119 protein-coding genes, 2 tRNA genes and 1 pseudogene (1 of these 122 cut by a window edge) are annotated in these 108,565 nt (G+C 67.7%); 72 read left to right on the top strand and 50 right to left on the bottom strand.

Translation table 11 applies throughout. The features are described 5' to 3' along the window. Positions 1–164: 164 nt before the first annotated feature. Genes kdsB through ABD104_RS02860 form a run of 5 tightly spaced genes read right to left on the bottom strand, consistent with a single transcriptional unit; the run spans position 165 to position 3,205 of the window. Positions 165–941, bottom strand: coding sequence for a 3-deoxy-manno-octulosonate cytidylyltransferase (gene kdsB, locus ABD104_RS02840; RefSeq protein ID WP_087839647.1), 777 nt, complete (start codon positions 939–941; stop codon positions 165–167). Continuing rightward, positions 934–1,137 (bottom strand): Trm112 family protein, encoded by a 204-nt coding sequence (locus tag ABD104_RS02845; protein WP_087839646.1) that lies wholly within the window; start codon positions 1,135–1,137, stop codon positions 934–936. The genes kdsB and ABD104_RS02845 overlap by 8 nt, the downstream gene beginning before the upstream one ends. Beyond that, a complete protein-coding gene (gene lpxK / locus ABD104_RS02850; RefSeq protein ID WP_087839645.1) occupies positions 1,118–2,161 on the bottom strand; it encodes a tetraacyldisaccharide 4'-kinase in 1,044 nt (347 codons plus the stop codon). Before lpxK ends, ABD104_RS02845 begins: the two co-directional genes overlap by 20 nt. After that, positions 2,158–2,586: an ExbD/TolR family protein gene (locus ABD104_RS02855; RefSeq protein ID WP_087839644.1), complete on the bottom strand. Its 429-nt coding sequence runs from the start codon at positions 2,584–2,586 to the stop codon at positions 2,158–2,160. The genes lpxK and ABD104_RS02855 overlap by 4 nt, the downstream gene beginning before the upstream one ends. 19 nt (positions 2,587–2,605) lie before the next feature. Continuing rightward, positions 2,606–3,205: a MotA/TolQ/ExbB proton channel family protein gene (locus ABD104_RS02860; protein ID WP_087839643.1), complete on the bottom strand. Its 600-nt coding sequence runs from the start codon at positions 3,203–3,205 to the stop codon at positions 2,606–2,608. Between the two features lie 291 nt (positions 3,206–3,496). On the opposite strand from ABD104_RS02860, the gene xseA reads away from it, so the two are divergent. From xseA to pcaF, 9 genes are all read left to right on the top strand, one after another. After that, positions 3,497–4,864, top strand: a complete 1,368-nt coding sequence (xseA, locus tag ABD104_RS02865; RefSeq protein WP_087839642.1) for an exodeoxyribonuclease VII large subunit — start codon at positions 3,497–3,499, stop codon at positions 4,862–4,864. Between the two features lie 148 nt (positions 4,865–5,012). Next, the gene (locus ABD104_RS02870; RefSeq protein ID WP_087839641.1) at positions 5,013–5,588 is read left to right on the top strand and encodes a superoxide dismutase; all 576 of its coding nucleotides are present in this window, start codon (positions 5,013–5,015) and stop codon (positions 5,586–5,588) included. A gap of 91 nt (positions 5,589–5,679) precedes the next feature. Next, positions 5,680–7,098 (top strand): chloride channel protein, encoded by a 1,419-nt coding sequence (locus tag ABD104_RS02875; RefSeq protein WP_087839640.1) that lies wholly within the window; start codon positions 5,680–5,682, stop codon positions 7,096–7,098. A gap of 90 nt (positions 7,099–7,188) precedes the next feature. After that, on the top strand, positions 7,189–12,315 hold the full coding sequence (locus ABD104_RS02880; protein ID WP_343927097.1) for an alpha-2-macroglobulin family protein: 5,127 nt from the start codon (positions 7,189–7,191) through the stop codon (positions 12,313–12,315). Positions 12,316–12,383: 68 nt separating this feature from the next. Beyond that, entirely contained in the window at positions 12,384–14,681 is a 2,298-nt protein-coding gene (pbpC, locus tag ABD104_RS02885) for a penicillin-binding protein 1C (protein WP_343927098.1), read from the top strand. Between the two features lie 138 nt (positions 14,682–14,819). Beyond that, positions 14,820–15,509, top strand: a complete 690-nt coding sequence (locus ABD104_RS02890) for a 3-oxoacid CoA-transferase subunit A (protein WP_124690340.1) — start codon at positions 14,820–14,822, stop codon at positions 15,507–15,509. A gap of 11 nt (positions 15,510–15,520) precedes the next feature. After that, positions 15,521–16,159 carry a 3-oxoacid CoA-transferase subunit B gene (locus ABD104_RS02895; protein WP_343927099.1) on the top strand — a complete coding sequence of 213 codons (639 nt, stop codon included), beginning with the start codon at positions 15,521–15,523 and terminating at the stop codon, positions 16,157–16,159. Between the two features lie 4 nt (positions 16,160–16,163). Then, positions 16,164–17,243 carry a maleylacetate reductase gene (locus ABD104_RS02900; RefSeq protein WP_087839635.1) on the top strand — a complete coding sequence of 360 codons (1,080 nt, stop codon included), beginning with the start codon at positions 16,164–16,166 and terminating at the stop codon, positions 17,241–17,243. Positions 17,244–17,271: 28 nt separating this feature from the next. Beyond that, positions 17,272–18,477 carry a 3-oxoadipyl-CoA thiolase gene (gene pcaF, locus ABD104_RS02905; RefSeq protein WP_087839634.1) on the top strand — a complete coding sequence of 402 codons (1,206 nt, stop codon included), beginning with the start codon at positions 17,272–17,274 and terminating at the stop codon, positions 18,475–18,477. Between the two features lie 92 nt (positions 18,478–18,569). Here the strand turns inward: pcaF and ABD104_RS02910 are convergent, their stop codons facing one another. Continuing rightward, positions 18,570–19,385, bottom strand: a complete 816-nt coding sequence (locus tag ABD104_RS02910; RefSeq protein WP_217896322.1) for a dioxygenase family protein — start codon at positions 19,383–19,385, stop codon at positions 18,570–18,572. A 140-nt stretch (positions 19,386–19,525) separates the two neighbouring features. Continuing rightward, positions 19,526–20,440, bottom strand: a complete 915-nt coding sequence (locus ABD104_RS02915; protein WP_087839633.1) for a LysR family transcriptional regulator — start codon at positions 20,438–20,440, stop codon at positions 19,526–19,528. 130 nt (positions 20,441–20,570) lie between these two features. Between ABD104_RS02915 and ABD104_RS02920 the strand changes: the two genes are divergently transcribed. Continuing rightward, on the top strand, positions 20,571–21,158 hold the full coding sequence (locus ABD104_RS02920) for a malonic semialdehyde reductase (protein ID WP_132979332.1): 588 nt from the start codon (positions 20,571–20,573) through the stop codon (positions 21,156–21,158). Positions 21,159–21,186: 28 nt separating this feature from the next. Here the strand turns inward: ABD104_RS02920 and ABD104_RS02925 are convergent, their stop codons facing one another. The 5 genes from ABD104_RS02925 to ABD104_RS02945 all read right to left on the bottom strand — a co-directional run bounded on the left by ABD104_RS02925 (position 21,187) and on the right by ABD104_RS02945 (position 24,867). After that, positions 21,187–22,164, bottom strand: a complete 978-nt coding sequence (locus tag ABD104_RS02925) for a tripartite tricarboxylate transporter substrate binding protein (protein WP_343927100.1) — start codon at positions 22,162–22,164, stop codon at positions 21,187–21,189. Positions 22,165–22,238: 74 nt separating this feature from the next. Continuing rightward, positions 22,239–22,835, bottom strand: coding sequence for a nuclear transport factor 2 family protein (locus tag ABD104_RS02930; protein WP_343927101.1), 597 nt, complete (start codon positions 22,833–22,835; stop codon positions 22,239–22,241). Positions 22,836–22,855: 20 nt separating this feature from the next. Continuing rightward, on the bottom strand, positions 22,856–23,731 hold the full coding sequence (locus tag ABD104_RS02935) for an intradiol ring-cleavage dioxygenase (protein WP_087839629.1): 876 nt from the start codon (positions 23,729–23,731) through the stop codon (positions 22,856–22,858). 232 nt (positions 23,732–23,963) lie between these two features. Then, positions 23,964–24,428: a DUF192 domain-containing protein gene (locus tag ABD104_RS02940; protein ID WP_132979330.1), complete on the bottom strand. Its 465-nt coding sequence runs from the start codon at positions 24,426–24,428 to the stop codon at positions 23,964–23,966. A gap of 205 nt (positions 24,429–24,633) precedes the next feature. Next, a complete protein-coding gene (locus tag ABD104_RS02945; RefSeq protein WP_087839627.1) occupies positions 24,634–24,867 on the bottom strand; it encodes a cold-shock protein in 234 nt (77 codons plus the stop codon). Positions 24,868–25,114: 247 nt separating this feature from the next. On the opposite strand from ABD104_RS02945, the gene clpS reads away from it, so the two are divergent. The 19 genes from clpS (at position 25,115) to ABD104_RS03040 (ending at position 48,671) form a co-directional block, all read left to right on the top strand. Next, positions 25,115–25,435 (top strand): ATP-dependent Clp protease adapter ClpS, encoded by a 321-nt coding sequence (gene clpS / locus ABD104_RS02950; RefSeq protein ID WP_087839626.1) that lies wholly within the window; start codon positions 25,115–25,117, stop codon positions 25,433–25,435. After that, entirely contained in the window at positions 25,432–27,723 is a 2,292-nt protein-coding gene (gene clpA, locus ABD104_RS02955) for an ATP-dependent Clp protease ATP-binding subunit ClpA (protein WP_087839625.1), read from the top strand. Before clpS ends, clpA begins: the two co-directional genes overlap by 4 nt. A gap of 659 nt (positions 27,724–28,382) precedes the next feature. Continuing rightward, entirely contained in the window at positions 28,383–30,011 is a 1,629-nt protein-coding gene (locus ABD104_RS02960; protein WP_132979329.1) for a DEAD/DEAH box helicase, read from the top strand. Between the two features lie 194 nt (positions 30,012–30,205). Beyond that, positions 30,206–31,138 carry an ectoine/hydroxyectoine ABC transporter substrate-binding protein EhuB gene (gene ehuB / locus ABD104_RS02965; RefSeq protein ID WP_087839623.1) on the top strand — a complete coding sequence of 311 codons (933 nt, stop codon included), beginning with the start codon at positions 30,206–30,208 and terminating at the stop codon, positions 31,136–31,138. Then, positions 31,135–31,788, top strand: a complete 654-nt coding sequence (ehuC, locus tag ABD104_RS02970; protein ID WP_132979327.1) for an ectoine/hydroxyectoine ABC transporter permease subunit EhuC — start codon at positions 31,135–31,137, stop codon at positions 31,786–31,788. The genes ehuB and ehuC overlap by 4 nt, the downstream gene beginning before the upstream one ends. Continuing rightward, entirely contained in the window at positions 31,785–32,453 is a 669-nt protein-coding gene (gene ehuD, locus ABD104_RS02975) for an ectoine/hydroxyectoine ABC transporter permease subunit EhuD (RefSeq protein ID WP_343927102.1), read from the top strand. The genes ehuC and ehuD overlap by 4 nt, the downstream gene beginning before the upstream one ends. Before the next feature lie 27 nt (positions 32,454–32,480). Beyond that, positions 32,481–33,251 carry an ectoine/hydroxyectoine ABC transporter ATP-binding protein EhuA gene (ehuA, locus tag ABD104_RS02980; RefSeq protein WP_132979325.1) on the top strand — a complete coding sequence of 257 codons (771 nt, stop codon included), beginning with the start codon at positions 32,481–32,483 and terminating at the stop codon, positions 33,249–33,251. 97 nt (positions 33,252–33,348) lie between these two features. Further along, positions 33,349–34,032: a response regulator transcription factor gene (locus ABD104_RS02985; protein ID WP_087839619.1), complete on the top strand. Its 684-nt coding sequence runs from the start codon at positions 33,349–33,351 to the stop codon at positions 34,030–34,032. Continuing rightward, entirely contained in the window at positions 34,029–35,453 is a 1,425-nt protein-coding gene (locus tag ABD104_RS02990) for a sensor histidine kinase (RefSeq protein ID WP_243724431.1), read from the top strand. Before ABD104_RS02985 ends, ABD104_RS02990 begins: the two co-directional genes overlap by 4 nt. 122 nt (positions 35,454–35,575) lie before the next feature. Further along, positions 35,576–36,688, top strand: coding sequence for an efflux RND transporter periplasmic adaptor subunit (locus ABD104_RS02995; RefSeq protein WP_087839618.1), 1,113 nt, complete (start codon positions 35,576–35,578; stop codon positions 36,686–36,688). A gap of 9 nt (positions 36,689–36,697) precedes the next feature. Next, positions 36,698–39,817, top strand: a complete 3,120-nt coding sequence (locus tag ABD104_RS03000) for an efflux RND transporter permease subunit (RefSeq protein ID WP_087839617.1) — start codon at positions 36,698–36,700, stop codon at positions 39,815–39,817. Beyond that, complete coding sequence (locus ABD104_RS03005) at positions 39,810–41,030, top strand: TolC family protein (protein ID WP_087839616.1); 1,221 nt, start codon at positions 39,810–39,812, stop codon at positions 41,028–41,030. Before ABD104_RS03000 ends, ABD104_RS03005 begins: the two co-directional genes overlap by 8 nt. A 104-nt stretch (positions 41,031–41,134) precedes the next feature. Further along, positions 41,135–42,304: an ABC transporter substrate-binding protein gene (locus ABD104_RS03010; RefSeq protein WP_343927103.1), complete on the top strand. Its 1,170-nt coding sequence runs from the start codon at positions 41,135–41,137 to the stop codon at positions 42,302–42,304. A gap of 113 nt (positions 42,305–42,417) precedes the next feature. After that, positions 42,418–43,983 carry an acyl-CoA carboxylase subunit beta gene (locus tag ABD104_RS03015; RefSeq protein WP_343927104.1) on the top strand — a complete coding sequence of 522 codons (1,566 nt, stop codon included), beginning with the start codon at positions 42,418–42,420 and terminating at the stop codon, positions 43,981–43,983. Next, complete coding sequence (locus tag ABD104_RS03020; protein ID WP_343927105.1) at positions 43,980–44,750, top strand: GntR family transcriptional regulator; 771 nt, start codon at positions 43,980–43,982, stop codon at positions 44,748–44,750. Before ABD104_RS03015 ends, ABD104_RS03020 begins: the two co-directional genes overlap by 4 nt. A gap of 25 nt (positions 44,751–44,775) precedes the next feature. Continuing rightward, positions 44,776–45,798, top strand: coding sequence for a tripartite tricarboxylate transporter substrate binding protein (locus ABD104_RS03025; protein WP_165963077.1), 1,023 nt, complete (start codon positions 44,776–44,778; stop codon positions 45,796–45,798). Then, entirely contained in the window at positions 45,795–47,033 is a 1,239-nt protein-coding gene (locus tag ABD104_RS03030; protein ID WP_343927106.1) for a CaiB/BaiF CoA transferase family protein, read from the top strand. Before ABD104_RS03025 ends, ABD104_RS03030 begins: the two co-directional genes overlap by 4 nt. Before the next feature lie 12 nt (positions 47,034–47,045). Beyond that, positions 47,046–48,419, top strand: a complete 1,374-nt coding sequence (locus tag ABD104_RS03035; protein WP_343927107.1) for an acetyl-CoA carboxylase biotin carboxylase subunit — start codon at positions 47,046–47,048, stop codon at positions 48,417–48,419. 30 nt (positions 48,420–48,449) lie between these two features. Beyond that, positions 48,450–48,671: an acyl-CoA carboxylase biotin carboxyl carrier protein subunit gene (locus ABD104_RS03040; protein WP_087783379.1), complete on the top strand. Its 222-nt coding sequence runs from the start codon at positions 48,450–48,452 to the stop codon at positions 48,669–48,671. Here ABD104_RS03040 and ABD104_RS03045 read toward each other — a convergent pair. Together ABD104_RS03045 and ABD104_RS03050 are read right to left on the bottom strand one after the other, a co-directional pair. Beyond that, positions 48,658–49,257, bottom strand: a complete 600-nt coding sequence (locus ABD104_RS03045) for a DUF2239 family protein (protein ID WP_343927108.1) — start codon at positions 49,255–49,257, stop codon at positions 48,658–48,660. The genes ABD104_RS03040 and ABD104_RS03045 overlap by 14 nt on opposite strands. 108 nt (positions 49,258–49,365) lie before the next feature. Next, positions 49,366–50,154: an HpcH/HpaI aldolase family protein gene (locus ABD104_RS03050; RefSeq protein ID WP_343927109.1), complete on the bottom strand. Its 789-nt coding sequence runs from the start codon at positions 50,152–50,154 to the stop codon at positions 49,366–49,368. A 131-nt stretch (positions 50,155–50,285) separates the two neighbouring features. On the opposite strand from ABD104_RS03050, the gene ABD104_RS03055 reads away from it, so the two are divergent. The 6 genes from ABD104_RS03055 to ABD104_RS03080 all read left to right on the top strand — a co-directional run bounded on the left by ABD104_RS03055 (position 50,286) and on the right by ABD104_RS03080 (position 56,221). Beyond that, positions 50,286–51,593 carry an aromatic ring-hydroxylating oxygenase subunit alpha gene (locus ABD104_RS03055; protein WP_343927110.1) on the top strand — a complete coding sequence of 436 codons (1,308 nt, stop codon included), beginning with the start codon at positions 50,286–50,288 and terminating at the stop codon, positions 51,591–51,593. Positions 51,594–51,619: 26 nt separating this feature from the next. Beyond that, positions 51,620–52,102 (top strand): aromatic-ring-hydroxylating dioxygenase subunit beta, encoded by a 483-nt coding sequence (locus tag ABD104_RS03060; protein WP_343927111.1) that lies wholly within the window; start codon positions 51,620–51,622, stop codon positions 52,100–52,102. Between the two features lie 19 nt (positions 52,103–52,121). Next, complete coding sequence (locus tag ABD104_RS03065; RefSeq protein ID WP_087783384.1) at positions 52,122–52,961, top strand: fumarylacetoacetate hydrolase family protein; 840 nt, start codon at positions 52,122–52,124, stop codon at positions 52,959–52,961. 33 nt (positions 52,962–52,994) lie between these two features. Then, complete coding sequence (locus tag ABD104_RS03070) at positions 52,995–54,416, top strand: MmgE/PrpD family protein (RefSeq protein ID WP_343927112.1); 1,422 nt, start codon at positions 52,995–52,997, stop codon at positions 54,414–54,416. An 82-nt stretch (positions 54,417–54,498) separates the two neighbouring features. Next, positions 54,499–55,473 carry a Bug family tripartite tricarboxylate transporter substrate binding protein gene (locus tag ABD104_RS03075; protein WP_087839603.1) on the top strand — a complete coding sequence of 325 codons (975 nt, stop codon included), beginning with the start codon at positions 54,499–54,501 and terminating at the stop codon, positions 55,471–55,473. A 4-nt stretch (positions 55,474–55,477) separates the two neighbouring features. Next, the gene (locus ABD104_RS03080) at positions 55,478–56,221 is read left to right on the top strand and encodes an SDR family NAD(P)-dependent oxidoreductase (RefSeq protein ID WP_343927113.1); all 744 of its coding nucleotides are present in this window, start codon (positions 55,478–55,480) and stop codon (positions 56,219–56,221) included. 13 nt (positions 56,222–56,234) lie between these two features. Here the strand turns inward: ABD104_RS03080 and ABD104_RS03085 are convergent, their stop codons facing one another. From ABD104_RS03085 to coaBC, 4 genes are read right to left on the bottom strand one after another with little or no spacing between them, the layout of a single operon-like run. Beyond that, a complete protein-coding gene (locus ABD104_RS03085) occupies positions 56,235–56,951 on the bottom strand; it encodes a GntR family transcriptional regulator (protein WP_087839601.1) in 717 nt (238 codons plus the stop codon). A gap of 10 nt (positions 56,952–56,961) precedes the next feature. After that, a complete protein-coding gene (gene dut / locus ABD104_RS03090; protein WP_087839600.1) occupies positions 56,962–57,411 on the bottom strand; it encodes a dUTP diphosphatase in 450 nt (149 codons plus the stop codon). Continuing rightward, positions 57,408–57,965 (bottom strand): hypothetical protein, encoded by a 558-nt coding sequence (locus ABD104_RS03095; protein WP_132979317.1) that lies wholly within the window; start codon positions 57,963–57,965, stop codon positions 57,408–57,410. The genes dut and ABD104_RS03095 overlap by 4 nt, the downstream gene beginning before the upstream one ends. A gap of 20 nt (positions 57,966–57,985) precedes the next feature. Beyond that, positions 57,986–59,176 carry a bifunctional phosphopantothenoylcysteine decarboxylase/phosphopantothenate--cysteine ligase CoaBC gene (coaBC, locus tag ABD104_RS03100; protein WP_087839598.1) on the bottom strand — a complete coding sequence of 397 codons (1,191 nt, stop codon included), beginning with the start codon at positions 59,174–59,176 and terminating at the stop codon, positions 57,986–57,988. A gap of 179 nt (positions 59,177–59,355) precedes the next feature. Here coaBC and ABD104_RS03105 point away from each other — a divergent pair, with 179 nt between their 5' ends. Together ABD104_RS03105 and ABD104_RS03110 are read left to right on the top strand one after the other, a co-directional pair. Next, on the top strand, positions 59,356–59,607 hold the full coding sequence (locus ABD104_RS03105) for a type II toxin-antitoxin system Phd/YefM family antitoxin (RefSeq protein ID WP_087839597.1): 252 nt from the start codon (positions 59,356–59,358) through the stop codon (positions 59,605–59,607). Next, positions 59,608–59,922: a type II toxin-antitoxin system RelE family toxin gene (locus ABD104_RS03110; RefSeq protein WP_087839596.1), complete on the top strand. Its 315-nt coding sequence runs from the start codon at positions 59,608–59,610 to the stop codon at positions 59,920–59,922. It abuts the gene before it with no gap. A gap of 8 nt (positions 59,923–59,930) precedes the next feature. Here ABD104_RS03110 and lspA read toward each other — a convergent pair whose 3' ends face one another. From lspA to ABD104_RS03125, 3 genes are all read right to left on the bottom strand, one after another. Next, entirely contained in the window at positions 59,931–60,425 is a 495-nt protein-coding gene (lspA, locus tag ABD104_RS03115) for a signal peptidase II (RefSeq protein WP_371695558.1), read from the bottom strand. Then, complete coding sequence (gene ileS, locus ABD104_RS03120) at positions 60,422–63,238, bottom strand: isoleucine--tRNA ligase (protein WP_343927114.1); 2,817 nt, start codon at positions 63,236–63,238, stop codon at positions 60,422–60,424. Before ileS ends, lspA begins: the two co-directional genes overlap by 4 nt. Before the next feature lie 167 nt (positions 63,239–63,405). Next, entirely contained in the window at positions 63,406–64,401 is a 996-nt protein-coding gene (locus ABD104_RS03125; RefSeq protein WP_087839739.1) for a bifunctional riboflavin kinase/FAD synthetase, read from the bottom strand. Positions 64,402–64,565: 164 nt separating this feature from the next. Here ABD104_RS03125 and purN point away from each other — a divergent pair, with 164 nt between their 5' ends. The 3 genes from purN to ABD104_RS03140 all read left to right on the top strand — a co-directional run bounded on the left by purN (position 64,566) and on the right by ABD104_RS03140 (position 68,245). After that, on the top strand, positions 64,566–65,264 hold the full coding sequence (gene purN / locus ABD104_RS03130; protein ID WP_132979315.1) for a phosphoribosylglycinamide formyltransferase: 699 nt from the start codon (positions 64,566–64,568) through the stop codon (positions 65,262–65,264). Further along, positions 65,261–66,781, top strand: coding sequence for an RsmB/NOP family class I SAM-dependent RNA methyltransferase (locus tag ABD104_RS03135; protein ID WP_132979314.1), 1,521 nt, complete (start codon positions 65,261–65,263; stop codon positions 66,779–66,781). Before purN ends, ABD104_RS03135 begins: the two co-directional genes overlap by 4 nt. 264 nt (positions 66,782–67,045) lie before the next feature. After that, positions 67,046–68,245 (top strand): DesA family fatty acid desaturase, encoded by a 1,200-nt coding sequence (locus ABD104_RS03140; protein WP_087839591.1) that lies wholly within the window; start codon positions 67,046–67,048, stop codon positions 68,243–68,245. 72 nt (positions 68,246–68,317) lie between these two features. Here ABD104_RS03140 and ABD104_RS03145 read toward each other — a convergent pair whose 3' ends face one another. Both ABD104_RS03145 and ABD104_RS03150 read right to left on the bottom strand, forming a co-directional pair. Beyond that, on the bottom strand, positions 68,318–69,748 hold the full coding sequence (locus tag ABD104_RS03145) for a DHA2 family efflux MFS transporter permease subunit (protein WP_132979313.1): 1,431 nt from the start codon (positions 69,746–69,748) through the stop codon (positions 68,318–68,320). An 89-nt stretch (positions 69,749–69,837) separates the two neighbouring features. Then, a complete protein-coding gene (locus ABD104_RS03150) occupies positions 69,838–70,776 on the bottom strand; it encodes a LysR family transcriptional regulator (RefSeq protein ID WP_087839589.1) in 939 nt (312 codons plus the stop codon). Positions 70,777–70,934: 158 nt separating this feature from the next. On the opposite strand from ABD104_RS03150, the gene ABD104_RS03155 reads away from it, so the two are divergent. The 7 genes from ABD104_RS03155 (at position 70,935) to ABD104_RS03185 (ending at position 78,638) form a co-directional block, all read left to right on the top strand. Then, positions 70,935–71,777: an HTD2 family dehydratase gene (locus ABD104_RS03155; protein ID WP_132979312.1), complete on the top strand. Its 843-nt coding sequence runs from the start codon at positions 70,935–70,937 to the stop codon at positions 71,775–71,777. Between the two features lie 51 nt (positions 71,778–71,828). Continuing rightward, the gene (locus ABD104_RS03160) at positions 71,829–72,977 is read left to right on the top strand and encodes an acyl-CoA dehydrogenase family protein (RefSeq protein WP_087839587.1); all 1,149 of its coding nucleotides are present in this window, start codon (positions 71,829–71,831) and stop codon (positions 72,975–72,977) included. A gap of 9 nt (positions 72,978–72,986) precedes the next feature. Further along, positions 72,987–74,372, top strand: coding sequence for an MmgE/PrpD family protein (locus ABD104_RS03165; protein ID WP_343927115.1), 1,386 nt, complete (start codon positions 72,987–72,989; stop codon positions 74,370–74,372). 77 nt (positions 74,373–74,449) lie between these two features. After that, complete coding sequence (locus ABD104_RS03170) at positions 74,450–75,673, top strand: CaiB/BaiF CoA transferase family protein (RefSeq protein WP_243724429.1); 1,224 nt, start codon at positions 74,450–74,452, stop codon at positions 75,671–75,673. A gap of 210 nt (positions 75,674–75,883) precedes the next feature. Beyond that, positions 75,884–76,849: a tripartite tricarboxylate transporter substrate binding protein gene (locus ABD104_RS03175; protein ID WP_279817416.1), complete on the top strand. Its 966-nt coding sequence runs from the start codon at positions 75,884–75,886 to the stop codon at positions 76,847–76,849. Between the two features lie 23 nt (positions 76,850–76,872). Further along, entirely contained in the window at positions 76,873–77,826 is a 954-nt protein-coding gene (locus ABD104_RS03180) for a fumarylacetoacetate hydrolase family protein (RefSeq protein ID WP_343927116.1), read from the top strand. Further along, a complete protein-coding gene (locus ABD104_RS03185) occupies positions 77,823–78,638 on the top strand; it encodes an HpcH/HpaI aldolase/citrate lyase family protein (protein ID WP_132979310.1) in 816 nt (271 codons plus the stop codon). Before ABD104_RS03180 ends, ABD104_RS03185 begins: the two co-directional genes overlap by 4 nt. Positions 78,639–78,705: 67 nt before the next feature. Here the strand turns inward: ABD104_RS03185 and rpmG are convergent, their stop codons facing one another. Both rpmG and rpmB read right to left on the bottom strand, forming a co-directional pair. After that, a complete protein-coding gene (gene rpmG, locus ABD104_RS03190; RefSeq protein WP_087839581.1) occupies positions 78,706–78,876 on the bottom strand; it encodes a 50S ribosomal protein L33 in 171 nt (56 codons plus the stop codon). Between the two features lie 24 nt (positions 78,877–78,900). Continuing rightward, positions 78,901–79,137: a 50S ribosomal protein L28 gene (gene rpmB / locus ABD104_RS03195; protein ID WP_087839580.1), complete on the bottom strand. Its 237-nt coding sequence runs from the start codon at positions 79,135–79,137 to the stop codon at positions 78,901–78,903. 457 nt (positions 79,138–79,594) lie between these two features. Between rpmB and ABD104_RS03200 the strand changes: the two genes are divergently transcribed. The 7 genes from ABD104_RS03200 (at position 79,595) to ABD104_RS03230 (ending at position 86,119) form a co-directional block, all read left to right on the top strand. Continuing rightward, positions 79,595–80,293, top strand: coding sequence for a TetR/AcrR family transcriptional regulator (locus ABD104_RS03200; protein ID WP_087839579.1), 699 nt, complete (start codon positions 79,595–79,597; stop codon positions 80,291–80,293). A 71-nt stretch (positions 80,294–80,364) separates the two neighbouring features. Next, the gene (locus tag ABD104_RS03205) at positions 80,365–81,420 is read left to right on the top strand and encodes a C4-dicarboxylate TRAP transporter substrate-binding protein (RefSeq protein ID WP_087839578.1); all 1,056 of its coding nucleotides are present in this window, start codon (positions 80,365–80,367) and stop codon (positions 81,418–81,420) included. A 20-nt stretch (positions 81,421–81,440) separates the two neighbouring features. Next, positions 81,441–82,013, top strand: a complete 573-nt coding sequence (locus tag ABD104_RS03210; protein ID WP_279817414.1) for a TRAP transporter small permease subunit — start codon at positions 81,441–81,443, stop codon at positions 82,011–82,013. Beyond that, entirely contained in the window at positions 82,010–83,323 is a 1,314-nt protein-coding gene (locus tag ABD104_RS03215) for a TRAP transporter large permease (protein WP_243724428.1), read from the top strand. The genes ABD104_RS03210 and ABD104_RS03215 overlap by 4 nt, the downstream gene beginning before the upstream one ends. A 15-nt stretch (positions 83,324–83,338) precedes the next feature. Then, positions 83,339–84,115 carry a cyclase family protein gene (locus ABD104_RS03220; RefSeq protein WP_087839575.1) on the top strand — a complete coding sequence of 259 codons (777 nt, stop codon included), beginning with the start codon at positions 83,339–83,341 and terminating at the stop codon, positions 84,113–84,115. 13 nt (positions 84,116–84,128) lie between these two features. Next, complete coding sequence (gene kce / locus ABD104_RS03225; RefSeq protein ID WP_087839574.1) at positions 84,129–85,091, top strand: 3,5-dioxohexanoate:acetyl-CoA acetone transferase; 963 nt, start codon at positions 84,129–84,131, stop codon at positions 85,089–85,091. Between the two features lie 8 nt (positions 85,092–85,099). Further along, positions 85,100–86,119, top strand: a complete 1,020-nt coding sequence (locus tag ABD104_RS03230; protein WP_343927117.1) for an SMP-30/gluconolactonase/LRE family protein — start codon at positions 85,100–85,102, stop codon at positions 86,117–86,119. Positions 86,120–86,122: 3 nt separating this feature from the next. On the opposite strand, the gene radC is transcribed toward ABD104_RS03230, so the two are convergent. Beyond that, complete coding sequence (gene radC, locus ABD104_RS03235) at positions 86,123–86,815, bottom strand: RadC family protein (protein WP_087839572.1); 693 nt, start codon at positions 86,813–86,815, stop codon at positions 86,123–86,125. Positions 86,816–86,873: 58 nt separating this feature from the next. Between radC and ABD104_RS03240 the strand changes: the two genes are divergently transcribed. The 5 genes from ABD104_RS03240 to ABD104_RS03260 all read left to right on the top strand — a co-directional run bounded on the left by ABD104_RS03240 (position 86,874) and on the right by ABD104_RS03260 (position 90,580). Beyond that, positions 86,874–87,347: an FKBP-type peptidyl-prolyl cis-trans isomerase gene (locus tag ABD104_RS03240; RefSeq protein ID WP_279817408.1), complete on the top strand. Its 474-nt coding sequence runs from the start codon at positions 86,874–86,876 to the stop codon at positions 87,345–87,347. Further along, a complete protein-coding gene (gene ispH, locus ABD104_RS03245) occupies positions 87,347–88,297 on the top strand; it encodes a 4-hydroxy-3-methylbut-2-enyl diphosphate reductase (RefSeq protein WP_087839570.1) in 951 nt (316 codons plus the stop codon). The genes ABD104_RS03240 and ispH overlap by 1 nt, the downstream gene beginning before the upstream one ends. Before the next feature lie 15 nt (positions 88,298–88,312). Then, a complete protein-coding gene (maiA, locus tag ABD104_RS03250; protein WP_087839569.1) occupies positions 88,313–88,957 on the top strand; it encodes a maleylacetoacetate isomerase in 645 nt (214 codons plus the stop codon). 124 nt (positions 88,958–89,081) lie between these two features. Further along, positions 89,082–89,157 (top strand) — tRNA-Thr (locus tag ABD104_RS03255). A gap of 160 nt (positions 89,158–89,317) precedes the next feature. Then, positions 89,318–90,580: a tyrosine-type recombinase/integrase gene (locus ABD104_RS03260; RefSeq protein ID WP_343927118.1), complete on the top strand. Its 1,263-nt coding sequence runs from the start codon at positions 89,318–89,320 to the stop codon at positions 90,578–90,580. 777 nt (positions 90,581–91,357) lie between these two features. Here ABD104_RS03260 and ABD104_RS03265 read toward each other — a convergent pair. The 21 genes from ABD104_RS03265 to ABD104_RS03365 all read right to left on the bottom strand — a co-directional run bounded on the left by ABD104_RS03265 (position 91,358) and on the right by ABD104_RS03365 (position 102,489). Beyond that, complete coding sequence (locus ABD104_RS03265) at positions 91,358–91,597, bottom strand: helix-turn-helix transcriptional regulator (RefSeq protein ID WP_343927119.1); 240 nt, start codon at positions 91,595–91,597, stop codon at positions 91,358–91,360. After that, positions 91,590–91,811: a hypothetical protein gene (locus ABD104_RS03270; protein ID WP_343927120.1), complete on the bottom strand. Its 222-nt coding sequence runs from the start codon at positions 91,809–91,811 to the stop codon at positions 91,590–91,592. Before ABD104_RS03270 ends, ABD104_RS03265 begins: the two co-directional genes overlap by 8 nt. Then, a complete protein-coding gene (locus ABD104_RS03275; RefSeq protein WP_343927121.1) occupies positions 91,808–92,035 on the bottom strand; it encodes a hypothetical protein in 228 nt (75 codons plus the stop codon). The genes ABD104_RS03270 and ABD104_RS03275 overlap by 4 nt, the downstream gene beginning before the upstream one ends. Beyond that, on the bottom strand, positions 92,035–92,526 hold the full coding sequence (locus ABD104_RS03280) for a hypothetical protein (protein ID WP_130358252.1): 492 nt from the start codon (positions 92,524–92,526) through the stop codon (positions 92,035–92,037). Before ABD104_RS03280 ends, ABD104_RS03275 begins: the two co-directional genes overlap by 1 nt. After that, positions 92,523–93,611 (bottom strand): DNA cytosine methyltransferase, encoded by a 1,089-nt coding sequence (locus ABD104_RS03285; RefSeq protein WP_343927122.1) that lies wholly within the window; start codon positions 93,609–93,611, stop codon positions 92,523–92,525. Before ABD104_RS03285 ends, ABD104_RS03280 begins: the two co-directional genes overlap by 4 nt. After that, entirely contained in the window at positions 93,608–93,922 is a 315-nt protein-coding gene (locus ABD104_RS03290; protein WP_343927123.1) for a hypothetical protein, read from the bottom strand. Before ABD104_RS03290 ends, ABD104_RS03285 begins: the two co-directional genes overlap by 4 nt. After that, complete coding sequence (locus tag ABD104_RS03295) at positions 93,922–94,389, bottom strand: hypothetical protein (protein ID WP_343927124.1); 468 nt, start codon at positions 94,387–94,389, stop codon at positions 93,922–93,924. Before ABD104_RS03295 ends, ABD104_RS03290 begins: the two co-directional genes overlap by 1 nt. Then, positions 94,386–94,625, bottom strand: coding sequence for a hypothetical protein (locus ABD104_RS03300; protein ID WP_343927125.1), 240 nt, complete (start codon positions 94,623–94,625; stop codon positions 94,386–94,388). The genes ABD104_RS03295 and ABD104_RS03300 overlap by 4 nt, the downstream gene beginning before the upstream one ends. Then, positions 94,625–94,915, bottom strand: coding sequence for a DUF4031 domain-containing protein (locus ABD104_RS03305; protein ID WP_343927126.1), 291 nt, complete (start codon positions 94,913–94,915; stop codon positions 94,625–94,627). Before ABD104_RS03305 ends, ABD104_RS03300 begins: the two co-directional genes overlap by 1 nt. Further along, positions 94,912–96,459 carry a hypothetical protein gene (locus ABD104_RS03310; protein WP_343927127.1) on the bottom strand — a complete coding sequence of 516 codons (1,548 nt, stop codon included), beginning with the start codon at positions 96,457–96,459 and terminating at the stop codon, positions 94,912–94,914. Before ABD104_RS03310 ends, ABD104_RS03305 begins: the two co-directional genes overlap by 4 nt. Positions 96,460–96,461: 2 nt before the next feature. Next, the gene (locus ABD104_RS03315; protein WP_343927128.1) at positions 96,462–97,085 is read right to left on the bottom strand and encodes a hypothetical protein; all 624 of its coding nucleotides are present in this window, start codon (positions 97,083–97,085) and stop codon (positions 96,462–96,464) included. A 2-nt stretch (positions 97,086–97,087) separates the two neighbouring features. Continuing rightward, positions 97,088–97,294, bottom strand: a complete 207-nt coding sequence (locus ABD104_RS03320) for a hypothetical protein (RefSeq protein ID WP_343927129.1) — start codon at positions 97,292–97,294, stop codon at positions 97,088–97,090. After that, positions 97,284–98,126 (bottom strand): hypothetical protein, encoded by an 843-nt coding sequence (locus ABD104_RS03325; RefSeq protein ID WP_343927130.1) that lies wholly within the window; start codon positions 98,124–98,126, stop codon positions 97,284–97,286. The genes ABD104_RS03320 and ABD104_RS03325 overlap by 11 nt, the downstream gene beginning before the upstream one ends. Next, the gene (locus tag ABD104_RS03330) at positions 98,119–98,490 is read right to left on the bottom strand and encodes a hypothetical protein (RefSeq protein WP_343927131.1); all 372 of its coding nucleotides are present in this window, start codon (positions 98,488–98,490) and stop codon (positions 98,119–98,121) included. The genes ABD104_RS03325 and ABD104_RS03330 overlap by 8 nt, the downstream gene beginning before the upstream one ends. A 105-nt stretch (positions 98,491–98,595) precedes the next feature. Next, entirely contained in the window at positions 98,596–98,832 is a 237-nt protein-coding gene (locus ABD104_RS03335; RefSeq protein WP_343927132.1) for a hypothetical protein, read from the bottom strand. A gap of 8 nt (positions 98,833–98,840) precedes the next feature. Then, the gene (locus tag ABD104_RS03340) at positions 98,841–99,125 is read right to left on the bottom strand and encodes a hypothetical protein (protein ID WP_343927133.1); all 285 of its coding nucleotides are present in this window, start codon (positions 99,123–99,125) and stop codon (positions 98,841–98,843) included. 537 nt (positions 99,126–99,662) lie between these two features. Next, entirely contained in the window at positions 99,663–99,878 is a 216-nt protein-coding gene (locus ABD104_RS03345) for a hypothetical protein (RefSeq protein WP_343927134.1), read from the bottom strand. Positions 99,879–99,891: 13 nt separating this feature from the next. Further along, complete coding sequence (locus ABD104_RS03350; protein ID WP_343927135.1) at positions 99,892–100,092, bottom strand: hypothetical protein; 201 nt, start codon at positions 100,090–100,092, stop codon at positions 99,892–99,894. Positions 100,093–100,100: 8 nt separating this feature from the next. Continuing rightward, positions 100,101–100,301: a hypothetical protein gene (locus ABD104_RS03355; RefSeq protein WP_343927136.1), complete on the bottom strand. Its 201-nt coding sequence runs from the start codon at positions 100,299–100,301 to the stop codon at positions 100,101–100,103. A 619-nt stretch (positions 100,302–100,920) separates the two neighbouring features. Further along, complete coding sequence (locus ABD104_RS03360; RefSeq protein WP_343927137.1) at positions 100,921–101,304, bottom strand: hypothetical protein; 384 nt, start codon at positions 101,302–101,304, stop codon at positions 100,921–100,923. A gap of 279 nt (positions 101,305–101,583) precedes the next feature. Beyond that, complete coding sequence (locus ABD104_RS03365; protein WP_343927138.1) at positions 101,584–102,489, bottom strand: S24 family peptidase; 906 nt, start codon at positions 102,487–102,489, stop codon at positions 101,584–101,586. A gap of 76 nt (positions 102,490–102,565) precedes the next feature. Between ABD104_RS03365 and ABD104_RS03370 the strand changes: the two genes are divergently transcribed. Both ABD104_RS03370 and ABD104_RS03375 read left to right on the top strand, forming a co-directional pair. Continuing rightward, entirely contained in the window at positions 102,566–102,829 is a 264-nt protein-coding gene (locus ABD104_RS03370; RefSeq protein ID WP_343927139.1) for a transcriptional regulator, read from the top strand. Beyond that, positions 102,822–103,046 (top strand): hypothetical protein, encoded by a 225-nt coding sequence (locus tag ABD104_RS03375; RefSeq protein ID WP_343927140.1) that lies wholly within the window; start codon positions 102,822–102,824, stop codon positions 103,044–103,046. Before ABD104_RS03370 ends, ABD104_RS03375 begins: the two co-directional genes overlap by 8 nt. Before the next feature lie 256 nt (positions 103,047–103,302). On the opposite strand, the gene ABD104_RS03380 is transcribed toward ABD104_RS03375, so the two are convergent. Continuing rightward, complete coding sequence (locus ABD104_RS03380; RefSeq protein ID WP_343927141.1) at positions 103,303–103,530, bottom strand: hypothetical protein; 228 nt, start codon at positions 103,528–103,530, stop codon at positions 103,303–103,305. Between the two features lie 171 nt (positions 103,531–103,701). On the opposite strand from ABD104_RS03380, the gene ABD104_RS03385 reads away from it, so the two are divergent. The 9 genes and pseudogenes from ABD104_RS03385 (at position 103,702) to ABD104_RS03425 (ending at position 107,508) form a co-directional block, all read left to right on the top strand. Continuing rightward, positions 103,702–104,001 carry a DNA-binding protein gene (locus tag ABD104_RS03385; protein WP_343927142.1) on the top strand — a complete coding sequence of 100 codons (300 nt, stop codon included), beginning with the start codon at positions 103,702–103,704 and terminating at the stop codon, positions 103,999–104,001. A 318-nt stretch (positions 104,002–104,319) separates the two neighbouring features. After that, positions 104,320–104,709, top strand: a complete 390-nt coding sequence (locus ABD104_RS03390; protein ID WP_343927143.1) for a nuclease domain-containing protein — start codon at positions 104,320–104,322, stop codon at positions 104,707–104,709. 38 nt (positions 104,710–104,747) lie between these two features. After that, positions 104,748–104,885: pseudogene (locus ABD104_RS03395) on the top strand (helix-turn-helix domain-containing protein); the annotation flags it as partial. 303 nt (positions 104,886–105,188) lie between these two features. After that, positions 105,189–105,488 carry a hypothetical protein gene (locus tag ABD104_RS03400; protein ID WP_343927211.1) on the top strand — a complete coding sequence of 100 codons (300 nt, stop codon included), beginning with the start codon at positions 105,189–105,191 and terminating at the stop codon, positions 105,486–105,488. A gap of 2 nt (positions 105,489–105,490) precedes the next feature. Next, complete coding sequence (locus ABD104_RS03405; RefSeq protein ID WP_343927144.1) at positions 105,491–106,135, top strand: DUF6475 domain-containing protein; 645 nt, start codon at positions 105,491–105,493, stop codon at positions 106,133–106,135. Continuing rightward, positions 106,132–106,320, top strand: a complete 189-nt coding sequence (locus tag ABD104_RS03410) for a hypothetical protein (RefSeq protein ID WP_343927145.1) — start codon at positions 106,132–106,134, stop codon at positions 106,318–106,320. The genes ABD104_RS03405 and ABD104_RS03410 overlap by 4 nt, the downstream gene beginning before the upstream one ends. Further along, on the top strand, positions 106,317–106,703 hold the full coding sequence (locus tag ABD104_RS03415) for a hypothetical protein (RefSeq protein ID WP_343927146.1): 387 nt from the start codon (positions 106,317–106,319) through the stop codon (positions 106,701–106,703). Before ABD104_RS03410 ends, ABD104_RS03415 begins: the two co-directional genes overlap by 4 nt. Before the next feature lie 2 nt (positions 106,704–106,705). Then, a complete protein-coding gene (locus tag ABD104_RS03420) occupies positions 106,706–106,891 on the top strand; it encodes a hypothetical protein (RefSeq protein ID WP_343927147.1) in 186 nt (61 codons plus the stop codon). Continuing rightward, positions 106,888–107,508 carry a DNA-binding protein gene (locus ABD104_RS03425; RefSeq protein ID WP_343927148.1) on the top strand — a complete coding sequence of 207 codons (621 nt, stop codon included), beginning with the start codon at positions 106,888–106,890 and terminating at the stop codon, positions 107,506–107,508. The genes ABD104_RS03420 and ABD104_RS03425 overlap by 4 nt, the downstream gene beginning before the upstream one ends. Positions 107,509–107,629: 121 nt before the next feature. Here the strand turns inward: ABD104_RS03425 and ABD104_RS03430 are convergent, their stop codons facing one another. Next, on the bottom strand, positions 107,630–108,040 hold the full coding sequence (locus tag ABD104_RS03430) for a type II toxin-antitoxin system HicB family antitoxin (RefSeq protein ID WP_343927149.1): 411 nt from the start codon (positions 108,038–108,040) through the stop codon (positions 107,630–107,632). A gap of 11 nt (positions 108,041–108,051) precedes the next feature. Continuing rightward, a complete protein-coding gene (locus ABD104_RS03435) occupies positions 108,052–108,234 on the bottom strand; it encodes a type II toxin-antitoxin system HicA family toxin (RefSeq protein ID WP_343927150.1) in 183 nt (60 codons plus the stop codon). An 80-nt stretch (positions 108,235–108,314) separates the two neighbouring features. Between ABD104_RS03435 and ABD104_RS03440 the strand changes: the two genes are divergently transcribed. Next, a tRNA-Met gene (locus tag ABD104_RS03440) sits at positions 108,315–108,390 on the top strand. 16 nt (positions 108,391–108,406) lie between these two features. Next, positions 108,407–108,565 carry the 5' portion of a hypothetical protein gene (locus tag ABD104_RS03445; protein ID WP_343927151.1) on the top strand. 195 nt of this gene lie beyond the right edge of the window, so the window shows 159 of its 354 coding nt (coding positions 1–159); the start codon lies at positions 108,407–108,409; the stop codon falls past the right edge of the window.

Raw genomic sequence — 108,565 nt, forward strand, 5'->3', positions numbered from 1 at the left:
GGCCCGGCCCATCAGGGTCCAGGCCGCGAACTTGTCGCCGGGATGGTGATGAAGGCCGATGCGCTGCGGCATGCGGTCGATGTCGGTATGCCGACCCCCCTATGGCCGCGTGTTTCAGGCACGAGTGTCCCCAAACTTACCTCAAGCGCGCGGCGCCGGTCAAATCAGCTTTGGGCCGCCACCAGCCGCCGCACGAATTCGAGATCGGCGGCCGTGTCGACGCCCGGCGCGGGGGCCTGCGGCGTGACGTGGACCTGGATGGCATAGCCGTGCTCGAGCGCGCGCAACTGTTCCAGCGACTCCCATCGTTCGAGCCGGCCCTGGGGCAGGGTGGGGAAACGGCGCAGGAAGCCCACGCGATAGGCGTAGAGGCCGATGTGGCGCAACGCGGGCAGGCCGGGCGCGAAGACGCGCTCGCCGCCGGCCAGGGCATCGCGGGCCCAGGGGATGGGGGCGCGCGAGAAATACAGGGCATGGCCGTCGGCGCCGCAGACGACCTTGACGAAGTTGGGGTTGAACAACTCTTCGGGGGTGTCGATGGGATGCGCCGCCGTGGCGATGGCCGCCGCGCTGTGGCGGTCCAGCGTCTGGGCCACGTGGGCCACCAGCGCGGGATCGATCAGGGGTTCGTCGCCCTGGATGTTGACCACGATGTGCGTGTCGTCCAGTTCGAGCGCGTCGCAGGCCTCGGCCAGCCGGTCGGTGCCGGTCGGATGGTCGGCGCGGGTCATCAGGCTGTCGAAGCCGTGCGCACGAACCGCGTCGCGGATGGCGGCGTCGTCGGTGGCCACCAGGATGCGGGATGCGCCGCTGGCCTCGGCCTGCCGCGCGACGCGGACGATCATGGGGACGCCGCCGATGTCCGCCAGCATCTTGCCGGGCAGGCGCGTGGAAGCGGCGCGGGCCGGGATGATGGCGGTGAAGTCGGCCTGATCAGGCATGGGGTGCCTCGGCGGCCGGGGCGTCGGTCTCGTCCTGCCAGGGCTGGGCCTCGGATTCGAGCATGACCGGAATGCCGTCGCGGATCGGGAAGCTCAGGCGGTCGGCGCGGCAGCCCAGGAGGCGAGCGGCGCGGTCGTGGCGCAGGGGCCCCTTGCAGAGCGGGCAGACCAGGATGTCAAGCAGGCGTATGTCCATGGAGTCGGGTTTCCAGCCAGTCGAAGAACGCGGGGTCGGACAAATGCGCCGAAACGGTGACGGCCCACACGCGCGGGTCGTCCACCGCCGGACATTTTACGGCGTCCTTGTCGGTGACGAGTATGAGATCGGCTTCGATCGCGGCAAACGGCGGGCGCGCGTAATCGTAGTGGTCGGGCAGGCCCAGCGTGACGTCCAGCCGGACGCCGGCGCGGCGCAGCGTGGCGAAGAAGCGGCCGGGGTTGCCGATGCCCGCCACCGCGGCGATGCGGCGCATCGAGGCCAGCTCCGCCAGCGGCCGCCGTTCGCCGTCGGCCAGGCGCCAGGCGCCGTCGACGACGAGGTCCATGTCCACGGCGCGGACGCCGGCCGGCGCGGCGGGCAAGGGGGCGCCGGCGCCGCCGCTGCGATTCGTGACGATCGCGTCGACATCGCGCAGGCGAGACGCGGGCTCGCGCAGCGGACCGGCGGGCAGCAGCCGGCCGTTGCCGATGCCTCGTTCGTCCTGCACCACGATCTCGAGGTCGCGGGCCAGCGCAAGGTGCTGCAGTCCATCGTCGGACAGGATCACGTCGACATGGGGGTGTGCTGCCAGCAGTGCGCGCGCGGCGTCGGCGCGGCGGGGGTGGACCGCCACCGGGACGTCGGCCTGGCGTGCGATCAGGGCCGGCTCGTCGCCGAAGTCCGCGGGGTCCAGCTGGCCGCAGCCCACGCGGGGAGCGGGGCCGACCCGCACCCCGTAGCCCCGGCTGATCACGCCCGGTTGGCGGCCGCGCGCCCGCAGGGCGCGAGCCGCGGCCACGATGAAGGGAGTCTTGCCGGTGCCGCCGACATAGACGTTGCCGACCACGACGACCGGCACGCCCACCCGCTCGGCCCGCCGCCAGCCTGCCCGGTAGCCGAGGCGCTTGGCGGCGACCACGGCCGAGGCCAGCAGGGACAGGGGGGAAAGCAGCCACGACAGCCATCCGCCCGTCTGCCACTGGCGTTGCAGCACCGAGCGCAGGGCGGGGTCCGGCATCATCTGCCCGATGCCGCCGGCGCGGCCTGTGTGGTGAATCCTATGCGCGAGATGCCGGCCCGCCCCGCCGCTTCCATGGCCCGCACCACGGCCTGGTGGGTGGCCGCGGCGTCCGCGTCGATCACCAGCGAGGGATCGTCCCGTCCGGCCGCCGCCTTGCGCAGCGCCTCGGACAACTGGTCGGCATCGGCAATGGGCAGCGCCTTGCCGTTGAGCGCGTAGCGGCCGTCGGCCGCGACCGTGACGGTCAGGCCGGCGGAGGCTTCGGCGGACTGCGCGGTCGCGTCGGGCAGGCGCACGGACAACTGGCTGAAGCGCGAGAAGGACGTGCTGGCGGCCAGGAAGATCAGGATGACCAGCAGGACGTCGATCAGCGGGATCAGGTTGATGTCGGGCTCGTCGGTATCGAGGTGGCGGCGGAAGTTCATGGGCGGGCGCCGGGCCGCATCACTCGGCTTGCAGGCTGTCGGCCAGGCGGGCGGCGGCCCGTTCCAGGTCGTGCAGGCTGTCGTTGATGCGGGCGCGGAAATAGCGGTAGAAGATCATGGCGGGGATGGCGATGAAGATGCCCAGTCCCGTGTTGTACAGTGCCACCGAGATGCCGTGCGCCAGTTGCGCGGGATCGCTGCCGGCCGGCGCGTACGAGCCGAAGATCTCGATCATGCCGACCACGGTGCCGAACAGGCCCATCAGCGGCGCCACCGCGGCGATGGTGCCGATCGCGCCGACGTAGCGGTTCAGGTTATGGGCGACCGTCTCGCCCGATTGCTCGAGCGCGTCCTTGAGCGCGGGGCGCGAGCGATGGGCGTTGCGCAGTCCCGCGGCCAGGACGCGGCCCAGCGGCGAGTCGGCTTCGAGCCGGGTCACGATTTCGGGAGTGATGCGCCGCTTCTGTACCAGGGCCAGGACGTCCTCCAGCAGCCTGGGCGGGGCGATCCTGCTTCGACGCAGGGCGAGCAGGCGTTCGACGATGAGCGTCAGCGCGATGAACGAAGTGGCGATCAGCGGCCAGATGGGCCAGCCGGCCTCGCGGACGATGGCGAGCAAGAAACCTCTCCTTTTCGATGAAGGCGAGAATGTACGGGCGTGGGCGGGCGAGGGCAAGTCGCCGGCTCGAAAGTATCCACAGAATCTGTGGATAATTATGTGTGTAACTTGGCCCCGGGCCACGAAATATGCGGTTCTTGCTAGGATGCCCGCTTTTGATTCAGTGATCGGTGAAGTCAAAAAACCAATCAAATCAATGGCTTATAAGAAAATAATGCTGTCTGTGACAGAGAAATTACTTGACAACCATAGTTTTCAAGCCTGTGGAAAGCTTCTTGCCTGGAAACCCTCATGAATTCTGGTTTTGCGTCCGCACATGACGATTTTTCGCGGGGGATCCTGACTATCTCCCAGCTAAACCGCGCGGTGGCGGGCTTGTTGGAGCGCAACATCCCTCTGGTGTGGGTGCGGGGCGAAGTGTCGAATTTCACCGCGGCGGCTTCCGGCCATTGGTATTTCACGCTCAAGGACGGAGGCGCCGCCGCGCGCGGCGTCATGTTTCGCGGACGGGCCATGCTGGTGGGCTTCACGCCCCGGGAAGGCGACCGCATCGAGGTCAGGGCGCGCGTGTCGCTGTACGAGCCGCGCGGCGATTATCAATTGCAGGTCGAGGCCATGCGCCGGGCCGGCCAGGGCGATCTGTTCGAAGCCTTCCTGCGGCTCAAGGAGAAGCTGTCGGCCGAAGGGCTGTTCGACCCGGCCCGCAAGCGCCCGACCGCGGCCGTGCCGCGCGCGCTGGGCATCGTCACGTCCCTGCAGGCGGCGGCGCTGCGCGACGTGCTGACAGCGCTGGCGCGGCGGGTGCCGCATGTCCGGGTGGTGATCTATCCGGCTCCGGTCCAGGGGGACGAGGCCGGGCCGAGGCTGGCGCAGGCCATCGCGCTCGCGAACCGGCGCGCGGAGGTCGATACGCTGCTGCTGGTGCGGGGCGGTGGCAGCATCGAGGACTTGTGGGCGTTCAACCATGAAGGGCTGGCGCGGGCCATCGTCGCCAGCGCGATCCCGGTCATCAGCGGCGTCGGCCACGAGACCGACTTCACCATCGCCGATTTCGCCGCCGACCTGCGGGCGCCCACGCCCACGGCGGCCGCCGAGATGGCGGGCCTGCCGCGCGAGCAGTGGCTGGCACGCCTGCGCCAGGCGGCCCAGGACCTGAGACGGGCGCAGCGGCGCCGTCTCGAGCAGGCCGGGCAGCGGCTCGACCGCGCGGCGGCGCAACTGATATCCCCGCGCGAGCGCCTGGCGCGGCAGCAGGAACGGCTGGCTGCGCTGGTGCGCGGCCTGGGCGCGGCCTGGGCCGGCGCCCAGCGCGACCGCGAGGCCGAGGCCGGCCTGCTGCGGCAGCGGCTGATCGCCCAGTTGCCGGACCCCGCGCGGCTGTCGGCGCGGGTGGACGACCTGGCGCGCCGCGTGCGGCAGTGCCAGGCGTACCAGCTCGCCCGCCTGCAGCAGCGGCTGGCCTCGCATGCCGCGCACCTGCGCGCGCTGGGGCCCGAGCAGACGCTGGCGCGCGGCTACGCCATCGTGCGCGACGAGCAGGGGGGCATCGTGCGCCAGGCACGCAGCTTGCAAGCCGGCGCGCGGCTCGACCTGAGCTTCGCCGAAGGCGCCGCCCAGGCCTCGGTGACGGCGGTCGAGCCCGACCGCGGGCTGGTGTGAAGGCCTCGATCCGCGCGGCCGCCAGGGCGTGACATGACTGCGTCGCCCTGGCGCGTTAACCTTGCGTGACGCGGGGACTTCCGAGCCAAGCGGCATACTTGCCGATAAAATGCCCCCGCAAACCTCCCAACCAGAAGCAGGAGCTCAGATGGAACACACTCTTCCGCAATTGCCGTATCCCCAGGACGCCTTGGCTCCGACCATCTCCAAGGAAACGCTGGAGTACCACCACGGCAAGCACCACCAGACCTACGTCACCAATCTGAACAACCTCATCAAGGGCACGGAGTTCGAGAACGCCTCGCTCGAGGACATCGTCAAGAAGTCGTCCGGCGGCATCTACAACAACGCCGCGCAGCACTGGAACCACTCCTTCTACTGGAACTGCCTGACGCCCAAAAGCACCCCGCCCGCCGGCAAGCTGGCCGATGCCATCAACGCCAAGTGGGGCAGCTTCGATGCGTTCAAGGACGCCTTCAACAAGCAGGCCGCCGCCAACTTCGGTTCGGGCTGGACCTGGCTGGTCAAGAAGGCCGACGGCTCGGTCGACATCGTCAACACCGGCGCCGCGGGCAATCCGCTGACCACCGGCGACACGCCGCTGCTGACCTGTGACGTGTGGGAACACGCCTACTACATCGACTACCGCAATGCCCGCGTGAAGTACCTCGAGAACTTCTGGGGCATCGTCAACTGGGAATTCGTGGCCAAGAACCTCGGCTGATTCCCGTCGCGGCCCCGCGGGGCCGCCGCATGACGCGCGCTGTCGCAAGCTTAGGCTTGAATGCACAGCGCGCGTTTTTCATTGTTTCAACATGAAAGCTCGACGCTCAGTGCCCTGGCGCGACCAGGCCTCCATCACCGTGCGGCGCAAGGGACGGCAGGTCCTGCGTGTATCGCGCAAGACCTTCCGCTACGCGCTGGTCCTGTGCGGGGCGGCGGTCGTGGCCTTGCTGTCGCTGGCCTTCGCCTGGCTGGCCGAGATCGCGCTGGAGTGGAACCGCCACTGGACCTCGGCCGCGCCGTGGGCCGCGCTGGTGGTCGTTCCCCTGGCGATGGCGGGCCTGCGCTGGCTGACCTTGCGGCTCGCGCCTATGGCGCGGGGCAGCGGCATTCCGCAGGTCATCGCGGCCACCTCGATCCCGGCATCCATCGCCTCCTCGGGGCTGGTGTCGCTGCGGCAGGCGCTCTGGAAGATTCCGCTGACCGCCATGGCGCTGCTGGCCGGCGCCTCGGTGGGGCGCGAGGGGCCTTCGGTACAGGTAGGCGCGGCGGCCATGCTGGCCTGGGGCAGGTTCTGGCAGGAGCGGATAGGCGTCAAGCTGGAATTCCGGGCGAACGAACTGATCGCCGCGGGCGCGGCCGGCGGCCTGGCGGCGGCATTCAATACGCCGTTGGCAGGCGTGGTGTTCGCCATCGAGGAGCTGGGACGGGGCGCGGCCGTGCGCTGGAACCGCCTGGCGTTGTCGGGCGTGCTGGCGTCGGGTTTCATCGCGCTGGCCATCGCCGGCAACAATCCTTATTTCCATGCCGCGGCGGCGGCCGGGTTCGCCCAGGGGGCGTGGGGCTGGACCCTGGCCAGCGGCGTGTTGAACGGCGCCGTGGGCGGGCTGTTCGCCGCCACGATGGTGCGCGGCGTGACGGGGCTGGTTCCGGCGCGGTGGCGCCCCTGGCTGCAGCAGCATCCGGTGCGGGTGGCCTTCCTGTGCGGCCTGGTCGTGGCGGTGCTGGGCTGCCTGACGGGCGGTGCCACCTACGGCACCGGCTATGAGCAGACCGCAGCGCTGCTGAACGGGCACCCCGTCGAGAGCGCCTGGTTCGGAATCGCCAAGTGGGCGGCGACCATCGCCTCGTACGTCTGCGGCATTCCCGGCGGCATCTTCACGCCGTCGCTGGCCATAGGCGCGGGCATGGGCGAACACATCGTGCAACTGGCCGGTCCCGCCGCCGATCCGCGCACGCTGGCGCTGGTGTCGATGGCGGCCTTCCTGGCGGCGGCGACCCAGGCCCCCATCACGGCCAGCGTGATCGTCATGGAGATGACGCGCAGCCAGGACCTGATGTTCCACCTGCTGATGGCCACGCTCGTCGCGTCGCTGGTGTCCCGGCAATTCTGCCCGCGGCCGTTCTATCACGCGATGGCGCTGCGTTTTCACAAGGAAGTCATGCATCCCCACCACCGGCCATCCGCCGGGCCTGCAAACGCCGCGCCGCCAAGTGGTGCCCAAATGTAATTTTGTGAAGTCCATGCTTCACAATAGGGGGCTCTCACCCTCTAATAGCGGCTACGGAAAGCACGCACGAAGGCGTGTCCGGGGGATTTCATGGCAGACAAGAAGAAGGCGGCCGCCTGGGCCGCGGGCGTGGTATTGCTGGCCGCGGTGGCGGGCGGCGCATGGTGGGCGGGCAAGCAGTCCGGGGGAGGGGGCGGCGAGCCGCCCGCCTCCGAGCTGGTCGGCAGTGCCGATCCCTTCACATTGCTCGAGTGCAGGACGCGGTTGTTCGACGAGTCGCTGGCGCTGGCCGTGACGTTCTCGCAGCCGCTCGACCGCCGCCAGTCGCTGGGCAAGCTGCTGCAGGTGGTCGACCTGGGAGCGGCCTCGGGCGACGACGAGGCCGCCAAGACCCAGGGCAAGCCGCAGCCCGGCCAGGCGCTGCCGGAAGGCAAGCCGGTGGCGGGCGAATGGTCGCTGGGCGACAACCCGCGCGTCGCCTATTTTCCCTACATCCAGCCGAACCGCCGCTATGCGATCGCCGTACCCGAGTCCGTCAAGGGCGCGGGCGGCCAGGCGCTGCCCGAGGCCTTCGGCTGCGAGGTGGCCAGCGAAGCCATGCCGCCGTCCTTCTATTTCGCCAGCCGCGGGGTGGTGCTGCCCGCGGGCCAGAACGGCGGGCTGCCGGTGGTCACGGTCAATACGCCCGAGGTCGACGTCCAGTTCCTGCGCATCGACCCGGCGCAGTTCCCCCGGTTCTTCGAGCAGGTGCTGGGCGTGCGCCGGCCCGTCGCCAAGACCGACCCGGACGCCGAGGACGAGAGCGACGAAGACGACGAGTGGCGCTACAGCGGCAACCGCAGCCTGAAGGGCACGGTGGGAAGCTGGGACCTGGACCGCCTGAAGGACGTGACGCGCAGCGTCTATGCCGGCCGCTTCCTGACCGACGACAAGGCCAACCGCCGCCACGTCACCTTCCTGCCGGTCGAGGGCATCAAGGAACTGAAGGACCCCGGGATCTACGTGGCCGTGATGAGCCAGCCCGGACGTTTCCGCGACGAATACCAGGTCACCTACTTCTACGTCAGCGATATCGGCCTGCATACGCGGCGTTATGCCGGCCAGCTCGACGCGTTCGCGACCTCGCTCAAGAGCGGCAAGGCGATGGACGACGTCGAGTTCGAACTGTTGGACGCGAACGCGAAGTCGCTCGGCCGCGCCAAGGCCGACGGGCAAGGGCGGGCCGTGTTCACCGGCAGCTTCGAGGCCGCGCGCATCCTGCTGGCGCGCCGGGGCGCGGAGCTGTCCGTGGTGGCGTTGGCCGAGCCCGCGCTGGACCTGTCCGAGTTCGACGTGGGCGGCTATCCGTCCCGCGACAACAAGCTGTTCGTCTATGCCGGCCGCGATCTCTACCGGCCGGGCGAGCGCTTCGACGTATCCGTGCTGGTGCGCGACGCCGACGGACGGGCCGTGCAGGCCGCGCCCATCACCGCCACGCTGAAGCGGCCGGACGGCCGTACCGTGCGCACCGCCCTGTGGCGGCCCGACGCGCAGGTGCCGGGCTACGTGCGGGAGGCCATCGAACTGCCAGCCGACGCGCAGACGGGTACCTGGCTGCTGGAGACGCGGCTGGATCCGGCGGCCCGCGCGGCGGATGCCTCGTGGAAGTTCCAGGTGGAAGAGTTCCTGCCCGAGCGCATGAAGCTGGACCTGAAGTCGCGCGAAGGCGTGCTGGAGGCCGGCCGGCCCCTGAACGTGAAGGTGCAGGGCGACTACCTGTACGGCGCGCCCGCGGCCGGCAACCGGCTGTTGGGGACGGTATCCATCGAGCGCGACCGCTATGCGCTGCCACGGCAATGGCCGGGCTTCCTGTTCGGCGACTTCGCCGACGACGATCGCAAGCAGCGGCGCGACCTGGAGGAGACCACGCTGGACGACAAGGGCGCGGCGGCCGTCGCCGTGCCGGTGGACGTGTCCGGCACCGCCTCGCCCATGAAGGTGAAGGCCAGCTTCAGCCTGCTGGAATCGGGCGGCCGCCCCGTGGTGCGTTCCATCGAGCGCAGCGTCTGGCCGGCGCCGTCCCTGATCGGCGTGCGCCCGCTGTTCGATCGCGACGTCGCGCGCGAGGGCACGATGGCCGAGTTCGAGGCGGTGCGCGTGGATCCGCAGGGCAAGGTCGTGCCGCTCAAGCAGGCCCAGTTGCGCGTATATCGCGAAGAACGGGTGTACTACTGGCGCTTCGACGATCAGCGCGGATGGAACAGCGGATTCACCGAAACCGAGGAACTGGTCGAGTCGCGCGTGCTGGCGCTGCCCGACCGCGTGAAGTTCGGCGTGCCGGTCAAGTGGGGCCGCTACCGGCTGGAGCTGAGCGATCCGGAGCACGGCGATACGCTGCGCTACCGCTTCTATGCCGGCTGGGGAGCCCAGGATGCGGAAGAAATGGGCAACCGCCCGGACCGGGTGCAGCTCAAGCTGGACCACGCGCCCGTGCGCGAGGGCGAGACGGTCAAGCTGTCTATCACGCCGCCCCACGACGGCGAGGCGCTGATCGCGGTCGAGGGCGGCACCATGCTGTGGAGCCAGCGCACCAGCGTGAAGGCGTCGGGGTCCACGGTCGAGATCCCGGTTGGCAAGGACTGGAGCCGCCACGACCTGTACGTGTCGGTCACCGTGTTCCGTCCGGGCAGCCAGGGCGACCGCGTCACGCCGGCGCGCGCGCTGGGCCTGGCCTATCTGCCGCTGTCCCGCGACGATCGCAGGCTGGCCGTGGAGCTGGCCGCGCCGGCCAAGGTGCTGCCCGAGAAGCGGTCCACCGTGAAGGTCAAGGTCGGCAACGCGGGGCAGGGCCAGCAGGCGTACGTGACGCTGTCCGCGGTCGACGTGGGCATCCTGAACATCACGCGCTATGCGACGCCCGACCCCTTCGACTTCTTCTTCGGCAAGCACCGCTATGCGCCCGAGCTGCTGGACCTGTACGGCAAGCTGATCGAGAAGATGGAAGGCACGCAGGGCAAGCTGAAATGGGGCGGGGACGCCGCGATGCGCGACACCCGCAGCATGCCGGTGAAGGTGCGGCTGGTGGACCTGTTCAGCGGGCCGGTGCGGCTGGACGAGCAGGGCGAGGCGCAGATTCCGCTCGACCTGCCCGACTTCAACGGCACGCTGCGCCTGATGGCCTCGGCCTTCACGCCCGACCGCTTCGGCAACGCGCAGGCCGAGATGGTGGTGGCGGCGCCGGTGGTGGCCGAGTTGTCGACGCCGCGCTTCATCAGCCCGGGCGACGAGGCAGCGATCGCGCTGGACGTGACCAACCTGAGCGGCGCGCCGCAGACGCTGACGGTGAACCTCGAGGGCCTGGACCCGGTACGGATACGGGGCGGGTCGCAAAGCGTGAGCCTGGCCAACCAGCAGCGCACCACGCTGCGCTTCGTGGCCGAGGCCACGGGCGCCTACGGGCTGGGGCGGCTGCGATTGACGGTCGACGGCCAGGGAGGCGCGAACCCCATCCGCATCGTGCGCGAGTCGCTGTTGCAGGTCCAGCCGCCGGTCGCGGCGACGCGCGACGTGCGCCGCGTCCGGCTGGGACAGGGCGAGAGCCTGAAGCTGGAGTCCAGCTGGATCGCGAAGCTGTATCCGGATTCGGCCAGCGCCAGCGTGGCGATCTCCAACAAGCCGCCGTTCAACGTCAAGCGCCTGGTTCAGGGGCTGCTGGACTATCCCTATGGATGCCTGGAGCAGACCGCCAGCGCGGCCTATCCCCATGTATTCATCGGCGAGGACGAAGCCCGTGCCTGGGGGCTGACGCCGCGCACGCGGGCCGAGCGCGAACGCATGATCGAAGGCGCGGTCGGCCGTATCGCCGGCATGCAGAAGGCAGGCGGCGGCTTCGCGCTGTGGGGCGACGGTGCCCAGGAGATCTGGCTGTCGGCCTATGTGACAGGCTTCCTGCAGGATGCCCGCACGGCGGGTTTCAACGTGCCCGACCTGGTGTCGCGCCGCGCCTCCGACTGGTTGCTGAGCCAGTTGCAGCAATCCTCGGCCAACTTCCCCAGCCTGCCGCAGAACCTGCTGGCCCAGCTTGCCGCCGGCCCCGGCCAGCGGCTGCGTGACAACGACTACAACCTGCTGCGCGACAGCCATCGCCGCTTCGCCGAGCTGGCCAACGCGGCCTACGTGCTGGCCCGCGAGCAGAAGGCGCCGTTGTCCACCCTGCGGGTGCTGTACGACAACTACCGCGACCGCTCGCGCTCGCCGTTGCCGCTGGTGCACCTGGGCATCGCCCTGAAGCTGATGGGCGACGAGACGCGCGCGCGTTCGGCCTTCGACGAGGCGATGACGCGCGGCTACGGCATCGACGCCAATCGCTACGGCGGCTATGGCGAATGGCTGGGCGACTACGGTTCGGCGCTGCGCGACTACGCGATGTCCTATGCGTTGATGATGCAGCACCAGATCGATCATCCGCGGCGCGAGGCCCTGCTGGGCGACGTGGCCGGCCGCCTGGGCAGCCGCAGCTATCTGTCCACCCAGGAGCAACTGGCGCTGTTCCTGGCCGCGCGGGCGGCGGGCGGCGTTGCCGGGGCGCAATGGACGGCGACGCTGCGCACGGCCCAGGGCGAGCAACAGCTCAGTTCGCGCGACACCGAGGCACGCAGCTTCACGGCCGCGCAGCTGGCCGGCGGCGTGGACATCGTCAATACGCAGGCCGATCCGCTGTTCGTCGAGGTGGACGTGCAGGGCTACCCGCGCCAGGCCGAGGCGCCGCGCGCCTCCGGCGTCACGATCGCGCGCAGCTGGTACGAGTCGGACGGACGTCCCTGGAACGGCCGTCCGCTGCAGACCGGCGAGATGCTGATCGTCAAGCTGGACGTCGCCTCCGACCGCCGCATCGAGGACGCGCTGGTGGTGGACCGCGTGCCCGCGGGGCTCGAGGTCGAGAACATGAACCTGAGCCAGGGACCGGACTTGGCGGACTGGAAGGTAGGCGGCGTGCAGGTGTCCGAGGCGTTGAACGACACGCGCATCAAGCACCGCGAGTACCGTGACGATCGTTATGTCGCGGCCGTGGCCATACAGGGGCCGGTCACCGTTTTCTATCGCGTGCGGGTGGTCACGCCGGGCCGCTTCGTCGTGCCCGCGCCGGTGGTCGAGGACATGTACCGTCCCGAGATCCGCGCCGTGGGCGCGTCTTCCGGCCCGCTGGTGATCAGCGACCCGCGCGGAGGCGCGCGCTGAGGCGGCGCTGGTTCGCCGCCGCGGCGGCGGGGGCGGTCGCGCTGGGGGCGCTGTGGGCGGCGGACCGGATGCATCCGCTGCCGGCCCAGGCCTTCCGGCCGGCCGATGGTGGCCTGGTGGTCACGTCGGCCGACGGCAGCCCCCTGCGTGCCTATCCGGGCGAGGACGGCATCTGGCGCTACCCCGTTTCGCCCGAGGACGTGTCCCCGCTGTATCTCCAGGCGCTGCTGACCTACGAGGACCGCTGGTTCTACTGGCATGGTGGCATCAATCCCTACGCCATGGCGCGCGCGGCCTGGCAGTGGGCGGCTTCGGGCCGCATCGTCTCGGGCGGTTCGACCCTGACCATGCAGGTCGCGCGCATGATCGACCCGGCGCTGCGCGGCGCACCGCGCAGCATGGGTGCCAAGCTGCGTCAGATGGCGCGGGCGGTGCAACTGGAATGGCACCTGTCCAAGCGCGACATCCTGGCCCTGTACCTGAATCATGCGCCCATGGGCGGCATCGTCGAAGGCGTCGAGATGGCCAGCCGCGCCTACCTGGGCAAGCCGTCGCGCCAGCTGAGCCATGCCGAGGCCGCGCTGCTGACGGCGTTGCCGCAGGCGCCGTCCCGGCTGCGGCCCGACCGCGCGCCCGAGGCGGCCCGGGCGGCGCGCGACAAGGTGCTCGCCCGGATGGTCGAGCGCGGCCGCTGGACCGCCGAGGTGGCCGGGGATGCGCGCATCGAGCGCGTGATCGTGCAGCCGCTGCGCGGCCACTGGCTGGCGCCGCTGGCCGCCGAACGCCTGCGCCAGCGGCCGCGGGGGACCGCCGCGGCCCGCCGCGTGGTCCGGTCCACCCTGGACGCCGAATGGCAGTCCATCGTCGAGGACATGCTGCTGGATCGCGTGGATACGCTGCCGCCCAAGGTGTCGATGGCCGTGCTGGTGATGGACAACGACAGCATGGAGGCGCGTGTCTACGCGGGATCGGCCGATTTTTCCGACGCCCGCCGGGCGGCCCACGTGGACATGGTCCGGGGCGTGCGTTCGCCGGGCTCGACGCTCAAGCCCTTCCTGTACGCGATGGCGCTGGACGAGGGCATGATCCATTCCGAGAGCCTGCTGGTCGACGCGCCGCAGACCTTCGGCGGCTACCGGCCGGGCAATTTCCAGGCGTCCTTCTCGGGGGCGGTCAGCGTGTCCGAGGCCTTGCAGCGTTCGCTCAACGTGCCCGCGGTCGACCTGCTCGATCGCATCGGCCCAGCGCGCTTCGCATCGGCGCTGCGCGCGGGCGGGCTGCGCCTGCGCATCCCGGCGGGCGCGGCCCCCAACCTGAGCCTGATCCTGGGCGGGGCGGGTACCACGCTGGAAGAGCTGGTGGGCGCCTACCGCGCCTTGGCGCGCGGCGGCATCGCCGGCCGCGTGCGGCTGACCGCCGACGAGCCGCGCGTCGAGTCCCGCATCATGAGCGAGGGCGCGGCCTTCATCGTGCGCGACATCCTGGAGAGCGGCGGCCGGCCCGACCGGCCGTTCTATGCCGGCGGCCGGGGGCTGGCCTGGAAGACCGGCACGAGCTTCGGCTTTCGCGATGCCTGGGCCGTGGGCGTGACCGATGCCTGGACGCTGGGCGTCTGGGTGGGCCGGCCCGACGGCACGCCCAATCCCGGTTTTTTCGGCGCCAACGTCGCCGCGCCGCTGCTGCAGGACCTGGTGGCAGCGCTGCCGGCGGCCGCGCCCGTTCCCCGCGTGCCGCCCGCCTCGGTACGCGCGCAGTCGATCTGCTGGCCGCTGGGCCTGCGGACCGACAGCACGCCCGAAGGCATGTGCCTGCAACGCCGCCAGGCCTGGGCGCTGGACGATGCCGTTCCGCCCACGCTGCCCGAGCGCGGAACGCAGGGCGGACTGGTGGAGACGATCTGGGTCGATCCCCGCTCGGGAATGCGCACCGATCCGGGATGCCGCGTGCCGGGCACGCCCAGGCAGGTCGCGCGCTGGCCGTTGGCCCTGCAGCCGTGGGCGGAGGCGGGAATGCTGCCCGGAACCGGCGCGGCGCGCTGGCATCCGGCGTGCGGGGCAGTCTCGCACGCGGGCGCGGGCGTGCGGCTCGAAGGCCTGGACACGGGGGCGATCCTGCGCCCGGTGCCGGGACGCGACCGGATCGACGTGCAACTGCGGGCGCTGGGCGGCGACGGGACGCTGTGGTGGATGCTGGATGGCAAGCCGGTCCGCCGCACCGATGGCGCGAGTCCGGTCTCGCTGCGTTTCACCTCGAACGGCGCGCATACCGTCACCGTGATGGACGAGGGCGGTCGCTACGACAGCGTGCGCTTCGCCGTGCGCGGACTGCCGGAACACGTTCGGAATGACGGCTCGGGAGGCTTATGATGATTCTGGCCTCTTGCCCCTCGTGCGTAATCGATGTTTAATATTCGAACAATAGTTCGCGTATAGAACTTTTTCCGTTTTGCAATCAGGTACGCCACCTGCGTCCCCCCGGACGGCAGGCATCGTGCGGAGACATAGATGATCAACAAAATCGTGGCTTCGGTGGCCGAAGCGCTGGCCGGCGTCAAGGACGGCTCCACCATATTGGTAGGCGGGTTCGGCACGGCCGGCCTGCCCAACGCGCTGATCGACGGGCTGATCGAGCAGGGCGCCAAGGATCTCGTGGTGGTGAACAACAACGCCGGCAACGGCTATACGGGCCTGGCCGCGCTGCTGCAGACCGGGCGCGTGCGCAAGGTGATCTGCTCCTTCCCGCGGCAGACCGACTCCTACGTGTTCGACGAGCTCTATCGCGCCAAGAAGATCGAGCTCGAGCTCGTGCCCCAGGGCAACCTGGCCGAGCGCATCCGCGCCGCCGGCGCGGGCGTGGGCGCCTTCTACACGCCCACCGGCTTCGGCACGCTGCTGGCCGAGGGCAAGGAAACGCGGCACATCAACGGCCGCGACTACGTGCTGGAATACCCCATCCACGGCGACGTGGCGCTGATCTCGGCCTACAAGGGCGATCGCTGGGGCAACCTGACCTATCGCAAGACCGCGCGCAACTTCGGGCCCATCATGGCGACCGCTGCCAAGATGGCCATCGCCCAGGTGCACGAAACCGTCGAACTGGGCGAGCTCGATCCCGAAGCGGTCGTGACGCCCGGCATTTTCGTCAAGCGCGTGGTGGCCGTCGGGGCCCAAGCCAACGCCCAACAGGCCGCCTGAGGAACATGCACATGAACAAGATGAATCGAGACCAGATGGCCCAGCGCGTGGCGCGCGACATTCCCGAGGGCGCCTACGTGAACCTGGGCATCGGCCTGCCCACGCTGGTGGCCAACCACCTGCCGGCCGATCGCGAGGTCCTGCTGCACACCGAGAACGGCCTCCTGGGCATGGGCCCCGCGCCCGAGAAGGGCCAGGAGGACTGGGACCTGATCAACGCCGGCAAGCAGCCGGTCACCGCGCTGCCCGGTGCCGCCTATTTCCACCACGCCGATTCCTTCGCGATGATGCGCGGCGGCCACCTGGACATCTGCGTGCTGGGTGCCTTCCAGGTGTCGGTCAAGGGCGACCTGGCCAACTGGCACACCGGCGCGCCGGACGCCATCCCCGCCGTGGGCGGCGCGATGGACCTGGCCATCGGCGCCAAGCAGGTATTCGTGATGATGGACCTGCTGACCAAGACGGGGTCCAGCAAGCTGGTGGAAACCTGCTCCTATCCGCTGACCGGCGTCGGCTGCGTGAGCCGGGTCTATTCCGACCTGGCCGTGTTCGACATCAAGAAGGACGGGGTCTCCGTCAGCGATGTGGTCGACGGACTGTCGTTCGACGAGTTGCAGCGCCTGTGCGGCGTGCCGCTGCGCAAGGCCTGACGCCATGGACGCCTTCGTCTACAACGCCCATGCCGCCCGCGTGGTGTTCGGCGCGGGTTCGCTGCAGCACCTGGAACGGGAGATCGGGCTGCTGGGCGCGCAGCGGGCGCTGGTGTTGTCCACGCCCGGCCAGCGCAAGCTGGCCGAGCGCGTGGCGGCCCTGCTGGGGGCGAAGGCGGCGGGTATCTTCGACGGCGCGGTCATGCATGTGCCGATCGAGGCGGCCCGCCAGGCGCGCGACGAGGCGCGCCGGCTGGAGGCCGACTGCGCCGTCGCCATCGGCGGCGGCTCCACGGTGGGCCTGGGCAAGGCCATCGCGCTCGAGTCGGGGCTGCCGATCCTGGCCATTCCCACGACCTACGCCGGTTCCGAGATGACGCCCATCTACGGCATCACCGAAGGCGGGCTGAAAAAGACGGGCAAGGACGCGCGCGTGCTGCCGCGTACCGTGATCTACGATCCCGACCTGTCGACGGGGCTGCCGGTGGGGCTGTCGGTCACCAGCGCCATGAATGCCATGGCGCATGCCGCCGAAGGCCTCTACGCGCAGGACAGCAATCCCATCATGTCGCTGATGGCCGAAGAAGGCCTGACGGCCATGTCCCGCGCCTTGCCGGGCATCGTGCGCCGGTCCGGCGACATCGAGGCCCGCTCGCAGGCGCTGTATGGCGCCTGGCTGTGCGGCACCGTGCTGGGCAACGTCGGCATGGCCCTGCACCACAAGCTTTGCCACACGCTGGGCGGCAGCTTCAACCTGCCGCACGCCGAATGCCATACCATCGTGCTGCCGCATGCGATGGCCTACAACGCCCCGGCCGCGCCGGAGGCCATGGCCCGCATCGCGCGTGCCATCGGCACCCAGGACGCGGCGGCGGGGCTCTACGATCTTGCCCGCGACAACGGCGCCCCCGTTGCCCTGCGGGATCTCGGCATGCCGGAGGCCGATCTCGATCGCGCCGCCGACATCGCGGTGTCCAATCCCTATTGGAACCCGCGTCCCATCGAGCGCACGGCCATCCGCGCGCTGCTGCAGAACGCCTGGGCGGGTGTACGCCCGGTCACCAACGTCAGTCGCAACCCCTAGAACAGTTTTACCCAATCCGAGACAGAACATGACTACACACGCCTTCATCTGCGACGCGATCCGCACCCCCATCGGCCGCTACGGCGGCGCCCTGGCGTCGGTGCGCACCGACGACCTCGCGGCGATCCCGCTCAAGGCCCTGATGGAACGCAACCCCCGGCTGGACTGGGCCGCCGTCACCGACATCATCTTCGGCTGCGCCAACCAGGCAGGCGAGGACAACCGCAACGTCGCCCACATGGCCTCGCTGCTGGCCGGCCTGCCGCTGGAGCTGCCGGGGTCGACCGTCAACCGCCTGTGCGGTTCGGGCCTGGACGCGGTCGGCACCGCCGCGCGCGCGATCAAGTCGGGCGAGGCCGGTCTGATGCTGGCTGGCGGCGTCGAGAGCATGAGCCGCGCCCCGTTCGTGATGGGCAAGGCCGAGACCGCGTTCTCGCGCAACGCGCAGATCTATGACACGACCATCGGCTGGCGCTTCGTCAACAAGCTGATGAAGCAGATGTACGGCGTGGACTCCATGCCCGAGACGGCCGAGAACGTCGCCACCGACTACAAGATCGAGCGCGAGGCCCAGGACCGCATGGCACTGGCCAGCCAGGCCAAGGCCGCCGCGGCCCAGAAGTCCGGTTTCTTCGACGCCGAGATCACTCCCGTGACGATTCCCCAGAGGAAGGGCGACCCCATCGTCGTGACCAGGGACGAGCATCCGCGCGAGACCAGCATGGAAGCGCTGGGCCGCCTGAAGGGCGTGGTCCGCCCCGACGGCACGGTCACCGCCGGCAATGCCTCGGGCGTGAACGACGGCGCTTGCGCGCTGCTGCTGGCCAGCGAGGCCGAGGCGGCCCGCCACGGCCTGACGCCGCGCGCCCGCGTGGTGGGCATGGCGACCGCCGGCGTGCCGCCCCGCATCATGGGCATGGGGCCCGCGCCCGCCACCCGCAAGGTGCTGGCGCTGACCGGCCTGACCCTGGACCAGATCGACGTGATCGAGCTGAACGAGGCGTTTGCCGCGCAGGGCCTGGCGGTGTTGCGCGACCTGGGCCTGGCCGACGACGACGCACGCGTGAATCCCAACGGCGGCGCGATCGCGCTGGGCCACCCGCTGGGCGCCAGCGGCGCGCGGCTGGCCACGACGGCCATCAACCAGCTGCACCGCACCGGCGGCCGCTATGCGCTGTGCACGATGTGCATCGGCGTGGGCCAGGGGATCGCCGTCATCCTCGAGCGGGTCTGATCCCGGCCACGGGCGCCGCCGACGCGGCGTCCGGCACCGATGCCCCGCGGCAGGCGCCCCGGGGCATCGTCGTTTCCGGGCTGGCGAGGCGCTCAGCCCAGCATGCCCACGATCGCGCGTCCGACGTAGCCGTGGCCCGGACTGCCTTTCATCACCACGGTCTGCGCGGCGATCTCGGCCGGCGAGTTGTCGCTTAAGATCCCGTCCTTCTCCAGGCTGATGCGCGCATACGCCTGGAGGCTGGATTCGTAGCCGCGCGTCTCGCCATAGACGGCGCCGCAGGCATCCTGCGGCAGCGCCAGCTGCGAGGTCAGGTACTTGCGGTCGTAGCGCGGGGCGCCGTCAGCGGTGGGGTAGACCTCCAGGTGCAGGTGCGGATAGCGCCCGGGGTAGCAGCCCGGGAAGATGGTCTGGAAGCTGACCTGGCCGTGGGCATCGGCCACCTGGACCCCGCGCAGGAAGTTCTCGTCGCGCAGCTCCCGGGTGTACAGCGAATAGCCGCCGTCGCGCGTGCAATGCCACAGATAGACCGCCCGGCCGGGCAGCGGCGCGCAGCCGGCGCTGACGTCGACCAGCTTGATGGTCAGCTGCAGCGGCACGCCCTGAGCCGTGCCGCCGGCACCGCCGAAGCTGCTGCGCAGGTCGCTGCGCACGACGCCGGACGAGGCCAGGACGTTGGCCGCGTTGCTGGTGGGGCCGCCGCCGTTGGCGGGGTAGGGGCCGGCGGTTTCCTCGGGCAGCGCGATGCAGGTGCCCACGGCCGCGGCATCGCCGGCTCGGGCGAGGCCGGGCAGGCCCAGCGCCGCGGCGCTCGCGCCCAGCATGCGGGTCAGCGCGAGGCGCCGGGCCATCCGGCGCAGGTCGCGTTCCAGTTCGGTCGGGGCAAGCGCCGGTTGCGGTTCTGTCATGTGTCTTCCATCGCGGGTCGCCGTGCCGGGCGAAGGGAGGGGCAGGGGCCGCACGCGGCGCCGCCGCTATGGTACTTCGGCGCGCCGGACCGCGGCATGATCGTTTCGCAAGCATACGAAACCGGGATATGCCGCCGGGCTCAACTGGCCCATTTGCGGTCGAAGTCCATCTTGCGGAAGTGTTCCACCATGAAGTCGATGAAGGTGCGCGTCTTGGCCGGCAGGTACTGCCGGTGCGGGTAGGCCAGGTTGATGGTCAGGCGCGGCAGGTCCCAGTCGTCCAGCACCGGCACCAGCCGCCCCGCCACGATATCGTCGTAGACGATGTACTTGGGCTGGACCAGGATGCCCAGGCCTTCGCGCGCAGCGGCGCACAGGACCTGGCCGTCGTTGGCTTCCAGCACGCCCTTCACCGGCAGCACGCGGACTTCGCCCGCGCGCGAGAAGCGCAATTCGTCGTAGCGGTTGGAATACGTGTAGAGCAGCAGCCTGTGGTTCGCCAGTTCGTCGATGGTGCGCGGCGTGCCATGGCGGTGCAGGTAGCCGGGCGAAGCAGCCAGGATGCGCCGTGTCTCGGCCAGCCGGCGGATGGTCAGGTTGGAGTCGGATTCGTATTCGCGCGTGCGCACCGCCAGGTCGATGCCGTTGTCGATCAGGTCGTAGTAGCGGTTGGCGGTGATCACATGGACGTTGACGTTGGGAAAACGCCGGTTGTATTCGGGCAGCAGCGGCGCGATGTGGCGCATCGCGAACGACAGCGACGAGGTCACGCGCAGATCGCCCACCGGGTTGAGCACCGTGGCGTTGACGGCCGACTCGGCCTCCTGCATCTCGCCCAGGATGTTCTTGCTGCGCCGGTAGAACTCCTGCCCGACCTCGGTCAGGTACAGGCGCCTGGTGTTGCGCTCGACCAGCCGGGCCGACAGGCGTTGTTCCAGCGTGGCCAGATGGCGGCTGGCAGCGGCGGTCGACAGGCCGGCGGCCTCGGCGGCGCGCGTCAGGCTGCCCAGTTCCGCGATGTGGACGAACAGCTCCAGTTCGCGCCAGCGGTCCATGCTTGTCCCTCGATTATTAGCAGAATTGCAAAAGTGATTTCCGTTTGCCGGAGCTATGCCGGCGTTTTCGTCCGGGCTGCGCACTTATAATCCGGAACCTCACGACTATTCCGCCCAATCGGAGCTCTTCATGGCCATCATTTCGCAGGAAGCCCTAGACCAGTTGTTCATGTCCGCCCGCACGCAGAACGGCTGGCTGGACAAGCCCGTGTCCGACGAGCAGCTCAAGCAAGTCTACGACATTGCGAAAATGGGGCCGACCTCGATGAACTGCCAGCCGATGCGCGTGGTGTTCCTGCGCACCCAGGAAGCCAGGGAACGGCTCGTGCCCGCGCTCAGCCCGGGCAACGTGGACAAGGTCAAGGCCGCGCCGGTCACGGCCATCATCGCCACCGACACCCGCTTCTACGAGTTCATGCCGCAGCTCTGGTTCCGCGAGGGCGCCAAGGAAATGTTCGAGGGCAACGCCGCGTTGGCCGCCGCCACGGCCGCCCGCAACGGCACCCTGCAGGGCGCCTATTTCATCATCGCCGCCCGCGCCATCGGCCTGGATTGCGGTCCGATGAGCGGCTTCGACATCGCCAAGGTCAACGCCGAGTTCTTCCCCGACGGCCGCCTGACCGCCAACTTCATCTGCTCGCTGGGCTACGGCGACACGTCCAAGCTGTTCGATCGCCAGCCGCGCCTGTCCTTCGAGCAGGCCGCCACGCTGCTCTGATCCCCGCGACCCGCGGTCCGGCCCCGGCTCATTGCTGCTCGATGCCGGCCTTCTGCATGACCGTGCGCCACCGCTCGATCTCGGCGCCGACATGGGTGGCCATCGCCTGAGGCGTGGAGGCCTCCGGCAGGCAGGCCGCCGCCAGCGCCTGCTTGCGGACGTTTTCGTCGGCAAGCACCCGGCGCACCGCCTGGTTCATCTTGTCGACGACGGCGGCGGGGGTGCCGGCCGGGAAGGCCAGCCCGTACCAGGTCGTCACGTCGTAGCCGGCCACGCCCGACTCCAGCGCCGTGGGCGTCTGGGGCAGGCCTTCATAGCGCCGCGGCGACGTCACCGCCAGGGGTTTGAGCTCGCCGGCGCGAATGTGGCCCAGCAGGGGCGAGGCCACGTCCACCAGCAGTTCCACCTCGCCGCTCAGCACGGCGGCCACCGTGTTCGGCGTGCCCTTGTAGGGGACGTGGACGATGTCGATGCCGGTGACCTGGCGCAGCAGTTCGCCGGCGAAATGCTGGGTGCTGCCGATGCCGACGCTCGCGTAGTTCAGCTTGCCGGGCTGCGCCCTGGCCATTTTCACCAGGCCGGCGATATCGGTGGCCGGGAAGTTCTTGCCGGCTGCCACCACCAATGGCTGGGCGCACAGCATGGAGACCGGCGCGAAGTCCTTGACCGAATCGAAGGGCAGCTTGCGGTAGATGGCCGCCGAGACCGCGTGTCCATTGTTCATGACGAACACCGTGTGGCCGTCCGCGGCGGCGCGCGCCACCGTGCCCGCGGCCAGCGTGCCGCCGGCGCCGGGCTTGTTCTCCACCACGATGGGCTGGCCCAGGATTTCCGCCAGGGGCTGGGCCACCATCCGGGCGATGATGTCGGTGCCCCCGCCGGGAGCAAAGCCCACCACCATGCGCACGGGCCGGCTGGGCCAGTCCTGGGCGGCCGCAGGCAGGGCCAGGGTCAAGGCGAGCGCGCACAGCAGCGCGCCCGGCCGTTTCGGGTCGGTATGGAACATCGGTAGTCTCCTGTGTGCTTCTTATTGTGGTTTGCCGCCGGCCCGGAGCCGGCGGCAGGCTTTCCCGCGAGGCGTCAGGGCCGCGCGGATCCCGCCAGCCAGGCCTTGCCGCGAGCGTACAGCGCCTGGACTTCCTGGCCGTGCAGGCCGGGCATGGTGGTCTTGACGTCCATGCCTATCTTGACCTGCAGATAGGCCAGGTGGCGATAGCCCTCGGGGAAGCGCGCCAGCAGCGCCGCGTCCAGTTCCGGGCGGGCGGCCGGGTCCACCGGGTCCATCCTGTCTTTTTCGTAGATGGGCTGGCGTTCGACCATGCCCCAGCGGCCGCCGCGCTTTTCCAGGAAATCGTAGAAGCGGCCGGTGCACACCACGTCGCACAGCACGCCGTCCACGGTGGCGCGCTGGGAAATGGTCATCTTGGTCTGGGCGACGGCCCGGTCGCCTTCGCGGTCGATGGTCATGCCACCCAGGAAGTGCAGGATGTTGACCCCGCGCTCCATGCCTTCCCGGCTTTGCCGGATGAATTCGGTGGCCGAGGCCTGGCACCAGGTCGCGTTCATGCGGCCGTCCTCGTGCCAGACGGTGGCGAAGCGTTCCCAGTCGCCGGCGTCGCGCCACAGCGCCCAGTTCTCCACCAATTCGCGTATGGCGAGTTTTTCTTGGTCGTACATGAGTCCTCCAGTCGGGAAAATCAGGGGGTGGACCCGGAGACCGGGTTCAGCACGAAGTCGAAGTCCAGCGTATGGAAGGGCTGCGCGCTGGTGCCGCCGTCGGGCGTGGGGCCGGGCTCGTGCCGGACCCATTGCGCGATCAGCGACGAGCGCACGCCGAATACCGCGTCGGAGTCCAGGTATTGGTCGCCGTCGCGGAAGACGTGGGTGACCAGGGTCTCGTAGCCCTCGGCGCGGATCATGAAATGCAGGTGGGCGGGCCGCCAGGGATGGCGGCCCAGCGCGGCCAGCATGCGGCCGACGGGGCCGTCGTGGGGGATGGGATAGGCTTCGGCCAGGATGGAGCGGAAATGGAAGCTGCCGTCCGGCGCGGAATGGATGCGGCCGCGGCCCCGGTGGGTGGGATCGTCGGGATTCTGCACGTCGTAGAAGCCTTCCGCGTCCGCCTGCCAGACCTCCATTTCCGCGCCGCCGATGGGCGTGCCGTCCACGCTCCTGACCGTGCCGCGCACGAAGCACGGGTCGCCCTTGGCGCCGTTGGCGATGTCGTCTCCCAGCGCGTACTCGGGCGCGCCTTCGACGAAGAACGGACCGAAGACCGTGGCTTCCGTACAGGCGGGTGGCTTGCGGTGGTTCATCGCGGTCACCAGCGTCGACAGTCCGAGCGTGTCGGACAGCAGGATGAACTCCTGCCGCTTGTCGTCGGTGATGTGTCCCGTGGCGGTCAGGAACTCGATGCCCGCGGCCCATTCCGCTTCCGTCAGTTTCACCTCGCGGGCGAATTCGTGCAGGTGCTGCACGAGGCTGGTCATGATCTGCTTCAGGCGGGCGTCGGGCGCCTGGGCGTGCCGGGCCAGCACGGCCTGGGTGATGGTGTCTTCGTTCAGGTTGCGCAAGGCGTGGTCTCCTGGATGCTTGTTTCTTCCGCCTGCCACGGGCGTGCTCAGGTCGGCTACTGTAGACGTGGCCGGGGACGATTTGAATGGAAAAACCGGAAAAGAGTTTTACGCCAGGCGCAAGGGTGGCCCGGGGCGGCACGCTGAAGGTGCAAGGATGGCGGCGGGAAGGAGAGCCGGAGGCGGGCCCGTCCCGGCATGGGCCGGGACGGGCGCCGGCCGGCAGCAGGTCCTAGCGGACGCCGGGGATGCCTTCCAGGCGCGAGCCGGCCTTCAGCCCGCGCTTGGCGAACCAGCCGCGTTCCATTTCCAGGGCGTAGCGCACGGGCTGGGCGGCGCAGTGGCTGTCTTCCGTCCTGGGCGCCATGTCCTCGATGTTGGCGATGGTGCCGTCATCGGCGATGAAGGCCACCGACAGCGGAATCAGCGTGTTGCGCATCCACATGCATTGGGTGCCGGGCATCTCGAAAATGAACAGCATGCCCTGGTTGGGCCCCAGGCGTTCGCGGAACATCAGGCCGCGCTCGCGCGTGGGCGGGGTACTGGCGACCTCGGCGTGGATCAGGTGCATGCCGGCCCGCAACGTTTGCACGGGCAGCGTGGCCTGGGCCGAGGCGGTCGAGGCCAGGAGGGCGGTGGCGATGCAGGCGCCTGCGCCGGCAGCCAGGCGCGGCAGGAAGGAACGTATGCGGGTCATGACGTCGGCAGGGGGGCGGAAAAGGGTAGGGGCGAGCGTCCACGGGGCGGCGCCGCCGCGGAAGGCTCCCGGCGAGGGTAGCATGACCAGGCCCACGACAAGGTTAAAGGCGCGATGGGCCGGCGCTGGGGGGAAAATGTAGGGGCCCGCCGGAGCAGGTGGCTCTGGCGGGCCCGGGCAGTTCAGGCCGCCGGACCGGAGCCGGTCAGGCCGCTTCGCTGATGTTCAGCGCCTGCTTGCCCTTCGGACCCTGGGCCGCCTCGAAGGTGACCTTCTGGCCTTCTTTCAGGGTCTTGAAGCCGTTCATCTGGATGGAGGAGAAATGGGCGAACAGGTCGTCGCCGCCGTCGTCGGGCGTGATGAATCCGAAGCCCTTGGCATCATTGAACCATTTGACGGTGCCGCTACCCCTCTTGCCTTGGCTGATATCGCTGGACATGACGTAATGCCTTCTTGTAGTCAGTTACAACATATGCGAGGCGCGCTCCCCCGGTGCCGTAGGCAGTCGATCGTGCGCTTCGCCGGTGCGAGTTTTGGTGGGTTTGCTACTTCCGGGGCTTGATAAACCTGGCCCCAGGCATCAAATAATGGGAAAGATGTCCGGCTGCGTCAAGCTCGGGATGGCCCGGGCATATAGGAGTATGCTGATGGCTTGCGGGGCACTTTCAAGTGGATAGAATAGGCGCATGGGCACCGGGTTCGATTCTCAACCGGATCAGACAACGCTGCTTGAGCGGGAACCGTCGAAGACCAAACCACCTCCAATGTTCACGGTGGTGTTGTTGAACGATGATTTCACGCCGATGGAGTTCGTTGTGCTGGTATTGGAGAAATTTTTCAGCAAGGGGCGCGAGCAGGCCACCCAGATCATGCTCAAGGTGCATCACGAGGGTCGCGGCGTCTGCGGAATCTATCCGCGGGACATCGCCAGGACCAAGATCGACCAGGTAAGCCGTTTCTCACGGCAGAACCAGCATCCGCTTCAGTGCATCATGGAGGAAGCGTGATTTCTCAAGAATTGGAAGTTAGCCTTCACATGGCGTTCGTCGAGGCCCGTCAGGCTCGGCACGAATTCATCACGGTAGAGCATCTGCTGCTCTCGCTGCTCGACAATCCGTCGGCGGCCGAGGTGCTGCGCGCTTGCGCCGCCAACCTGGACGACCTGCGCCGCAACCTGCGCAATTTCGTCAACGACAACACGCCCGTGATCCCGGGCACGGAAGAGGCCGATACCCAGCCCACGCTGGGTTTCCAGCGCGTCATCCAGCGCGCGATCATGCACGTGCAGTCCACGGGCAACGGCAAGAAGGAAGTGGCCGGCTCCAACGTGCTGGTCGCCATCTTCGGCGAAAAGGATTCCCACGCGGTCTATTACCTGCACCAGCAGGGCATCACCCGCCTGGACGTGGTCAACTTCATGTCCCACGGCATCACCAAGCAGCCCCAGCTGGAGTCCTCCAGCACGCCCAAGGAACCCGAGGCGGAAGCCGAGGCCGAGGCCAAGCAGTCGCCGCTGGACCAGTACACCCAGAACCTGAACGTGGCCGCCAAGGCCGGCAAGATCGATCCGCTGATCGGCCGCGACAGCGAGGTCGAGCGGGTCATCCAGGTGCTGTGCCGCCGCCGCAAGAACAATCCGCTGCTGGTGGGCGAGGCCGGCGTGGGCAAGACCGCCATCGCCGAGGGCCTGGCCTGGCGCATCACCGAAGGCGCCGTGCCCGACGTGCTGGCGGATGCCTGCGTCTATTCCCTGGACATGGGCGCGCTGCTGGCGGGCACCAAGTACCGCGGCGACTTCGAGCAGCGCCTGAAGGCGGTGCTCAAGCAGCTCAAGGAAAGCCCCAAGGCGGTGCTGTTCATCGACGAGATCCACACCCTCATCGGCGCCGGCGCCGCGTCGGGCGGTACGCTGGATGCCTCCAACCTGCTCAAGCCGGCCCTGTCCTCGGGCCAGCTCAAGTGCATAGGCGCGACCACGTACACCGAATACCGCGGCATCTTCGAGAAGGATCATGCCCTGTCGCGGCGCTTCCAGAAGATCGACGTCAACGAGCCCAGCGTCGAGCAGACCGTGCAGATCCTGCGCGGCCTCAAGCAGCGGTTCGAGGACCACCACAGCGTCAAGTACTCGTCGGCGGCGCTGTCGGCGGCCGCCGAACTGTCGGCCAAATTCATCAACGACCGCCACCTGCCGGACAAGGCCATCGACGTCATCGACGAGGCCGGCGCGGCCCAGCGCATCCTGCCCAAGTCGCGGCAGAAGAAGGTCATCGGCAAGGCCGAGATCGAGGACATCGTGTCCAAGATCGCCCGGATCCCGCCGCAATCGGTCTCCAGCGACGACCGCAGCAAGCTGGCCACGCTCGAGCGCGACCTGAAGGCCGTGGTGTTCGGCCAGGACGCCGCCATCGACGCGCTGTCCGCGTCCATCAAGATGGCGCGCTCGGGGCTGGGCAAGCCCGACAAGCCCATCGGCGCGTTCCTGTTCTCCGGTCCCACCGGCGTCGGCAAGACCGAGGTGGCCAAGCAGCTCGCCTTCATCCTGGGCATCGAGCTGCTGCGCTTCGACATGTCCGAGTACATGGAGCGCCATGCCGTCTCGCGCCTGATCGGCGCGCCGCCGGGATACGTCGGCTTCGACCAGGGCGGCCTCCTGACCGAGGCCATCACCAAGAAGCCGCACTGCGTGCTGCTGCTGGACGAGATCGAGAAGGCCCACCCCGAGGTCTTCAACATCCTTCTGCAGGTCATGGACCACGGAACGCTGACGGACAACAACGGCCGGAAGGCGGATTTCCGCAACGTCATCATCATCATGACGACCAACGCCGGTGCCGAAACTCTGCAGAAGAACGTGATCGGCTTCTCCGGCGCGCGCGAGCAGGGCGACGAGATGGCGGAAATCAAGCGCATGTTCACGCCGGAGTTCCGCAACCGCCTGGACTCGATCATTTCGTTCAAGGCCCTGAACGAAGAGATCATCCTGCGCGTGGTCGACAAGTTCCTGATGCAGCTGGAAGAGCAACTGCACGAGAAGCGCGTCGAGGTCATCTTCACCGATGCCCTGCGCGCCTACCTGGGCAAGAAGGGCTTCGATCCGCTGATGGGCGCGCGTCCCATGCAGCGCCTGATCCAGGACACCATCCGCCGCGCGCTCGCCGACGAACTGCTGTTCGGCAAGCTGGTCAGCGGCGGCCGGGTGACCGTGGACATGGTCGACGACGAGATCAAGCTCAACTTCGACGATACGCCGCCGAAGGCCGCGCCGCAGCCGGAGGTGGAACTGGCGGACTGACCCCCCCGTACGCGCTTACGCGCGCCCCCCAGGGGGCGGCACTGGCGGACCGGCGGAGCCGGATCCGCTGTGCCCTGGGTCTGTGTGGGGCCGTCGATGGTTGTTGGCGGCCTGTTTTTTTGCCGCAGGGCCGCCCCAAGGCAAAAAGCGCCCCCTCGGGGGGCAGCGCCGCCGCGTAGCGGCAAGCGTGGGGGCATATTTTTTGCCGCCGGGCCGCCCCAAGGCAAAAAGCGCCCCCTCGGGGGGCAGCGCCGCCGCGTAGCGGCAAGCGTGGGGGTATTTTTTTGAGGTGTGTGGTTTTGTGGGGTATCTATTAGGGTAAATCTGGGGTAATATTGCTGTACTGCACAAATCACGCCATCGCCCTGTCGGGCACCGGTGTGGCCTTCATGCAGACGATCGGTAACCAAGTGGGTTGACCGAAAACTGCATCGTCTCTGACCTCGTTTTTCCCTTTGCGTTGCGCGCACGGTGATATCGGTCGGCGCCGATGATCCGTCCGGAGCGGCCGTGTCCGTCTCCGCAGCGTAGCGCCAGCTTTCCAGGCTCGATGAATCCGGCCCCGTCCTTGGCGGGGCCATGGCCGCGTTTTTCGCGCGTCCGGGTATGTCCGGCGGGGAAAGGCTTGCGTTGCGCCATACGTAACGTAAGGAATGAATATGTCTTTCACTGAACTCGGCCTTGCTCCCGCCATCGTCGGCGCGCTGACCGAAGCCGGCTTTACCGAGCCGACGCCGGTCCAGGCCCGGGCCATCCCGCTGGCGCTGGAGGGGCACGACCTCATGGTGTCGTCCCAGACCGGTAGCGGCAAGACCGCGGCCTTCATGCTGCCGGCCCTGAACCGGCAGGTCCAGGCTTCGCCGCTGCGCACGCCCGGCGTGCGCGTGCTGGTGCTGACCCCCACGCGCGAGCTGGCCCAGCAGGTGTCGGAAGCCACCCGCACCTATGGCAAGGCGCTGAACTGGCTGCGCACGGCCACGGTCGTCGGCGGCATGCCCTATGGTGCCCAGTTGAAGGCGCTGTCGCGCCGGGTCGACGTGCTGGTCGCGACCCCGGGCCGTCTGCTGGACCACGTCCAGTCCGGCAAGGTGAACCTGTCCGAGGTCGAGGTCCTGGTGCTGGACGAGGCCGACCGCATGCTGGACATGGGTTTCATCGACGACATCGAGGCCATCGTGGCGCGCACGCCCGCCACCCGGCAGACGCTGCTGTTCTCGGCCACGCTGGACGGCTCGGTGGCCCGGATGGCTGCCAAGATGATGCGCGACCCCCAGCGCATCGAGATCGCCAGCCAGAAGGAAAAGCACGCCAACATCACCCAGTCGCTGCTGTACGCGGATGACATGGAGCACAAGATGCGCCTGCTGGACCACCTGCTGCGCGACGTCAACATCCAGCAGGCCATCGTCTTCACCTCGACCAAGCGCGCGGCCGACGATCTGGCCGACACGCTGGCCGACCAGGGCTTCGCCGCCGAGGCGTTGCATGGCGACATGAACCAGCGCCAGCGTACCCGTACCCTGGGCAACATGCAGCGCGGCCGGGTGCAGATCCTTGTCGCCACCGACGTGGCGGCGCGGGGTATCGACGTGCAAGGCATCAGCCACGTCGTCAACTTCGACCTGCCCATGCAGGCCGAGGACTACGTGCACCGCATCGGCCGTACCGGCCGCGCGGGCCGCGACGGCCTGGCGTTCACGCTGGCCGCGCATGGCGAGCGTCACAAGATCCGCACCATCGAGCGTTATACGGACCAGAGCATCCCCGTCCAGGTGATCCCCGGACTCGAGCCGCAGCGCGCGCCGCGGCCCGGCTCCGACCGTCCGCGCCGCGGCGGCCCCGGCGGCAAGCCGGGCTGGCGCCAGGGCGGCCGTGGCGGCTACCAGAATCGTGAAGGCGGGCAGCGGCAGTACGAAGGCCGTGGCCATTTCGACCGCAACCGCGACGAGCGTCCGGCTTTCGGCGACCGTCCGCGCGGCGAGCGCCGCCATGGCGAACCGTCCCAGGGCGAACGCCAGGGCTACGGTGAGCGCCGGTACGAGCCGCGCTTCCAGGACGATCGCCGCGAGCGTTCGCCCGAAGGCCAGGGCTACGCCGCCCGGCCGCGTGGCGACCGTCCGCAGGGCGAGCGCACCTGGGGCGATCGTCCCCAGGGCGGCCGCCCCGAAGGCGACCGCCGCGAGCGTCCGGCCCAGGCCTGGGCCGACCGTCCCCGCGCGGCCCGTCCGGAAGGCGATCGCCGCGACGCGCCCGTGCGCCGCTTCGATTCCCGTCGTCGCGCCGCCTGACGGCATCCTGCAAGGCAACCCGGCGCGGCGGCCAGCCGCCGCGCCCGACGCCCCCGACCCGCGGCCCCAGGTCGCGCGCGCGGGCGTTTTCACGTCCGGGCCATCGCGCATCGTCCAGATCATTCGCCTTCAATTGATTTGAACTGAAATATTATTAGGAGATATGATTTGCCTTGGTATTGCCCGGGCGACTCATGACTCGTTTTCTTCTTGCGACGTGGACGGCGGTATGGCTGGCAGGCATCGCGCCTTCGGCGGGAGCGGCCGACGCTGGCGCGACTCCCGGGGCCGCGGCCCAGCCCGACAGCCTGCAGCGCGCCGTCCAGGCCGGCCGGTTGCGCATCGGCTATGCGAACGAGGCGCCGTTCGCCTACATGGACAGCCGGGCGGGCCGATTGACCGGCGAAGCCCCGGAAATCGCCCGCGTGATCCTGGGGCGGCTGGGCATAGGCGAGGTCGAAGGCGTGCTGACCGAGTTCGGCGCGCTGATCCCGGGCCTCCTGGCCGGCCGTTTTGACATGATCGCCGCCGGCATGTACGTGCTGCCCGACCGGTGCCGCCAGATCGCCTTCTCCAATCCCACCTACGGCGTGGGCGACGGGTTCCTCCAGCGTACGGACAATCCGCGCCGATTGCATGGCTATGCCGACGTGGCCGCCGACCCCGGCGCCCGCGTGGGCGTGGTGGTCGGGGCGGTGCAGAACGACTACGCCGCGCGCGCGGGCGTGCCGCCGTCGCAGGTCGTGGTGTTTCCCGACGTGGTCAGCGCGGTCGAGGGCGTGGTGGCGGGGCGGGCGGACGTCTATGCCGCGACGGCGCTGACTTTGAACTACGTGCTGACCAAGGTGCCGGACTGGCAGATCGACAAGGTGGCCCGGTTCGTCCAGCCTACCGAGAACGGCGAAGCGGTGCGCGGGTACGGCGCGTTCGGCTTCCGCCAGGGGGACGTGGCGCTGCGCGAAGCCTTCGACCGCGAGCTGGCGCATTTCATCGGGACGCCCGAGCACCAGCGCCTGGTCGAGCCTTTCGGCTTCACCGCGAACGAACTGCCGGGCGACGCGACGTCGGCGCAGTTGTGCGGGCAGTCTCCCGCCGCCGCGCCCGCCCCGGCCTCCGATCCGTCATGACCGACCTTCCCGAGCTATTGCCGCCCTTGCTGCGCGGCCTGTGGGTCACCTTGCAGCTCACCGCGGGCGCGGCGGCGCTGGCCATCCCGGCGGCGCTGCTGTCCGGCCTGGGGCGCATGTCGCGGCGGCCCTACCTATCGTGGCCCGCGGCCTGCTACGTGGAGGTGTTCCGCGGAACGTCCGCGCTGGTGCAGCTTTTCTGGGTCTACTACGTGCTGCCCCTGCTGGGCCTGCGGCTGCCGGCGGTCTGGGCGGGCATCCTGGTGCTGGGCCTGCATACCGGGGCCTACGGAGCCGAGATCGTGCGCGGCGCGATCGCCAACGTGCCCAAGGGGCAGGCCGAGGCCGCGGTGGCGCTGAACATGACGCCGACGGCCACGCTGTGGCGCATCCTGGTGCCGCAGGCCGTGCCGCTGATGCTGCCGCCGGCCGGCAACCTCCTGATCGAACTGCTCAAGAACACCGCCCTGGTGTCGCTGATCACCATCACCGACCTGACCTTCAGCGCGCAACTGCTGCGCAGCGAGACTTTCCGCACCGTGGAGGTGTTCAGCATCGCGCTGCTCATGTATTTCGCCGCCGCCCAGGTCCTGAACGGCGGCATGCGGCTGCTGGAGCGGCGTGCGGCCCGCCACCGGGGGCGGACATGAGCGCGGCCGCCAGCCAGCCGCTGTTCGACTGGGGCTATGCCCGCGCCGTGCTGCCCACCTTGCTGGACGGCCTGGCGATCACCGTGCAGGCCACGCTGCTGGGCATGGCGCTGGCCGTGACGCTGGGGCTGGTGCTGGCGCTGATGCGAAGGGCGCCGCTGCGGCTGCTGGCCTGGGGCGCGGCGCTGGTCATCGAGTTCGTGCGCAGCACGCCGCTGCTGATGCAACTGTTCTTCCTGTTCTACGTGCTGCCGGTCACGGGCGTGCAGTTCTCGCCGCTGGCCACCGGCGTACTGGGACTGGGCGTGCACTACGCCGCCTACTGCGCCGAGGTGTACCGGGCCGGCCTGGAAAGCGTGCCGCGCGGGCAGTCGGACGCGGCGCTGGCGCTCAATCTCGGTCGCTGGCGGACGCTGCGGGACGTCATCCTGCCGCAGGCGATCCCGCCCATCGTGCCGGCGCTGGGGAACTACTTCGTCGCCATGTTCAAGGATACGCCGCTGCTGTCGGCCATCACCGTGGTGGAACTGCTCCAGGCCAGCAAGATCGCCGGTTCGGCCACGTTCCGCTATACCGAGCCGCTCACGCTGGTGGGGCTGATCTTCCTGGCGCTGAGCCTGGCCGCGGCCTGGGGAGTGAGGCGCGTGGGAGCCAGGCTGCGCTGAGCCGGACGACGACATGAAGGAGGACGCATGAGCGCCAGTGTCACGCTGGAGAATGTCTGCAAGCGCTACGGCGAGGTCGAGGTGCTGCGGGGCCTGGACCTGCACATTCCGGCCGGCCAGACGGTCGCGCTGATCGGTCCGTCGGGGTCCGGCAAGTCGACGCTGCTGCGCCTGCTGATGACGCTGGAGCGGCCCGATGCCGGCCGCATCCTGATCGATGGCGAATCCATGTGGACCGAACGGCGGGGCAGCCGGGAAGTCCCGGCCCGGCCGGCGCATCTGCGCAGGGTGCGGGGACGGATAGGCATGGTGTTCCAGCACTTCAACCTGTTCCCCCATATGACGGCATTGCGCAATGTGGCCGAGGCGCCCAGGCACGTGCTGGGGCTGGGCCGGGACGAGGCCGAGCAGCGGGCGCGCGAATACCTGGATATGGTGGGGCTGGGAGACAAGCTGGATCGGTATCCCGCCAATCTTTCCGGCGGCCAGAAGCAACGGGTCGGCATTGCCCGCGCGCTGGCCATGCGGCCGGAAGTCATGCTGTTCGACGAGGTGACCTCGGCGCTGGACCCGGAACTGGTGGGCGGCGTGCTGGAGATCATGCGGGAGCTGTCGGCGCGGCGCACCATGACGATGATCGTCGTGACGCACCAGATGAAGTTCGCCGAGCGCAGCTCGGACCGCACCCTGTTCTTCGACGGCGGCCGCATCGTCGAGGACGGACCGTCCGCCCAGGTCTTCGGTCATCCGGCCCGCGCGCGCACGCGCCAGTTCCTGGAAGCCGTCATCGAGGCCTGAGGCGGCCGTCCTGGTCGCGGCAACGAGGGTAGACTATTAGGAGCCCGGCGCCATCCACGCGCGCCGGATCTTCATCAGTCGGGAATCGTTAGCCGCCATGCGCTGCCTGGTCATCGAAGACGAAGTCGATACTTCGCGCTATATCTGCAACGGTCTGAAGGAGGCCGGCCACGAGGTGGCGGCCTGCCGCGACAGCGCCGACGGGCTCAATCGCGCCATGACCGAGGCCTGGGACGTCATCATCCTGGACCGCATGCTGCCCAACGACGTGGACGGCCTGTCCATCCTGACCACGCTGCGAGGCATAGGCAAGACGACGCCCGTGCTGATCCTGAGCGCGCTGGCGGGGCTGGACGAGCGGGTCAGGGGGCTGCGCGGCGGCTGCGACGACTACCTCACCAAGCCGTTCGCGTTCTCCGAGCTGGCGGCGCGGGTCGAGGCCCTGTACCGCAGGGCCCGTGCCCGCGACGATGTGCGCGAACTGCGCATCGCCAATCTCCGGGCCGACCTGACCAAGCGCACCGTCGAGCGCGACGGCAAGACCATCACGCTGCAGCCGCGCGAGTTCCGCCTGCTGGTCTACCTGCTGTTGAACCAGGAACAGGTCGTGACCCGCACCATGCTGCTCGAGGCGGTCTGGGACTATCGCTTCGATCCGCAGACCAACGTGATCGATGTGCAGATCAGCCGCCTGCGCAACAAGATCGACAACGGCTTCGCGCCTCCCCTGATCCATACGGTGCGCGGGGTGGGGTACATGATCTCGGCGGCGCCGCGTTGAGCACGGCCTACGACGACTATCCCGGCCGCCAGACCGGGCCGCTGGCCTTCGTCCGGCGCCTGTGGCAGTCGGTCGCGTTCCGGCTCGCGCTGGGCTATGGCGTGTCGGTGGTGCTGTTCATGATGGTGCTGCTGTCGGTGCTGTACGTGCAGACCATCGGCGTGCTGCAGAATCGCATCGACCGGCAACTGGTGTCGGCCAGCCACCGGATGGTCAGCCATTTCGAGGCCTACGGGCCCGAGCGGCTGGCCGACGACATCACCGAGACCCTGACCGACGGCGTCAACTCCGATACCGAGGTCTACCTGCTGGCCACAGCGGCGGGCAAGAAAATGGCGGGCAACATCGCCGTTTCCCGCGACCTGCTCAAGCCCACCTTCGGGATCGTCGAAAAGCAGGTGCTGCGGGACGGGCGCATCTCCTACAGCCGGTTCCGCACGGAACTGCTGGCCGACGGGTCCGTCCTGCTGGTCGGCCGCGACATGCGCGACCAGAAGGACCTCGAGCAACTGGTCGGCAACGCGCTGATGGCGGCGGCGGTGGTCTCGGTGCTGCTGGCCATCATCGGCGCCATCGTGTTCCGCGACCAGCTCGAGAGCCGGGTCGGCGCGATCCGCCGCACCGCCGCCCAGATCGAGGCCGGCGACCTGACGCAGCGCATCCCGGTGTCCGGCAAGGACGACGAGTTCGCGCGCCTGAGCCACGACATCAACCTGATGCTGGACCGGATCGAGATCCTGATGGACGGCGTGCGGCACGTCTCCAACACCATCGCCCACAATCTGCGCACGCCGCTGTCGCGGATCCGCGCCAAGCTGGAAGTGGCCAGCCGTCCGGGCACGGACCCGGCGCAGGTGGCGCAGGCCACGACCTTCGCCATCCGCGAGATCGAGGAACTCACCATCGTCTTCGACAAGCTGCTGCAGATCGCCGAGGCGGAGTCGGGCGCTCGGCGCCAGGCTTTCCAACCGGTATCGCTGAACGACATCGTGGCCGACGTGGTGGAACTGTACGAGCCGGTGGCCGAGGAAAAGGGCGTGGAGCTGCGCGTGCGCATGGACGAAGACGTCATGGCGGCGGGCGACAAGGACCTGCTGGCCAGCGCCGTGGCCAACCTGCTGGACAACGCGATCAAATACGCCGGCAGCCCCGCCCGCGTCACGGTCAGCACGCAGCGAGAAAGCGACACGGTGTCGCTGGTGGTGCAGGACAACGGGCCCGGCATCCAGGCCATCGAGCGCTCCAAGGTCGGGACCCGGTTCTTCCGGCTCAACCGCCGCGTACCGGGCTACGGCCTGGGCCTGGCCAGCGTGACGGCCATCGCCAGCCTCCACAACGCTTCGTTGGACCTGGACGACGCCGGCCCCGGCCTGGTGGCCCGTATCACGCTGCCCAGGCTGGGAAAAATGACAAAACGGTAATGTTTCGGCCATGCTTTCCCTTTCAGCCGGTCGCTAACATCACGCGATCCGGATCAGGAGTGCCTCGCGCCGTGGGACGCGTCGACGACCGATCCGAGCCGTAAAATCGTCAAAGGTCGCTCATGCCGCGTTTTGCCCATTTTGTCGTCGTCACCTGTCTGCTTGCCCTGGCGGCCTGCTCGGACAAGCAAGAGGCTCCTCCGGCTCCCACCGAAAACGCCGCGCCGCTCGCGCCCGGGCAGGTCCGCGTCAAGCCGGCCTCGCTCAAGTACATGGAAATCCAGGAAATGGGGACCCAGGGCGCGGTGCACGTGGTGTGGGCGCCGGCCCGGGTGGCTTTCCGCGAGGAACAGGTGGCCGAGGTGGTGGCGCCGGCATCCGGCCGCATCCTCCAGGTCCAGGCCCAGGTGGGCGACGTGGTCAAGGCCGGAACGCCGCTGGCGACGCTGTCCAGCCCCGACGCCTCGCGCGTGCGGGCCGACTACGCCAATGCCCAGGTCGAACTGCGGGTGGCCCAGGCCGAGGCCAAGCGCCAGCGCCTGATGATGGAGAAGGGCATCGGCATCGAGGCCGAACTGGTCGTGGCCGAGGCCAAGCTGCAGGAGGCCCAGCACAACGCCGACGTGGCGTCGCGGGCCGCCAGCTTCCTGGGCGGCGGCGGCAGCGACACGCTGCTGCTGCGCGCGCCGCGCGCCGGCGTGGTCATCAACCGCAACACCACGCCCGGCGCGTCGGTGGGACCCGATTCCGGATCGCTGTTCACCGTGGGCGATCCGACCGCGCTGTGGATCAACGCCGACGTCTTCGAAAGCGACCTCAGCACGATCGCCCAGGGGGCGCCGGTGCAGATCGTGGTGGCCTCGCTGGACCGGCCCCTGACGGGCAAGGTGCTGCGCGTGGGCTCGGCCCTGAACGCCCAGACCCGCCGCGGGCAGGTGTTCATCACGCTGGACGACTCCAATCCCAACCTGCGCGCGGGCATGCTGGCCCGGGCCGGCATCCAGAGCCGCGCCGCCGAGGGGTTGTCGGTGCCCGTCACCTCGGTGCTGATCAAGGACGGCCAGCGCTCCATCGTATTCGTCCAGGTCTCGGACAACGTGTTCGAGGCGCGTACCGTGTCGCTGGGCCAACCGTCCAACGGCTACATCCCCGTATTGTCGGGCATCGAGCCGGGCGACAAGGTGGTCACCAAGGGCGGCTTGCTGCTCGACGGCGCCGCCAACCAACTGCTGTAAGGATCCGCCATGCGTTCACTCATTGCGCTGGTGGTCCATCGCCGCCTGGTGGCGCTGACCGCGACGCTGATCGTCGCCATCTACGGCGTCTACGCCTTCCTGAACACCGCCATCGAGGCCTATCCCGACGTCACCAACGTCCAGGTGGGCGTCATCTCGCTCGCCCCCGGCCTGGCGCCGGAAGAGGTCGAGCGGCAGGTGACGTTTCCCCTCGAGCGGGCGCTGAACGGCACGCCCGGGCTGGTGTCGCTGCGGTCCGAGAGCTATTTCGGCCTGTCGATGATCACCATGGTCTTCGACGACAAGACCAAGAGCTTCGACGCGCGGGTGCAGGTCACCCAGCGGCTGCCGTCGGCCGACCTGCCCGACGGCGTGACGCCGGAGATGGCGCCCGACAACACGCCGCTGGGCAAGATCTTCTATTACCGGCTCAACAGCGACCGCCACACGCTGGCCCAGCTGCGCTCCGAGCAGGAATGGACCGTGGCCCGGGTCCTCAAGCAGATCCAGGGCGTGGCCGATGTGGTCAGCATGGGCGGCTTCGTCAAGGAGTTCCACATCGAGGTGGATCCGGCCAAGCTGATGGCGCACAACCTGACGCTGGACCAGGTGGTCGAGGCCGTCTCGAAGTCCAACCAGAACGTGGGCGGCGGGCTGCTGCGCCGCGGCGAGCAATCGCTGATCATCCGCGGCATCGGCCTCTTGCGCACGCCGCGCGACATCGAGACCATCGTGCTGGACGTGCACAACAACACCCCCGTGCGCGTCAAGGACGTGGCCCGCGTGGTGCAGTCCTACACGCCGCGCCAGGGCTCGGTGGGGATGAACGACGAGGACGACATCGTCGAAGGCATCGTGCTGCTCAAGCGCGACGAGAATCCCAGCAAGGTGCTGGACCAGGTCCACGCCAAGGTGGACGACATCAACGCGCACATGCTGCCCACGGGCATGCGCATCGAGCCGAGCTATGACCGCTCGCACCTGGTCGGCCATACGCTGCATACCGTCTATCACAACCTGCTGTTCGGCGCGACGCTGATCGTGGGCGTGCTGTGGCTGTTCCTGCGCAGCCTGCGCGGTTCGCTGATCGTCGCGGTGGTCATCCCGCTGTCGCTGCTGGTGGCGTTCGTCGGCCTGCATTTCCTGGGCATGCCGGCCAACCTCATCTCCATGGGCGCCATCGACTTCGGCATCATCGTCGACGGCGCGGTGGTGCTGACCGAGGCCATCATCCACAAGGCCAGGCTGCGAAAACCCGCCTCGCGCCGCGACATGTTCGAGTTGATCATCGAGGCCGCCATGTCGGTGGCCAAGCCGACGCTGTTCGCGATGGCCATCGTGATCGCGGCCCTGATCCCCGTGTTTTCGCTGGAAAGCATCGAAGGCCGCATCTTCCGCCCGCTGGCCATGACCTACACTTTCGCGCTGGTCGGCGCGCTGGTGTTCGCGCTGACGCTGGTGCCCGCGCTGTGCGCGCTGCTGCTGCGTCCCAAGGACGTGGTGGCGCCCGAGCCGGCGGTGTTCCTGCGCATGCACCATGCCTATTCGGGATGGATCGCGCGCGTGCTGGAAAGCCGCCGCAACCGGCGCAACGTGTTCGCCGTGGCCGTCGTGGCGCTGTTGCTGGCGCTGTACGCGGGTTCGCAACTGGGGACCGAGTTCCTGCCCGAACTGGACGAGGGCGACGCCTACGTGCTGGTGCAGATGCCGCCGTCGATCTCGCTGGAGAAGGGGCAGGAGCTGCTGCGCACCATACGCATGCGGCTCAAGGAGGTGCCCGAGGCGATCTCCGTCACCAGCGAGCAGGGGCGGCCGGAAGACGGCACCGACAACGAGACCATCAACGTCGCCAAGGTGCTGGTGCGCCTGAAGGAACGCGCCCAGTGGCGCAAGGGCCTGACCAAGGACGAACTGGTGGCCCAGATGCGCCAGTCCCTGGCGGACATCCCTGGCGTGCAGTTCAACTTCGCCCAGCCCATCCGCGACAGCGTCGAGGAATCGACCTCGGGCGCGCGCGGCCACGTGGTGCTGAAGGTGTTCGGCAGCGAGATCGAGACCATGCGCGGCATCCTGCAGCAGACCAAGGAGGCCGTCAGCCACATCGATGGCGTGGTCGACCTGGACCTGTACCGCGACGCACCGGCCCCGCAGCTGCACATCGAGTTCAACCGCGACGCGCTGGCGCGCTACGGCATTTCCATGGAAGTGGCCGACACCGCCGTCGAGACCGCGCTGGCGGGCAAGGTGGTCACCACCGCCTGGGAAGGCGAGCGCAGCGTGCCCGTGCGGGTGCGCCTGCCCTACGTGGACCGGATGGACGAGGCACGCATACGCGAGATCCAGGTCTCGGCGCCCGACGGCACCTACGTGCCGCTGCACGCCCTGGCCAGCATCAGCTTCAAGGTGGGCAACTCCTCGATCTTCCGCGAGGGCAACGCCCGCTACATGGCGCTGAAGTTCAACGTCCAGGGGCGCGACATGGGCTCGGTCGTGAAAGAGGCCATCGCCGCCTTCAAGAAGGACGTGAAGATGCCCGAGGGCTACATCGCCCAGTGGGGCGGCCAGTGGGAGAACCAGCAGCGCGCCTCGGCCCGCCTGAAGATCGTCGTGCCGCTGTCGCTGCTGGTGGTGTTCGTCCTGCTCTTCAGCGCGCTGGGCAGCGCGCGCAGCGCGTCCATCATCCTGCTGACCGCGCCGTTCGCCATGATAGGCGGCATCGTCGCGCTGCACCTGACCGGCATCGACCTGTCCATCAGCGCGGCGATCGGCTTCATCGCCCTCTTGGGGCAGGTGGCGCTGGCCGGCCTGCTGGTCCTGAGCGCGGTCGAGAACCTGCGGCGCGAGGGCGTGGCGCTGGTTCCCGCGCTGATCGAGGGGGCCGCCGAGCGCATGCGCTCCATCCTGATGGTGGCGCTGCTGGGCCTGATCGGCCTGTTGCCCATGGCCTTGTCCACCGGCGTGGGCAGCGAGACCCAGCGTCCGTTCGCTTCCGTGGTGGTGGGAGGCATGGCGGTGCTGCCGCTGGTGGCGCTGTTCGTGCTGCCCGTGCTGTATGCCTGGCTGGGACCCAGGCGCATGCTGACCGCCGAGGAGCGCGACGCGGCATCTATGGACAACGAAAATGCGTAAGTATCTAGGTATCCTGCTGGTCGCGCTGTGCCTGCCGGCGGCGCGCGCGGCCGATCTGCCCCCGGCGCTGGGCACCGAAGTGTCGCTGCCCCAGCTGCTGGAACTGGTCAAGACCTCCAGCCCCGCGCTGCAGGCCGAGCGCACGCAGGTGGCGATGGCCGAGGCCGACCTGATGACGGCCCAGACCTTCTCCAACCCCAGCGTGGCCTATACCCACAAGCGGGGCGAGAAGGAAACCACCATCTCGCAGGACATTCCGATCTTCGGCCAGCGCGGCGCCCGCATCGAGAGCGCCAAGAGCGGCGTCGAGGCGGCCCGGGCACAACTGCGGCTGGTCTATGCCCAGGCCCTGCAGGATGCGGCCCGGGACTTCATGTCGCTGCTGGTATCGCAGGAGCGCGAGAAGCGCTGGCTGGACGCCAAGGACGACCTGGAAGGCGCCTTCCGCATCGTGCAAGGCCAGGTCCAGGCGGGGGCGCGCAGCCGCTACGATCTGACCCGGCTCGAGGTGGAGCGCGCCTCGCTGGATGCGCAACTGGCCCAGGCCCAGGCCGAGACGCTGCAGGCGTCCGCCCGGGTGGCGGCCAGTGTCGGCGCGCCGGCGTGGCGGCCGCGCGCGGCCGGTTCCATCGTCTCGCACTGGAATGCCCTGAGTTTCGACGCCATCTGGCCGCAGGCGCAGAACCGCCTGCCCGCGGTGCGCGCGGCGCTGGCCCAGCAAGCCTTCGCCGAGAAGCAGCTGGAGGCCGAGCGGCGCCAGGCCTATCCCACGCCCACTTTCATGGTCGGCCGGCTGAACAACAACGAGGGCCGCAGCACCGAGTACGGCGTGTCGGTGGCCATTCCGCTGTTCGACCGCAACCAGGGGCCCATCGCGCGCGCGGCCGCCGAGGCCGACGGCATGCGCCTGCGCAGCCGGGCCATCGTCGTGGCCGCGGAAAGCGAACTGCGCCGCGCCACCGAGCAGCTCAACCGTCGCCAGCAGCTGGCCGACCGCTTCGAGAAGGAAGGCCTGTCCATGATCCCGCGCCTGCGGCAGATGGCGCAGGATTCCTACACGCTGGGCCGGGGCAGCATCCTCGACCTGGTCGATGCGATCCAGGCCGTGGCCGAAAAAAAGAACACCTACCTGGACTTGCTCGAGGCGGTGATGCAGGCCGAGGTGGATGTGCGCATCGCCTCGGGGGAACTGGGGGCCGACCTGCTCGAATGACCCGGAAGCGGCCGCCCGCCGGCCCCCCGGCGGCGTAAACTAGCGGACATGGCCGGCCCCATCGCGGGGGTTTTTTCCGGCCGGTTCTCATTCCGGGGGTTCAAATGAAATCATGGGCATTGCGCGGCTTCCTGCTGGCCGGGCTGGCGCTGGCAACGGCCGCGAAAGCGGACATCACGGTCGGCATCGATCTCGCCACCACCGGCCCGGCGGCGGCGATCGGCATTCCCTCCAAGAACGTGGTCATGATGTGGCCGCCCACGCTGGGCGGCCAGAAGGCCAGCTACATCATCCTGGACGACGCGTCCGATCCCACCAATACCGTCACCAATGTGCGCAAGCTCACGTCCGAGCAGCACATCGACGTCCTGGTCGGCCCCAACACCACGCCGGCCGCGCTGGCGGTGCTGGACGTGATCGCCGAAAGCAGGACGCCCATGGTGGCCCTGGCGGCCAATGCCTCCATCATCGAGCCCCATGCCGACGCCAAGCGCAAATGGGCCTTCAAGATGCCCCAGAACGATTCGCTCATGGCCAGCGCCATCGTCGGACACATGGCCCGCGCCGGGGTGAAGACGGTCGGCTTCATCGGCTTCAACGATTCCTATGGCGAGAGCTGGTGGAACGAGTTTTCGCCGCTGGCGCAGAAGGCCGGCATCAAGGTCGTCGCCAACGAGCGCTACAACCGTACCGATACCTCGGTGACCGGACAGGTGCTCAAGCTGATGGTGGCCAAGCCCGACGCCATCCTGGTGGCCGCCTCGTCCACCCCGGCGCTGCTGCCGCAGAAGACGCTGGTGGACCGCGGCTACCGGGGCAAGCTCTACCAGACCCACGGCATCGCCACGCCCGAGTTCCTGCGCCTGGGCGGCAAGGCGGTGGAAGGCACGCTGTTCCCGACCGGCCCCGGCGTGGTGGCGCACGGCCTGCCGGCCTCGCACCCGGTCAAGAAGGTGGCCACCGAGTTCGTCGACCGCTATGAGGCCAAGTTCGGCGCCGGTTCGGTCACCCAGTTCGCAGGCGACGCCTGGGGAGCCTGGATGCTGCTGGACGATGCGGTGGGACGCGCGCTGAAGAAGGGCGCCAAGCCCGGCACGCCGGAGTTCCGCGCCGCGCTGCGCGACGCGATCGAATCGACCACCAACCTGACCGTACCCAACGGAGTATTGAACATCTCGGCCAGCGACCACCAGGGGTTCGACGAACGCTCGCGCGTCATGGGCATCGTGCGCGACGGCAAGTTCGCCTACGAGGGCGAAGGCAAGAGCAGGTAAGCACGGCACGGGGCGCCCCAGGGGGCGCCCTTTTTGTTGTGCAATAAAATTGTCGACAATAATAAAGCAGGCAATTATAGTGGGGCAGACATTCATCGGTCCGAGGAGACGGCATGAGCTGGCGGGCGGAAGCGGACGAGATCCGGCGCAGGCGGGAACTGGCGCGGGCATGCGGCGGCGAAACATCGGTGGCGCGCCAGCACGCGGCCGGCAAGCTGACGGTGCGCGAACGCATCGACAAGCTGCTGGACGCCGGGTCGTTCCAGGAGGTCGGGCAACTGGCCGGCCGGGCCGTCTATACGGAGGGCAAGCTGACCGGTTTCGAGCCCGCGCCCTATGTGATGGGACTGGGCTGCATCTCCGACCGGCCCGTGGCGGTGGGGGGCGAGGACTACACCATTCGCGCCGGCACCGGCTTCGGCAGCGACCGCCGCAAGGGCGGGCAGGGCGGCTTCGTCGAGGACCTGGCCTTCCACTATCGCATTCCGCTGGTCAACCTGATCGACGGCACCGGCGGCACCGTCAACACGGTCAAGCGCAAGGGCTACTCGGTCACGCCAGGCTACGGCCAGGACGGCTTCGAGCGTTCGGTGTCGCTGATGGGCATGGTGCCCGTGGTGAGCGCGGTCATGGGAACGGTGGCGGGCGGCCCGGCGGGGCGCGCCATGCTGGCCCACTGGACCGTCATGGTGCGCGACAGCAGCCAGATCTTCGCCGCCGGCCCGCCGGTGGTCGAGCGCGCCTTCGGCGTCAAGCTGCACAAGAACGACCTGGGCGGCGCCAAGATCGCCGCCGACACCGCCGGCACGATCGACAACGTGGCGCCGGACGAGGAAACCTGCCTGGCGCAGATCCGGCGCTTCCTGTCGTACATGCCGCAGAACGCCTGGGAGCTGCCGCCCGTGCTCATGTCGGGCGACCCCGTGGACCGCTGCGAGGACGCGCTGGTGGACATCGTGCCCCGGTCCGAGCGGCAGGCCTACAACATGAAGAAGCTGGTGGGCATGGTCGTTGACCGCGGGTCGGAGTTCGAGATCCAGCCGGGCTTCGGCCGGGCCGTCATCACGATGCTGGCGCGCATGAACGGCAAGGTCGTGGGGGTGGTGGCGAACAACCCCATGTTCGGCGGCATCGTCGACGTGAAGGCGGCGCGCAAGCAGACGCATTTCATCGATCTGTGCGATGCCTTCAACATTCCGCTGATCTTCTTCGTCGACGTGCCCGGTCTCCTGATCGGGGTCGAGTCCGAATCCGAGGCCATCATGCGCTTCGGCATCCAGCAGCGCTACGTGCTGGCGCAGGCCACGGTGCCGATCTACACGGTGCTGGTGCGCAAGTGCTTCGGGGTCGCGGGCGGCAGCGTGATCGACCGCTCGGGGCTGAACTTCAAGATCGCCTGGCCGTCCGCCAGCTGGGGTTCGCTGCCCATCGAAGGGGGCGTCAAGGCGGCCTACCGCGCGGACATCCAGGGCGCCGCCGACCCGGCCGCGCGCGAAGCCGAGATCGAGGCCGAGCTGCGGGCGCTGTCCTCGCCATTCCGCACCGCCGAGGCCTTCGCGGTGGAGGACCTGATCGACCCCCGCGAGACGCGGCCCTACCTGTGCCAGTTCATCGATGCGGCGCAGGGCCGGCTGCGGACCACGCTGGGCCCCAAGCTGCGCGCGGGAGTGCGCCCGTGACACCGGCACGGCCCGCGCCGCCCGACACCAGCCGCGCCGCGGCGTTCCTGCAGGCCTTCGAAGAGGACCGCGGCACGCCCATCGCGTTCTGGTGGGTGTTCGCCGGGCCGTCCAATACGCTGACGCTGCCCGAGCAGATCGCGGCCAGCGTCGGCGACCGCATCATCTCGCATGCCATCGCACCGGGCGAATGGATACGCGAACAGGAGATCGGCCAGCAGTTCGGCGTCAGCCGCAGTCCGGTGCGCGAGGCCATGCGCCTGCTGGAGCGCGAGGGCGTGGTGCGCATACACGCCAGGCGGGGCGCCCGCGCGACCTTCCTGGCGCAGAAGGAAATCCAGGACCTGTTCGAGGTGCGCGCCAGCCTGGTGCGCCTGGTCGGGCGCCGTGCCGCCGAGCACCGCCCCGAGCGGCTGCTCGAACTGCTGGAGATCGGTTTCTGCACCCTGGGCGAGACGGCCGACGACCCGGCCACCGCGCGCAGTTACGGCGAGACCGCGGCGCAGATGACCCTGCTGTGCGCGGCGCTGTGCGGCAACGACCGCCTGTTCCCGCTGATCGCCTCGCTGTCCATGCAGATGCTGCGCTACACCAGCCTGGGGCTGCGGTCGTGTGAGCGGCGCCGCCGTTCCCTCGTCCTGTGGCGCAGCGCCATCGATGCCATCCGGCGCGGCGATGCCGACGCCGCCGAACAGTTTTTCGCCAGTCGCCTGGAAGAGAACTGGCGGGAGATCCGCCGTTTGTTGGAGACCGAAGTGCCAGCGTAGAACACATTCCCGTCAGGAGGGAAGCATGGAGACTATCTATCAAGGCCGCCGCCGCGCGATCGCCGCGCTGGGGACGGGCATGGGAGGATTGCTGCTGGGCGCGGCCGCACGGCCGGCGTGGGGTGCGTGGCGGCCCGACCAGAACGTGGAGTTCGTCGTGCCGGCCGGGCCGGGCGGCGCGCTGGACCAGACCGGCCGCGCGATGAAGCAGTTCTACGACGAGAGCCACGTGCCGGGCGGCAAGACCTTCCTGGTCACCAACAAGCCGGGAGCGAACGGCAAGATCGCCTTCGAGGTACTGTTGCAGAAACGGGCCGATCCGCACTACCTGTCGATCAATTCCCACGGCTACATCTCGAGCTACCTGACGGGCAACCTCGACATCCTGCCGCATCGGGACCTGACCCCCATCGCCGTGATCCAGGACGAGTTCGTGGTGGCGGCGGTGCGCACGGAGTCGCCCATACAGTCCGCCGCCGACCTGGCCGAGCGGCTGCGCAGGGATCCCGCCAGCCAGCGCATAGGCGTGGCCACCAGCATCGGCAACCACATCCACATCGGCACCGCCAAGGCCCTGGGCGCGGCAGGCGTGGACGTGCGCAAGCTCGTGGTGGCGCCGTTCAAGTCCTCGGCCGAGTCCATGGTCGCGCTGGTCGGCGGCCACCTGGACGTGGTGGCCGCGACCACGCCCAACGTGATCGCGCTGAAGAAGGCCGGCAAGATCCGCGTGCTCGCGGTCAGTGCCGGCCAGCGGCTGGGCGGCCAGTTCGCCGACGTGCCGACCTGGAAGGAGCAGGGCATCGATTCGACCTTCAGCTCGGCCATGGGCATCGTCGCCGCCAAGGGCATCTCCGAGGACCAGATCCAGTTCTGGGAAGACATGTGCCGGCGCATGAGCCAGTCGCCGATGTGGGAGCAACTGGCCGAGACCAACCAGAGCCGGCCCAATTTCATGGGACACCGCGACGCGGCGCGGTTCTACGAAGAGGAGTACCAGAGCATGCGCGAGATCGTCGCCAAGCTGGGATTGCTGGGGGCGGGCAAATGAGCAATGCCAGGCTGACCGGGCATCCCGGCCCGCTGAGCGGCTACAAGGCGATCGAGATCTGCTCCACGGTGGCCGGCCCCGCGTGCGGGCGCATCCTGGCGGATTTCGGCGCGGACGTCATCAAGATCGAACCGCCCAGCGGCGATCCGCTGCGCAACATGGGCAAGCACGTGGGCGACGTGTCGCTGTACGCCGCCACGGCACTGCGCAACAAGCGCGCGATGGTCATCGACCTGAAGACCGCGGAAGGCCGGGACCTGGTACGCCGGCTGGCGGCCAAGACCGACGTGCTGGTCGAGAACTACCGGCCCGGCGTGATGGAGCGGCTGGGCCTGGGCTACGAGGACCTGTCGCGCGACAACCCGGGCCTGGTCATGGTGCGCATCAGCGGCTATGGCCAGACCGGTCCCTACCGGATGCGGCCCGGCTACGGCGCGATCTGCGAGGCCATGGCCGGCGTGCGCCACCTGACCGGCGATCCCGACCGGCCGCCGGCGCGCGTGGCGGTGGCCACGACCGACTATCTGTCGGCGGTCTATGCCGCGTTCGGCACGGTGTCGGCGCTGTTGAACCGGACCCGCACGGGCAAGGGGCAGGTGGTGGACGTGGCCCTGTACGAGACGGCCTTCACGCAGATGGAAGTCTACGTGCCCGCCTTCAAGACCCTGAATCTGATCCCCAAGCGGGTGGGGCCCAACCTGCCCAACATGGCGCCCAACAGCCTGTATCCCACCCGCGACGGCGGCTATGTACTGATCGCGGCCAACAGCAATCCCACCTTCGAGCGGCTGATCGCGGTCATGGGCCGGCCGGAACTGATGGAGGACCCGCGCATGAGCTCGATCCGCGCGCGCGGATCGAACATCCCCTATTGCAACAGCGTCGTCAGCGAATGGACGCTGCAGCACGACGGCAGCGAGATCGAGCGCATGCTGCTCGAGGCGGAAGTGCCCGTGTCGAGGGTCTACACGATGGCCGACATCTTCGAGGATCCGCAGTTCGCCGCGCGCGGCATGCTGCCGGAAATCCCGCACCCCGAGCTGGGCTCGCTGCATCATCCCGGCATCGTGCCCAGGCTGAGCGACACCCCCGGGCGGATCATGCACACCGGGCCGGACCTGGGCCAGGATACGCGGCAGGTGCTGGCCGATGAACTGCAACTGTCGCCCGACGAGATCGACGCGCTGGTCGAGCGCGGCATCGTGGCCTGCGGCGAACCCAAGGAGCCGGCATGAGGAGCGAGCGCCATGTTCCATAAGGTGCTGGTGGCCAATCGCGGCGCGGTCGCGGCCCGCGTGCTGCGCGCGCTCAAGCAGCTCGGCATCCGTACCGTTGCCGTGTATTCCGAGGCGGACCGCGATCTGCCTTACCTGGCGTGGGCCGACGAGACCCGAGCGATCGGTCCGGCCGATGCGCGCGCCAGCTACCTGAACCAGGATGCGCTGCTCGCGGTGCTGGCCGAGACGGGGGCCGACGGCCTGCATCCCGGCTATGGATTCCTGTCCGAGAATGCCGGCTTCGCGCGCCGCGTGGCGGCCCAGGGGGCGACCTTCATCGGGCCCGGCGCGGACTGGATCGAGGCCATGGGCCACAAGACCCGGGCCCGCGACCTGATGGCCGCGCGCGGCATGCCGCTGGGGTCCAGTTCCGGGCTGCTGGACGATGATGCCGAAGCGACCCTCGCGGCCGCGCGGCGCATCGGCTATCCGGTATTGGTCAAGCCCGCCGGCGGCGGGGGCGGCATAGGGATGCTGGCCGCGCACGACGACGCGCAACTGCTGGCCGCCGTCGCGCAGGCGCGTTCGCTGTCCCAGCGCAGCTTCGGCTGCGCAGACCTCTACCTGGAGCGGCTGGTCGAGCGGCCTAGGCACATCGAGTTCCAGGTGCTGGCCGACCGGCACGGCAACGTGCGGCATTTGTACGAACGGGAATGCTCGGTCCAGCGGCGCCACCAGAAGGTCGTGGAAGAAGCGTCGGCGCCCGGCCTGCCGCGCGCCGCGCTGGCCGCCGCGGCCGATCGCCTCACCCGCATCCTGGCCGACATGCGCTATGACGTGATCGGCACGGTCGAGACCCTGTACGACGGCGAGGGCGGCTTCAATTTCCTGGAGATGAACACGCGGCTGCAGGTGGAGCACGCGGTCACCGAGGAGGTCACCGGCATCGATCTCGTGCAGGCCCAGGTGCGGCTGGCCTTCGGCGAGCGGCTGGATGCGGTGCTGCCGCCCTCGATCGGCCTGAACGGCCACGCGATCGAGGCGCGCATCTATGCCGAGGACCCGCTGCGCTTCCTGCCTTCGCCAGGACCGCTGGCCAGGCTGGAATGGCCGTCCGGTGCCGGCATACGGGTGGAGACCGGCTACGCCCAGGGCTGCCGCGTCACGCCGTACTACGACCCCATGATCGCCAAGCTCATCGTGCATGCGGAGGATCGCCCGCGCGCGCTCGCCGCGTTGGAAGAGGCCCTGCGCGCCACGGTGGTCGAAGGGGTCAAGACCAATATTCCGTTCGTGCTCGCGCTGCTGCGCAACGAACGGTTCGTCAACGCGGATATCGACACCGGCCTGGCGGCCGAGGTCGTGCGGGACATGAAGGCGGCTGCCGCGGCGAACGCCGCGTGAGCCCGCGGAACATCGACAGGGGAGGGCGCCATGGCGCGTATCGAAGTGCAATCCGAGATCACCGGCACCGTATGGAAGGTGGAGACTTCCGTGGGGGCGAACGTGGATGCGGAAGCGGCGCTGCTGATCGTCGAATCCATGAAGATGGAGATCCCCGTCCCGGCGCCTGTCGCCGGGACGGTGCTGGAGCTGCGCGTGGGCGAGGGCGACCCGGTCGAGGAAGGCCAGGTCGTGGCCGTCATCGAGGGGTAGCGTCCGCCGCCAGGCGCAGCGCGTAGTCGCGCACGTCCGCCGGCCAGTCGCGCAGCAACGCCGCGAAGCGCTCGCCGTCGCCCGCGAAGAGGGCGCGGGCGGCTTCCTCGAAGCCGGGCAGGTCGCCCGCCATGGCGGACATGAAATGGTAGGCCGCTTCACGCGCGCGCCGCTGCTCGTCCTGGCCCGCGTGGGCGCGGCGTGCCTCCTCCACCAGCTTGCGCAGCGCCACCGAGGCGCCGCCGGGCTGGGCATTCAACCATTCCCAGTGGCGGGGCAGCAAGGTGACCTCGCGCGCGACCACGCCCAGTTTGGGGCGTCCCTTGCCGCGGGGTGCCGCGGGCTCGCCGGCGGCGCTGGCTTCGTCGGGGGCGGCCGACGGCGGCGGGCCCAGGCGCGCCAGCATCTCGCGTTCCGAGCCGCGTGTGTCGATGTCGAAGGCTTTCCCGGTCGCGTCGTCGAAGATCAGAATCGGCGCGTGGTCCGGCGCTCGCGCGGCACGCCGCACGGCCAGCGCGACGTCGCGCAAGGGGCCGCTCGCGAGCAGGCGGTGGCCGCCGAAGGCGGTGCAGGTAAGGGCAGGCATGGCATTCACCACAAGAAAGAATGTGGCGATAATTTACCCGGGTAAAAATGAAATTGCAATATCACCCGGGTAAATTTATTGGCATGTCGACGATCCGCAACGATCGCTTCAGGTATAGCCCGATGCCGCGGGATTGGCCGCGTCGCCGCGCGCCCGCGCCAGTTCCTGCCGCGTGCCGGCCTGGAGCAGCGCGCTGTCCTTGGCGATGGTGACGAAGCCGAATCCCTGGTCGGCATACCGGCGTCCCGAGGCGCCTCCCGAGCACTGGATGCCGGCCACGCGGCCATGGCGGCGGCAGGCCTCGAGAATGGCCGCCACCGCGTCGGCGTGTTCCTTTTCCGGCTTGTCCAGGTCAGGCTCCAGTCCCAGGCCCAGCGCCAGGTCGGCGGGACCGACATAGATGCCGTCCAGGCCCGGCGTGGCGACGATCGCCTCCAGGTTGTCGAGCCCCCGGCGGCTTTCGATCATTACGAAGCACATGGGCTCGTCGCCCAGCGTGGCCGTATCGCGCGCCTGCCGCACCAGGGCCGAGCGGATGGGGCCGTAGGAACGGATGCCGGCGGGCGGATAGCGGCAGGCCGCGACGGCCGCGGCCGCCTGCGCAGGCGTCTCGCACATCGGCACGATCACGGCTTGCGCGCCGGCGTCCAGCGCCTTGGCGATCATCCAGTCCGTCGCGGCCGGCACGCGCGTCACGGGAATGCCGCCGGCGCGTTCGATGGCGGTGAACATGGGCGTGACCTCGGCATAGTCGATCAGGCCGTGCTGCTGGTCCACGCAGACGTAGTCCAGTCCTCCCGCGGCCAGGAGTTCCGCGCCGAACGCGCAAGGTAGGGCACACCATCCGCCGAACACGGTTCGCTTCTCGGCGATCGCTAGGCGCAGGACTTTCGACATGACTGCCTCCCGTTGGGGGTTTTCACGCATGGGCGTGGATTCGTACGAAAAGTGATTGACAAAGATTCTGGCTGCCAACAGACTAAAAGTGTATCCACTTTTTCACGACAGAGATAGTGTCAAAGGCAAGCATGAGCAGGACACCAGAGATCGATGTTGGGGACTACGTCCGCGAGATACCCGGGCAGCAATTCCTCGTTCGCACCGAGGCGTACACGGACGAGGACGTCTTCGAGCTGGAGATGAAGCACATCTTCGAGCGGACCTGGATCTACGTCGGACACGAGACCGAGTTTCCGTCGGCCGGCAGTTTCAAGACGGCATACGTCGGCCGCCAGCCCATCGTCGTGATCCGCGACAAGGAAGGAAAGATCGGCGCCTTCTTCAACCGCTGCGTGCATCGCGGCGCGACGCTGCTGCGCGAGCACCAGGGGACCGTGCAGGAAATGCGGTGCCCGTACCACGGCTGGATCTTCGACCTCGCGGGCAGGACGCGGCTGGTGTCCGAACGAGGGGACCCGGGCGGCTATGGCGCCAACTTCATCGAACCGGAAGGCCTGCTGCGCGTGCCGCGGCTGGAAAGCTATCGCGGCCTCTTGTTCGTGTCGCTCGATGCGGACATCCAGCCGCTGGCTTCCTACCTGGGCGAACTCAAGACCGTCATCGACGCCAAGCTCGACCTCTCGCCCGTGGGCCGCATCGCGATCGCCTCCAAGCCCTATGTCTGCCGATACCGGGGCAACTGGAAGCTGCAGACCGAGAACATCGTCGATGCCTATCACTTCATGCACACCCACGGCGCCTTCGTGAAGCTGCAGGCAAAGTACGGCGACAGTACCGGCGATTTCGGCGTGCACAAGGGACGCAGTTCGCGCGAGATGCGGGAGCAGCGCTTTCGCGGCGAGACCTGGTCCTGCCGGCAAGGGCATGGCTTCGCGCGTGTGCCGGCGGCCGATCCCGGCTATCTGCTGGACGGCGAGTTCGGACGCATGTATCGCGAGCTGCTGGATAGGCATGGCGAAGCGGCCTTCGCGGGCATCACCTCCAAGGCGACCTCCACCGTATTCCCCAGCATGGGCATGATCCACCAGCAGATCCGGGTCTGGCGCCCGATCTCGGTCGACGAGACCGAGGTGCTGATCTACCCGTACGAGATCGAAGGCGCGCCCGATGCATTCAACGCCGGCATGCTGCGCAGCCAGGAGCGGTTCTATGGGCCGTCGGGGTTCGGCATGACCGACGATACCGAGATATTCGCGCGCGTGACGCAGGGCCTGCGCGCCAGCAGCGTGGAATGGCTGGTGTTCGACCGCGGCATGGACAGCGATGAGCGGACCGAGAGCGGCGACTACCGGGGCCTGCCGTCCAGCGAAGCGCCGCAGCGCGCTCTCTGGCGGGCCTGGAAAAAAATGATGCAGCAGGCATCGAAGCACGCTTGAGGCGGGAACCGAGCATGGAAAGCGCAATGTTGCAAGACATCACCCAGTTCATTTATCGCGAAGCCCGATTGCTGGACGACAGGCGGTTCGACGACTGGCTCGGCCTGTTCGACGACGACGGCCTCTACATCGTGCCGCTGGTGGACCAGGCGCGGCCCGGCCGGCAGGCCGCCATCGTGAACGACGACAGGATGGCCCGCGAAGAGCGCGTGTATCACCTGGTCAATCACTGGTTTCCGGCGCAGCAGCCGCCGTCGCGCACGCTGCACTTCGTCTCGAACGTCGTGGCCGACGAACGCGGCGGTCTCTGGTCCGTATCGAGCAGCCAGTTGATCCACGAGATCCGCGGCGGCGACTGGACCCAGGTCGGCCTGGGCGAGAAGAACGCCATCGTGGCCCGCGTCGACTATCTGCTGCGCCGGGCCGACGGCGGATTCCGGATCCACGAGAAACGCGTCCACCTGCTCGACCGCGCCGGGTGGCAAGGCAATCTCGCCTTCATTTATTGATGATCAGGGAGCACAGCACATGAAGCTGGTCAGGTACGGCGCCGAAGGATGCGAGCGGCCGGGCATGCTGGACGGGCAGGGCGGGCTGAGGGACTTGTCCGGGCTGCTGCGGGACATCGATCCGCAGGCCATGGCGCGCGGCCTCCAGGACAGCCTGGGCGCGGTCGATGCCGAGAGGCTGCCGCGGATCGATGGAACGCCCCGCCTGGGACCGCCGCTGGCGAGGCCGGGGAAGATCATCGCCATCGGCCTGAACTACGTCGACCATGCCAAGGAATCCGGCATGGCGATTCCGGCCGAACCCGTGGTGTTCATGAAGGCGCCGTCGACCTTGTCGGGACCGTATGACGACGTACCGAAGCCGGCGAAGGCCGAGAAGATGGACTGGGAGGTCGAGCTGGGCATCGTCATCGGCAAGTCCTGCCGCGACGTGTCCGAGCGTGATGCGGCCGGCAACATCTTCGGCTACGTGCTGGCGAACGACCTGTCCGACCGGGCCTTCCAGCTCGATCGCGGCGGCCAGTGGGACAAGGGCAAGAGCTTCGACCGCTTCTGTCCCGTCGGTCCCTATCTCGTGACCCGGGACGAGATCGCCGACGTGCATGCGCTCGACATCTGGCTCTCGGTGGACGGCGAGCGCGTGCAGCAGAGCAACACCCGCCAGATGATTTTCAACTGCCCGGCCATCGTCAGCTACCTGAGCCAGTGCATGACGCTGGAGCCCGGCGACCTGGTTATCACCGGCACGCCCGCGGGCGTCGGCCTGGGCATGAAGCCTCCGCGCTACCTGCGGGGCGGCGAGCTGATCGAACTGGGCATCGCCGGCCTGGGCACGCAGAAGTACCGCATCACCCGCTGATCCCCCGTCAACCGTTTTCCACAGGAATCCCGCATGCACGCCGTCTCTCCCAACGATGCATTTCTTGATCGCCTGGCCGCGTTCTGCATCCGTTCCCGCCGCTTCGAGATCGATGCCGCCTGTCGCGAGGCTGTCAGGAAGATCGTGCTGGACTCGTTCGGCGTGGTGCTGGGTGCGCTGGACCATCGCGCCGCCCGGTGCGCGCGCAAGTTTGCCGCCTGCTTTCCGGTGCCCGCGGGCGGGGCCCGGCTGTGGGGAACCGGCGAGCGCGTCGGCATCGAGCATGCGGCCCTGCTCAACAGTCCGCCGCTGCGCGCCTACGACTTCAACGATTTCTATCTCGGCCGCCTGGGCGGCGCCCATCCCAGCGACATCCTGACGGGCGTGATCGCGGTGGCCGAGTCGGCCGGCGCGGGCGGCCGGGAGGTGACGCGGGCCTTGTGCCTGGGCTACGAGACGATCGTCGCCATGAGCGACTACATCGATCCCGACCGCGCAGGCTGGGACTACCCGTGCCTGACCGCGCTGGGCGCCACGGCCGCGGTCGGCGACATGCTGGAGCTCGATCATGCGCAGTTCCGGCAGGCGTTCTCGATCACCGTGAATGCGAACTATCCGTCGCTGGAAGCGGAGTCTTCCGAGTTCGACGCGCATGGCGAGCTGACCATGTGGAAACGCTTCAACGGCGGCGACGGGGTCCGGCACTCGATCTACGCCTGCCACCTGGCCAAGTGCGGTGTGGAGGGCGTGGTTCGCCCCTTCGAAGGGAAGTTCGGCTATCTCGCCAAGCTGCAGGTTACCCCCGACGAGGCGGAACAGGCCATGCGGCGCATCGAAGGCATCGAGCGCTTCGAAGGCATCACCCGCGGCAGCTTCAAGCGCTGGCCGGTCGGATCGCGCGCGCAGAGCGCCATCCAGTCGGCCCTGCGCGCGCGTGCCGCATGGCAGGAAGCCGGCCGGTCGTCCGGCACGATCGCCAAGGTGACCGTGCATGCCGACCCCGGGGTATATCGCCACCTGTACGAGATCCGCGTCGATCCGTTCGCGCCCCGCACGCGCGAGGCCGCCGACCATTCCCTGCCCTACATCGTCGCGGCCGCGCTGGTGCAGGGCGGCATCGGCCCCGCCAGCTTCGAGGCGCCGCTGCGCGAATCGCCCGAGCTGCGCCGGCTGCTGGATGGCCGCGTCCGGGTGGTGCAGGCCGAGCAGGCTTCGCCGTCCAACCTGTTGTCGGAAGTGGTGATCGAGGACGAGGCCGGCAATCGCTGGAGCGGCGGCCGGGAGGCCGCGCCCGGGTCGGCCGGCGTGCCGATCTCGTTCGACACCCTGGTCGAGAAGTTCAAGGAAAACCTGGGCGCAGGCCGGGCCGCGCAGGCCGAGGCATTGATCTCGGCCGTGGCGAATCTCGATGCTTGCGTCGACGTACGGAAACTGGTGAACGAGACGGTGGCCTGAAAGCCATCGCCTCTGGATGCCGCGCAGGCAGCGTGCTTGGCGGTGGATGTGCCGTGTAGAGCTTCTATGAGAGGGCCTTGCCATGCTTACCCGTTCAGTCTGGAAATTCCTGCTTGTCCTGTGCTGTGCCGCGAGTTCGTCCCTGGCGCTGGCCGACGACTTCCCCAACAAGGCCGTGCGCTTCATCGTGCCCTTCTCGCAAGGTACCGGACCTGACCGCCTGGCCCGCCTGGTCGGGGAAGAGCTGGCGAAGGTCTGGAAGGTCCCGGTGGTGGTGGAGAACCGGCTCGGGGCGTCGGGCCACGTCGGCGCCCAGGTCCTGGCCCAGTCGCAGCCCGACGGCTATACCGTCGGCGTCATGGGCAGCAACATCTCGGTCACCGCGCACCTGATGAAGTCCGATACCTTCGTGCCCATGCGCGACCTGCAGCCGCTGATCATCGCGGGCTATGGCGACATGACGCTAGTGGTCTCGGGCAAGTCGCGCTTCAACACGCTGACGGAGTTCCTGGACTACGCCAAGGCCAATCGCGGCAAGGTGGCGTTCGCCAGCGCCGGCATAGGCTCGCCTTCGCACATCTTCATCGCCCAGTTGCAGCAGAAGACGGGCACCGAATTCCTGCACGTGCCGTACAAGGGCACGGCCCCGGCCGTGACCGATCTGATCGGCGGCCAGGTCGAGGCGTTCTTCATCGCCACTCATACCGTCAAGCCCTATCTCGCCTCGGGCCAGTTGAAGGCGCTGGGCGTGGGGGCCGAGCAGCGCAACTCCCATGCGCCCGACATTCCTTCCTTCGCCGAACTGGGCGTGAAGGATTTCTCGACCGAAGCGTGGTACGGCTTCATGCTGCCGACCGGCGTGCCCGCGCCGGTTGCCGAGAAGCTGTACCGCGACATCCATGCGATCGTCAGCAACGAACCCGTCCGCGGCCAGCTCGACAAGTTCGGGCTGACGATGCGGCCGTCCACGACCGCCGAGATGCGCGAGTTCGTCGGCAAGGAATTCCGGCGCTACGGCGAAGTCATCGCGCAATACAACATCAAGGCGGAGGAGTAGGGCGATGCGGACAGGGGCGCAGCAGTTTCCCGCGGTGATCGACGTCACTGGCATGTCGGTGCTCGTGGTGGGAGCGGAGGGCGGCGTCGGGCCCGCCGTGGTCGACGGCTTCGATGCCCATGGGGCCAGGGTCCATGCAGGATACCTGTCGCCCGGCGGCATCGCGGACATGTCCGGCGAACGCGTGCCGGCGCATGCGGAGCCGGCCGCGATCGGCGATTTCCTGGATCGGGTGGAAGCCGCCAATGGGCCGCTCGATGCCCTGGTCTTCGTCTCGCCGCCGGTATCGGTGGGCAAGGCGCTGGACATCGATCCGGCGCTGTATGCCCAGGTCGCGCGTGACGAACTGGTGCTGCCCGTGCTGTTGCTGCGCGATGCCGCGGCCCGGATGGCGCAGCGCGGCTTCGGGCGCCTGCTGTCGTTCTGCTCGATGTCGGGCAAGACCGGCGCCCACCCGGGGGTCAGCCCCTATGCCGCGGCCAAGGGCGGCCTGATCGCGTTCACCCGCTCGCTGGCGGCGGAACTGGCGCCGCAGGGCGTCACGGTCAACGCCATCGCCACGGCGCTGTTCGACGTCCAGGTGACCAAGACGGGGGAGGACCTGGAGCACGTGCTCAAGGGCATTCCGGTCGGACGCGTGGGACGCTCGCAGGAGGCCGCCGCGGCCGCCCTGTTCCTTGCCTCGCGCCTGTCCGGCTACATCACGGGGGAAACGCTGAACATGTCCGGCGGGCGCTTCATGGATTGAACCTCGCCCCGGACTACAGGCGCACGCGCAGGACCGCCACCGCGTTCTGCATGAATACCGGCGTGTAGTCGGGGTCGATCAGCTTGATCGAAGCGGTGGCCGAGCGCACGAGCTGCAGGGTCTGGATGCGCTGCGCCGCCTGGAGGTCTTCGGTTTCGTAGGCGTGCAGCAGGCCGGCATGGTCGCCGTGGTCGTCGGCGAAAAGCGAGGGCGAGGTCTGTTCGAGCGAGTAGCGCGCGCGCTCGGTCCGGTGCCAGTACTCGTCCATCTTGTCGATGTACATCCTGCCCGCCGGCCGGTTCAGGCGACGGTGGAAATCCAGGTGCAGGTCGCGCCAGTGGCTGGACTGCTCGTCGCCCTGGCGCGACATCCTGTCCACCACCTTCTTGCAGGCGGCCAGTTCGGCGCGGCTCAGCCGCCCCATGGAAACCTGGGTGGCGATGGCCTGGCAGGCGATCCACAGGCCGTAGATCTGGTCGACTTCCTCGGCCGTGAGCTGGGTGACCGTCATCCGGTACTTGAACCGCGCCTCGGCCAGCCCGTCGGCCTGGAGCATGCGCAGCGCCTCGCGCACCGGCGTGCGGCTGACGCCATATTTCTGGGAAATATGGACCTGGTTCAGCTCGTGGCCGGGTTGGAACTCGCCCTGGAAAATGCATTTGCGCAGCGCTTCGTAGATGCGCACTGCCTCGAGGTCGGTCTCGGCGCCCGCGCCGTCGGTCTTCGCCATGGACGCGCGGTCAATGCTTGCCGGTGCTTCCGAACCCGCCCGCGCCGCGGTCGGATTCCGTGAAATCGTCCACCACGTTGAAGCTCACCTGGGCCACCGGCACAATGATCATCTGCGCCAGGCGCTCCATGGGCTGGAGCACGAACGCTTCCTGGCCACGGTTCCAGGTGGACACCATCAACTGCCCCTGGTAGTCGGAATCGATCAGACCGACCAGGTTGCCCAGCACGATGCCGTGCTTGTGGCCCAGGCCCGAGCGCGGCAGGATCATCGCGGCGTAGCCGGGATCGGCGATGTGGACGGCCAGGCCCGTCGGCACCAGCACGGTCTGGCCGGGCTGGATCGTCTGCGGCGCATCCAGGCAGGCGCGCAGGTCCAGGCCGGCGGAACCGGGGGTGGCGTAGGCGGGCAGGTAGTCGCGCATGCGCGCGTCGAGGATCTTCAGGTCTACGGATTTCATGCGTTGCGATGGGAGGAGCGTTGATTGCGGTTGGGAGGCACGAAGGGCGGCAGCGTCGTGCCGGGTATGCCCTGAGCGCCGCGCAGCGTCTGGCGGCCCCGGCGGAACAGCGAGCGCGCGACGAAGAACAGGATGAGGGTGCGGACGATGTTGAAGGGTTCGAGCGGGTCGTGGTCCATGAGCGCCGCGGCGATGCTGCCCATGGTCAGGAAGCCGAACAGCACGCCCAGCAGGATCTGGACGGTGCCCTTGACCGCGCTGTTGCCCTGGGCCGCCAGCGTGGCGCGCGAGGCCGGCTCGCTGACGCCGGCCGGCATGTTGGCCGAGGGTGCAGAGGGCGCCGTGGGCGCGGACGGGATGCCGGTGCCCGCGGTGTATTGCTGGCCGGGGCTGCGCGTGTCCTTCTGCGCGCCCGGCAGCCGCAGCGCCGGCCGGAAGCCGCCCGTGCCGGTCTTGAGCAGGCCCTGCGCGCCCGGCGTGCCGGCACCGCGATTGACCATCTTGTCGATATAGGCGGCGTAGTCGCCGTTGGGGGGTTCCGCGTCGAAGGGCATGACGGTCCTCCTCGGATCGTTTACGAGCCGGCGCGCCGGCCGATTTCTGCCACCAGCTGCCGCGCGGCCGCGAGCTTGGACAGGCGGGCCAGCGGATGTTCGCCGGCGTCGTCGTACAGTACCAGGGTGGTGTCGTCGCGGCCCAGCACGTCCTGGGCCAGGTTGCCCACCAGCAGCGGCACGCGCTTGCGCGCGCGCTTCTCGGCGGCATGGCGGGCCAGGTCCTCGGTCTCGGCGGCGAAGCCCACGCAATAGGGCGGGCGCGGCAGGGCCGCCACGGTGCCCAGGATGTCGGGGTTCTGCACGAACTCCAGGGCCGGCGGCCGGCCGTCGGTTTTCTTCAGCTTGCTGGCGCTGACCTCCTTGACCCGCCAGTCGGCCACCGCCGCGACGGCCACGAAGATGTCGGCATCCGGCACGCCAGCCATCACGGCATCGAGCATGTCGCGCGCGGTCGTCACGTCCACCCGGCGCACCCCGCGTGGCGCGGCCAGTGCGGTGGGGCCGGACACCAGCGTGACCTCGGCGCCCGCCTCGCGTGCCGCGCGCGCGATGGCATAGCCCATCTTGCCCGAGGAAACATTGGTCAGCACTCGTACCGGGTCGATGGGTTCGGACGTGGGGCCGGCCGTGACCAGCACCCGCTTGCCGGCCAGCACCTTGGGCTGGAAGTGGGCGATCAGGTCCTCGAGGATCTCGTGCGGTTCCAGCATGCGGCCGGAACCGACTTCGCCGCAGGCCTGATCGCCTTCGGCCGGGCCCAGCAGCGTGACGCCGTCCGCGCGCAGCTGCGCGGCGTTGCGCTGGGTGGCCGGATTGGCCCACATCTCGCGGTTCATCGCCGGCACCACCAGCAGCGGGCAGGCGCGGGCCACGCACAGCGTGGACAACAGGTCGTCCGCCATGCCGTGCGCCAGCTTGGCCAGGAAATCGGTGCTGGCAGGCGCGATCAATACCGCGTCCGCCCCGCGCGTCAGGTTGATGTGCGCCATGTTGTTGGGCATGCGCGCATCCCACTGGTCCACGTAGACCGGCCGGCCCGACAGCGCCTGCATCGTGACCGGCGTGACGAAGTGCGTCGCGGCCTCGGTCATGACCACGTCCACCGTCGCGCCGCGCTCGGTCAGGCGCCGCACCAGCTCGCAGATCTTGTAGCAGGCGATGCCGCCGGTCATACCGAGGACGAAGCGCTTGTTGGCGAGGTCGGACATGAGGCCGGGCCGGGGAAATTGGAATGGTTCATTATACGGCGCCACTTCGCCGCGCCTTCCCCTGCGCGCAGGAGCCTGCGAGGTTCCTTTTAGCGTGAACGGGCTCTTTACTTGAACCTGGACACTACACGCCTCCCCTGGCAAAATAGGACTAAATTTAGCCCTATTTAGGAGGCTGCATGGAAGAGATCCATAGCTTGCTGACCGTCAGCATCTCCGAGTTCAAGCAGAACCCTGGCAAGGTGGTCGAGGAGGCCCATGGGCAGCCGGTAGCCGTGCTCAACCATAATCGCCCTGCCTTCTACACCGTCTCCCCGGAGCTCATGGCGCAAATGGCCGAGTTGTACGACGAACGCCAACTCGAACCATTGGTGCGCTCGCGCCTGAAGTCCCTCGACCAGGCCGTCGAAGTCAGCCTCGACGACCTGTAAATGTCGTACAAACTATTCTTCCTGCCTGAGGCTCGGCAAGAGTGGGATGGGTTGGATGGTTCTCTCAGGACCCTGTTCAAAGCCGCGTTGAAAAAACGGCTGGAGACTCCACGGCTACCAGGCTCACAACTTCGCCCGCCCTTGGTCGATTGCTACAAGATCAAGCTACGCGGCGTCGGCTACAGATTGGTCTATTTGGTGCGGGACGAGGCGACCCCACCAGACATTGTCGTTCTGGTTGTGGGGCGCCGAGATGGTGGGATCTACGAAGCCGCGGCCGAAATGCTGGAGTCCGGCCGCAACGTGGACAAGTAGCTGCTCTATTATGCAGAGGAAGGTTTCTTCCTTACTTCATCGATGATCAACAGCACCGCGCCCACCGTGATGGCCGAATCCGCCAGGTTGAACGCGGGGAAGAACCAGTCGCCGTAGTGCACCAGCACGAAGTCGATGACGTGGCCGTGGATGAAGCGGTCGATCACGTTGCCCAGGGCACCGCCCAGGATCAGGGTCAGTGCCCACGAGAACAGCCGCTGGTGGCCGTGGCGGGACAGCATCCAGACGATGAAGCCGGACACCGCCAGCGCCAGGATGGTGAAGAACCAGCGTTGCCAGCCGTCGGCGCCGGCCAGGAAGCTGAAGGCCGCGCCGCGGTTGTACAGCAGTGTGAGGTCCAGCACCGGCAGCAGCGGCAGCCGCTCGCCGTAGGCGAACAGCTTGTCCACCGCGACCTTGGTGACCTGGTCGGCGACGATGATGAGCGCGGCGATGGCCAGCCAGGCGGCCAGCCGGGAACGCGGGACGGGCGCGCCCATCAGGCGAACTCGCGCGGTTCGCCCGTGCCCTCGAGATTGGCGACGCAGCGGCCGCAGATCTCGGGCTGTTCGGGATCGATGCCCACGTCCTCGCGCCAGTGCCAGCAACGCTCGCACTTCTTGTGGCCGGACGGCGCGACGTCGATCCGCAGTTCACCCTCGGCGGCATGCACGCCCACGCGCGAGACGATCAGCACGAAGCGCAGGTCCTCGCCCAGGCTGGAAAGCAGCGCGTAGTCGGATGCCGGCGCGTGGATGTCGATCTCGGCCTGCAACGAGGAGCCGATGCCGCCCGCCGCACGAACTTCCTCCAGCTTCTTGGTGACTTCCCCGCGCAAGTGGCGCAGGCGGCCCCATTTCTCGAGCAGGGTCCCGGCGTCCGGCTGGGCCGGCACCGCATGGAAGGTTTCCGTGAAGATGGTGAGCGATCCCTGCTTGACCAGCGCCCAGGCTTCCTCGGCGGTGAACGAGAGGATGGGCGCCATCAGCTTGAGCAGCGCCTGCGTGACGTGCCAGAGCGCCGTCTGCGCCGACCGCCGCGCCACGCTGGCAGGGGCGGTGGTGTAGAGGCGGTCCTTCAGGATGTCGAGGTAGAACGCGCCCAGGTCTTCCGAGCAGAAGGTCTGCAGCCGCGCCGTGGCCGGGTGGAATTCATAGCGGTCGTACAGCGCCGTGATTTCTTCCTGCAGGCGGGCCGTCATGGCCAGCGCGTAGCGGTCGATCTCGAACATCTGCGCGTCGGGCACGGCCTGGGTGGCGATATCGAAGTCGCTCAGGTTGGCCAGCAGGAAGCGCAGCGTGTTGCGGATGCGGCGATACGATTCCACCACACGCTTGAGGATCTCGTCCGAGATCGACAGCTCGCCCGAGTAGTCGGTGCTGGCGATCCACAGGCGCAGGATCTCGGCGCCCAGCGTGTCGGAGATCTTCTGCGGCGCCAGCGTGTTGCCCAGCGACTTGCTCATCTTGCGGCCTTGTCCGTCCACGGTGAAGCCGTGGGTGAGCAGGGCTTTGTAGGGCGGCGTGCCGTTCAGCATGCAACTGGTCAGCAGCGACGAGTGGAACCAGCCGCGGTGCTGGTCCGAACCTTCCAGGTACAGGTCGGCCGGCCAGGCGCCGTCGGCGGCATGCGAGCCGCGCAGCACGGTCTGGTGGGTGGTGCCGGAGTCGAACCAGACGTCCAGCGTGTCGCGGTTCTTCTCGTACAGGTCGGCCTCGTCGCCCAGCAGTTCGCGCGGGTCCAGCGATTGCCAGGCTTCGATGCCGCCCTGTTCGATGCGCTGCGCGACCTGTTCGAGCAGTTCGGGCGTGCGGGGGTGCAGCTCGCCGGTTTCCTTGTGCACGAAGAAGGCCATGGGTACGCCCCATTGGCGCTGGCGCGACAGCGTCCAGTCGGGCCGGTTGGCGATCATGGCGTGCAGCCGCGCCTTGCCCCAGGAAGGGTAAAAGCGGGTCGCTTCTATGCCCTCCAGCGCGCGTTCGCGCAGCGTGCCGCCGCCTTCGGCGGGCAGGATGTCCATGCCCGCGAACCATTGGCTGGTGGCGCGGTAGATGATGGGCGTCTTGTGGCGCCAGCAGTGCATGTAGCTGTGGCGCAGCTTCTCGACCTTGAGCAGCGTGCCGGCTTCCTCCAGCGCGGCGACGATCTTCGGGTTGGCATCCCAGATGGTCAGGCCGCCGAACAGCGGCAACGTCGAGGCATAGCGGCCATCGCCCATGACGGGGCTGATGATGTCGGCATCGGGCATGCCGTTGTTCTTGCAGGAGATGAAGTCCTCGATGCCGTAGGCCGGCGCCGAATGCACGATGCCGGTACCGGTGTCCAGGGTCACGTAGTCGCCCAGGTAGATGGGCGAGAGCCGGTCGTAGCCCGGGTCCTTGCGGGCCAGCGGATGGTGGAAGGCGATGTGGTCCAGGGCCAGGCCCTTGCAGGTGGCGACGATCTCGCCTTCCAGGTCCCAGGCCTGCAGGCAGGTCTCGACGCGCTCGCGGGCGAGGACCAGCAGCGTGCCCCACGCCTGCGGCGTCTTCACGCGCACCAGCGCGTAGTCGATCTCGGGGTGGACGTTCAGCGCCTGGTTGGAGGGGATGGTCCACGGCGTCGTGGTCCAGATGACGATGGCGCCTTCCTCGTCGATCGCGGGCAGCCCGAAGGCCTTGGCCAGCGCGGGGCGATCGGCGAAGGGAAAGGCCACGTCGATGGCGGGGTCGGTGCGGTCGGCGTACTCGACCTCGGCCTCGGCCAGCGCCGAGCCGCAGTCGAAACACCAGTTCACCGGCTTCAGGCCGCGGAAGACGAAGCCTTTTTCAAGGATGGTGCCCAGCGCGCGCAGCTCGTCGGCTTCGTTGCGCGGGTTCATGGTCAGGTAGGGGTGATCCCAGTCGCCCAGCACGCCCAGGCGCTTGAAGTCCTTGCGCTGGCGGTCGATCTGCTCGGTCGCGTAGGCGCGCGCCTTGGACTGTACCTCGGCCACCGGCAGCCCCTTGCCGTATTTCTTCTCGATCTGGATCTCGATGGGCATGCCGTGGCAATCCCAGCCCGGCACGTAGGGCGCATCGAAGCCGGCCAGCGTGCGGCTCTTGACGATGATGTCCTTCAGGATCTTGTTGACCGCGTGTCCCAGGTGGATGTCGCCGTTGGCGTAGGGCGGGCCGTCATGCAGAACGAAACGCGGCCGTCCGGCGCTGGCCGCGCGGATGGCCTGGTACAGATGCTTCTCTTCCCAGGCCGCGACCCAGCCGGGCTCGCGCTTGGCGAGATCGCCGCGCATGGGGAACGGAGTGTCGGGAAGGTTGAGAGTTTTCTTATAGTCCATGGAAAAACAGGATTTTGCACATCGGCCCCGTCCGCGGGGCAGGCAAGCTTCACAAATATCGTGGGCCGCGCCGCCAGCTTGGCAGCGCCCAGGATGCGGTGGATCCGGCTCCGCCGGTCCACCCGCATCGCCCCCTGGGGGGCGCGCGTCAGCGCGTAGGGGGGGGCCTAACTACTAATTCGATCGGTCGCGGAAGTGGCCAGATCGGCCTGGCCCAGGTGGCTGGACGCGAAATAGGCCCGGGCCTGGCGCGCGTCGTCCTCGATCGCCGCTTTCAGCGTCGGCAGATCGACGAATTTTTCTTCGTCGCGCAGCTTTTTCAGGAATTCCACCTGTACGAGTTTACCGTAAGCGTTGCCGCTGAAATCGAACACGTGGACTTCCAGCAGGACACGCCCGCTGTCGTCGACCGTGGGGCGTACCCCCAGGCTGGCCACGCCGGGCAACGGCCGGGAGGCCAGCCCGTGCACCTGCACGACGAAGATGCCGGACAAGGCCGGGCAGCGGCGCGAGACGCGCAGGTTCAGCGTGGGAAAGCCCAGCGTGCGGCCCAGTTTCTGGCCGTGGATGACGTGGCCGCTGACGCTGTAGGGGTGGCCCAGCAGCTCGGCGGCGCGGTCCAGGTCGCCGACCGCCAGCGCCGTGCGGATGGCGGAACTGGAAATGCGCTGGCCCTGGTCGGTGACCGACTCCATGGACTCGACCTCGAAGCCATGGCGCGCGGCGTTGGCGCGCAGCAGCGCGATGTCGCCGGTGCGGTGGGCGCCGAAGCGGAAGTCGTCCCCCACCAGCAGCCATTTCACGTGCAGGCCCTCGATCAGCAGCCGGTCGATGAAGGCCTGGGCGGGCATGGAGGCCAGGCGTTCATTGAAGCGTTCCACCACCACGTGCCGCATGCCGTAGCGGGCCAGGGCACACAGTTCGTCGCGCAATCCGGCGATGCGGGTGGGTGCCAGTTCGGGGCGCTTGTGCAGTTCGGCGAAGAATTCCCGGGGGTGGGGCTCGAAGGTCATGACCGTCGGCACGAGGTCCCGGGCCTGGGCCGCCTCGCGCACCCGGGCCAGGATGGCCTGGTGGCCACGGTGCACGCCGTCGAAGTTGCCGATCGCCAGCGCGCACGGACGGCGCAGCGAAGGCGGCGGCAGGCCCCGGAATATACGCAGGGCGGACGGCGAAGCGGATGGGGCGGACGGATTCAAGCCGGTGACAAAGCGGTAGCTGGGAGTCGAATTCTAGCTGCCGGGGGGCAGGTCCTTGATTATAGGCGCGTCGCCATCGGGCCGCTGGAGACGCCGGGTCGAGTCGGCCCCGATGCTACAATCCTCCGGTGAAAGCCTCTCATTTTTCCCCGGCCCGCCGGTGCCGTTTTGTCATCCTGATTTCCGGCCGCGGCAGCAACATGCAATCCATCACGCAGGCCTGCCGCGACCAGGGCTGGCCCGCCGAGGTGGCCGCCGTGATCGCCAACCGCGAACAGGCCTCCGGTCTTGAATGGGCCGCCGCAATGGGCATCCCCACGCGGGTGGTGCCCCATCGCGACCATCCCGATCGTGCCTCGTTCGATGCCGCGCTGGCCCGCGAGATCGACGCCTTCGAGCCCGACTACGTGCTGCTGGCCGGTTTCATGCGCATACTCACCGATGATTTCGTGCGGCATTATGCCGGCAGGCTGGTCAACATCCACCCGTCGCTGCTGCCGCTGTTTCCGGGCCTGGCCACCCACCGTCAGGCCCTGGAAGCGGGGGTGCGGGTCCACGGCTGCACCGTGCATTTCGTCACGCCGGTGCTGGACCATGGCCCCATGATCGCGCAGGGCGTGGTACCGGTGTGCGAGGGCGATACCGAAGACGCCCTGGCCGAGCGCGTGCTGTCCATCGAGCACGTGGTCTATCCGGCCGTGGCGTCCTGGCTGGCGCATGGGCGGGTGGGGCTGGAAGACGGCAAGGTCACGGTGGACGGCGTGGCCGACCGCGCGTTCGGCCTGGCGCCGCGGGCGGCGGCAGTTTCGCGGGGAGACGAGGCATGACATCCGAGCGTTCGAGTTCTTCAGCGCGGCAGGCCCAGGGCGGGCGGCGCCCCGGTGGCCAGCAGGCACGGCCCGGCGCGCGGCGCGCCGCCACGGCGGGCGCCAATCCCGTTGCGCAGCGCATCGAGCAGGTGCGCTCCGCGCTGGGCGAGATCCTGCAATGGTCCGGCCCGGCCGACCAGGTGCTGTCCCGCTGGTTCCGCGACCACCCCAAGCTAGGCGGGCGCGATCGCGGCACGGTGGCCGAGGCGGTCTACGACGTGCTGCGCCACCTGCGGCGCTACCGCCACGTGGCCGAGGGCGGGCGGGGCGCGGCCACGCGCCGCCTGGCCATCCTGGGGCTGGCGTCCACGCTGGGCCGCGACGGAATCCTGCCGGCCCTCGATGCCGATGAGGCCGATTGGCTGCGCCGCGTGTCCGCCATCGACCAGGCGGCACTGCCGCGCGAGATCCGCCTGAGCATTCCCGACTGGCTGTCCGAGGCGCTGGCCATCGAACCGGACAGCGACAGCCTGCTGGCCGCGCTCAATCGCGCCGCGCCGCTGGACATCCGCGTCAACCCGATGAAGGCCGACCGCGAAACCATCCTGGCCGAATTGCGGGCGGGCGTGGCTTCCGAGATGGCCGAGCCGACGCCGTATTCGCCGTTCGGCATCCGGCTGCAGGGCCGGCCGGCGCTGACCCGGTGGGGGCGCTTCGAGGACGGCAGCATCGAGGTCCAGGACGAGGGCAGCCAGTTGCTCGCGCTGCTGGTCGCTCCCCGGCGCGGGGAAATGGTGATCGACTTCTGCGCCGGCGCCGGCGGCAAGACGCTGTTGCTGGGGGCGCTGATGCGGTCGACCGGGCGGCTGTATGCCCTGGACGTCTCGCACACCCGGCTGGCGCGCTTCAAGCCTCGCCTGGCGCGCAGCGGGTTGTCCAACGTCGTGCCGGTGGTGATCGCCAACGAGAACGACGCCCGCGTCAAGCGCCTGGCGCGCAAGGCGCACCGGGTGCTGGTGGATGCACCGTGCAGCGGCACCGGGACGCTGCGGCGCAATCCCGACCTGAAATGGCGCCAGAGCCCCGAGAGCGTGTCCGACCTGTGCGCGCTCCAGCGCAGCATCCTGGCGTCGGCCGCGCGCTGCGTGGCCCCCGGCGGCCGGCTGGTCTATGCGACCTGCAGCATCCTGCGCGTCGAGAACGAAGGGCAGGTCGAGGCGTTCCTGGCCGCCCACCCCGAATTCGAGCTGCTGTCGGCCCCCGAGCTGCTGGCCGATCGGGCAGGGGCGCTGTCGCTGCCCGGGCCCTATCTGAAACTGCGTCCCGACGTGCACGGCACCGATGGTTTCTTTGCCGCGGTGTTTCAACGGCGCCACGGTCCGGCAGCCGTCCAGGTTGCAGCGGCGCAGGCCGAACTGCCCGAGCCGGATGCGGAAGTGGCGGGCCTGGGCGATGAAATCGAGGGCCCGGACGGCCAGCCTACCCAGGACGAGGCGACCGGATCGGCGCCGAGCCGTGGCCAAGAGGATCGATAACCCTGTTTGAGCTAGGGTTATCCCCCTCTTTGAAAGGGGTCGTCCCGCCCCAAGATTCGCGTTATCGTGTCGGGCGCATGGCGGCGCGCCGGATTCCGGCCTTTCCGCCGTCCGGCCGCGGGTTTCCCCTGGGGAACCGCCGCCGCCGTCCGCTTTCCAAGACCTTGGTCCCGCCATCGGTGACCAGGGTCGACGAGTTGAGTTTCTTCGAGGCGCGAGGCGCCTCCCGCGCCGGCACTGCCGCCGGCCTGTCTGTGAGGTGATATGGATTTTGTGCTTTCGTTCTTGTCCGATGGTCTGCTTGGCGCGTCATGGTGGCAGATCGTCGCCTTCACCCTGGTAGTCACCCATATCACCATTCTCGGCGTCACGATCTACCTGCATCGCAGCCAGGCGCACCGCGGGCTGGACCTGCATCCGGCCATCGCGCATTTCTTCCGGTTCTGGCTGTGGCTGACCACCGGCATGGTCACCAAGGAGTGGGTGGCGATCCACCGCAAGCACCACGCCCGCTGCGAGCGTGAAGGGGATCCCCATTCGCCCATGGTGTACGGCATCGGCAAGGTGTTCTTCCAGGGCGCCGAACTGTATCGCGACGAGGCGACCAACCGCGAGACGCTGGACAAGTTCGGCCACGGCACCCCCGATGACTGGGTCGAGCGCAATGTCTATTCGCGCTTCGGCTGGCAGGGCGTGGGGCTGATGATGGTGATCGACGTCGCGCTGTTCGGCGCGATCGGCCTGACCGTCTGGGCGGTACAGATGATCTGGATCCCGTTCTGGGCGGCCGGCGTGGTCAACGGCATCGGCCATTTCTGGGGCTACCGCAACTACGCCAGCCCGGATGCCAGCCGCAACGTCTTCCCGTGGGGCATCGTCATCGGCGGCGAGGAACTGCACAACAACCACCACGCCTATGCCTCGTCGGCGCGGTTCTCCACCAAGTGGTACGAGTTCGACATCGGCTGGGGCTATATCCGTGCCCTGGAGATCCTGCGCCTGGCCAAGGTCAAGAAGGTCGCGCCCAAGGTGCGGCTGGCGCACGGCAAGCCGGTCGACCTGGAGACCCTGCAGGCCGTGATCACGCATCGCTACGAAATCATGGCGCGCTATGCCGACCTGCTCAAGCATGCCTGCCGCGACGAGATCGCCCGGCTGAAGGCCGCCAAGGAATCCCATCTGCAGTGGAAGCTGCTGCGGCGGGCGAAGGCCCTGCTGCACCGCGCCGACGACGAGTCGCTTCCCGATTCTCACCGTTCCGCGATCAATACCGTGCTGGCGGACCACCGCTCGCTGGCCATCCTGGTCGAGATGCGGCGCGAACTGGCCGCCATCTGGGAGCGGTCCAGCGCCTCCAGCGAACAGCTGCTGCGCGATCTGCAGGATTGGTGCAACCGCGCCCAGCAAAGCGGCATCGCGCGGCTCGAGGAGTTCTCGGCCAGGCTGCGCAGCTACGCGACCTGAGCCTGCTGGTCGGAAACAAGAAAAAAGGAGCCTCGGCTCCTTTTTTCTTTTGGGGCCGCGCGGCGATAGGGGTCAGCCGCGCGCCGGTTCACCGTCCCGCCGGCGGTGGCCGCTCAGTTCGGCGCCGGCGTTGGCCGGCAGTTCGCGGCACTGGGTGACGGCCAGCACGCCCAGGAGACCCATGGCGGCGAAGGCCAGGGTGAAGTCCGTCAGTTGCACGGCCGCATGGCCCAGCGCATGCCTCGAGGTGTCGAGCACCAGCGCGGCCAGGCCGATGCCCAGCGCCGCCGTCATCTGCTGGTTGGTGCTGGCCAGGCTGGTCGCCGCGCTCATGCGGGGCTGCGGCACGTCGGCGTAGACGATGGTGCCGTAGGCGTTGAATTGCAACGAGCGCGCCAGGCCGCCCAGGAGCAGCAGCAGGTAGATCGCCGCCAGCGGCCATTCCGGCCGGAACGCACCGCACAGGCCCAGCAACACCGCAGACAGCAGGCCGTTCCAGATCATGACCCGGCGATAGCCGAAGGCCCGCAAAAAGCGCACCGAGATCGCCTTCATGACCAGGCCGCCCACGGCCCCGGCGAAGGTGATGGCGCCGCTTTCGGCGGCCGACAGGCCGAAGCCCAGTTGCAGCATCAGCGGCATCAGGAAGGGGAAGGAGCCGTAGGCCACCCGATACAGGAAGCCGCCGCGCATCGCCACGCGAAAGGTGGGGATGCGCATCAGGCTGAAGTCCAGCACGGGGTCGGTATGCCGGCGGCTGTGCCAGGCGTAGGCCAGCGCGCAGGCGGCCGCGGCGCCCAGCAGGAGCAGCGCGGTCGGGGACAGGCCGCCGTGGCCCAGTCCTTCCAGCCCGACGATCAGGCTGGCCAGCGTGGCGGCGGCCAGGGCGAAGCCCACGTAGTCGAACGACGAGGGCGGCGCGTCGCTGCGGATATCGGGGATGTAGGTGGTGGCGAGCGCGATGCCGGCCAGCCCGATCGGCACGTTGATGAAGAAGATCCAGTGCCAGGACAGGTAGGTGGTCAGGAAGCCGCCGATCAGGGGCCCGACGGCCGGGCCTATCATCGCGGGAAACAGCACCCAGGACATGGCCGAGACCAGCTGGGACTTTTCCACCGTGCGCAGTAGCACCAGCCGGCCCACCGGCACCATCATGGCGCCGCTCGCCCCCTGGAGCAGCCGCGCGCCGATCAGCCACGGCAGGTTCTGCGCCAGGCCGCACAGCACGGAGCTGACGACGAACAGCGTGATCGCGCCGCGGAAGGTGTTGCGCGTGCCGAAGCGGTCGGCGATCTTGCCGCTGATCGGGATGAAGGCCGCCAGGCTGAGCAGGTACGCCGTCATGGCGAAGTTCATGCGGACCGGGTCGGTGCCCAGGGACTGCGCCATGGCCGGCAGCGCGGTCGAGATGATGGTGGAGTCCAGTTGCTCCATGAAGAACGCGCTGGCGACGATCAGCGCGATGATCCGGTAGCTGCCCTGGCGGGACGTGGCATGACCCATGAAGCCGTGGTCTCTTGTGCGATGGGTGGAACGCCCGCGCGGCGGGCCGGCGGGGAAGGACGCGGCCGTGGCCGTGCAAGCCCGCGATTTTAGTCCTTCGCGGGCGAGGCCGCGCCGCCTGCCGCGTGCGCGGCGGTCTGTTCCCCGTAGGCCCGGACCGCGTCGACCAGCGCCCGCACGCAGGCGGGCAGGGCCTCGAGCTCGCGCACCAGCAGGTCGCGTTCGCGCACGGCCCACGGCTCGTCCAGCTCCACGATGGACAGCTCCATCGTGCGCCGGTGGCGGCGCGCCGCCGACTCGGGGATCACGCCTATGCCGACGCCCGCCTCCACCATCCGGCAGATGGCCTCGAAGCTCGAGACCTGGATGCGCAGGATGAGCCCCGCGCCCCGGTTTTCGACCTGTTCACGCAGGAAGGTCAGCATGGTGCTGCCCTCGTGCAGGCTGATGTGGGGATAGCGCAAGGTGTCGTCCAGGGTAACCCGGCCCCGCGCGGCCAGCGGATGGACGGTCGGGACGGCCAGTACCAGCCGGTCGGTGCTGAAGTGCAGGCGCTCCAGGCCGGGGGCGTTGATGGGGCCGGCGGTGATGCCCAGGTCGGTCGAGCCATCCATCACCCCGCGGATGATGTCGCGGGTCAGCCGTTCCTGCAGGTCCACCGTCACGCCGGGCCGCCCGGCCAGGAAACGCGCCAGGATCTCGGGCATGAACTCGGTGACGGCGGTGGTGTTGGCGAAGATGCGGATATGGCCCGTGGTGCCGGTGCTGCCATCGGCGAAATCGTTCTTGAGCGAATCGACCTGCCGCATGACCTGCCGGGCGTGCTCCAGCAGCCGCCGGCCGGCGGGCGTCAGCTCTACCCCGCGGCTGTTCCGGTACAGCAGGCGGGCGTCGAGCCGGGTTTCCAGCGACTTGATGCGGGTGCTGGCGGCGGTCAGCGAAAGATGGGCGCGCCGCGCGCCCTGCGTCAGGCTGGGCGCTTCGGCCACGTGGATGAAAAGCCTGAGGTCGGCCAGGTCGAGATGCATGGCGGCACGTGTGGGGGAAAGCATTCACCTTACCTGATCCCTTCCGTTTTGGCGAAGACTGGATGAGGAAAATCAAAATTTACAGAAGGCTGGCGCGGGTGCATGCTGGCGGCATTTCACGCAAGGCGGCGCCCATGGGCGGGCCGCAAGGAGCAAGCATGAGCCAGGACCAGGCTCCATCCCCGCGCGACTGGATCGGGCGCACAGAAACCTCGTCCGACCAGATCACCGGCAACCTGGCGCGGCGCATCGCCGCCACCCTGGGGCAGGCGGCGCCCGAGCCGGGCAGCGCGTTGCCCGAGCTGTGGCATTGGGCGTATTTCCAGGAGCCGGTGGACGCGGCCGGACTGGGCGCCGACGGTCATCCCGCCCGCGGCGGCTTCCTGCCGCCGGCCGACCGGCGCAATCGCATGTGGGCCGGTGGCCGGCTGGCGTTCCATCGGCCGCTGGTGGTGGGCGAGGACGCCACGCGCCATTCGACCATCCTGTCGGTGCAGGAGAAGGCGGGGCGCACCGGTTCCCTGCTGTTCGTGACCGTGCGCCACGACTACGAACAGCGCGGCGGCCTGGCCGTGCGCGAGGAACAGGACATCGTCTACCGCGAGCCGTCCCCGCCGCGTACCGCCGATCCGGAGCCCGTGCCGCAAGCCGGATGGTCGGAGACCATCGTGCCGACCTCCACCATGCTGTTCCGCTATTCGGCGGTCACCTTCAACGGCCACCGCATCCACTACGACTGGCCCTATGCCACGGACGAGGAAGGCTATGCCGGCCTGGTGGTGCACGGCCCGCTGATCGCGACATTGCTGGTGGGGGCGTTCGTGCGTGCTCATCCGTCGCTGCGGCCGACGCATTTCTCGTATCGGGGTGTACGGCCGCTGATCGCGCCCACGCCCTTCGAGGCGGCGGGGCGGATGGCGGACGAGGGCGTGGCCCGGGTCTGGGCCGGCAATGCGCAAGGCGCGATCCAGCGCGGCGAGCTGCGCTACGAGCAGAGATAGCAACGGCGGCCCGCGCGGAGGCGCGAACGGCTGTTTGTCACCGGAGATGGCATGGAAGAGTACGACGACATCCGCCAGGGCGTGCGCGCCCTGTGCGCCCACTATGACGCCGCCTATTGGCGCGGGGTGGACGAGGCCCGGGGATTCCCCGAGGCGTTCGTGCGCGCGCTGACCGAGGCCGGATGGCTGGGGGCGATGATTCCCGCCGAGTACGGCGGATCGGGCCTGGGGCTGTCCGAGGCATCGGTGATCCTGGAGGAGGTCAACCGCTGCGGCGGCAATTCGGGCACCGTGCACGGGCAGATGTACAACCTGTTCACGCTGGTGCGCCACGGGTCGCAGGCGCAGAAGGATCATTTCCTGCCGCGCCTGGCCAGCGGCGAGCTGCGCCTGCAGTCCATGGGCGTGACGGAGCCGACCACGGGCACCGACACGACCCGGATCAAGACCACCGCCGTGCGGCGCGGCGACCGCTATGTGGTCAACGGACAGAAGGTCTGGATCTCGCGCGTGCAGCACTCCGACCTGATGATCCTGCTGGCCCGCACCACGCCCCTGGCCGAGGTCGCCAGGAAGACCGAGGGCATGTCCATCTTCCTGGTCGACCTGCGCGAGGCGATCGGCCATGGCATGGAGGTGCGCCCCATCGCCAACATGGTCAACCATGAGACCAACGAACTTTTCTTCGACAACCTGGAGCTGCCGGCCGACAGCCTGATCGGCGAGGAAGGCAAGGGCTTTCGCTACATCCTGGACGGGCTGAACGCCGAACGCACGCTGATCGCCGCCGAGTGCATCGGCGATGGCCGCTGGTTCGTCGAGCGCGCGCGCAGCTACGCCGGCGAGCGGCAGGTGTTCGGTCGTCCGATCGGGCAGAACCAGGGCGTGCAGTTTCCCATCGCCGAGGCCCACATCGAGGTCGAGGCCGCGGACCTGATGCGCTGGCGCGCCTGCCGCGAATACGACGCCGGCGTCGCGGCGGGCGCCAGCGCCAATATGGCCAAGTACCTGGCCGCCAAGGCCTCGTGGGAAGCGGCCAACGTCTGCCTGCAGACGCACGGCGGCTTCGGCTTCGCCTGCGAATACGACGTCGAGCGCAAATTCCGCGAAACGCGCCTCTACCAGGTGGCGCCGATCTCGACCAACCTCATCCTTTCCTACGTGGCCGAGCACCTGCTGGGGCTGCCGCGTTCCTTCTGAGGCGCGTCCATGGACAAGACCAGCCTGGCGCGGGACGGCGCCACCGCCTCCCTGTGCGAATTCCTGGCGGCACTGCGTTTCAAGGACCTGCCCGCGCCGGTGGCGGACCGGATCGAAGACCTGTTCCTGGACTGGGTGGCATCGGCCCTGGCCGGGAAGGGCGGGCATCCGGTGCCGCTGTTCGAGCGCTATGCCGCGGCGATGGGGCCCGAAGCGGGGCGCTGCGCGATCCTGACCAACCGGCGGACCACGTCGGCGCATTTCGCCGCGCTGGTCAACGGCGCCGCCTCGCACCTGGTCGAGCAGGACGACCTGCACAACAGCTCGGTGCTGCATCCGGCCACGGTGGTGTTTCCGGCCGTGTTCGCCGCGGCGCAGGACCTGGGCAAGTCGGGTAGCGAGATGCTCGTGGCGGCGGTGGCCGGCTATGAGGCCGGCGTGCGCATCGGCGAATTCCTGGGTCGGTCGCACTACCGCATCTTCCATACGACCGGCACCGTGGGCACGCTGGCGGCCGCGGCCGGCGTGGCCAGGCTGATGGGGCAGGATGCGCGGACGCTGGCGCACACGCTGGGGTCGGCCGGCACGCAAGCCTCGGGCCTGTGGGAATTCCTGCGCGAGGCCGCCGATTCCAAGCAGCTCCATACTGGCCAGGCGGCCGCGAACGGGCTCCTGGCCGCCTACCTGGCACAGGATGGCCTGACCGGCGCGCACGGCGTGCTCGAAGGCCGGCAGGGCATGGCGGCGGGCATGTCCTCGGACGCGGATCCGGCCCGGCTGAACGATCGCCTGGGCCGGCGCTGGGCCACGCTGGAGACATCGTTCAAGTTCCATGCCTCGTGCCGCCATACCCATCCGGCCGCCGATGCGCTGTTGCAGCTGATGCGTACCGAAGGCATCGCCCACGGCGACATCGCTTCGATCCGCGCCCGGGTGCACCGCGCCGCGATCGATGTGCTGGGCAACGTGGACGAACCCAGCACCGTGCATCAGGCGAAGTTCTCGATGGGGACGGTGCTGGGCCTGATCGCGGTCCACGGCCGCGCCGGCCTGGAGGAATTCCGCGACCATGCGCTGACCGATCCCGCGGTGGCGGACGTCCGCCGGCGCACGACCATGGTGATGGACGACGAGGTCGACCGCGCCTATCCCGCCCGCTGGCTGGGACGGGTCGAGGTGGAGACGCGCGATGGCCGGCGCCTGTCCGCCGCCATCGACAGCCCCAAGGGCGACCCGGACAACACCTTGTCGCGCCCCGAGCTGGAATCCAAGCTGAGGCGCCTGGCGGCTTTCTCCGGCGCGGCGACGTCGGCGGAGATCGATGCCTGGATTCCCCGCCTGTGGAGCCTGCGGCACGCGCGCGAGTTGTCCGATTTCATGCCGGAGCTTGCATGAGCGCGCCCGCCCGACCGCCCGAAGGGCGCGCGACCTCCCTCGGAGAGGATGTCGCGCAGCGACAGGAGGGTAGTCCAGTGAGCACGCCGGTGACCGCCTCTCTTCTACCGACCCCGCCGCGTCCGCTGGACGGCGTCACCGTGCTGAGCCTCGAGCACGCCATCGCGGCGCCGTTCTGCACCCGGCAACTGGCCGACCTGGGCGCCCGCGTGATCAAGATCGAACGCCCGGGGACGGGGGACTTCGCGCGCGGCTACGACGAGCGCGTCCGCGGGCTGTCGTCCCACTTCGTCTGGACCAACAGGTCGAAGGAAAGCCTGGCGCTGGACCTGAAGCAGGACGGCGCGCGCGAGGTGCTGGAGCGGCTGCTGCCGCGCGTCGACGTCCTGGTGCAAAACCTGGCGCCCGGCGCCGCCGAGCGGCTGGGGCTGTCGTTCGAGGCGCTGCACGTACGCCATCCCAGGCTGATCGTCTGCGACATCTCCGGCTACGGCGACAGCGGCCCGTATCGCGACAAGAAGGCCTACGACCTGCTGATCCAAAGCGAAGGAGGTTTCCTGTCGGTCACGGGCACGCCCGAAGAACCGTCCAAGGCCGGGGCCTCGGTGGCCGACATCGCCGCCGGCATGTACGCCTATTCCAACATCCTGGCCGCGCTGCTGCTGCGGGCCACGACGGGGAAGGGCAGCCGCATCGACGTCTCCATGCTCGAGAGCATGGTCGAGTGGATGGGCTACCCCATGTACTACGCGTTCGACGGCGCGCCCCCGCCGCCGCGCTCGGGCGCCTCGCACGCGACCATCTACCCCTACGGCCCGTTTCCCGCCGGCGATGGCGGCACCGTGATGCTCGGCCTGCAGAACGAGCGCGAATGGCGCGTGTTCTGCGAACGGGTGCTGGCGCGGCCGGAACTGGCCGGCGACCCCCGTTTCGATGCCAATTCGCGGCGCACCGAAAACCGGGCGGCGCTGCGCGACATCATCGTGGAGGTCTTCGCCGGCATGAACACCGAACAGGTCATGGCGGCGCTGGACGACGCCCAGATCGCCAACGCCCGCGTCAACGACATGGCAGGCGTCTGGTCCCACCCGCAGCTGGCGGCCCGCCAGCGCTGGACCGAGGTGGCAAGCCCGGCCGGCATGTTGCCCGTGTTGCTGCCGCCAGGAGCGGGCGGCGCCTATGCGGCCCGCATGGACCGGATACCGGCCCTGGGTGAAGATACCTTGTCCATCCTGGCCGAACTCGGCTATGGCGAAGCCGAGATCGCCGCGCTGCGTGCGCGGCATGTAGTAGCGTCATGATGCGGGCGAGTCGGCTGCGAGAATCGTGCCTGGTGCCCTGATATTTTCGATCAGAGGATCTCCGGTGCGCGGCAGGAAATGCCGGGCCGTCGGCTGGCAGAGGGGCGTCTTCGGCAGAAAAAATCGTGCCACGCGTGATAGTGTAGGCACTGCGTGGCCGCCAGCGGCACGCGCCAAAACGAAAGCAAAAAACGACTCAGGAGACTACCAATGAATCGAGGCCTTGCGTGCTTCGCCGTCGCTTTATTGTGTCCACTCGCCGCGCTCGCGGCGGACAACTACCCTTCCCGTCCCATTACGTTGGTCGTGCCGTTCTCGCCGGGTGGCGTGTCGGACACCACGGCGCGTCCGCTGGCGCCTGTCATGGCCAAGCGTCTGGGGCAACCGGTCATCGTCGAGAACCGGCCAGGAGCAGGGGGTGGAGTGGGAATGGCTCATGTGGCCAAGGCGGCTCCAGATGGCTATACGCTCATGATGGCGTTGGCCAGTATTTCGGCAATTCCCCCCGCCGACAAGCTGACGGGCAAGACACCTTCATATTCCACCTCGCAATTTGCCGCCATCGCTCGCATATCGGCCGATCCCACCGTGCTGGTGGTGCGCGACGATGCGCCCTGGAAGTCCGTGCGTGAGCTGGTGGAGGCGGCCAAGGTCAAGCCCGGCACGATCAGCTTCAGTTCATCCGGAATCTACGGCACTACGCATGTAGCGATGGAGCGTTTTGCCCACGCCGCGGGAATCAAGCTGCTGCACGTGCCGTATGGCGGCGGCGGCGAACAAGTGACGGCGCTGTTAGGTGGACATGTCCAGGCCTCGACGCAGACCTATGGCAACATTTCCGGCCATATCAAGAGCGGCAAGTTCAAGCCGCTGGCGGTTCAGAGCGCCGAGCGCCTGGCCAGCCTGCCCGATGTGCCGACGCTGAAAGAGCTCGGCTACGACGCTGAATACTATCTTTGGGCCGGACTATTCGCGCCGACGGGCCTGCCCGAGCCCGTCATGGCGAAGCTGCGCACCGTCGTCAAGGAAGCAGCGGCCGATCCGGCTTTCGTCAAGGCCATGACAGGAATGGGGACGCCCGTCCAGTATCTGGATGCGCCGGAATTCGAGGCCTTCTGGCGAGCCGACGAGCGGCATCAGACGCAGATCATCAACAGCATCGGCAAACTCGAATAAGAAGGGAATCCATGAAATATGCAATGTATCGCCGTGACGGCGTCAAGCGCGTGACCATCCTCGACGGCGCGTACCTGGTTGATCCGCAAGCGCTCGAACAAGCCGTTGGCGGGCTGGGGCCGCAAGTGAGCTGGTTTGCCGACATGACCGAGGTGATCCGCCATGCCCCGCAGTCCCGGGAACTCGGTGCGCGGGCGGTGGCGCTCGCCGCCGAGCGGGGTGTGGGACGCGTGGCGCTAGATGACGTGCAGCTCTGCGCCCCCATGCTGCCTTCCACCATCCTGTGCGCGGGCAGCAACTACCTGAGCCACAACGCCGAAAAGGCCGGCTCCGACACAAGCGGCAAAGAGCCGGAGTTCTTCCTCAAGACCGCCGACTGCGTCGTCGGCCCGCACGACGAGATCGTCCACGATCCGGTGCTGACGCGCAAACTGGACGGCGAGGTCGAGCTGGGCGTGGTCATCGGCAAGCCGGGGCGGCACATTCCACGCGAACGGGCGCTGGAGCATGTGTTCGGCTATACCATCGTCAACGACGTCACGGCTCGCGATCGCCAGGTGCGCTTTCGGCCGGACGGCAGTAGCTGGTACGAGCTGGGCCGCGGTAAGGTATTCGATACCAGCGCTCCGCTGGGCCCGTACATTGTCGGCGCCGAAGAGATCCCCGATCCGCAAGGCCTGGGCATCCGTTCCTGGGTCAATGGCGAGCTGCGGCAGAATAGCAATACCGCACAGATGATCTGGAGCGTGGCCGAACTTGTCCATGTGTTTTCGATCAACCTGACGCTGCGGCCGGGCATGGTGATCATCACGGGCACGCCCAGCGGTACGGCCTGGTCCACCGACAAGGAGCTCGGCGGCAAATGGTCGGGAGGCAACGGCATCGTTCCCGCCTCGGGCTATTTGAGGCCTGGCGATCTGATCGAATGCGAAGTCGATGGCATCGGCAGGCTGCGCAATCGGGTGGCGGGCGCATGAAGCGCGTGCGCTCCGCCCTGTTCGTGCCGGGGGACCGGCCCGAGCGGCTGCCCAAGGCGCTGGCCAGCGGCGCCGATGCCGTCATCGTGGACCTGGAGGACGCGGTAGAACCCGGCGCCAAGGCGGCCGCGCGCGCGGCCGTGGCGGCATCCCTGAAAGCTTGCGCGGACCGATCGGTGGTGGTGCGCGTCAATGCGATCCAGACGATCTATTTCGACGAGGACATCGCGCTGTGCGCCGCCAGTCCCGCGGTGGCCGCGGTGATGCTGCCCAAGTCGGAGTCGGCGGCGGATATGGCGCGCGCGGCGTCGGCTGGCCGGCCCGTGTGGCCGCTGATCGAAAGCGCGCGCGGCGTGCTGGCGCTGGCGGCCATCGCCGATGCGCCGGGGGTGGAGCGGCTGGTGTTCGGGAGCCTGGATTTCGCGCTGGACCTCGACCTGGACCCGGTGTCGGCGGCGGGCCGGGCGGTCCTGGACGATGCCCGGCACCGCATGCTGCTTCACGCGCGCGGCGCGGACCTGCCCGCGCCGCTCGACGGCGTACACCCGCAACTGGACGACATCGACGGCCTGCGCGCCGAAGCCGCGCGGGCGCGCGGGGCGGGCATGGGCGGCATGCTGTGCGTGCACCCCGTGCAGGTCGCCGCCATCAACGAGGCCTTCAGTCCTTCGGACGCGGAACTGGCTTGGGCCCGCCGCGTCGTCGAGGCGGCGGCGGGGCAGCGGGGCGCGTTCCGGCTGGAAGGGCGGATGGTGGATGCGCCGGTGCTGGCGCGCGCCCGGCGGATGATGGAAGCCGCGGGCAGGGCATAGCGGCGGATGTTTGCCGCGGGCAAAGAAAAACCCCGCCTGGGCGGGGTTTGTTCGCAAACCGAGCCGATTACTTCAGCTTGGTTTCCTTGTAGTCCACGTGCTTGCGCGCGACCGGATCGAACTTCTTGATCAGCATCTTTTCCGGGGTGGTGCGCTTGTTCTTGGTCGTGGTGTAGAAATGCCCGGTTCCGGCGGTGGACTCGAGCTTGATCTTTTCGCGAATACCCTTGGCGGCCATGGTGTGCTCCTGTGGATCCGGTGATTAAACGGCTTCGCCGCGAGCGCGCAGATCGGCCAGGACGGCTTCGATGCCGTTCTTGTCGATGGTGCGCAGGGCGTTGGTGCTGACGCGCAGGCGAACCCAGCGGTTTTCGCTTTCCACCCAGAACTTGCGGTATTGCAGGTTCGGCAGGAAACGGCGCTTGGTCTTGTTGTTGGCGTGAGAAACGTTGTTGCCCGTGATCGGACCCTTACCGGTTACTTGACATACTCGTGCCATGGCGACACCTCTTCTGCTATTTCGTGAATTCGGGAGACGGATCCGGGGGCCGGCGATACCGGACTGTGCCCCGAATTTCTGGCGCGGTTTGGCAGGATGGATGCCGACCCGGTTCGCACGGGTTCTCAAGGCATCCCGGCGCAAAATCCAGAATGCGTTGAAAACGTGCGCCGAAAGCCAGCTTCATCCGCGCCCGGAAAGCGCGCTTGCGAAGGGCTTTCCCCGGGGCGAGAGCTCTCGCGGGCCAAAGACAACGCCGTAAAGCTCGCAAGAATAGCACGAAACCCGCCGTTTTTTCAACTCGTTGTTTGCGGCGCAGCTTGTTTCCCCACGGGACGGGTACGGGATTCTACGGCATCGGGCTGCCAGGCACCGGAGCCGGCTGCTCGCTAACCCTATGTTGACTGATCGATCAGTCAGGGCCTAGGCTAGCGCATCCTTATCCAGGAAGCGCGCCTTGACCGACCAGAACGCCCGGACCGCCATCCTCGACGCCGCCGAAGGGGTTTTCGCCGCCCACGGCTTCGATGGCACCAGCATGCGGCAGATCGCCAACGAAGCCGGCGTGGCCCAGGCATTGCTGCACTACCACTTCGGCACCAAGGAAAAACTGTACGAGGCCATGTTCGCCCGCCGCTCCGACGCCATCAACGCCGTCCGCGCGGCCGCGCTGGACCGGCTGTTCGGACCGGACGGGCAGGGGCGGCCCACCCTGGGCGACCTGCTGGAAGCCTTGTTCCGGCCAACGGTGGAGTTCGGCCACGAGGGGCCGGCGGGCAATCTGTTCTCGCGGGTGCTGGCCGCCACCGCCAACGCCGAGGACGAGCGTTCGCGCACGCTGATCGGCGCCCACTACGACGCGATCGCCCGCCGTTTCATCGCCGCCTTCCGCCGTGTCCTGCCGCAGTTGGAGCAGGACGATGCCGTGTGGTCCTACATGTTCGCCATCGGCGTGGGCATGACCATGATGGCCGCCACCGGGCGGGCAGGACGCCTGTCGGACGGCGCCTGCGACGACAGCGACGTCGATGCCGTCATGGCCCGCCTGGTGCCTTTCATCAGCGCCGGCATCGAGGCGCTGGCGGCCGACCGTGCCGCCGGCCGCACGGGCCGTCCCCACGTTCTTTCCCCGCGCTCCGGTTCCGGAGCCGGTTGATTCCCCGGGGCCATGCCCCGGCCGCAAGAACCGGGCCGCCACGAGCCCGGCCCCCTGACAAGGAGACATGCATGCGTATTCTGCCGGCCGCATTGGCGGCCTTGCTGGCCACCGCCACGATGGCGGCACAGGCCAAAACCATCACCGTGACGCTGGTCAACGGCCATCCGCCGGTGTTCCGCTGGGTCAAGCATCTGCAGGAGTCCTTCGTGCCGGCAGTGAACAAGGCGCTGGAGGGGACGGACATCAAGCTCGAATGGAAGCAGCAGTACGGCGGCTCGCTGGCCAAGGTGGGCGAGGAGCTGGAAGCGGCCCAGGACGGCGTGGCCGACATCGCGCTGGTTCCCACGATCTTCGAGCCGGCCAAGTTGCCGCTGCAGAACGTCACCTATTACACGCCCTTCGTATCGGACGATCCCGGCCTGGTGACGCAGGCGGTACAGGACGTGCAGCGCAAGATCCCGGCGATGATGAAGGCCTGGGAGGCGAACGACGTCGTCTACATCGGCGGCGGTTTCGGGCTGGACGACTACCTGTTGTTCACGAAGTTTCCGGTCAAGGGCATGGCCGACCTCAAGGGCCGCAAGATCGGCACGCCGGGCACGTCGATCAACTGGATGAAGGGCACGGGCGCGGTGGGCGTCGCGGGCAACCTGACCGAGTACTACAACTCGCTGCAGACCGGCCTGTACGACGGCGTGGTCACCTTCGCCACCGCGGCCCTGCCGGCCAAGATCCAGGAGGTCGCGCCCTACATCACGCAGATCGGCTACGGCGCTCAGTACTCGGGCGGCATCGCGGCCAACAAGGACTGGTACGACGCCCAGCCGGAAGCCTTGAAGAAGGCATTGAAGGCCGGCGCCGACGCCTTCGAGAAGGCGTATACCGACGACCTGCGCAAGGCCACCCGCGCCGCGCTGGACGAACTGGTCGCCAAGGGCGGCAAGCTCAATCCGGATTCGGCCAGCCTGCGGGGCGCCTATGCCAAGGCGCTCGAGGACCCGACCAAGGGCTGGGTCGCCGAGCTGCAAAAGCAGAAGCTGCCGGCCAAGCAGGTGCTGGACGCCTACATGAAGGAAGTGCGGGCGGCCGGCGCCAAGCCGGTGCGCGACTGGGATCGGAACTGAACCGGGCGGCGAGGTCATCCATGTCTGAAGTCCCCATCACCGGCGAGGGAGATTTCCTCCCTCCGTCCGACCATCCCTTGCTGCGCATCCTGGATGCCTGCACCGCGGCCCTGAACGCGGTCGGCACGCTGCTGATCGTGGGCGTGATGGTCGCCATCAACTCCGACATCGTCGGCCGCGCGTTCTTCGGCCATCCCATCTCGGGCGTGCCCGAGATGGTCAGCATGTCCATCGTCGCTATCGTCTTCCTGCAGGTGGCCCATTCGCTGCGGCTGGGCGGGCTGACGCGGGCGGAGGTGCTGTTGGACAAGCTTGCGCCGCGCGGGCGGGCCGGGCTGGAGGCCTTGTACTGCCTGATCGGCGCCGCGTTCTGCGCGGTGCTGTTCAACGGCCTCGTGCCGCTGTTCGAGCGCGCCTGGACCCGGGATCTGTTCGTAGGCGCGATCGGCGACTTCACCGCGCCGATCTGGCCGGTGCGGCTGATCATGCTGGTGGGGACGGTGGCGCTGGGCCTGCAGTTCCTGGCCAGGGCGGTGCGCGCGCTGTGCGCGGCCGCGACGACGCACGGCCGGGCCGTGCAGGCGGGGGCATGATGAGCGATCTGGTCATCGGCGCGCTGGCGCTGTTCGGAATGGTGGGGCTGATCTATGCCGGCATGCACGTCGCCATCGCGCTGGCCGTCTGTTCCTTCCTGGGCGTGCTGGCGATCAAGGGCAGCTTCCTGATCACCGGCCGCATGCTGGCGCTGGCCGCCACCGAGTCCATCGACTCCTATATCTTCGGCGTGGTGCCGCTGTTCGTGCTGATGGGGTTCGTCGTATCGCAGGCCGACATCGGCCGCGACGCGTTCGACGTCGCCAACCGCATGCTGGGCCGCATCAAGGGCGGACTGGGCATCGCCACCGTGGGCGCCAACGCGATCTTCGCCGCCATCACCGGCATTTCGATCGCCTCGGCCGCCGTGTTCACGCGGGTGGCCGTGCCCGAGATGCTGCGGCACGGCTACACCAAGCGCTTCGCCTACGGCATCGTGGCGGGCAGTTCGGTGCTGGGCATGCTGATCCCGCCCAGCCTGCTGCTCATCCTGTACGGCATCCTGACCGAGCAGTCGGTGGGCGACCTGTTCCTGGCCGGCGTGGTGCCGGGCATCGTGCTGGCCATCGCCTTCGGCCTGGGCGTCTACTGGCTGGCCCGCAACCGTCCGGATTTCGCCGGCGCCAGCATTTCCGAGGACGTCGCGCCCCTGTCGGCCGCCGCGATGGGACGCAAGGCGCTGCCCATCGTGCTGCTGATCGGCCTGGTGCTGGGCGGCATCTACGGCGGCTTCTTCACGCCCACCGAGGCCGGCGCAGTCGGCGCGCTGGGCGCGATCGTGATCGGCCTGTTCCGCCGCGCGCTGCCGCCCGGGCGCATCTGGCGGGTATTGACCGACACCGGCCAGGTCACCGCCGCCATCTGCTTCCTGATCATCGCGGCCAGCATGTACTCGCGCATGCTGTCGCTGAGCGGCCTGCCGGAGTTCCTGACCGCGGCGCTCGCGGCCAGCGACATCGGCTACTGGGGCATCATCATCGCCTACGTGCTGCTGATCGTCGCGATGGGAACCATCCTGGACAGCTCGTCCATCCTGCTGATCGTGGTGCCGTTGTTCTATCCGATCATGAAGGCCTTCGGCATCGATCCCATCTGGTTCGGCATCGTCACCGTGATCGCCGTCGAGGTCGGCCTGCTGACGCCGCCGTTCGGCCTGTCCGTCTACGTGATCAAGGGAACCTCGCCCGATCGCACACTGAAACTGGGCGAGATCTTCCGCGGCGCCTTGCCGTTCGCCGCCATCATGCTGGCGGTGCTCGCCCTGATCCTGGTATTTCCGTGGCTGGCCACCGGCCTGCTCGGACGCTGAACGAAGGAGCCCTTCATGCCTCGACGTTTCGTCGATCTTTCCGTCGCACTGGACGACCGCATCGCCTCCGATCCCCCCGGCCACCTGCCGCAGATCGCCTATCTCGACCACCGCTCGACCGCCGCCGACATGGCGTCCTTCTTCCCCGGGCTGGACGTGGCGGACCTGCCGGGGGGCGAGGGGTGGGCCATCGAGCGGCTGAATGTCTCGACCCACAACGGCACCCACCTGGATGCGCCCTACCATTTCCACTCGACCATGGATGGCGGCGAGCGCGCCATCACCATCGACGAGGTGCCGCTGGAGTGGTGCTTCAGCCGGGGCGTGAAGCTGGACTTCCGCCACTTGCCCGACGGCCACGTGGTGACGCCCGAGGAGGTGGAGGCCGAACTGGCCCGCATCGGCCACGTGCTCGAGCCCTACGACATCGTGCTGGTGAACACGTCGGCCGGAGCGCGCTACGGGCAGCCCGACTACGTGTCCGCGGGCTGCGGCATGGGCATGGAGGCGACGCTCTACCTGACCGAGCGCGGCGTGCGCGTGACCGGCACCGACGGCTGGAGCTGGGACGCGCCTTTCGTGCACACCGCCAAGCGCTTCGCCGAGAGCCCGGATCCTTCCATCATCTGGGAAGGGCACCGCGCCGGCATGGCGCGCGCCTATTGCCACCTGGAGAAGCTCGGCAACCTGGAAAGCCTGCCGCCGCACGGATTCACCGTCTCGTGCTTTCCCTACAAGATCCGTGGCGCCTCGGCCGGTTTCACCCGCGCCGTGGCCATCTTCGAAGACTGAACCGGAGCCCGCGATGAACGACACCCAAGCCAAGCCCGCCAAGAAAGCCGCGCCCAAGATCATCATCACCTGCGCCGTCACCGGCGGCATCCATACGCCCACCATGTCCGAGGCGCTGCCCTACCGCCCCGAGGACATCGCCGAGCAGTCCATCGCCGCCGCCAGGGCCGGCGCGGCCATCCTTCACCTGCATGCGCGCGATCCCAAGGACGGCCGGCCCACGCCCGATCCGGCGGTGTTCATGCAGTTCCTGCCGAAGATCAAGGAAGCCACCGACGCCGTCATCAACGTCACCACCGGCGGCGGTCTGAACATGACGGTGGAACAGCGCCTGGCCGCGCCGCTGCTGGCCAGGCCCGAGATGTGCTCGCTCAACATGGGGTCGATGAACTTCGGCATCTACCCCATGGCCGATCGCTACAAGCAGTGGAAGTTCGATTGGGAAGAGAGCTACCTGCGCAATACCGACGATTTCATCTTCCGCAACACTTTCCGCGATATCGAACGCATCCTGAAGATGCTGGGCGAGGAGCACGGCACCCGCTTCGAGCACGAGTGCTACGACGTCGGCCACCTGTACAACGTTGCCCATTTCGTGGACCGCGGCCTGCTCAAGCCGCCATTTTTCATCCAGATGATCTTCGGCATCCTGGGCGGCATCGGCGCCGAGCTGGACAACCTGCTGTTCATGAAGCGCACGGCCGACCGGTTGTTCGGCAACGACTACCGCTGGTCGGTGCTGGCCGCCGGCCGCCACCAGATGAACTTCGCCACGCAGGCGGCCTTGCTGGGAGGCAGCGTGCGGGTCGGGCTGGAGGACAGCCTGTACATCGGCAAGGGCCAATTGGCGGCTTCCAATGCCGAGCAGGTCGCCAAGGTGCGCCGCATCCTGGAGGAAATGGGGCACGAGATCGCGACGCCGGACGAGGCCCGCGCCATGCTGGCGCTCAAGGGCGCGGACCGGGTCGGCTTCTGAGCGCGGCCATGGCGGGCGCTCCCAATCCGCTGGACGGCTTCATCGTCGATCCGGCCGCCATGGCCTATGTGGGGCAGGGGCTGCAACGCCCCGAATGCATCCTGGCCGAACGCGATGGTTCCCTGTGGGCCGCCGATGCGCGCGGCGGCGTGGTCCACATCCGGCCCGACGGCAGCCAGCGGCTGGTCACGCAGCAGGCCGACACGCATTTCAGCCAGGCCACCGACGACGCCACCCGCTTTGTCGCGGGCACCTTGCCTAACGGCCTGGCCTTCGCGCGCAACGGCGACATCGTCATCTCCAACTTCGGCACCGACCGGCTGGAACTGATGACGCGCGAGGGGCAGACCCGCGTGCTGGCCGACACCGTGGACGGCCAGCCCATCGGCAAGGTCAATTTCGTGCTGCGCGACAGCCGCGATCGGCTGTGGCTGACCATCTCCACCCGCATCAGGAACTGGATGCAGGCCATGGATCCCACGGTGGCCGATGGCTATATCGCGCTGTACGAGCACGGCCGGTTGCGCATCGTGGCCGACGGCTTCCATTTCACCAACGAGATCCGGCTCGATGCCCGCGAGGAGTGGCTGTACGTGGCCGAGACCTGCGCGCGGCGCGTCTCGCGCCTGAGGGTGGGGCCGGACGGCAGCCTGTCGGGCCGGGAGGTGTTCGGTCCCGCCGATCATGGCGCGTTCATCGACGGCATCGCGTTCGATGCCCATGGCAACCTGTGGGGCACGCACGTGATGACAGACCGGGTCTTCGCGATCACGCCGGAAGGGGAGCTGCGGATCGTGCTGGACGACGATGGCGGCAGTGCCGCGGGGAAGGCGTTGATGGCGGCGTTCGAGCGGAGCGAGGCGACGCCGGAGATGATGCTGGCCTGCGGCGGGAAGATCGCGCCGTGGTTCGCCAGCGTGACGTTCGGGGGGCCGGATCTGCGGACGGTTTACATCGGCAGTCTGAGGGGGGAGCGGATTCCGTATTTCCGTGCGCCCGTGGCGGGGCTGCCCATGGCGCACTGGTAGGCCCTACATCACCCCGCGTTCCGCCAGCGAGGTGGTCCGCCCGCCTGCCACGATGATGTGGTCGAGCAGGCGCACGTCCACCAGCGCGAGCGCGGCGCGGACGTGGCGGGTGAGGTGTTCGTCGGCCTGGCTGGGTTCGGCGTTGCCCGAGGGGTGGTTGTGGGCGAGGATGACCGAGGCGGCATGGTGGCGCAGCGCGGCGCGGACGATCTCGCGCGGGTAGATGGTGGCCTGGGACAGGGTGCCCTGGGACAGGATTTCGCTGGTGATGAGGCAGTTGCGCGCGTCCAGGTACAGCGCCATGCAGCACTCGATGCGGCGGTGGGCCAGGGTGGCGGCGCAATAGCGGCGTACGTGATCGGGGCGGGACAGGGCGTCGCCGCGGTGGATTTCCTCGGCCAGTTCGCGCCGGGCCAGCTCCAGGATGGCCTGCAGTTGGGCCGCCTTGACTTCCCCCATGCCAGGCATGCCCCGGAGTTCGTCGCGCGAGGCGCCGAACAGTCCGCGCAGGCCGCCGAATTGCGCCAGCAGGCGCCGGCCCAGTTCGAGCGCGTTGCAGCCGCGCGTGCCGGTGCGCAGCAGCACGGCCAGCAGTTCGGCGTCGGTCAGCACCGTGGGGCCGTGGCGCAGCAGGCGCTCGCGGGGGCGTTCTTCGGGGGGCAGGGAGGCCTGTAGGGTCGGAAGGGCGGTCGGCATGGCGGCGGGACGGGTAAAATCGGTTCTTTGGCGCACAGCATCGACACGGTGACACACTTTGGCTGCATCTTCTTCCTCCACGCCCCTCGTTGTCCGTGAGGACTCCTACGTAACCCTCCACTACCGCATTTCGCTGGCCTCGGGCGAAGGCGCGGGAGGCGTTTTCGTCGATACCTTCACCGGCCGTCCCGCCACGCTGCAACTGGGCATCGGCCAGTGGGCGCCGGGCATGGAGGCGGCGCTGGTCGGCCGCGGCGAAGGCGAGCGCTTCAGTTTCACCCTCGCTCCGGCGCAGGCGTACGGCGATCGCAATCCGGAGCTGATCCAGCGCGTGACCCTGGCGATGCTGCGCGAGCACGCGGGCGACGAGACCTTCCAGCCCGGCGACCTGGTCGAATTCGCCGCGCCCAATGGCGGCCGGTATTCGGGCGTATTCAAGGAACAGGGCGAGGACTATGCGCTGTTCGATTTCAACCATCCGCTGGCCGGCTCGGCGCTGAAGGTGGATGTGTCCATACTCGGGGTGATGTGATGGCGCAGGCGCCCATGGAAGTGGTCCTGGCCCAGCCGCGCGGCTTCTGCGCCGGCGTCGACCGGGCCATCGAGATCGTCGAGCGCGCCTTGCAGATCTACGGCGCGCCCATCTACGTGCGGCACGAGATCGTCCACAACCGCTACGTGGTCGAGGACCTGCGCGCCAAGGGCGCCATCTTCATCCAGGAACTGGACGAGGCGCCGGCCGGTTCGACGGTGGTCTTCTCGGCCCACGGCGTGTCCAGGGCGGTGCGCCGCGAGGCCGAGCAGCGCGGCCTGCAGGTGTACGACGCCACCTGTCCCCTGGTGACCAAGGTCCACGTCGAGGTGGCCAAGATGCGCGCCGCCGGCAACGAGATCGTCATGATCGGCCACAAGGGGCACCCCGAGGTGGAAGGCACGCTGGGGCAGTCCGAAGCGGGCATGTACCTGGTCGAGACGGTCGAGGACGTGGCGGCGCTGGCCGTGGCCGATCCGGACCGGCTGGCCTATGTGACCCAGACCACGCTGTCGGTGGACGACGCGGCGCAGGTCGCGGCGGCGCTCAAGGCCCGCTTCCCGAACATCGCCGAGCCCAAGAAAAGCGACATCTGCTACGCCACGCAGAACCGCCAGGACGCCGTCAAGGTCATGGCGCCCGAATGCGACCTGGTGCTGGTGGTGGGCAGCGTCAACAGCTCCAATTCCAACCGCTTGCGCGAGGTGGCCGAGCGCAAGGGCGTGGCCGCCTACCTGATCGACGGCGCCGGCGACATCGATCCGGCCTGGCTGGAAGGGCGCAGCCGGGTGGGCGTCACGGCCGGCGCCTCGGCGCCCGACGTGCTGGTGCAGCAGGTCATCGCCCGCCTGAAGGAGCTGGGCGCGGCCTCGGTGCGCACGCTGGCCGGCGCCGAGGAAGGTATCGCCTTCCCGCTGCCCAAGGGCTTGTCCAAGAACGTCCGCCTGTAGTCCTACGGAGCCTCCATGCGCCTCTACAGTTATTTCCGCAGTTCCGCCGCCTATCGCGTGCGCATCGCGCTGGCCCTGAAAGGGCTGCCGTACGACTATCTCGCGGTGCACCTGCTCAAGGACGGCGGCCAGCAGCTGAAGCCGGATTTTCGCCGGCTGAGCCCGGCCGCCCTGGTGCCGGTGCTGGAGGATGGCGGCCATGTCCTGACCCAGTCGCTGGCCATCATCGAATACCTGGAAGAGACGCATCCCCAGCCGGCGCTGCTGCCGGCCACCCCGGCGGAGCGTGCCCGCGTCCGCGCGCTGGCGCTGGACATCGCCTGCGACATCCATCCGCTGAACAACCTGCGCGTGCTGAAGTATCTGAAGAGCCCCCTGGGCATCGACCAGCAGGGGCGCGACGAGTGGTACCGACATTGGGTGGAGGGCGGCCTGGCCGCGCTCGAGCGCATGCTGGCCGACTCGCCCGCGACGGGGCTGTGCTGCCACGGCGACCAGCCGACGCTGGCCGACCTGTGCCTGGTGCCGCAGGTCTACAACGCCCGCCGCCTGAAGTCGGACCTGACGGCCATGCCGACGGTAGTGCGGATTGCCGATCATTGCGCCGCGCTGCCTGCCTTCCAGGCAGCCCACCCCGACGCGCAGCCGGATGCGGAATAGGATTTGAATACGCCAGCAAAGTTTTGCTAGAATAGCGGGCTAGCTTGAAGCACATGCCTTTTAGACGCGGCGTAAGTGGCGTCGGGAAGGCGGGCGTCGGAAAGACAGGCTTCGGGAAGATTTCGCCGGCATAGCTCAGTTGGTAGAGCAGCGCATTCGTAATGCGAAGGTCGTAGGTTCGACTCCTATTGCCGGCACCAATATCTGCGGTAGTCTGTGACTACGCAGAACTAAGAACCCCCGGAAACCCAGCGTTTTCGGGGGTTTTTCCTTTTCTAGCCGCAGATTGTTCCAGGTAGTCGCAGGATTGTTTCAGGGTAAGGGAGAGGGTAAGCTTGCCGGACGTAAGGGTAAGCCAACATGCCGAAGAAAATCGTACCTCTCACTGACACCAAATGCCGCACCGCCAAGTACAACGCGGACGGCGGCAACAAGCTGTTCGACGGCGGCGGGCTGGTGCTGGAACTGATGCCCAGCGGCGCGAAAAAGTGGCGGTACCGGTACCGCGGCCCGTCGGGTAAGGAAACGACGATCACCATCGGTGACTATCCGGCCACCGGACTGGCCGAGGCGCGCAAAGAGCACCTGGCCATGCGAAAGATGGTGGCTGCCGGCAAAGATCCAGTTATTGAGCGCGAGGCCCAGCGGCGGGCGGCCATGGTCGCGGCAGGTAACACGGTCCGCGTGGTGGTCGAAGAGTGGATCGACACGCGGAAGTCTGACTGGAGTCCAAAGCACCTGTCCCGGGTGAACGGCGTGTTCGGCAACGATGTCTTTCCGACCCTGGGCAACAGGCCAATGGACGGGGTGAGCAACCTGGAAGTCCTGGCTGTTCTGCGCCGCATCGAGCAACGGGGCGCGCACGAGATGGCGTACAAGGCGCTGGAATACATCGGCAGCGCCTGGCGCTATGCCGTCGGCACCAGGCGTGCGTCGGCGGATGTGACGGTCGGGCTGCGTGAGCTGCTGAAACCGAAGCCTCCCGTACAACACCACCCCCACGTAGATGAAGAGGACCTACCCACCCTGCTGGCACGAGTCGAGACGTATTCGGGGCGGCCGGAAACCGTCCTGGCGGTCAAGCTGATGGTGCTGACCTTCCTGCGCACAAACGAGCTGCGCTGGGCCGAGTGGACTGAATTCGATTTCGAGGCGGCAGAGTGGCGCGTGCCCGCCGCCCGCATGAAAGGCAGCGTGCGGGCCAAGGCTACCGGTGAGCCGCACGTGGTTCCCCTGGCCAGGCAGACTATCGAGCTGCTGGAGAAGCTGCGGGGATACACAGGCCGGTACCGCTTCCTGTTCCCTGGGGAGCGAAATCCGGCGCACCAGGCGATGAGCGTGGCGACCATCAACAAGGCGCTGAAGTCGCTGGGGTTCGAGGGGCAGCAGACAGGCCATGGCTTCCGCGGCCTGGCCAGCACGATCCTGAACGAGCGCAGCGGCTTTCAGCCAGACGCCATCGAGCGTCAGCTTGCGCACGTCGAGCAGAACAAGATCCGCAAGGCCTACAACCACGCGACGTACATGGACGAGCGCCGCCGCATGATGCAGTGGTGGGCAGACTTCATCGACCAGAAGTCCGGCAAGAATGTAGTCCCTTTGCTCACTGAATCGCGCGCGTAATGGGTGCCTCGAAAGCAAAGCGGGAGCGATTCCTCGCAAAGCATCCCTTTTGCTGCTACTGCGGTGGAACGACCGAGGCAACGACGATAGATCACTGGCCGTCTCGGGCGATCTTCGATAACCGTCAGTGGCCTGAGCGCTACGCGTTTCCAGCATGTTTCGCGTGTAACGCAGATAGCGCGCCGCTGGAAACCGCGTTTGCGGTTATTTGCCGTATCGGTCGGCAGCGAGACGATGCTCAAACCCTGGAGCAGGACGCTCGGCTCCTACGGGCATTCAGCGAGACGTTTCCGGCGCTTTATCGAGCAATGTTCCCGAGTCCCAACAAGGTCCGAAGGCTTTTGCGCCATAGAAATCTGGCGTTGCCGGCGGGGATGTCAACTGCCGATGTACCGATTGTCCTGCTGGAGGCTCCCGAGTTTCATCAGATTGTACGGCGCTGCGCCACCAAGCTTTTCCTTAGCCTGCACTATATGCATGGTGGCGCGATTCTTCCACCTGAGGGGGGTATCCTATTTCGGTGGTTTACGAATGGACTTCTTCCAGAAGAGTGGCCACCTCGCCTAGTCGATAAGTTTGAGATGGAGCCGGCCAAACTTGAGCGTCACAAGGTTGACCTAGGCTCCCAGTTTTCATATTCGTACGGCACTGCCTCCCCTATCGGGGTCACCCTGTTCGATGTGAGCTTTGGCGGAGGGGTGTATATGTCCGCAATTGCATTCCCAGACCTTCGCAAGTTGCAGCGGGAGTGGTCTGCTGAGAATTTGCTGCGACCGCTCAGTCACTAGCTTTGTATCCCAGGGGGTCGGCAAGCCAGGCGAGGATATCAGCACCTCTCCACACTGTGCATCTTGCACTCAAACGAATGGGCTTTGGCGCCATTCCCGCGTCCATTTTCACCCGCCAGGTTTCCCGGGTATAAGGGACCCGATCGGAGAATGCCTCCCACTGATACAGACCCTCGGGCATGAGAACAACGGGCTTGGTGGCAATCTGGTCTTCTACGATCTCAGGCATGTGATTCTCCTTCGCTTGCTGCCGCGATAATCGCGTCGCGGACAAGGCCTTGAATGGTGGCCAGGTGCTGGTCATGGCCGCCGGGCATTGAAATGGGGTCCAGATTCTTGATTTCGCGGGCCACGTCGAGCGCGATGCCATCGACGCGACAGCGGGCACATCGGCCGCAGCCGCTGCCAAGGGCCATGCTGCCCTTGCACACGGCGCCGGTCATCGCCCCCTCCGTGCGAACTTGCACCGGCAGCCCGCGCAGATGTCGGTGGGGTCGCACTCGGGCGACGGATCGCCCAGCGGCGCGCCGCAGGTGACGCCGAGGCCCGACATGTCGAGCATGCCGTCCTCCAGGAAAACGTGGTCGTAGCCGGCTGCGCGCAGCTTGTCGGCCACCTCCCCGTAGGCGATGGGAGACAGCTCCAGGATTGCGAGTGTGTGGGTCATCATCGCCTCTTCGGATGAGGTCCGCGGCCTGCGTTGTAGTCGGCCCAGGCGTCGTCCTCGGCCTCCATGGCCTTCGAGTACGTGCCAGGCGCCGGTTTGGCGCTGCGCCGGCCCGCGGTATAGCATTTCTGGCCGTATGCCTCCATGTCGGTGGCGGTGTAGATCAACGGTTCGCGGCCAACCTGTGTTTCGGCCGACCCGATGGCCTTCCTGGCGCGGGGGAGGATAGGCAGATTGGCGGCCGGCTCATCGCTGGGTGGTGCTTTCTTGATATCGACGCCGATGGCGCGCAACTCGTCGTCTATGCCATCGATACGGGACTCCAGCACCGCGACGACGTGCTCGCGGACGGCGTCCAGAATTTCGTTGTCCTGGTAGTTGCCCTGGATCGTGACTCCGAGGCCATTTCCGCGTACCAGGGTGATTTTGAACGCCAGTTCCCGCCGCCTGTCATCGAGCATCTTGGCCTGCTGAATGTCTTCAAGCTTCATGCTCCCTCCGTCTTGCTTGCAGGGGTGGGGCCGAGAGCCGCCCTTATGAACGCTTCCGCCGCCTGAGCGACGATGCCGTTTCCGTAGGCGCGCAGGCGTCCCACTCGCTGGGGAGCCCCATGAGCCAGCGGGAATGTTCCGGGCTCAGCTGGCCGCCACTTTCCATCCCGGCACAGGAGCCAGTCAGCATCTGCCCAGTGGCCGTTAACCGGGCCGGGCCCGGCAACAGCGTGAAGGCCTGCTCGCTCAAGGGCTTGCCCCGGGTCTGCTCCAGGCGATCGGCCAGGAACTCCGGGGAACCCGATGCGCTGTGCCAGTCCCTCGATGCCGGCGTGCCCCAGCCGGCAAGATGCACCGCCACATCCGCAAGCCCTATCTGCGGATCCGTCGGTTTTCGATCCGACGTGATGGGCGGTCGCGGCTTGGCATCCACGATCGCGCTGCTGGGCGTCGGCCAACCGGCGAATGCCGCCGCATTGGCCAACGTCAGCCCGAACCCGTTGCCGTTCCTCGTCCGCTGTTTGCACGCTTCGCGGCGGGCGAGCATCTTGGCCTCGTCCATATGGGCGAACTCGTTGGCACTCGGCGTTGGCCACCCAGTACGCTCGGTCGCGGATGTGCGGCGCACCGACGCCCGCAGCCGGGAACGGGACACACCCAAAGGCGTAGCCCAACGCTTCCAGGTCAGCGTGAACAAGGTCGATCCAAGGTTCGACAGCGCCGCTTGCAACCTGCTCTCCAAAGAGCTTTGCAGGGCGGCGCTCTTGGATGAGCCAATGCCAGTGCGGCCATAGGTGCCGCTCGTCATCAAACCCAGCTCCCTTGCCTGCCGCGGAGAAAGGTTGGCACGGGCAGGAACCGGTCCAAACAGGTCGATCATCGGCCCAGCCGGCGCGGCGAAGGGCATAGGACCAGATGCCGATTCCTGCGAAGAAATGACATTGCACGTATCCGCGCAGGTCGTCGGGGTGAACATCCTCGATGCTCCGTTCATCAACGTCCCCCGGCGCGATGTGGCCGGCGGCAATCAAGTTGCGCAGCCACTGCGCGGCGTAGGGGTCGATTTCGTTGTAGTAGGCTGTCACGTCGCCCCCTTCTCGGTTGCAGGGGTGCTGCTGGAGAACGGCACGACGTTGCGCAGTTCTCGCTCCACGCCCCCGGCGTCCCTGAATTCCTTCCAGAGAATCAGGTGCCCCGGGCAATAATGGACATTGGGTGCGACCTCGTAGGCGTGGCTGTCGCACAGCGGCAGGTCGCAGGTTTTCCCTTCGCCCACTGGGTAGTCGCATAGATACCCGCTCACGTCCGAGCATCGCTCGGCAACGCAATGCGGCCCGAGATCGCCGCAGATGAACATTCGGTCGCCGTTCTTGGTGTGGCTGATGTAGCAGGGCATCACTCCCCTCCCTTTGCAGGGGTGCTGCGGGCGGCGATGGCAATGCGCTCGTCGATGGCGGCCCGAAACAGATCCAGGTTTCCGGTATCACCCATTTCGCCTACGTAGTACCGCGATGCTGCACCGGATAGCCGCCGCATCAGATATTCCAACCTCTCCGCATCGCCCTGCGGGGAAGGGGCGGCGCTATCCATGACCATGGAGAATTCGGCCTGGATGCGTTGGGCCAATGCCTCCCACGCCCGCTTGGCTGGTGATGGGCCTACCTCGCGCTGCTCAGCCCAGTGAAACGCCGCGTCCAGGATTCGCTGGACGTGTTCTTGCGTGTCTTCACCGGCCTCGGCGCGGCGGGCGCGGTCGGCTTGGATGACGGCGCGTTCGATGGCTCGACCGGTTTCGATATCGGGTATCCCGAAATCCATCAACTGGCGATCCGTGAGAGCGGGCTTGATATCGTCGGTGCTCATTGGGCGGTCTCCTCGGCAGCGAGCTTCGCGGCCCGCCGAAGCTGCTTGATCACATCGGGCAGGTGCTCTAGCGGGATATTCTGGTTGCCGTGCTCGCCACGAATCCAGATTTCGGGGGCGTTGGGGTAATAGCCGATGGTCAGCGGTGCCCCGTAGTGCTCGCCGCTTTCCATCGGTAGCGTCATCGTCGCGGTAACAACTTCGCCGTGGTGGCTAAATTCCTGGATCTCAGCCATTACTGTTCTCCTTCCCGCAGGGGCGAGCCCGCGGCGGCCAGACGCTTCGCCCTGATGATCTCGACGGACTGGCGCTGGGTGATTTCGATCGCGCCGAACTGGACGGCCATGGCGCGCTTGGATAGCGCGATGTCGTAGTGGCTGTAGGGCGTGCGGGCCTTCTGGTGCCAGCGGCGCGCCACGCCGATCTTGTCGGCCATGGCATGCAGCTCGACATCCGTGTCGGCCAGCATGTGGCACATCACCATCCGACCGTAGCCGGCGCGCATGTCGTCAACGTAGACGCTCATTTCTCGCTCCCGGTGGTGCGCTGCATGGCGGCGTCGTACAGGCGGCTGGCGCGGTTGTAGCCGATCAGAAGTCGCGCGGCGATTTCGGTCGGGCGCGGCTTCGCCAAGGCTTCCACCAGCCAGTCCGCTGCGCCTTGCAGAGGATCAGCCCGCAGCGCATCCCCATCGGCGGCCGGTGCCTGGGCGGCGTATAGCCGCGTTCCCACCGGGTAAGAGAAGGCGCCCACGTCACTATTCCAACGCAATACGCGTACCGCTTCATCGCCTTCAATCACCGCTACATGAGCATCTGCTTCCACGCCCGCGTCTGGCATTGGCCCCCATTCCGTAGCCTGGACTCTTTGAGGCTCAGACCTTTGAGGGAAGCGCCCCTCTCGAATATCGCGCGCGATATGCTCGCTGGTGGTTTCCATCCGCTCGTCCTGCGGTGCCTGGTCGGCAACGGGGGCGGCTAGTCGCGCAAGAATCGCGTCCGCAAGTTCGCTCGGCGTGTCGGATTCACTCACGTCCTCGAAATCATCTTCGGACATGGTGCCAAAACTCCATGCCGACCAAACTCGGGTGCAGTGGTAAGTGCCGCTCAGGTGAACGGCGATCAAGTCCACCAGCGTGTCGCGGTCGAGTGCCACCGGCTCTGCGCTCGCGGCAGATTCAAGGTCAGAAATGCGCGCACGTGCCAGGGACAGCTTTTGCACCACGGCTTGAATGCTGGTGCGCAGGCTTGACAGGTGCCGCTGGGTGCCGATGCGCTCGGGCTGTTCGGCGGCTCGCTCGTCCAGCGCGTCCAAGCTGTCGTAGAGCATCGGGAATTCGTCGCGCGCCGCAGTTGTTGACTCTTCCGGTACAGCCGGTGCCACAGCAGGCGAGTTGGCAAGCATCGCGGCCCGGCAGGCGTTCCAGCCCACCGCTTCATGGTACGAGGCCATCATCAGGTCGGGCAGCGGCTTCTCGGGCGGTACAGCCGGTGCCTGGGCGTCGATCAGCTCCTGGTGCAACCTTCCGCATTCGGCCTTGAGCACGTCCAGCATGCGCGCTGCCTGCCGCAGCACACCGGCCTTGGGTTCCTGGTGCCGATGCGCTTCACGCCGCAGCCACCCGGCGTAGTGCACGGCTGCGTGGATACCCGGTGGCGGCAAGGGCTCTTCTGGCTCCTGCGGTGCCTGGGCGGCAACGCGCAGCTCGTCAAGTTCACGCTCACATTGAGCTAGCGACGCCTTCAGCAGCGCAATGTGAGCGCGCAGGCCTTCGGTTTCATCGTCGTTCTGCGGTGCCAGGGCCGCCCCTTGCAGCGTGTATCCGTCCTCGAAAGCTGCTGCTGGCGAGAACGACTTGTAGCCGTCCTTGTAGACCACGTAGTAGCCGCCGGCTTCGGGCTTGTGCCTGTAGTACCAGTCGAAATCGACGTGGATAGGCGCATACCCTTCGTCGGCAAAGGTCAGCAATACCGAATTCTTGTCCTTGACGCCTTCCTGCACCGACTCGATTTTCAGCGCCCACACTTGCTTGTGGCAGATGTAGCGGGGCATTTCTCGATTGACGGTCATGATCAACCCTCCCGAGGGCGTTGGGGAGCGAGCGACGGCGCGGCGCCAATGCGTGCTTGCAATTTCTCGATGTGGCGCTGTTGAGCGGCGATCAGGGCGGCATCGGTTTCGACGCCGTAGAACTTGTACAGATCGTCCTCCGGGCCGGCGGCTGCCATCGGGACGTGCTGCGGTGCCTGGGCGGCAACGGGGGCGGCCTTGAGGGCGGCAGCTCGAATGAGCAACTCGGCCGTCTCACGGCGAATTACCGTGGCACTGGCGGTTGCCGACACGGGGCGCGTCCAGATGGCATCGATCTCTGCGTCTGTCAGCCCTCCCAGGTCCGCGCTCGCGGCCGGTGCCTGCCCGCTGGCCTGGGCTGCGGGGGACACAACATCCTCCCACAGCGTGCGCACGCGTCCGACGTTCAGCGCGCCACCCTCGGTGCGGCACCGTTCGGGATCCAGGCCAACGATGCGCAGGATGGCGTCCACGTCGTCGCAGTCGTCGCCCAGGGCCGGAGGCGTGGGGGCGGCGTCGAGCATGGCCTTCCACGCATGGCGCCCAATCCAGTTTTCACCCGCGATGACCATTTCTAAGGTCGGCTCGGCCGGCACCAGCCGCCACTCTTGTCCGTTAATCAGCATTGTTAGTCCCCTGAAATCATGCGCCTGATGCGCTCAACGACTTTCGCCTGAGCCTCGGTCAGCACATCCTCACCGCCCTCGTAGTCCAGGGCTCGGCAGTAGAGGTCATCGCCGAACAGGGAGTACAAATCGGCCGCCTCGATCAGCGCTGCGGCGTTGTTCAGGGCTGCGCGCATCGCCTCTCGCTTTCCGATCTTGTTAATCGCCATGGCTCGCTCCTTGGGTGGTGAGGGTGGCAGGCGCGCCGGGCAGCGACATCCAGTGAGTGGGTTTGATGTGCCAGCAGTTGGGGGGGTCTTCGGCTTCCACTGCCGTCTCGAACCAGCCCGGCTCCGCATCGTCCGGGTCTTCCCAATGCTCAGCGATGTAGTCGGCGCTCATCCACTTGCCGCGCACTGTGCGCCACTTGCCATGCGAGTTGCGGTAGCCGAGTAGGAGCGTGCGACCGTCCTTCGGTGCCGTCTCGATATCCAGCCACTGATCCGTCACGGCTGGCGCAGCCTGCGGCGCAGCAGGGGCCACCAGGGCGGCGCGGGCTTGCCATACGGCCCAAGCTGATTGAGTCTGCGCCAGTTTGTAGACCCCGTTCGCATTTCGCTCGACAGCCCGCGGGCTCTCGCCCTCGTCGCTGGCCCACCACTCGAACGACTCCCGCTCGTCGGCAGGCACCGTTGCAGCGGCAGGCTGTGCTCGCCGCAACTCGTCGTTCTCCCGCTCAGACTGCGCGAGAGCCGATTTCAGCAGCGCGACGTGGGCGCGCAGGCCCTCAATTTCGTCGGGCGTTGCTGCGGCAGGTTGGGCGCGCACGTATTCGATGTCGGTGTCGTTCACCCGGTTTTCACACCAGGTCACCTCCGCCAACTGGCTAAATGGAGTATCCGGGGTGACGTCCTCGCCGATCACCAGGAAGATGCGATCGGGGGCGCCCACCGGTGCAGCACTCTGCCCGCTGGACGGTTGCTGTGCGTCCCGGGCCTGGCGCTGCTCCATCTCACGCCAGGCCGCCTCTTCCTGCTCTGTCACAGGGATTTCGTCACGCATGGCGTGCCTCCTCGTACGGTAGCCAGGTGGTGACCGGCATCCCGGTGATCTTGCTGATGACGATGGTGCCCTTGTCGTCCACCTTGGGCCCGCGGACCATGAGACACCCCCCCCTGACGGTGGTGGAGCGGTGGGCGATGTCGAGCCATTCCCGGGCGAATTGGGGAGCGTCGAACGCAGGCGATATCTGGCGAGTTTTCCGTTTCTCGAACAGCTCCGCGGCGCGCGCATCGACCAGGGCCGCGCGCTCCTCGCGCGTCAGCTCGCGGCGGTTGACGCCGGCGCCGGTGTACCAGCCGATCTCATCCTCGGCCATGGCGCGAGCGACCAGCGCAGTCATGCCGAACACGCAGAAGCTACTCATCATCGCCTCCATCCAGTTGGGGCCAGTGCAGGAGGAACCACATAGCGGTTCCGGTGATGCCGAGGGCGGCGCCGACTATCAGGCCAACGGCAAGGACGAATAGCGTCATAGCTGCGCGTCCGGGTCGATGCCGTGAACGGCCAGCTGGAGCCGCAGGCGGTGGATCTCGTCGTTCGCGTTCAGCAGTTCCACGGAGCGCTGATGCAACGCCAGCGTCTGACGCTCATAGAGCCCCCTGGCGACGTCGCGGGCCGCGCAGGCGCTCTCGTAGTCGGCACGCGGAACAGTGGAGGAGGGCAGGCGCACCGCGCGCCGCCTAGCGGGGATGGTTTGTATGTGCATGCTGGCTCCTAGGTGTGCTGCGGCATGAGCCCCTGGGCGTGCGCATAGCCCGCCTGGAACTCCTCGAATTCGGGGGAATTGGTCGCGGGCCGGCCGTAGCGACCCAACGGGTCGGCCATGTACCGCGCCGCGTGGGCGACCATCATTCCCTGCTTGAACGCCTCGGACCGCTCGACGCCGTCGCGCTGGACCATCCGCTCCGTCCACGCCCAGGCGGACTCCCGGCGGTAGATCTGGCCCTCACGTCGCGGGTTCATGTAGCCCCGGCGGTGCCGCTGTCTCAGGTACGTCATTGCGGCTCCTCATCCAGGCGGAATGCGCGCATGAACCTCGGCGGGTCGTAGCGGCAAACCTCGTCCTCGGGCAGGCAGCGGGCGAACCGGCGGCAGTGCGCGAAATGCGCGCAATCCCTGCACGTGTTCCCGCTGGGCAATTCCTGCATCGGGTCATGCCCCGAGCCGCGTCGACGTGGCTGCATGGGCGTAACGGCTCCGTACGTCATGACGGTCGCCTCCTGCAATGAATGGCGCCGGCCGGGCGCCGCGGTACTGACTCCATCAGGTCCGACCACTCCCCGCTCCCATATGGCAGGGTTCCTCGCTGCGATCTCAGTGATCAAAAATGCCGCGCCGCCAACGCGCGACCGGAGAATGGTCGGATCGGATGGAGCCATCACAGAACCTCGTCCCAACGAATGCGGCCGCGCCACACATGGCCGCAGCTCACGCACCGCAACTGGTGTTTGACCTGGCCGTCATTGCCCTGGTGGTAGCCTCGGACATGGCAGCTCGGGCACGTGCGCTCGACCAGGACGGTGCGAACGGTCGGGATCATGCATCCACCCTCACCAGGGAGCCGAAATCGTCCACGACCGCTTCAGCGTCATCGGGTCGACCCAGGAAAATCCATTGCTCACTGCCCTCGGTGAACGCAATGCGCCACTTGCCCGGGGCGCAGCTGTCGGCATGGCGGAAAAATCCGAGCGCGCCGCGATACATGGCCATGCCTCTGCCGTGGTGGCTGTCGTATACCTCGGTGGTTGTCATAGAGGCCTCCAGTTCAGAGAATCAGATCGCCAGCGCACTCGCCGTCGTCGGCCCGCAGGTGGGACACACAATCCTGGGCGCGCCGGCAGCAGGTGCCGCACGCGGCTTGCCCGTAGCGACGCGCAATTTCCGCGACGCGCGGGTGAGCATTGATGTCTTCTAGCTCGCGCTGGGACAGCGGCTGCTGGCAGTTGTGGCAATGGGTGGGCAGCATGGCGGGCCTCAGGCAATGTCGAGGCGCAGGCCACGGGGACGCCATGCCTTGCGCTGGCCGCAGTAGGCTCGACGGGCGTAGAACAGCGCGCCTTCGGCATTCCAGCCGTCGGCACGCAGCGACAGATATACGTTTGCGTCGAAGGCGTGGCCACGCGCGTCCGCGAGGCGGTAGACACGCTTGGCAAATCCGAGCTGCTTCGCTTCCATTCCCATCCTCCTGGTGTGTGGGGACGGGATGAATATTAGGCGTAGCCTAAATATCTGTCAATAGGCGTTGCCTAATTTTTTCCTTGTGCGGGATGTGAGCAGGGCAGTTATGATCCTGTTACACATAGACAGAGGGAGAGGGAAATGAGAAGGGCTCTTTTGCCTGTGGTGGCAGTGGTGATTGCAGGCTGCGCTAATCCCCAGAGCCAGCGCCCGGCCTATACGCCGATGAACACAGCAGCGCCAACGTGCGCCAGCTCGAGCGAGTGTTCAGCGATGTGGTCTCGGGCCCGCGATCAGATTCAAGCGCTGACGCGAATGCGTCTTCGAGTGGCCACCGACTCGTACATGGAAACGTATGTCGGTCACGGCGTTCCCCTGGTCGGATACGTCGAGCGGATCGATCTGGGCAGCGGGAAATACGAGATCCGTGGAAGGGTTGCTTGTCAGCGCCCAGGGCTTTGTAGCGACCTCCCAGAGAGGGCAACGGACCTATTTAACATCAACGTCGGTCGCGGCTAGATCCACCTGTCGGGACAACAAAAAGCCCAGCTAGGGGGCTGGGCTTGTGTGGTCAGGGAGTGGGAAGGGGAGGCCAATTAGTAGCCTGCCGCAACCTTCAGATCCACTTGAAACCCTTTGCCAATACGATCAAGAGGGCAGCGAATCCGCCGATAACCCAATAAAGTTGAGTGCGAACGTCGCCGCGGACCTGCCGGATATCTGTCTTGATTTCCTTGAGATCGCCCTGGATGTACTCAACGCTTGCCTTGAGTCTAGCCAATTCAGATTGCATGCCAGCATCATCCGGCGGTCGCGTCGGCGTGTCAATAACGAGGGTGCCGCTGTCGCCAGTCGGAACGCTACGTTGGTAGGCGCCGGTCCCCGTGCTTGCGGTAATAATGGTAAGCGAAGCCCCCGGGCTTTGGCGCGCCGTTGGGTGGACTTGTAGATCGATGGCGCGAGAAGCCTGGGCCTGCGAATAGTCCGGCGTAGCGTCCATCAGTCTTGGCGCTGTTCGATCCCAAGGATCTTTCCGAGGGTCGAGTGAAGAGCCCTAGCTTGTTCCTCAGACATCGTGAACGTCGCAAGCGCAAGTTTGCACAGCTGATAGTCGTCTCCCAGCGGATACGGAGCCTCGCGCTGGAAAGAAATCATTATTTGATCAGCGACGGTACGCGAGATCCGCCCTACGGACGCTGAGTCTGACGTTTCGGATATATATCCATCGCTCTTGATTAGCGGCTTTTCCACGCTTTCCACTTGGGGTTCCTTGTCAGTTTCAAATCTCTTCCGCCTGCAACAACACAGCTCTTCCAATCATGAACGTCCCCTCATCGGCATGGATGGGCGGAAACTGCGTCTTGTCTGGGTTGTCCGAGGTGAGGTACCAGCGGTTCAACTGCTTCTTCAGGCGCTTCAAGACGAACTGGCCTTCGTGGTTGAACCCGTACACGTAGCCGTTCCGGCGGTCGGTGTCCGCGGTGTTGATCAGGACCAAGTCGCCTTCATCGACCCGAGGCCACATCGATAGTCCTCCCACGCGGGTGGCGAACAACTTTTCGGCCACGAAGCCCTTCCGCTGAAGCCACTCACGCGAAACGTAGATCGCGCCTGCCGTGCCGTTGCCGGTCTGATCGAGCGAGAACCCAGCGACGCCGGCCCGGATCTTGATCTTCTTCAGGGGAATGGCGACATAGCCCGGGTCGTTCGCTGCCTGTTCGACTGGTAGGACGATGGGTTGGGGGTTCGCCTTTGGCGCCGCCGATGCCGGGGCGACATCCATTTTTAGGTTGAGCTGGGCGATAGCCAGGGCGATAGCGCCTTCGAGCCGCCGCAGATCGGCTTCGCCCAGGCCGCGCACCTTGTTCTCGGGAATGGAGGGGAAGGGCCAGTCGGGAGCTCTCTCTACCACTTTGGCGGACCGCTGCTGTTCCGGCATGGGGCTTCCCATATCGGGCCAGCCCTCAAGCCCCCAGTGCGTGGGTCCGACCACGTCCGCAAAGTATCGCCACAGCTCCGGCAGCTTGTCCTTTGAAATCGAACCTTTCTTGATCCAGTCGTAAATCGACGGAGTACGGACGTTAAAGTGCTTGGCCACATCCGCCTTTGAGCGAATCGCGCCACTTGCAATCTTTGCGTCAATAGCCGCACCGATAGCGCGGCCTAGATCAGTTCCATTAAGCATCGCCTAACTTTCCGTCCCGGCAAGGAATTAGGCAATTCCTATTGACTGAAATTAGGCGTAGCCTAATAATGGCGTCATGAACCCAAATCATGACCTTCTCCCTATACGTACTGCATGCGACATCTTCGGTGGTCAGTCCGCTCTGGCGCGCCGCCTTGGGGTCTCCGCAGTCACCGTGAACCAATGGCTGAAGCATGAGCGCCCGGTGCCAGCTGCGCGCTGCGTTGCCATCGAGCGTGCGACCAACGGCGCCGTAACACGCCAGGAACTTCGCCCGCACGACTGGGCGGAAATCTGGCCCGAACTCTCGGGGCAGGAAGAGGGAGCCCCCCATGCGTAGCCCCCGCATCAAAGCTGCGCTGCGGCGCGCGTGGGGCCGGCTGGTGCTGCGGGCGATCCGGCCGGCGCTGGAAGAGTCCGGCCGAGCCGCCGTCGAGTTGTCCAGCGACGGCCAGACGTACCAGGCCGGCATCGGCATGACCACCGACGGCCGGATATATCGAGCGGGGATCGATCTGGCTAGTTCGCAGGCTTCGCGGGAACGAGGTTCAGTATGACTTGGCCCTCTGCACCGTCTGCCCCGACCCTGAACTCCCGGCTGTGCACTAAGTATGCGCCGGGGACTCCCGGAAACGATATGGCGTCCCCTGCCACTGGTGCGAAGGGAATAGGAAAAACGAGCTTTTCCAGGTGTTTCGGCTTTGCTGTTCCGATGAAATTCAGCATGACTGGTTCGGTCATGGCCATCTCCTTTTGTTTGGGTTGTGTGTGTAGGAGCCGCAATTCTAGACGGCTGGGGATGGCCGCCCATCATCAGTGCAGCGTCGGGCGCTGGCGCGGGTGGATGGTGGTGCCCAACGTGGCGCCCGCGCAGACCTCCGAGAACACGGCCAGCACGGCCGCTTCGCTCGGGCTAGTCAAGACCTCGCGGGCAATGATCGCCGCGACTTTGAGGCGTTGCTCGGCGTCGATTGCCGCATCGATCTCCGCTTGGTCCGTGCCCAGCTCGCGTGCTCGTTCGATCCAGTTCGCAAATGACATGTCTTTCCTCCGTGAAAAGGGGATGGTGGCCAGGCTGCGCGTCGCCGTCGATTCGGGGATCCCGAATCGTGGTTTCTGCGTAGCCAGGGCTCGATCGTTTGTCCATGGCGCCAGTGTGCCGCCGCACACGTGCAGGCGCATTCAGTCTTTTTTGTGAGAGGTTGAGCAGCCATGAACGCTGTTGCAGCAGTACGCAAGCCGAGCATGGAGCGCATGTTCCGCGAGGCACTGTCCGACCCGTCGACCCGCGCCGATGTGCGCGGCGCCCTGGGCTGGGACGACAGCCAGGTCAGCCGCTTCCTGTCGGGGCAGACGGGGCTGACCATCGACAAGATCGACGCCGCCATTGGGGCTCTGGATCTGGTAGTGACCAGCCGTCGGTACATGGATTTCCTGGCCTACGGCAGCCAGATCGGTGCCGCGTGTCATTGCGCGCGCGCCGGCATGGGCGAATGCGGGGCGGGCCGGTGAGCGCCGCTCAGCAACCGCCAGCGCCGCCGGCGAACCCCTACCAGCAACCCGATGGCCGCATCCAGATCGGCCCCAAGGATGTGTGATGACGTGCGATCGCTGCACCCCGTCCACGTACCGGGCTGATTGCGTGGCCTGCGGCGTCCGCCTGGTGCTGTCCGCAGAGTCGAAGGCCGCACCCAAGCTGGCACGCGAGCTGGCGAAAGGGCACTTGCTGTTCATCGAGCGCCGCGCTGGGCTGGATGTGCGGAAGGCGGTTGGGGCGAAGCTGCGAGGCAAAGCATGAAGCGATCCGCACCCCTACGGCGCAGAACACCGATGGCGCGCGGCACGAAGCCCATGAAGCGGACCCGGATGCGGAGAGGCCGGCCGAAGCCGCGCGCCGGGCACGACCCGAAGATGCGGAAGGCCTGCGAGGGACAACGCTGCTGGTTGATCCTGCCCGGCGTGAAGTGTGCGGGCCGCGACACGGTGGTGCCGTGTCATGCCAACTGGGGCGAGTTCGGCAAAGGCATGGGGCTCAAGGCGCCCGACAAGTTCACAGTCCCGGGCTGCGCCAGCTGCCATCGCGAGCTGGACCAGGGCAAGCGGTTTACCAAGCAAGAAAAGTGGGAGTTTTGGACGACGGCGTACCGAGCATGGTCCGCCTATCGGGACTTGAAGATCACCTCGGCCGAGGCCGACGAGTTTGAGGACGTGCCGGTATGAGCACAGTAGTTATGTCGGCCGTCTGGCCGTTGCAGGGAATGACGCCTGCTCAGAAGGCGGTGTTGGTATCGCTCGCCGATCAGGCGAACGACGAGGGCGTTTGCTGGCCATCTGTGGCGAGCATCGCCATGCGCACATGCCTGTCGGAGCGAGCCGTGCAAACCGCTATCAAGTGGTTGGTGCAGGCCCGGGTAGTGGCTCTTCGACAAAGGGAAGGGCGGTCGACCATTTACCAGGTGACCCCCGCAGCGTATGCACCCCCGCAGGAAATGCACCCCCGCAAATCCCGCACCCCCGCAGCAAATGCACCCACCCCCGCAGATGCTGCACCCCCACCCCCGCAGCAGGTGCACCCCACCCCCGCAGATGCTGCACCCAGAACCGTAAAGGAACCGTCATTTGAACCGTCAGGGAACCGCAAAGGGGCCGCCCCGCGGCCTGCGGCTGGCGCCGCCTCGGACCTGCCGGCCGGGAAGTCGGTGGAAGAGCTGAACAAGGACGAACTGTGGGCGGCAGGAAAGTCGCTGCTGCTGCAATCGGGCATACCGAAAGCGCAGTGCGGCAGCTTCGTGGGCAAGCTGGTGAAGGACTTCGGCGCCGACGTGGTGATTGGGGCCGTGCGCGCTGCCGTCGTTGCCCGCCCTGCTGATGCCGCTACCTACCTCGTCGGCGCCTGCCAGACCGCAGCAGGCCAGCGGCCCAAGGCGCTGGGCAAGCAATCGGCGCTCGAACAGCACAACTTCGATGTCGCCCGCCGGCTGGCGGCGCAGGAGGCCTAGCCATGGTGGCAACGGATCGCGTGGAGTTCTTCACGACCTTGGCGGGCGTGTACGCGCTCTACCGGCAAGAGCTGTCCGACTTCGTGGGCAGCATCTGGTGGAAGGCCCTGGCGCCCTACGACCTGGCCGCCGTGAATGACGCGTTCGGGCGTCACTGCGTCAACCCGGACGCGGGGCAGTACCTGCCGAAGCCCGCCGACATTACGCGCATGCTCCAGGGCTCGACCCAGGACGCCGCGCTGGTGGCCTGGAGCAAGGTAGACCGCGCCGTGCGCAGCGTCGGCACCTATCGCTCCGTCCAGTTCGATGACGCGCTGATCCACAGGGTGGTGCAGGACATGGGCGGCTGGGTGCAGATCGGCTCCAAGTCCGAGGACGAATGGCCGTTTGTCGCCAAGGAGTTCGAGAACAGATACCGCGGCTATCGAGGCCGCAACCAGATCCCCGACTATCCGCCGGTGCTGGAGGGCATCGCTGCGTCGCAGAATGCCCAGCTCGGGTTCGCCACCGAGGCGCCGGCGTTGATCGGTGACCCGGCCCGAGCCCGCGCGGTCGGCCTGGGCGGCGTGAACGCGCCCACGGTGGCGATTACCTACGCGGCGCCGCCGGCGTCGATGCGGCTGGCCGACGGCCGGAGGTCGGCATGACGAACGTGAACAGGGCGGCCGAGGCGGCGGCGCGGGAGCTGGCCCAGGCTCAGCCGGTCGGGCACGACGTGCGGTGGGCGCATCGCATCCTGGAGCGTGAGGCGTCCGGCCGCAACAGGCCGCCCGCCGCCGTGCTTCGGATGGCGCGGCGCGCGCTCGGACTGCCGGAGGTGCCGCAGCAATGAAACGCACCATACCCGCCCGACGCGCCGTGCGCCCGCGTGCAACGCGCCCGGCTGGCCCCAGCCATCTCGAAGAGATGTTCGCGCTGCACCTACTCGCCGAGCGCCTGCCGGCGGCTCAGCGCGAATATCGCTTCGCCCGTCCCGAGCGGCAATGGCGCTTCGATTTCGCCTGGCCAGCCGCGCTGGTAGCTGTCGAGATTGAAGGCGGCATCTGGGCGAAGGGTAGGCACACACGCGGCTCGGGTTTCACCGACGACTGCGAGAAATACAACGCGGCGGCCCTGCGCGGGTGGCGCGTGTTTCGGTTCACGGATGCCATGGTGGAGTCCGGAGCCGCGATCAACACCATCAAGGCGGCCCTGGCCGCGGAACCGAAGGAGTGACCATGCGAGGTTTCAGCGTCATCAACCCGAACGCACCGGCGCCGGCCCCGGCGAAGAACTGGAAGCGGCCGCCCATGCAGACAGACCGCGCGATGGCGGCTGCGCTGGAGCGCGCCCGCGCCGCGCAGCCGCCGCTGTCCGCCATGCGTGGCGGCAAATCGAAGGACACTCTTAAGGAGATCGAATGAGCACGATTGCCCCGTCGGCCGGCACACTGGCGGCCGAGGCACTGTTCCCCAGCGCACACGCCGCCGCGACGTTCGCATATCGGTTCTCGACCCAGCAGTACGGGAAGTCGGCCATGGCCATCCTGATGGCCGGGCCGACCTCCACCGGCAAGGGGCTCGGCGGCATCGACGGCGCTGCGCAGGCGGGCATGATTCGTCGGCTGGTGTCGGGCCTGGGGCCGCTGCACGAATCGATCATCATGGCGCGATTCCTACCCCGCACGCTGTCCTGCGCGTGCGGGTCGGCGTGCTGCAGCGGCGTAGCACCGAACTTGGAGTGGCGCGCCGCCGTGCGCCGCATCGCAGATATGGCGCTGACCTACACGCCCGCATGCGTGTCCAGCATGCAGCTTCGCATGGGGGTGGTGGCCAAGCACTTCGGAGAACCCGTGGAGCTGGGCGCGCTGGCGGATCGATGCATGGTGCATCGGAACACCGCATCGAAGCATGCGGGGTTGATCCTGCGCTGGCTGCGCGGGCATCCGGCGCGCCATGGCCGACCAGCCGAGGTAGGGGAGGAAGACCAGGCCCAGCAGCGGCTGGCCGATGTCCTGGCCGCCGCTGGGCTGGTCGCATAAAAAACACGCCCCTTGTGCATTTCATGCACATTTTGGGGTATTATTTGGCAAACTCGTTTGAGTTGCGCCCAAAGCCCGCTAGTCACCCGACAGCGGGCTTTTTTCCGCTCCGTGCCGCGGGTCAGGCATGTTTCAGCGAGTCGGGGCGCAGCGCCATTTGTGCGATGTACGCCGAGCGGCTAGCGCCGGCGGCGCGGGCCTTGGCGTCGAGACGGGCCAGCACCCGACGGGGCAACGTGATGTTCACGCGCTCGATGGTGTCGTCCATGACCGCGGGGTCAATCTCCGCGATGGCCCATATCCAGCCCTGAAACTCGGGATTGGCCTGCAGATCCGTGATGCTGCTGGGCTCGGGAATATCCTCCCCCGCGTCGATGGCGGCTTCGATCCAGGCTTCTATTGCCTCCTTGGCGTTCTCGATCGCTTCGTCGATGCCTTCATCGGCTGCCGAGAAGCAACCAGGGAGATCCGGGACGACAACGCCCCACGCTTGAGTGGCGCTGCCGGGTTCAATGGCAATGGGGTATTTCATGGTGGTCATCCTTATTTCAGTCCAGCTTGTTTGAGCAGCTTGGCAACCAGCCCAACGCCCAAATCCTTTTTCGGGTGGGGCACGCTGATGTGCCCAGGGCGGTCTGGATGGTGGTAGACGTGATGGGAGCCTTTCACTCCCCGCAGTACCCAACCTGCCGCCTCCAGTTGCTTGATTACGTCTCTGCTGTTCATGGTGTGTATTATACACACTGACTGGCAGCGTAGCAAGAAGTTCCAGCCCTAGCGCGTTATGGCGCCGGGGCTTTTGTATCTGTGGGGTAGCGCAGTAGGCAGCGCGCCGGGCTCATAACCCCGAGGTCGGCGGTTCGAGCCCGTCCCCCGCAACCATCTTCGCGAGAAATCCATGACTCAACCGAAACAGCGCACGCTGGCGCGAGCCGCGGGCTACCTCTGCACGCGTATCGTCGGCCATGCCGCCAGCACCTTGCGCAACCCTGGCGGTACCGATGTTGCCCTGCACCTGCACGGCGAGGAGGTCGCGCCCGTGACGACAGGCGGGTAC

This window comes from Pigmentiphaga daeguensis (assembly GCF_039523035.1).
Lineage (GTDB): Bacteria > Pseudomonadota > Gammaproteobacteria > Burkholderiales > Burkholderiaceae_B > Pigmentiphaga > Pigmentiphaga daeguensis.

What these genes read in the sequence shown, in the direction of transcription:
- ABD104_RS02875 (WP_087839640.1), top strand. Translation starts at nt 5,680, where the DNA reads ATGAAAGCTCGACGCTCAGTGCCCTGGCGCGACCAGGCCTCCATCACC.
- ABD104_RS03260 (WP_343927118.1), top strand. Translation starts at nt 89,318, where the DNA reads ATGCCGAAGAAAATCGTACCTCTCACTGACACCAAATGCCGCACCGCC.
- ABD104_RS03345 (WP_343927134.1), bottom strand. Translation starts at nt 99,878, where the DNA reads ATGACAACCACCGAGGTATACGACAGCCACCACGGCAGAGGCATGGCC.
- ABD104_RS03165 (WP_343927115.1), top strand. Translation starts at nt 72,987, where the DNA reads ATGGACAAGACCAGCCTGGCGCGGGACGGCGCCACCGCCTCCCTGTGC.
- ABD104_RS03110 (WP_087839596.1), top strand. Translation starts at nt 59,608, where the DNA reads ATGTCGTACAAACTATTCTTCCTGCCTGAGGCTCGGCAAGAGTGGGAT.
- ABD104_RS03360 (WP_343927137.1), bottom strand. Translation starts at nt 101,304, where the DNA reads ATGGACGCTACGCCGGACTATTCGCAGGCCCAGGCTTCTCGCGCCATC.
- ABD104_RS03335 (WP_343927132.1), bottom strand. Translation starts at nt 98,832, where the DNA reads ATGCACATACAAACCATCCCCGCTAGGCGGCGCGCGGTGCGCCTGCCC.
- pbpC (WP_343927098.1), top strand. Translation starts at nt 12,384, where the DNA reads ATGCATCCGCTGCCGGCCCAGGCCTTCCGGCCGGCCGATGGTGGCCTG.
- ABD104_RS03040 (WP_087783379.1), top strand. Translation starts at nt 48,450, where the DNA reads ATGGCGCGTATCGAAGTGCAATCCGAGATCACCGGCACCGTATGGAAG.
- ABD104_RS03410 (WP_343927145.1), top strand. Translation starts at nt 106,132, where the DNA reads ATGACGAACGTGAACAGGGCGGCCGAGGCGGCGGCGCGGGAGCTGGCC.
- ABD104_RS03105 (WP_087839597.1), top strand. Translation starts at nt 59,356, where the DNA reads ATGGAAGAGATCCATAGCTTGCTGACCGTCAGCATCTCCGAGTTCAAG.
- kce (WP_087839574.1), top strand. Translation starts at nt 84,129, where the DNA reads ATGAACGACACCCAAGCCAAGCCCGCCAAGAAAGCCGCGCCCAAGATC.
- ABD104_RS03075 (WP_087839603.1), top strand. Translation starts at nt 54,499, where the DNA reads ATGCTTACCCGTTCAGTCTGGAAATTCCTGCTTGTCCTGTGCTGTGCC.
- ABD104_RS03290 (WP_343927123.1), bottom strand. Translation starts at nt 93,922, where the DNA reads ATGCCCTGCTACATCAGCCACACCAAGAACGGCGACCGAATGTTCATC.
- ABD104_RS03280 (WP_130358252.1), bottom strand. Translation starts at nt 92,526, where the DNA reads ATGAAGCTTGAAGACATTCAGCAGGCCAAGATGCTCGATGACAGGCGG.
- ABD104_RS03155 (WP_132979312.1), top strand. Translation starts at nt 70,935, where the DNA reads ATGAGCCAGGACCAGGCTCCATCCCCGCGCGACTGGATCGGGCGCACA.
- rpmB (WP_087839580.1), bottom strand. Translation starts at nt 79,137, where the DNA reads ATGGCACGAGTATGTCAAGTAACCGGTAAGGGTCCGATCACGGGCAAC.
- ABD104_RS03375 (WP_343927140.1), top strand. Translation starts at nt 102,822, where the DNA reads ATGCGTAGCCCCCGCATCAAAGCTGCGCTGCGGCGCGCGTGGGGCCGG.
- ABD104_RS03065 (WP_087783384.1), top strand. Translation starts at nt 52,122, where the DNA reads ATGAAGCTGGTCAGGTACGGCGCCGAAGGATGCGAGCGGCCGGGCATG.
- ABD104_RS02855 (WP_087839644.1), bottom strand. Translation starts at nt 2,586, where the DNA reads ATGAACTTCCGCCGCCACCTCGATACCGACGAGCCCGACATCAACCTG.
- clpS (WP_087839626.1), top strand. Translation starts at nt 25,115, where the DNA reads ATGGGCACCGGGTTCGATTCTCAACCGGATCAGACAACGCTGCTTGAG.
- ABD104_RS03365 (WP_343927138.1), bottom strand. Translation starts at nt 102,489, where the DNA reads ATGCTTAATGGAACTGATCTAGGCCGCGCTATCGGTGCGGCTATTGAC.
- radC (WP_087839572.1), bottom strand. Translation starts at nt 86,815, where the DNA reads ATGCCGACCGCCCTTCCGACCCTACAGGCCTCCCTGCCCCCCGAAGAA.
- ABD104_RS03305 (WP_343927126.1), bottom strand. Translation starts at nt 94,915, where the DNA reads ATGAGCGTCTACGTTGACGACATGCGCGCCGGCTACGGTCGGATGGTG.
- ABD104_RS02895 (WP_343927099.1), top strand. Translation starts at nt 15,521, where the DNA reads ATGAACAAGATGAATCGAGACCAGATGGCCCAGCGCGTGGCGCGCGAC.
- ABD104_RS02995 (WP_087839618.1), top strand. Translation starts at nt 35,576, where the DNA reads ATGCCGCGTTTTGCCCATTTTGTCGTCGTCACCTGTCTGCTTGCCCTG.
- ABD104_RS02890 (WP_124690340.1), top strand. Translation starts at nt 14,820, where the DNA reads ATGATCAACAAAATCGTGGCTTCGGTGGCCGAAGCGCTGGCCGGCGTC.
- ABD104_RS03185 (WP_132979310.1), top strand. Translation starts at nt 77,823, where the DNA reads ATGAAGCGCGTGCGCTCCGCCCTGTTCGTGCCGGGGGACCGGCCCGAG.
- ABD104_RS03275 (WP_343927121.1), bottom strand. Translation starts at nt 92,035, where the DNA reads ATGACCCACACACTCGCAATCCTGGAGCTGTCTCCCATCGCCTACGGG.
- ABD104_RS03340 (WP_343927133.1), bottom strand. Translation starts at nt 99,125, where the DNA reads ATGACGTACCTGAGACAGCGGCACCGCCGGGGCTACATGAACCCGCGA.
- ABD104_RS03050 (WP_343927109.1), bottom strand. Translation starts at nt 50,154, where the DNA reads ATGTCGAAAGTCCTGCGCCTAGCGATCGCCGAGAAGCGAACCGTGTTC.
- ABD104_RS03230 (WP_343927117.1), top strand. Translation starts at nt 85,100, where the DNA reads ATGGCGGGCGCTCCCAATCCGCTGGACGGCTTCATCGTCGATCCGGCC.
- ABD104_RS03000 (WP_087839617.1), top strand. Translation starts at nt 36,698, where the DNA reads ATGCGTTCACTCATTGCGCTGGTGGTCCATCGCCGCCTGGTGGCGCTG.
- ABD104_RS02945 (WP_087839627.1), bottom strand. Translation starts at nt 24,867, where the DNA reads ATGTCCAGCGATATCAGCCAAGGCAAGAGGGGTAGCGGCACCGTCAAA.
- ABD104_RS03035 (WP_343927107.1), top strand. Translation starts at nt 47,046, where the DNA reads ATGTTCCATAAGGTGCTGGTGGCCAATCGCGGCGCGGTCGCGGCCCGC.
- ABD104_RS03220 (WP_087839575.1), top strand. Translation starts at nt 83,339, where the DNA reads ATGCCTCGACGTTTCGTCGATCTTTCCGTCGCACTGGACGACCGCATC.
- ABD104_RS03420 (WP_343927147.1), top strand. Translation starts at nt 106,706, where the DNA reads ATGCGAGGTTTCAGCGTCATCAACCCGAACGCACCGGCGCCGGCCCCG.
- ABD104_RS03300 (WP_343927125.1), bottom strand. Translation starts at nt 94,625, where the DNA reads ATGGCTGAGATCCAGGAATTTAGCCACCACGGCGAAGTTGTTACCGCG.
- ABD104_RS03430 (WP_343927149.1), bottom strand. Translation starts at nt 108,040, where the DNA reads ATGAAATACCCCATTGCCATTGAACCCGGCAGCGCCACTCAAGCGTGG.
- ABD104_RS03085 (WP_087839601.1), bottom strand. Translation starts at nt 56,951, where the DNA reads ATGGCGAAGACCGACGGCGCGGGCGCCGAGACCGACCTCGAGGCAGTG.
- ABD104_RS03405 (WP_343927144.1), top strand. Translation starts at nt 105,491, where the DNA reads ATGGTGGCAACGGATCGCGTGGAGTTCTTCACGACCTTGGCGGGCGTG.
- ehuD (WP_343927102.1), top strand. Translation starts at nt 31,785, where the DNA reads ATGAGCGCGGCCGCCAGCCAGCCGCTGTTCGACTGGGGCTATGCCCGC.
- ABD104_RS03150 (WP_087839589.1), bottom strand. Translation starts at nt 70,776, where the DNA reads ATGCATCTCGACCTGGCCGACCTCAGGCTTTTCATCCACGTGGCCGAA.
- ABD104_RS03215 (WP_243724428.1), top strand. Translation starts at nt 82,010, where the DNA reads ATGATGAGCGATCTGGTCATCGGCGCGCTGGCGCTGTTCGGAATGGTG.
- ABD104_RS03380 (WP_343927141.1), bottom strand. Translation starts at nt 103,530, where the DNA reads ATGTCATTTGCGAACTGGATCGAACGAGCACGCGAGCTGGGCACGGAC.
- ehuA (WP_132979325.1), top strand. Translation starts at nt 32,481, where the DNA reads ATGAGCGCCAGTGTCACGCTGGAGAATGTCTGCAAGCGCTACGGCGAG.
- ABD104_RS03140 (WP_087839591.1), top strand. Translation starts at nt 67,046, where the DNA reads ATGGATTTTGTGCTTTCGTTCTTGTCCGATGGTCTGCTTGGCGCGTCA.
- ABD104_RS02880 (WP_343927097.1), top strand. Translation starts at nt 7,189, where the DNA reads ATGGCAGACAAGAAGAAGGCGGCCGCCTGGGCCGCGGGCGTGGTATTG.
- ABD104_RS03265 (WP_343927119.1), bottom strand. Translation starts at nt 91,597, where the DNA reads ATGCCTGAGATCGTAGAAGACCAGATTGCCACCAAGCCCGTTGTTCTC.
- ABD104_RS03070 (WP_343927112.1), top strand. Translation starts at nt 52,995, where the DNA reads ATGCACGCCGTCTCTCCCAACGATGCATTTCTTGATCGCCTGGCCGCG.
- ABD104_RS02960 (WP_132979329.1), top strand. Translation starts at nt 28,383, where the DNA reads ATGTCTTTCACTGAACTCGGCCTTGCTCCCGCCATCGTCGGCGCGCTG.
- ABD104_RS03180 (WP_343927116.1), top strand. Translation starts at nt 76,873, where the DNA reads ATGTATCGCCGTGACGGCGTCAAGCGCGTGACCATCCTCGACGGCGCG.
- ABD104_RS03350 (WP_343927135.1), bottom strand. Translation starts at nt 100,092, where the DNA reads ATGCTGCCCACCCATTGCCACAACTGCCAGCAGCCGCTGTCCCAGCGC.
- ehuB (WP_087839623.1), top strand. Translation starts at nt 30,206, where the DNA reads ATGACTCGTTTTCTTCTTGCGACGTGGACGGCGGTATGGCTGGCAGGC.
- ABD104_RS03080 (WP_343927113.1), top strand. Translation starts at nt 55,478, where the DNA reads ATGCGGACAGGGGCGCAGCAGTTTCCCGCGGTGATCGACGTCACTGGC.
- ABD104_RS03045 (WP_343927108.1), bottom strand. Translation starts at nt 49,257, where the DNA reads ATGCCTGCCCTTACCTGCACCGCCTTCGGCGGCCACCGCCTGCTCGCG.
- ABD104_RS03390 (WP_343927143.1), top strand. Translation starts at nt 104,320, where the DNA reads ATGGCGCGCGGCACGAAGCCCATGAAGCGGACCCGGATGCGGAGAGGC.
- ABD104_RS03355 (WP_343927136.1), bottom strand. Translation starts at nt 100,301, where the DNA reads ATGGAAGCGAAGCAGCTCGGATTTGCCAAGCGTGTCTACCGCCTCGCG.
- xseA (WP_087839642.1), top strand. Translation starts at nt 3,497, where the DNA reads ATGAATTCTGGTTTTGCGTCCGCACATGACGATTTTTCGCGGGGGATC.
- ABD104_RS03055 (WP_343927110.1), top strand. Translation starts at nt 50,286, where the DNA reads ATGAGCAGGACACCAGAGATCGATGTTGGGGACTACGTCCGCGAGATA.
- maiA (WP_087839569.1), top strand. Translation starts at nt 88,313, where the DNA reads ATGCGCCTCTACAGTTATTTCCGCAGTTCCGCCGCCTATCGCGTGCGC.
- ABD104_RS03030 (WP_343927106.1), top strand. Translation starts at nt 45,795, where the DNA reads ATGAGCAATGCCAGGCTGACCGGGCATCCCGGCCCGCTGAGCGGCTAC.
- ABD104_RS02940 (WP_132979330.1), bottom strand. Translation starts at nt 24,428, where the DNA reads ATGACCCGCATACGTTCCTTCCTGCCGCGCCTGGCTGCCGGCGCAGGC.
- rpmG (WP_087839581.1), bottom strand. Translation starts at nt 78,876, where the DNA reads ATGGCCGCCAAGGGTATTCGCGAAAAGATCAAGCTCGAGTCCACCGCC.
- ABD104_RS03025 (WP_165963077.1), top strand. Translation starts at nt 44,776, where the DNA reads ATGGAGACTATCTATCAAGGCCGCCGCCGCGCGATCGCCGCGCTGGGG.
- ABD104_RS02915 (WP_087839633.1), bottom strand. Translation starts at nt 20,440, where the DNA reads ATGGACCGCTGGCGCGAACTGGAGCTGTTCGTCCACATCGCGGAACTG.
- ABD104_RS03385 (WP_343927142.1), top strand. Translation starts at nt 103,702, where the DNA reads ATGAACGCTGTTGCAGCAGTACGCAAGCCGAGCATGGAGCGCATGTTC.
- ABD104_RS02845 (WP_087839646.1), bottom strand. Translation starts at nt 1,137, where the DNA reads ATGGACATACGCCTGCTTGACATCCTGGTCTGCCCGCTCTGCAAGGGG.
- ABD104_RS02925 (WP_343927100.1), bottom strand. Translation starts at nt 22,164, where the DNA reads ATGTTCCATACCGACCCGAAACGGCCGGGCGCGCTGCTGTGCGCGCTC.
- ABD104_RS03160 (WP_087839587.1), top strand. Translation starts at nt 71,829, where the DNA reads ATGGAAGAGTACGACGACATCCGCCAGGGCGTGCGCGCCCTGTGCGCC.
- ABD104_RS03060 (WP_343927111.1), top strand. Translation starts at nt 51,620, where the DNA reads ATGTTGCAAGACATCACCCAGTTCATTTATCGCGAAGCCCGATTGCTG.
- ileS (WP_343927114.1), bottom strand. Translation starts at nt 63,238, where the DNA reads ATGGACTATAAGAAAACTCTCAACCTTCCCGACACTCCGTTCCCCATG.
- ABD104_RS03135 (WP_132979314.1), top strand. Translation starts at nt 65,261, where the DNA reads ATGACATCCGAGCGTTCGAGTTCTTCAGCGCGGCAGGCCCAGGGCGGG.
- ABD104_RS03205 (WP_087839578.1), top strand. Translation starts at nt 80,365, where the DNA reads ATGCGTATTCTGCCGGCCGCATTGGCGGCCTTGCTGGCCACCGCCACG.
- ABD104_RS02920 (WP_132979332.1), top strand. Translation starts at nt 20,571, where the DNA reads ATGGCCATCATTTCGCAGGAAGCCCTAGACCAGTTGTTCATGTCCGCC.
- ABD104_RS03175 (WP_279817416.1), top strand. Translation starts at nt 75,884, where the DNA reads ATGAATCGAGGCCTTGCGTGCTTCGCCGTCGCTTTATTGTGTCCACTC.
- ABD104_RS03435 (WP_343927150.1), bottom strand. Translation starts at nt 108,234, where the DNA reads ATGAACAGCAGAGACGTAATCAAGCAACTGGAGGCGGCAGGTTGGGTA.
- ispH (WP_087839570.1), top strand. Translation starts at nt 87,347, where the DNA reads ATGGCGCAGGCGCCCATGGAAGTGGTCCTGGCCCAGCCGCGCGGCTTC.
- kdsB (WP_087839647.1), bottom strand. Translation starts at nt 941, where the DNA reads ATGCCTGATCAGGCCGACTTCACCGCCATCATCCCGGCCCGCGCCGCT.
- ABD104_RS03330 (WP_343927131.1), bottom strand. Translation starts at nt 98,490, where the DNA reads ATGAGTAGCTTCTGCGTGTTCGGCATGACTGCGCTGGTCGCTCGCGCC.
- ABD104_RS03095 (WP_132979317.1), bottom strand. Translation starts at nt 57,965, where the DNA reads ATGCCCTTCGACGCGGAACCCCCCAACGGCGACTACGCCGCCTATATC.
- ABD104_RS02900 (WP_087839635.1), top strand. Translation starts at nt 16,164, where the DNA reads ATGGACGCCTTCGTCTACAACGCCCATGCCGCCCGCGTGGTGTTCGGC.
- ABD104_RS03325 (WP_343927130.1), bottom strand. Translation starts at nt 98,126, where the DNA reads ATGCGTGACGAAATCCCTGTGACAGAGCAGGAAGAGGCGGCCTGGCGT.
- ABD104_RS03270 (WP_343927120.1), bottom strand. Translation starts at nt 91,811, where the DNA reads ATGACCGGCGCCGTGTGCAAGGGCAGCATGGCCCTTGGCAGCGGCTGC.
- ABD104_RS03310 (WP_343927127.1), bottom strand. Translation starts at nt 96,459, where the DNA reads ATGACCGTCAATCGAGAAATGCCCCGCTACATCTGCCACAAGCAAGTG.
- ABD104_RS02910 (WP_217896322.1), bottom strand. Translation starts at nt 19,385, where the DNA reads ATGACAGAACCGCAACCGGCGCTTGCCCCGACCGAACTGGAACGCGAC.
- ABD104_RS02985 (WP_087839619.1), top strand. Translation starts at nt 33,349, where the DNA reads ATGCGCTGCCTGGTCATCGAAGACGAAGTCGATACTTCGCGCTATATC.
- ABD104_RS03145 (WP_132979313.1), bottom strand. Translation starts at nt 69,748, where the DNA reads ATGGGTCATGCCACGTCCCGCCAGGGCAGCTACCGGATCATCGCGCTG.
- ABD104_RS03295 (WP_343927124.1), bottom strand. Translation starts at nt 94,389, where the DNA reads ATGAGCACCGACGATATCAAGCCCGCTCTCACGGATCGCCAGTTGATG.
- lpxK (WP_087839645.1), bottom strand. Translation starts at nt 2,161, where the DNA reads ATGATGCCGGACCCCGCCCTGCGCTCGGTGCTGCAACGCCAGTGGCAG.
- dut (WP_087839600.1), bottom strand. Translation starts at nt 57,411, where the DNA reads ATGAAATCCGTAGACCTGAAGATCCTCGACGCGCGCATGCGCGACTAC.
- ABD104_RS03415 (WP_343927146.1), top strand. Translation starts at nt 106,317, where the DNA reads ATGAAACGCACCATACCCGCCCGACGCGCCGTGCGCCCGCGTGCAACG.
- ABD104_RS03210 (WP_279817414.1), top strand. Translation starts at nt 81,441, where the DNA reads ATGTCTGAAGTCCCCATCACCGGCGAGGGAGATTTCCTCCCTCCGTCC.
- pcaF (WP_087839634.1), top strand. Translation starts at nt 17,272, where the DNA reads ATGACTACACACGCCTTCATCTGCGACGCGATCCGCACCCCCATCGGC.
- ABD104_RS03315 (WP_343927128.1), bottom strand. Translation starts at nt 97,085, where the DNA reads ATGCTGATTAACGGACAAGAGTGGCGGCTGGTGCCGGCCGAGCCGACC.
- ABD104_RS03005 (WP_087839616.1), top strand. Translation starts at nt 39,810, where the DNA reads ATGCGTAAGTATCTAGGTATCCTGCTGGTCGCGCTGTGCCTGCCGGCG.
- ABD104_RS03320 (WP_343927129.1), bottom strand. Translation starts at nt 97,294, where the DNA reads ATGGCGATTAACAAGATCGGAAAGCGAGAGGCGATGCGCGCAGCCCTG.
- ABD104_RS02870 (WP_087839641.1), top strand. Translation starts at nt 5,013, where the DNA reads ATGGAACACACTCTTCCGCAATTGCCGTATCCCCAGGACGCCTTGGCT.
- ABD104_RS03015 (WP_343927104.1), top strand. Translation starts at nt 42,418, where the DNA reads ATGAGCTGGCGGGCGGAAGCGGACGAGATCCGGCGCAGGCGGGAACTG.
- coaBC (WP_087839598.1), bottom strand. Translation starts at nt 59,176, where the DNA reads ATGTCCGACCTCGCCAACAAGCGCTTCGTCCTCGGTATGACCGGCGGC.
- ABD104_RS03370 (WP_343927139.1), top strand. Translation starts at nt 102,566, where the DNA reads ATGAACCCAAATCATGACCTTCTCCCTATACGTACTGCATGCGACATC.
- ABD104_RS03010 (WP_343927103.1), top strand. Translation starts at nt 41,135, where the DNA reads ATGAAATCATGGGCATTGCGCGGCTTCCTGCTGGCCGGGCTGGCGCTG.
- ABD104_RS02930 (WP_343927101.1), bottom strand. Translation starts at nt 22,835, where the DNA reads ATGTACGACCAAGAAAAACTCGCCATACGCGAATTGGTGGAGAACTGG.
- ABD104_RS03425 (WP_343927148.1), top strand. Translation starts at nt 106,888, where the DNA reads ATGAGCACGATTGCCCCGTCGGCCGGCACACTGGCGGCCGAGGCACTG.
- ehuC (WP_132979327.1), top strand. Translation starts at nt 31,135, where the DNA reads ATGACCGACCTTCCCGAGCTATTGCCGCCCTTGCTGCGCGGCCTGTGG.